This window comes from Planococcus sp. CPCC 101016 (genome assembly GCF_007859295.1).
GTDB lineage: Bacteria > Bacillota > Bacilli > Bacillales_A > Planococcaceae > Planococcus.
In genome coordinates, this window is the sequence record NZ_VOHB01000002.1 from 2,399,714 (window position 1) to 2,515,056 (window position 115,343).

113 protein-coding genes, 1 riboswitch and 3 other annotated features (2 of these 117 running past the window's edge) are annotated in these 115,343 nt (G+C 44.0%); of the genes, 21 read left to right on the forward strand and 92 right to left on the reverse strand.

The genetic code is table 11. From position 1 onward, the window contains the following. The 7 genes from FQV26_RS11435 to FQV26_RS11465 all read right to left on the reverse strand — a co-directional run. Positions 1–5, reverse strand: partial view of a TrmH family RNA methyltransferase gene (locus tag FQV26_RS11435; protein ID WP_146557596.1) — the beginning only. 763 nt of this gene lie to the left of the window's left edge; 5 of the gene's 768 nt are visible here — the first part of the coding sequence; its start codon is at positions 3–5; its stop codon lies off the left edge, out of view. Between the two features lie 170 nt (positions 6–175). Then, positions 176–625: a small multi-drug export protein gene (locus FQV26_RS11440; RefSeq protein ID WP_146557597.1), complete on the reverse strand. Its 450-nt coding sequence runs from the start codon at positions 623–625 to the stop codon at positions 176–178. Next, positions 622–1,122 (reverse strand): hypothetical protein, encoded by a 501-nt coding sequence (locus FQV26_RS11445; RefSeq protein ID WP_146557598.1) that lies wholly within the window; start codon positions 1,120–1,122, stop codon positions 622–624. The genes FQV26_RS11440 and FQV26_RS11445 overlap by 4 nt, the downstream gene beginning before the upstream one ends. Continuing rightward, the gene (locus FQV26_RS11450) at positions 1,112–1,327 is read right to left on the reverse strand and encodes a helix-turn-helix transcriptional regulator (RefSeq protein ID WP_146557599.1); all 216 of its coding nucleotides are present in this window, start codon (positions 1,325–1,327) and stop codon (positions 1,112–1,114) included. The genes FQV26_RS11445 and FQV26_RS11450 overlap by 11 nt, the downstream gene beginning before the upstream one ends. A 276-nt stretch (positions 1,328–1,603) precedes the next feature. Further along, a complete protein-coding gene (locus tag FQV26_RS11455) occupies positions 1,604–2,566 on the reverse strand; it encodes a nuclease-related domain-containing protein (RefSeq protein WP_146557600.1) in 963 nt (320 codons plus the stop codon). 284 nt (positions 2,567–2,850) lie between these two features. After that, positions 2,851–3,939, reverse strand: coding sequence for a M42 family metallopeptidase (locus tag FQV26_RS11460; RefSeq protein ID WP_146557601.1), 1,089 nt, complete (start codon positions 3,937–3,939; stop codon positions 2,851–2,853). Between the two features lie 75 nt (positions 3,940–4,014). Continuing rightward, positions 4,015–4,500, reverse strand: a complete 486-nt coding sequence (locus FQV26_RS11465; RefSeq protein ID WP_146557602.1) for a dUTP diphosphatase — start codon at positions 4,498–4,500, stop codon at positions 4,015–4,017. Positions 4,501–4,596: 96 nt separating this feature from the next. On the opposite strand from FQV26_RS11465, the gene FQV26_RS11470 reads away from it, so the two are divergent. Further along, positions 4,597–4,983, forward strand: a complete 387-nt coding sequence (locus FQV26_RS11470; protein WP_146557603.1) for a sigma-w pathway protein ysdB — start codon at positions 4,597–4,599, stop codon at positions 4,981–4,983. Between the two features lie 9 nt (positions 4,984–4,992). Here FQV26_RS11470 and FQV26_RS11475 read toward each other — a convergent pair whose 3' ends face one another. The 30 genes from FQV26_RS11475 to FQV26_RS11620 all read right to left on the reverse strand — a co-directional run bounded on the left by FQV26_RS11475 (position 4,993) and on the right by FQV26_RS11620 (position 38,598). After that, entirely contained in the window at positions 4,993–5,271 is a 279-nt protein-coding gene (locus FQV26_RS11475; protein WP_146557604.1) for a DUF1294 domain-containing protein, read from the reverse strand. Positions 5,272–5,649: 378 nt separating this feature from the next. Continuing rightward, positions 5,650–6,009: a 50S ribosomal protein L20 gene (gene rplT / locus FQV26_RS11480; protein WP_146557605.1), complete on the reverse strand. Its 360-nt coding sequence runs from the start codon at positions 6,007–6,009 to the stop codon at positions 5,650–5,652. A gap of 167 nt (positions 6,010–6,176) precedes the next feature. Then, positions 6,177–6,377, reverse strand: coding sequence for a 50S ribosomal protein L35 (gene rpmI / locus FQV26_RS11485; protein WP_008432253.1), 201 nt, complete (start codon positions 6,375–6,377; stop codon positions 6,177–6,179). A gap of 27 nt (positions 6,378–6,404) precedes the next feature. Next, positions 6,405–6,911, reverse strand: coding sequence for a translation initiation factor IF-3 (gene infC / locus FQV26_RS11490; RefSeq protein WP_040852855.1), 507 nt, complete (start codon positions 6,909–6,911; stop codon positions 6,405–6,407). A gap of 83 nt (positions 6,912–6,994) precedes the next feature. Beyond that, positions 6,995–7,135, reverse strand: a sequence feature (ribosomal protein L20 leader region). Between the two features lie 57 nt (positions 7,136–7,192). Beyond that, complete coding sequence (gene thrS, locus FQV26_RS11495; RefSeq protein WP_146557606.1) at positions 7,193–9,121, reverse strand: threonine--tRNA ligase; 1,929 nt, start codon at positions 9,119–9,121, stop codon at positions 7,193–7,195. A 771-nt stretch (positions 9,122–9,892) separates the two neighbouring features. After that, positions 9,893–10,828, reverse strand: coding sequence for a primosomal protein DnaI (dnaI, locus tag FQV26_RS11500; RefSeq protein WP_146557607.1), 936 nt, complete (start codon positions 10,826–10,828; stop codon positions 9,893–9,895). Continuing rightward, a complete protein-coding gene (locus FQV26_RS11505) occupies positions 10,829–12,199 on the reverse strand; it encodes a replication initiation and membrane attachment family protein (protein ID WP_146557608.1) in 1,371 nt (456 codons plus the stop codon). Between the two features lie 11 nt (positions 12,200–12,210). Beyond that, complete coding sequence (gene nrdR, locus FQV26_RS11510; protein ID WP_146557609.1) at positions 12,211–12,687, reverse strand: transcriptional regulator NrdR; 477 nt, start codon at positions 12,685–12,687, stop codon at positions 12,211–12,213. A gap of 115 nt (positions 12,688–12,802) precedes the next feature. Then, positions 12,803–13,186: an adenosylmethionine decarboxylase gene (gene speD, locus FQV26_RS11515; RefSeq protein WP_146557610.1), complete on the reverse strand. Its 384-nt coding sequence runs from the start codon at positions 13,184–13,186 to the stop codon at positions 12,803–12,805. Positions 13,187–13,501: 315 nt separating this feature from the next. Then, on the reverse strand, positions 13,502–14,521 hold the full coding sequence (locus FQV26_RS11520; protein ID WP_146557611.1) for a glyceraldehyde-3-phosphate dehydrogenase: 1,020 nt from the start codon (positions 14,519–14,521) through the stop codon (positions 13,502–13,504). Positions 14,522–14,623: 102 nt separating this feature from the next. Further along, positions 14,624–15,229: a dephospho-CoA kinase gene (gene coaE / locus FQV26_RS11525; protein ID WP_146557612.1), complete on the reverse strand. Its 606-nt coding sequence runs from the start codon at positions 15,227–15,229 to the stop codon at positions 14,624–14,626. A gap of 9 nt (positions 15,230–15,238) precedes the next feature. Further along, positions 15,239–16,108, reverse strand: a complete 870-nt coding sequence (gene mutM, locus FQV26_RS11530; protein WP_146557613.1) for a bifunctional DNA-formamidopyrimidine glycosylase/DNA-(apurinic or apyrimidinic site) lyase — start codon at positions 16,106–16,108, stop codon at positions 15,239–15,241. Positions 16,109–16,123: 15 nt separating this feature from the next. Further along, the gene (gene polA / locus FQV26_RS11535) at positions 16,124–18,760 is read right to left on the reverse strand and encodes a DNA polymerase I (RefSeq protein WP_146557614.1); all 2,637 of its coding nucleotides are present in this window, start codon (positions 18,758–18,760) and stop codon (positions 16,124–16,126) included. Positions 18,761–18,827: 67 nt separating this feature from the next. Continuing rightward, on the reverse strand, positions 18,828–19,799 hold the full coding sequence (hflC, locus tag FQV26_RS11540; protein WP_146557615.1) for a protease modulator HflC: 972 nt from the start codon (positions 19,797–19,799) through the stop codon (positions 18,828–18,830). Continuing rightward, on the reverse strand, positions 19,799–20,767 hold the full coding sequence (gene hflK, locus FQV26_RS11545; RefSeq protein ID WP_146557616.1) for an FtsH protease activity modulator HflK: 969 nt from the start codon (positions 20,765–20,767) through the stop codon (positions 19,799–19,801). The genes hflC and hflK overlap by 1 nt, the downstream gene beginning before the upstream one ends. 170 nt (positions 20,768–20,937) lie before the next feature. After that, the gene (locus tag FQV26_RS11550) at positions 20,938–22,155 is read right to left on the reverse strand and encodes a carboxylate--amine ligase (RefSeq protein WP_146557617.1); all 1,218 of its coding nucleotides are present in this window, start codon (positions 22,153–22,155) and stop codon (positions 20,938–20,940) included. Between the two features lie 15 nt (positions 22,156–22,170). After that, a complete protein-coding gene (gene pnpS / locus FQV26_RS11555; protein WP_146557618.1) occupies positions 22,171–23,568 on the reverse strand; it encodes a two-component system histidine kinase PnpS in 1,398 nt (465 codons plus the stop codon). After that, positions 23,565–24,272, reverse strand: coding sequence for a response regulator transcription factor (locus tag FQV26_RS11560; RefSeq protein ID WP_146557619.1), 708 nt, complete (start codon positions 24,270–24,272; stop codon positions 23,565–23,567). The genes pnpS and FQV26_RS11560 overlap by 4 nt, the downstream gene beginning before the upstream one ends. Before the next feature lie 45 nt (positions 24,273–24,317). Then, the gene (locus tag FQV26_RS11565; RefSeq protein WP_146557811.1) at positions 24,318–24,794 is read right to left on the reverse strand and encodes a MaoC/PaaZ C-terminal domain-containing protein; all 477 of its coding nucleotides are present in this window, start codon (positions 24,792–24,794) and stop codon (positions 24,318–24,320) included. Between the two features lie 172 nt (positions 24,795–24,966). After that, a complete protein-coding gene (mdh, locus tag FQV26_RS11570) occupies positions 24,967–25,905 on the reverse strand; it encodes a malate dehydrogenase (RefSeq protein WP_146557620.1) in 939 nt (312 codons plus the stop codon). A gap of 117 nt (positions 25,906–26,022) precedes the next feature. Continuing rightward, the gene (gene icd, locus FQV26_RS11575; RefSeq protein ID WP_146557621.1) at positions 26,023–27,291 is read right to left on the reverse strand and encodes an NADP-dependent isocitrate dehydrogenase; all 1,269 of its coding nucleotides are present in this window, start codon (positions 27,289–27,291) and stop codon (positions 26,023–26,025) included. Between the two features lie 93 nt (positions 27,292–27,384). Then, positions 27,385–28,500, reverse strand: coding sequence for a citrate synthase (gene citZ, locus FQV26_RS11580; protein WP_146557622.1), 1,116 nt, complete (start codon positions 28,498–28,500; stop codon positions 27,385–27,387). Positions 28,501–28,687: 187 nt separating this feature from the next. Next, positions 28,688–29,074 carry an FxsA family protein gene (locus FQV26_RS11585; protein WP_146557623.1) on the reverse strand — a complete coding sequence of 129 codons (387 nt, stop codon included), beginning with the start codon at positions 29,072–29,074 and terminating at the stop codon, positions 28,688–28,690. 24 nt (positions 29,075–29,098) lie between these two features. Continuing rightward, positions 29,099–30,859, reverse strand: coding sequence for a pyruvate kinase (gene pyk / locus FQV26_RS11590; RefSeq protein ID WP_146557624.1), 1,761 nt, complete (start codon positions 30,857–30,859; stop codon positions 29,099–29,101). A 22-nt stretch (positions 30,860–30,881) separates the two neighbouring features. Next, positions 30,882–31,841, reverse strand: a complete 960-nt coding sequence (gene pfkA / locus FQV26_RS11595) for a 6-phosphofructokinase (RefSeq protein ID WP_146557625.1) — start codon at positions 31,839–31,841, stop codon at positions 30,882–30,884. A gap of 156 nt (positions 31,842–31,997) precedes the next feature. Continuing rightward, positions 31,998–32,966, reverse strand: a complete 969-nt coding sequence (gene accA, locus FQV26_RS11600; protein ID WP_146557626.1) for an acetyl-CoA carboxylase carboxyl transferase subunit alpha — start codon at positions 32,964–32,966, stop codon at positions 31,998–32,000. Beyond that, positions 32,959–33,831 (reverse strand): acetyl-CoA carboxylase, carboxyltransferase subunit beta, encoded by an 873-nt coding sequence (gene accD / locus FQV26_RS11605; RefSeq protein ID WP_146557627.1) that lies wholly within the window; start codon positions 33,829–33,831, stop codon positions 32,959–32,961. The genes accA and accD overlap by 8 nt, the downstream gene beginning before the upstream one ends. Then, the gene (locus FQV26_RS11610) at positions 33,815–34,465 is read right to left on the reverse strand and encodes a FadR/GntR family transcriptional regulator (protein ID WP_146557628.1); all 651 of its coding nucleotides are present in this window, start codon (positions 34,463–34,465) and stop codon (positions 33,815–33,817) included. Before FQV26_RS11610 ends, accD begins: the two co-directional genes overlap by 17 nt. A 113-nt stretch (positions 34,466–34,578) precedes the next feature. Continuing rightward, positions 34,579–37,635, reverse strand: a complete 3,057-nt coding sequence (dnaE, locus tag FQV26_RS11615; RefSeq protein WP_261384306.1) for a DNA polymerase III subunit alpha — start codon at positions 37,633–37,635, stop codon at positions 34,579–34,581. A gap of 18 nt (positions 37,636–37,653) precedes the next feature. Then, positions 37,654–38,598 (reverse strand): DHH family phosphoesterase, encoded by a 945-nt coding sequence (locus FQV26_RS11620; protein ID WP_146557630.1) that lies wholly within the window; start codon positions 38,596–38,598, stop codon positions 37,654–37,656. 92 nt (positions 38,599–38,690) lie between these two features. Between FQV26_RS11620 and FQV26_RS11625 the strand changes: the two genes are divergently transcribed. Continuing rightward, complete coding sequence (locus tag FQV26_RS11625; protein ID WP_146557631.1) at positions 38,691–38,996, forward strand: YtpI family protein; 306 nt, start codon at positions 38,691–38,693, stop codon at positions 38,994–38,996. Positions 38,997–39,079: 83 nt separating this feature from the next. On the opposite strand, the gene FQV26_RS11630 is transcribed toward FQV26_RS11625, so the two are convergent. Together FQV26_RS11630 and FQV26_RS11635 are read right to left on the reverse strand one after the other, a co-directional pair. Continuing rightward, entirely contained in the window at positions 39,080–40,387 is a 1,308-nt protein-coding gene (locus tag FQV26_RS11630) for a DRTGG domain-containing protein (RefSeq protein ID WP_146557812.1), read from the reverse strand. A 335-nt stretch (positions 40,388–40,722) separates the two neighbouring features. Continuing rightward, positions 40,723–41,403 (reverse strand): metal-dependent hydrolase, encoded by a 681-nt coding sequence (locus tag FQV26_RS11635; protein ID WP_146557632.1) that lies wholly within the window; start codon positions 41,401–41,403, stop codon positions 40,723–40,725. A 105-nt stretch (positions 41,404–41,508) separates the two neighbouring features. Here FQV26_RS11635 and FQV26_RS11640 point away from each other — a divergent pair, with 105 nt between their 5' ends. After that, a complete protein-coding gene (locus FQV26_RS11640) occupies positions 41,509–42,606 on the forward strand; it encodes a M24 family metallopeptidase (protein WP_146557633.1) in 1,098 nt (365 codons plus the stop codon). Between the two features lie 45 nt (positions 42,607–42,651). Here the strand turns inward: FQV26_RS11640 and ald are convergent, their stop codons facing one another. Next, positions 42,652–43,767, reverse strand: a complete 1,116-nt coding sequence (gene ald / locus FQV26_RS11645; RefSeq protein ID WP_146557634.1) for an alanine dehydrogenase — start codon at positions 43,765–43,767, stop codon at positions 42,652–42,654. 254 nt (positions 43,768–44,021) lie between these two features. Between ald and FQV26_RS11650 the strand changes: the two genes are divergently transcribed. Beyond that, entirely contained in the window at positions 44,022–44,528 is a 507-nt protein-coding gene (locus tag FQV26_RS11650; RefSeq protein WP_146557635.1) for a universal stress protein, read from the forward strand. A gap of 48 nt (positions 44,529–44,576) precedes the next feature. On the opposite strand, the gene FQV26_RS11655 is transcribed toward FQV26_RS11650, so the two are convergent. Beyond that, complete coding sequence (locus FQV26_RS11655; protein ID WP_146557636.1) at positions 44,577–45,518, reverse strand: NADP-dependent oxidoreductase; 942 nt, start codon at positions 45,516–45,518, stop codon at positions 44,577–44,579. Positions 45,519–45,615: 97 nt separating this feature from the next. Continuing rightward, positions 45,616–46,023, reverse strand: coding sequence for a DUF4362 domain-containing protein (locus FQV26_RS11660; RefSeq protein ID WP_186759776.1), 408 nt, complete (start codon positions 46,021–46,023; stop codon positions 45,616–45,618). 190 nt (positions 46,024–46,213) lie between these two features. Further along, positions 46,214–46,257, forward strand: a riboswitch (PreQ1 riboswitch). Positions 46,258–46,263: 6 nt separating this feature from the next. On the opposite strand from FQV26_RS11660, the gene queC reads away from it, so the two are divergent. The 3 genes from queC to queE are packed head-to-tail and all read left to right on the forward strand — an operon-like array spanning position 46,264 to position 48,055. Continuing rightward, entirely contained in the window at positions 46,264–46,929 is a 666-nt protein-coding gene (gene queC / locus FQV26_RS11665; protein ID WP_146557638.1) for a 7-cyano-7-deazaguanine synthase QueC, read from the forward strand. Further along, entirely contained in the window at positions 46,926–47,351 is a 426-nt protein-coding gene (gene queD / locus FQV26_RS11670; protein WP_146557639.1) for a 6-carboxytetrahydropterin synthase QueD, read from the forward strand. Before queC ends, queD begins: the two co-directional genes overlap by 4 nt. Next, entirely contained in the window at positions 47,348–48,055 is a 708-nt protein-coding gene (gene queE / locus FQV26_RS11675) for a 7-carboxy-7-deazaguanine synthase QueE (RefSeq protein ID WP_146557640.1), read from the forward strand. The genes queD and queE overlap by 4 nt, the downstream gene beginning before the upstream one ends. 73 nt (positions 48,056–48,128) lie before the next feature. Here queE and FQV26_RS11680 read toward each other — a convergent pair whose 3' ends face one another. The 15 genes from FQV26_RS11680 to ezrA form a co-directional block, all read right to left on the reverse strand. After that, entirely contained in the window at positions 48,129–48,470 is a 342-nt protein-coding gene (locus FQV26_RS11680; protein ID WP_146557641.1) for a zinc ribbon domain-containing protein YjdM, read from the reverse strand. A 94-nt stretch (positions 48,471–48,564) separates the two neighbouring features. Beyond that, positions 48,565–48,984, reverse strand: coding sequence for a universal stress protein (locus FQV26_RS11685; RefSeq protein ID WP_146557642.1), 420 nt, complete (start codon positions 48,982–48,984; stop codon positions 48,565–48,567). A gap of 143 nt (positions 48,985–49,127) precedes the next feature. Beyond that, entirely contained in the window at positions 49,128–50,513 is a 1,386-nt protein-coding gene (gene nhaC / locus FQV26_RS11690; RefSeq protein ID WP_146557643.1) for a Na+/H+ antiporter NhaC, read from the reverse strand. 415 nt (positions 50,514–50,928) lie between these two features. Then, positions 50,929–51,450: an RDD family protein gene (locus FQV26_RS11695; RefSeq protein WP_146557644.1), complete on the reverse strand. Its 522-nt coding sequence runs from the start codon at positions 51,448–51,450 to the stop codon at positions 50,929–50,931. Positions 51,451–51,484: 34 nt separating this feature from the next. Next, positions 51,485–52,351 carry a pentapeptide repeat-containing protein gene (locus FQV26_RS11700; protein WP_146557645.1) on the reverse strand — a complete coding sequence of 289 codons (867 nt, stop codon included), beginning with the start codon at positions 52,349–52,351 and terminating at the stop codon, positions 51,485–51,487. A 160-nt stretch (positions 52,352–52,511) separates the two neighbouring features. Further along, a complete protein-coding gene (locus tag FQV26_RS11705; RefSeq protein WP_146557646.1) occupies positions 52,512–52,697 on the reverse strand; it encodes a hypothetical protein in 186 nt (61 codons plus the stop codon). A 76-nt stretch (positions 52,698–52,773) separates the two neighbouring features. Further along, positions 52,774–53,697: a class I SAM-dependent methyltransferase gene (locus tag FQV26_RS11710; protein ID WP_146557647.1), complete on the reverse strand. Its 924-nt coding sequence runs from the start codon at positions 53,695–53,697 to the stop codon at positions 52,774–52,776. Between the two features lie 52 nt (positions 53,698–53,749). Beyond that, a complete protein-coding gene (gene tpx / locus FQV26_RS11715) occupies positions 53,750–54,256 on the reverse strand; it encodes a thiol peroxidase (protein ID WP_146557648.1) in 507 nt (168 codons plus the stop codon). Between the two features lie 35 nt (positions 54,257–54,291). Continuing rightward, on the reverse strand, positions 54,292–54,870 hold the full coding sequence (locus FQV26_RS11720) for an RDD family protein (protein WP_146557649.1): 579 nt from the start codon (positions 54,868–54,870) through the stop codon (positions 54,292–54,294). Between the two features lie 12 nt (positions 54,871–54,882). Next, entirely contained in the window at positions 54,883–55,896 is a 1,014-nt protein-coding gene (sppA, locus tag FQV26_RS11725) for a signal peptide peptidase SppA (RefSeq protein WP_146557650.1), read from the reverse strand. 76 nt (positions 55,897–55,972) lie between these two features. Continuing rightward, a complete protein-coding gene (rarD, locus tag FQV26_RS11730) occupies positions 55,973–56,890 on the reverse strand; it encodes an EamA family transporter RarD (protein ID WP_146557651.1) in 918 nt (305 codons plus the stop codon). 224 nt (positions 56,891–57,114) lie between these two features. Next, on the reverse strand, positions 57,115–58,689 hold the full coding sequence (gene mbcS / locus FQV26_RS11735; protein WP_146557652.1) for an acyl-CoA synthetase MbcS: 1,575 nt from the start codon (positions 58,687–58,689) through the stop codon (positions 57,115–57,117). Between the two features lie 303 nt (positions 58,690–58,992). Beyond that, the gene (thiI, locus tag FQV26_RS11740; protein WP_146557653.1) at positions 58,993–60,195 is read right to left on the reverse strand and encodes a tRNA uracil 4-sulfurtransferase ThiI; all 1,203 of its coding nucleotides are present in this window, start codon (positions 60,193–60,195) and stop codon (positions 58,993–58,995) included. A 6-nt stretch (positions 60,196–60,201) separates the two neighbouring features. Continuing rightward, the gene (locus FQV26_RS11745; RefSeq protein WP_146557654.1) at positions 60,202–61,305 is read right to left on the reverse strand and encodes a cysteine desulfurase family protein; all 1,104 of its coding nucleotides are present in this window, start codon (positions 61,303–61,305) and stop codon (positions 60,202–60,204) included. Positions 61,306–61,365: 60 nt separating this feature from the next. Next, positions 61,366–63,069 (reverse strand): septation ring formation regulator EzrA, encoded by a 1,704-nt coding sequence (ezrA, locus tag FQV26_RS11750; protein ID WP_146557655.1) that lies wholly within the window; start codon positions 63,067–63,069, stop codon positions 61,366–61,368. Positions 63,070–63,222: 153 nt separating this feature from the next. On the opposite strand from ezrA, the gene hisJ reads away from it, so the two are divergent. Together hisJ and FQV26_RS11760 are read left to right on the forward strand one after the other, a co-directional pair. Further along, the gene (hisJ, locus tag FQV26_RS11755; RefSeq protein WP_146557656.1) at positions 63,223–64,023 is read left to right on the forward strand and encodes a histidinol-phosphatase HisJ; all 801 of its coding nucleotides are present in this window, start codon (positions 63,223–63,225) and stop codon (positions 64,021–64,023) included. A gap of 111 nt (positions 64,024–64,134) precedes the next feature. Beyond that, positions 64,135–64,614 (forward strand): GAF domain-containing protein, encoded by a 480-nt coding sequence (locus FQV26_RS11760; protein WP_146557657.1) that lies wholly within the window; start codon positions 64,135–64,137, stop codon positions 64,612–64,614. Between the two features lie 74 nt (positions 64,615–64,688). Here FQV26_RS11760 and megL read toward each other — a convergent pair whose 3' ends face one another. Next, positions 64,689–65,897 carry a methionine gamma-lyase gene (gene megL / locus FQV26_RS11765; protein ID WP_146557658.1) on the reverse strand — a complete coding sequence of 403 codons (1,209 nt, stop codon included), beginning with the start codon at positions 65,895–65,897 and terminating at the stop codon, positions 64,689–64,691. 328 nt (positions 65,898–66,225) lie between these two features. Between megL and rpsD the strand changes: the two genes are divergently transcribed. Continuing rightward, entirely contained in the window at positions 66,226–66,828 is a 603-nt protein-coding gene (gene rpsD, locus FQV26_RS11770) for a 30S ribosomal protein S4 (RefSeq protein ID WP_038703495.1), read from the forward strand. A gap of 575 nt (positions 66,829–67,403) precedes the next feature. Here rpsD and FQV26_RS11775 read toward each other — a convergent pair. Further along, the gene (locus FQV26_RS11775) at positions 67,404–68,246 is read right to left on the reverse strand and encodes an STAS domain-containing protein (RefSeq protein WP_146557659.1); all 843 of its coding nucleotides are present in this window, start codon (positions 68,244–68,246) and stop codon (positions 67,404–67,406) included. Positions 68,247–68,598: 352 nt separating this feature from the next. Here FQV26_RS11775 and FQV26_RS11780 point away from each other — a divergent pair, with 352 nt between their 5' ends. Further along, on the forward strand, positions 68,599–69,405 hold the full coding sequence (locus tag FQV26_RS11780; RefSeq protein WP_146557660.1) for a cobalamin-binding protein: 807 nt from the start codon (positions 68,599–68,601) through the stop codon (positions 69,403–69,405). Between the two features lie 720 nt (positions 69,406–70,125). Here FQV26_RS11780 and FQV26_RS11785 read toward each other — a convergent pair. Together FQV26_RS11785 and tyrS are read right to left on the reverse strand one after the other, a co-directional pair. Further along, positions 70,126–70,707, reverse strand: coding sequence for a YflT domain-containing protein (locus tag FQV26_RS11785; RefSeq protein WP_146557661.1), 582 nt, complete (start codon positions 70,705–70,707; stop codon positions 70,126–70,128). 150 nt (positions 70,708–70,857) lie between these two features. Continuing rightward, positions 70,858–72,123: a tyrosine--tRNA ligase gene (tyrS, locus tag FQV26_RS11790; RefSeq protein ID WP_146557662.1), complete on the reverse strand. Its 1,266-nt coding sequence runs from the start codon at positions 72,121–72,123 to the stop codon at positions 70,858–70,860. A gap of 77 nt (positions 72,124–72,200) precedes the next feature. Continuing rightward, positions 72,201–72,389, reverse strand: a binding site (T-box leader). Positions 72,390–72,494: 105 nt separating this feature from the next. Here tyrS and FQV26_RS11795 point away from each other — a divergent pair. Next, on the forward strand, positions 72,495–75,536 hold the full coding sequence (locus FQV26_RS11795; protein WP_146557663.1) for a transglycosylase domain-containing protein: 3,042 nt from the start codon (positions 72,495–72,497) through the stop codon (positions 75,534–75,536). Positions 75,537–75,628: 92 nt separating this feature from the next. Here the strand turns inward: FQV26_RS11795 and acsA are convergent, their stop codons facing one another. Continuing rightward, complete coding sequence (acsA, locus tag FQV26_RS11800; RefSeq protein WP_146557664.1) at positions 75,629–77,347, reverse strand: acetate--CoA ligase; 1,719 nt, start codon at positions 77,345–77,347, stop codon at positions 75,629–75,631. Positions 77,348–77,514: 167 nt separating this feature from the next. On the opposite strand from acsA, the gene FQV26_RS11805 reads away from it, so the two are divergent. From FQV26_RS11805 to FQV26_RS11815, 3 genes are read left to right on the forward strand one after another with little or no spacing between them, the layout of a single operon-like run. Then, complete coding sequence (locus tag FQV26_RS11805) at positions 77,515–78,147, forward strand: GNAT family N-acetyltransferase (RefSeq protein ID WP_146557665.1); 633 nt, start codon at positions 77,515–77,517, stop codon at positions 78,145–78,147. A gap of 23 nt (positions 78,148–78,170) precedes the next feature. Then, positions 78,171–78,815, forward strand: coding sequence for an acetoin utilization AcuB family protein (locus FQV26_RS11810; RefSeq protein ID WP_146557666.1), 645 nt, complete (start codon positions 78,171–78,173; stop codon positions 78,813–78,815). Continuing rightward, on the forward strand, positions 78,812–79,963 hold the full coding sequence (locus tag FQV26_RS11815; protein ID WP_146557813.1) for an acetoin utilization protein AcuC: 1,152 nt from the start codon (positions 78,812–78,814) through the stop codon (positions 79,961–79,963). Before FQV26_RS11810 ends, FQV26_RS11815 begins: the two co-directional genes overlap by 4 nt. A 161-nt stretch (positions 79,964–80,124) precedes the next feature. Here FQV26_RS11815 and ccpA read toward each other — a convergent pair whose 3' ends face one another. From ccpA to FQV26_RS11880, 13 genes are all read right to left on the reverse strand, one after another. Further along, positions 80,125–81,126 carry a catabolite control protein A gene (ccpA, locus tag FQV26_RS11820; protein WP_146557667.1) on the reverse strand — a complete coding sequence of 334 codons (1,002 nt, stop codon included), beginning with the start codon at positions 81,124–81,126 and terminating at the stop codon, positions 80,125–80,127. A 100-nt stretch (positions 81,127–81,226) separates the two neighbouring features. Further along, the gene (locus FQV26_RS11825; protein ID WP_146557668.1) at positions 81,227–82,312 is read right to left on the reverse strand and encodes a bifunctional 3-deoxy-7-phosphoheptulonate synthase/chorismate mutase; all 1,086 of its coding nucleotides are present in this window, start codon (positions 82,310–82,312) and stop codon (positions 81,227–81,229) included. Between the two features lie 170 nt (positions 82,313–82,482). Next, on the reverse strand, positions 82,483–82,812 hold the full coding sequence (gene ytxJ, locus FQV26_RS11830; protein WP_146557669.1) for a bacillithiol system redox-active protein YtxJ: 330 nt from the start codon (positions 82,810–82,812) through the stop codon (positions 82,483–82,485). A gap of 16 nt (positions 82,813–82,828) precedes the next feature. After that, a complete protein-coding gene (locus FQV26_RS11835; protein ID WP_146557670.1) occupies positions 82,829–83,641 on the reverse strand; it encodes a YtxH domain-containing protein in 813 nt (270 codons plus the stop codon). 40 nt (positions 83,642–83,681) lie between these two features. Beyond that, positions 83,682–84,173, reverse strand: coding sequence for a DUF948 domain-containing protein (locus tag FQV26_RS11840; RefSeq protein WP_146557671.1), 492 nt, complete (start codon positions 84,171–84,173; stop codon positions 83,682–83,684). Between the two features lie 135 nt (positions 84,174–84,308). Then, on the reverse strand, positions 84,309–85,622 hold the full coding sequence (gene murC / locus FQV26_RS11845; RefSeq protein ID WP_146557672.1) for a UDP-N-acetylmuramate--L-alanine ligase: 1,314 nt from the start codon (positions 85,620–85,622) through the stop codon (positions 84,309–84,311). Positions 85,623–85,776: 154 nt separating this feature from the next. Continuing rightward, a complete protein-coding gene (locus FQV26_RS11850) occupies positions 85,777–88,353 on the reverse strand; it encodes a DNA translocase FtsK (RefSeq protein ID WP_146557673.1) in 2,577 nt (858 codons plus the stop codon). A 6-nt stretch (positions 88,354–88,359) separates the two neighbouring features. After that, on the reverse strand, positions 88,360–88,968 hold the full coding sequence (gene ytpR, locus FQV26_RS11855; protein WP_146557674.1) for a YtpR family tRNA-binding protein: 609 nt from the start codon (positions 88,966–88,968) through the stop codon (positions 88,360–88,362). Continuing rightward, positions 88,965–89,780, reverse strand: a complete 816-nt coding sequence (locus FQV26_RS11860; protein ID WP_146557675.1) for a DUF1444 family protein — start codon at positions 89,778–89,780, stop codon at positions 88,965–88,967. Before FQV26_RS11860 ends, ytpR begins: the two co-directional genes overlap by 4 nt. Before the next feature lie 64 nt (positions 89,781–89,844). Then, positions 89,845–90,162: a thioredoxin family protein gene (locus FQV26_RS11865; RefSeq protein WP_146557676.1), complete on the reverse strand. Its 318-nt coding sequence runs from the start codon at positions 90,160–90,162 to the stop codon at positions 89,845–89,847. 13 nt (positions 90,163–90,175) lie between these two features. Then, complete coding sequence (locus FQV26_RS11870) at positions 90,176–90,691, reverse strand: hypothetical protein (protein ID WP_261384307.1); 516 nt, start codon at positions 90,689–90,691, stop codon at positions 90,176–90,178. Positions 90,692–90,750: 59 nt separating this feature from the next. Beyond that, positions 90,751–91,269: a DUF84 family protein gene (locus FQV26_RS11875; RefSeq protein ID WP_146557677.1), complete on the reverse strand. Its 519-nt coding sequence runs from the start codon at positions 91,267–91,269 to the stop codon at positions 90,751–90,753. Between the two features lie 42 nt (positions 91,270–91,311). After that, the gene (locus tag FQV26_RS11880) at positions 91,312–92,385 is read right to left on the reverse strand and encodes a M42 family metallopeptidase (RefSeq protein WP_146557678.1); all 1,074 of its coding nucleotides are present in this window, start codon (positions 92,383–92,385) and stop codon (positions 91,312–91,314) included. A 282-nt stretch (positions 92,386–92,667) separates the two neighbouring features. Here FQV26_RS11880 and FQV26_RS11885 point away from each other — a divergent pair, with 282 nt between their 5' ends. Continuing rightward, entirely contained in the window at positions 92,668–92,982 is a 315-nt protein-coding gene (locus tag FQV26_RS11885; protein WP_146557679.1) for a PepSY domain-containing protein, read from the forward strand. A 31-nt stretch (positions 92,983–93,013) separates the two neighbouring features. Here the strand turns inward: FQV26_RS11885 and FQV26_RS11890 are convergent, their stop codons facing one another. The 6 genes from FQV26_RS11890 to pepV all read right to left on the reverse strand — a co-directional run bounded on the left by FQV26_RS11890 (position 93,014) and on the right by pepV (position 98,364). Beyond that, positions 93,014–93,868 (reverse strand): YtnP family quorum-quenching lactonase, encoded by an 855-nt coding sequence (locus FQV26_RS11890; protein ID WP_146557680.1) that lies wholly within the window; start codon positions 93,866–93,868, stop codon positions 93,014–93,016. A gap of 22 nt (positions 93,869–93,890) precedes the next feature. Beyond that, positions 93,891–94,541, reverse strand: a complete 651-nt coding sequence (gene trmB / locus FQV26_RS11895; protein WP_146557681.1) for a tRNA (guanosine(46)-N7)-methyltransferase TrmB — start codon at positions 94,539–94,541, stop codon at positions 93,891–93,893. Between the two features lie 22 nt (positions 94,542–94,563). Continuing rightward, a complete protein-coding gene (locus FQV26_RS11900) occupies positions 94,564–95,472 on the reverse strand; it encodes a diacylglycerol/lipid kinase family protein (RefSeq protein WP_146557682.1) in 909 nt (302 codons plus the stop codon). Then, positions 95,469–96,038, reverse strand: coding sequence for an RNA 2',3'-cyclic phosphodiesterase (thpR, locus tag FQV26_RS11905; protein ID WP_261384308.1), 570 nt, complete (start codon positions 96,036–96,038; stop codon positions 95,469–95,471). The genes FQV26_RS11900 and thpR overlap by 4 nt, the downstream gene beginning before the upstream one ends. Positions 96,039–96,124: 86 nt before the next feature. Continuing rightward, positions 96,125–96,973: a D-amino-acid transaminase gene (dat, locus tag FQV26_RS11910; RefSeq protein ID WP_146557684.1), complete on the reverse strand. Its 849-nt coding sequence runs from the start codon at positions 96,971–96,973 to the stop codon at positions 96,125–96,127. 17 nt (positions 96,974–96,990) lie between these two features. Continuing rightward, positions 96,991–98,364 carry a dipeptidase PepV gene (gene pepV, locus FQV26_RS11915; protein ID WP_146557685.1) on the reverse strand — a complete coding sequence of 458 codons (1,374 nt, stop codon included), beginning with the start codon at positions 98,362–98,364 and terminating at the stop codon, positions 96,991–96,993. A gap of 301 nt (positions 98,365–98,665) precedes the next feature. Between pepV and FQV26_RS11920 the strand changes: the two genes are divergently transcribed. Continuing rightward, a complete protein-coding gene (locus tag FQV26_RS11920) occupies positions 98,666–98,887 on the forward strand; it encodes a DeoR family transcriptional regulator (protein WP_146557686.1) in 222 nt (73 codons plus the stop codon). Positions 98,888–98,927: 40 nt separating this feature from the next. Here FQV26_RS11920 and FQV26_RS11925 read toward each other — a convergent pair whose 3' ends face one another. After that, a complete protein-coding gene (locus FQV26_RS11925) occupies positions 98,928–99,641 on the reverse strand; it encodes a pseudouridine synthase (protein WP_146557687.1) in 714 nt (237 codons plus the stop codon). 10 nt (positions 99,642–99,651) lie between these two features. Continuing rightward, positions 99,652–101,256 carry a putative polysaccharide biosynthesis protein gene (locus FQV26_RS11930; protein WP_146557688.1) on the reverse strand — a complete coding sequence of 535 codons (1,605 nt, stop codon included), beginning with the start codon at positions 101,254–101,256 and terminating at the stop codon, positions 99,652–99,654. Between the two features lie 127 nt (positions 101,257–101,383). On the opposite strand from FQV26_RS11930, the gene FQV26_RS11935 reads away from it, so the two are divergent. After that, positions 101,384–102,667, forward strand: a complete 1,284-nt coding sequence (locus tag FQV26_RS11935) for a BaiN/RdsA family NAD(P)/FAD-dependent oxidoreductase (protein WP_146557689.1) — start codon at positions 101,384–101,386, stop codon at positions 102,665–102,667. 125 nt (positions 102,668–102,792) lie between these two features. Here the strand turns inward: FQV26_RS11935 and leuS are convergent, their stop codons facing one another. The 3 genes from leuS to FQV26_RS11950 all read right to left on the reverse strand — a co-directional run bounded on the left by leuS (position 102,793) and on the right by FQV26_RS11950 (position 106,862). Then, positions 102,793–105,204: a leucine--tRNA ligase gene (leuS, locus tag FQV26_RS11940; RefSeq protein ID WP_146557690.1), complete on the reverse strand. Its 2,412-nt coding sequence runs from the start codon at positions 105,202–105,204 to the stop codon at positions 102,793–102,795. Positions 105,205–105,246: 42 nt separating this feature from the next. Further along, positions 105,247–105,453 (reverse strand) — a binding site (T-box leader). 44 nt (positions 105,454–105,497) lie between these two features. Then, positions 105,498–106,151, reverse strand: a complete 654-nt coding sequence (locus FQV26_RS11945) for a 3-oxoacid CoA-transferase subunit B (RefSeq protein ID WP_146557691.1) — start codon at positions 106,149–106,151, stop codon at positions 105,498–105,500. Positions 106,152–106,169: 18 nt separating this feature from the next. Then, positions 106,170–106,862 (reverse strand): CoA transferase subunit A, encoded by a 693-nt coding sequence (locus FQV26_RS11950; RefSeq protein WP_146557692.1) that lies wholly within the window; start codon positions 106,860–106,862, stop codon positions 106,170–106,172. 178 nt (positions 106,863–107,040) lie between these two features. Between FQV26_RS11950 and mnmL the strand changes: the two genes are divergently transcribed. After that, the gene (gene mnmL, locus FQV26_RS11955; protein WP_146557693.1) at positions 107,041–107,994 is read left to right on the forward strand and encodes a tRNA modification radical SAM protein MnmL/YtqA; all 954 of its coding nucleotides are present in this window, start codon (positions 107,041–107,043) and stop codon (positions 107,992–107,994) included. Then, the gene (gene mnmM, locus FQV26_RS11960; RefSeq protein WP_146557694.1) at positions 107,991–108,554 is read left to right on the forward strand and encodes a tRNA 5-(aminomethyl)-2-thiouridylate-methyltransferase MnmM; all 564 of its coding nucleotides are present in this window, start codon (positions 107,991–107,993) and stop codon (positions 108,552–108,554) included. Before mnmL ends, mnmM begins: the two co-directional genes overlap by 4 nt. Before the next feature lie 146 nt (positions 108,555–108,700). On the opposite strand, the gene FQV26_RS11965 is transcribed toward mnmM, so the two are convergent. The 5 genes from FQV26_RS11965 to FQV26_RS11985 all read right to left on the reverse strand — a co-directional run bounded on the left by FQV26_RS11965 (position 108,701) and on the right by FQV26_RS11985 (position 113,754). Further along, on the reverse strand, positions 108,701–109,498 hold the full coding sequence (locus tag FQV26_RS11965; protein ID WP_146557695.1) for a hypothetical protein: 798 nt from the start codon (positions 109,496–109,498) through the stop codon (positions 108,701–108,703). Between the two features lie 369 nt (positions 109,499–109,867). Further along, positions 109,868–110,626 (reverse strand): TerC family protein, encoded by a 759-nt coding sequence (locus FQV26_RS11970; RefSeq protein WP_146557696.1) that lies wholly within the window; start codon positions 110,624–110,626, stop codon positions 109,868–109,870. A gap of 396 nt (positions 110,627–111,022) precedes the next feature. After that, positions 111,023–111,688, reverse strand: a complete 666-nt coding sequence (locus FQV26_RS11975; RefSeq protein ID WP_146557697.1) for a haloacid dehalogenase type II — start codon at positions 111,686–111,688, stop codon at positions 111,023–111,025. A gap of 205 nt (positions 111,689–111,893) precedes the next feature. Next, on the reverse strand, positions 111,894–112,901 hold the full coding sequence (locus FQV26_RS11980; RefSeq protein ID WP_146557698.1) for an LLM class flavin-dependent oxidoreductase: 1,008 nt from the start codon (positions 112,899–112,901) through the stop codon (positions 111,894–111,896). Positions 112,902–112,947: 46 nt separating this feature from the next. Beyond that, positions 112,948–113,754, reverse strand: coding sequence for an alpha/beta hydrolase (locus FQV26_RS11985; protein ID WP_146557699.1), 807 nt, complete (start codon positions 113,752–113,754; stop codon positions 112,948–112,950). A 114-nt stretch (positions 113,755–113,868) separates the two neighbouring features. Between FQV26_RS11985 and FQV26_RS11990 the strand changes: the two genes are divergently transcribed. Next, a complete protein-coding gene (locus FQV26_RS11990; protein WP_146557700.1) occupies positions 113,869–114,384 on the forward strand; it encodes a gamma carbonic anhydrase in 516 nt (171 codons plus the stop codon). Positions 114,385–114,446: 62 nt separating this feature from the next. Here FQV26_RS11990 and metK read toward each other — a convergent pair whose 3' ends face one another. Then, positions 114,447–115,343, reverse strand: partial view of a methionine adenosyltransferase gene (gene metK, locus FQV26_RS11995; RefSeq protein WP_146557701.1) — the 3' portion only. 312 nt of this gene lie beyond the right edge of the window; 897 of the gene's 1,209 nt are visible here — the last part of the coding sequence; the start codon falls outside the window, past its right edge; the stop codon is at positions 114,447–114,449.

Sequence of the window (115,343 nt, forward strand, 5' to 3'; positions counted from 1 at the left end):
TTCATTACAGGATCACGCCTTTATTTCAGAGTAGTTCCAGTATAGCATATAGAAAAGCGGAAGCGCCCATCTAGCCCCGACAAGCGCTGGAAGCCTTTACGGTAATGGCATCCTTTGCCATTGCTGGAAAGGCTGAAGCGACTCGAGGGGCTGGGCGCTGGAGTCTGGACACAGCTTAGATTTCCCTCGTGAAGAAATCAAAACCAAGTGCCGTCAAAATGCCGAATGCCAATGTCCAGACCGCTATGCTGAATGTCAGCCAGATAGTCGTATTCCTTTTGGTCGCACCTAGCGTCATTCCAATGAAGGCTGCAATGTGCGTACCGATCAGAATGGGGCCGAGCATGGCAAGTCCGGGCAAACCATATCGGTTCCAAATGTTTTTCGCGCGCTCACTTTTTTTCGAAATCGTTTTGCCTTTCGCTTCCTGACGCTTGTTGTACCAGATTTGAAAACGATCAAAGCCGATAATCAACGCCAGCACCGTCAGCATGTTGCCGATAAATGCTACCACCATTACCCAAAACGGCGACAAACCCCAGATGATGCCCAGCGGAATCACTAATGCGATTTCAAACCAAGGAATGGCGGCTCCTAAAAAGATTAAAAAATATTCATAAATCATTCAATTTCCTCCTTGAAGTGTTTTCTGATTTCTAAGTAATAAATCACATATTGGATAAGAGCCACTAGCAAAATCCCCCATACGATGAACAGACGAGGCAACGGAGTAACCATTGCAAAAACCGCGAGCATCGGCAAGCTCCAAGACATGAATGTGTAAACCTTTTGAGATGCTTTGCGCGTGATATATGTCATTCCTTCATCTTGCTCTAAGTATTCCAGAGGCCGAACTGAAAATGGCGATACTTTCTGGTTTGGATTTTTTTTATTGTGGCGCAATAGCCGAAAAATAAAAATTACCAGCATTATGATATAAAGTGCAGCTGTACCAACAACGAAAAATCCAGCTACCGGTTCAAACTCAATCATGATGCTTTGTTCTGTCTCAGTATTGACTACATTTGTAACCGGTGAACTGACGCCATAAGCAAACATTCCAAGCACGACAATAAACCCCATCATCCACAATGGATATTGCATGCGAAAATCATTTTTCATTTTTTTCATCCTCCTCTAACCAAAATAACTCATCGACATTTGTCTGCAATGCCTTGGCCAGTTTCAACGCCAGCGCAATGGATGGAGAAAACTCCCCTTTTTCTATAAATGCAATCGTTTGGCGGGTCACATCTGTTAATTTTCCGAGATCGCTTTGTGTGAAGCCGTATCGTGCACGCAATTCTTTTACTCTGTTCCTCAGCATCCGCTTCACCCTTTCTGTTCAGATGTTCGGTTTATATAACATAATGTACACTATACTTAACATTAGGTCAAGTATAGTTAACATAGCTTTCTTTTTAGATGAAGGCTTTTAAGCTGTTTCGTCGTTTGTTTGCAGTTTTTTTCGGGTTGTTTGCGGAATACTGGGTGTTGCTTGCGCAATAACCCTCGTTGCTTGCAGAATCCTGGAAGTTATTTGCAGAATCGGGCAATTTGTTTGCAGAACGCATAAAAAAAGCTTTTCGCCAAAGGCGCGAAGCTAATTTGTCTTCTTTAATTGATAAGTTCGGTTCCGCAAGGCGCCAGCTGTTTCGAGTTCAAAAGTCGAAAGCAGACGGGAAGCGACATAGGGCGATTCAAGGTTGCAGAACTGGCGAATCTGACGATTGCTGAGCTGTGTATCGATCAACGAAAAATACTCCTGAAGCGCATATTGAAAAGCGAGCGGATCCACGGTTTGGCAACTTCCGCACAGCCAACCTGATTTATGTCTGCGGCTCATACTAAATTTTTTACAGCTATGACACAAGATGCCCGATTGAAGCTCGCCGGCATCAATATTATATTGCTGGCATAAGGGATGCCGTTTATAAGGGGTGTGAAATTTTTGAAGAAGTTTATCGATTTTCGCCAAATTTTGATTGGCAACTTTTTGGGGGAAAGTTTGAAGTATGTCGAATAAATAATCAATCAGTTGGTAAGTTTTACAAACGTTATTAGATGCAGGCTTAACCATAAATTCACAATGCTTTGATGTGAAAACAACCACTCCTTCGATCGGCAAATTGATTTTATGCTGTTTAAAGAATTTCTTCAGAAAGCGGACATGTTTATTCACTTGGCTTGTCGGATCTTCCATTACGGTTCGGATGCCCTCTAGATCGATTCTCGAGAATTCACCTGTGGAGTTGTTGAAATACAGCTGGCCGCTGATGTTTTTAGATTCGATGACTATTGCGCCGCGTTCTGTCAGCAATAATCCATCTATCTGTACTTTCCAATCGCCTAAAGTGAGGCAAACATTCCGAAGAAATCGATGATTTTCTTCTGGACTAAACTCAATAAGTTTTCGTTCAAGCCTGTCCTCTCCCCGCTTTCCGGCAGCCGTCCTAAATAGCTCCACTTGAAGGAATTGGCGCTGAGGATGATGTTCCGGCAAGCGGCATAACAACCTTTCCAACGACTCCGTTTCCGACAGCAAAACAATCTTATTCTTGTTCATTGAGCACCTCCTTTTAGAATAATTGAAGTATATCATGAAGCCATGTTTCATTCCGTAATACGTTTTTTTGACTTCTATCAACTTCCAGGATTTTTAGGAGATCAAAACTCTGTACGGTTGCTTTTCGCAGACGAAAAGCGAAAGTTCAAGTGCTTGTTTGCGGAATGTAGATGTTTGTTTGCGCAATACTGGTTTTATTTGCGGAATTAACTAGTTTGTTTGCGGAATCCGGCAGCTTGTTTGCAGAAAAAAACCCCTCCGCCGAAGCGAAGGGGTTGCAGAATTTATTCAAATGTAATACGCGCGACCGTATCTTTATCTAGCTTTTTAATCACTTCGATAATCAGTTTCACTGCATTCTCGTAATCATCGCGGTGCAGAATACCTGCATGCGAGTGGATATAGCGGGTGGCTACACCGATGGCCAAAGCCGGAACGCCGTTCGCTGTCAGATGGATCGATCCGGCATCTGTTCCACCGCCAGCAATCGTTTCGAATTGATACGGAATGCCAGCTTCATCCGCTGTGTCCACAACCAACTCGCGCAATCCACGATGAGAAACCATTGACGCATCGAACAACAGCAATTGCGGTCCGTCGCCCATTTTACTGTTGGATTCTTTGCTGGTAATTCCCGGTGTATCGCCGGCAATACCTACATCCACAGCAAAACCAATGTCCGGTTGGATTTTAGCAGTGGCCGTTTTGGCGCCGCGCAAGCCGATTTCTTCCTGTACCGTGCCCACTCCGTAGACAATGTTCGGATGATCGACACCTTTTAGTCCTTTAAGGACATCGATAGCAATAGCGCAGCCAATGCGATTGTCCCAAGCTTTCGCCATCAACAGCTTCTCGTTATTCATCACTGTAAATTCGAAATACGGTGTAACCATATCGCCTGGCGTAACTCCCCATTCTTTCGTTTCTTCACGGGACGATGCGCCAATATCAATAAACATGTCTTTGATTTCAACAGGCTTCTTGCGGGCTTCTGGTGAGAGGATATGCGGCGGTTTCGAACCGATCACGCCGATGATTTCTTTCCCACTCCGTGTGGTAATTGTGACGCGCTGTGCCAGCATTACTTGCGACCACCAGCCGCCTACCGGTTGGAACTTCAAAAACCCTTTATCGTCGATTTGAGTAATCATGAATCCGACTTCATCTAAATGGCCGGCCACCATGATTTTCGGTCCGTCAGCCAAGCCTTCTTTTTTTGCAATTAAACTTCCAAGACCGTCTGTTTCAATCGAATCTGCGTAAGGTGCTATGTATTTTTTCATGATTTCACGTGATTGGCGCTCATTTCCTGGGATGGCGTTAGCATCCGTCAACTCTTTGAGCATCAATTGGGTTTCATCTAAATTAGCCATTATTTCGACCTCCTAAATAATTCGTTGCTATCATATTATAATCGAATTCAATTCAGTTATCAAAACATTCGTTCTTCAGTAGCCATTATGCTGCCGATCGTAATTGGTCTTATTCTTTTGGATGTAGGCTTCAAGCACTTCCTCATAGCTGAACTCCAGCGTTACAGCCAGTCCGCCATAACAGCTCCAGACTTCCATGAAGTTGGACATTGAATAATTCTCCAAAAACTCTTGAATGGCTTGCTGCGTCTGCAAAAACAGTTCTGTCAGGTCTTTTTTAGCAACCGGATCCGGCCAAACTTCCAGCGTGTTCAAATCCTTTTCAATTCCCAAAGATAACAAGAAATGAATAGAATCGACGTATTCTTCCAGAATGACTGAACGTGCTGAAGGTCCTTTGGTGCTCCAAAACTTAAAACAGCGCGTTTCATTTGCAAGCTCTGCCAATTCTATTAATAAAGCCAAGCCTTTTTTGCGAAAAACGTCTTCTTCGATTTTCTGATTCGACTGGATAAAACGATCCAATTCTTCTTGCATCTTAAACAATTCCTGCAAATTCATAACACTCTCTCCCTTAAATTAAAATAATCTTGAAACCAAACTACTTCTCACACGTATATCATACAGCAGGATACTGTAAATTAGGAGGTAATTCAAATGGCTTTTCTCATACGCCTCATTGTACTGGCATTGATCATCTACTTATTTTATCGATTGATCCGTTATATCGTAGATCCGAAAAGGAAATTGGATGCCGCGCTTGAATCAGGAACTTATTATTTTCTCGATGATGTAAAAAATGTGCAAAAAAACTTTTTTATCGCGCTTCGCGGCGTTCTGTTCGAAGGCGAAAAATACCTGGGAACTACTGAAAATGCTTTTGAAGTCGTCTCCATTTTTGTATGGGTGGAAAATCCAGATAAATTGCAGGGCTTCACCAAGGAAGATTTTCAATTTCTCGAAAAGGAAATTTTAATGAATTATCCTGAAGCCCGCATCAATTGGAAAAATCCAATAGAACGCTTAATGAAACAAGAAGAATGAGCATTTCGCTCAGCCGTTAAAGAATTGTTGATAACTCCAAATTAGAACGACAGCATCCAGCATTGCTAGAATCAAGAAACCAATGCGGAAATTTGTGTGTTTCGTTTTGTGACGGAACGCCATCATACCTAAATAAGCGCCGATGCCGCCACCGAAAATTGCTACTGTCCAAAGATTCTTCTCCGGAATCCGCTGGCCCCGGCGCTGCGCTTGGTGCTTATCAACTTTCATCATCACAAAGGCCATCACTGTCAAAATCGCAAAATAACCGCAGATAATTAAAAACATCCGATTTTCCTCCATAAGAAAAGACTGACGAAAATTCGTCAGTCTTTTTTATTGTTGCGCTAAACGCCTGAGCATTGCAGCTTTCTAGTTGTGTGAGGTCTATGGGTTGCAATGACAGGCGCTTGCGCTTTTATTACTATCCAGCTTCAATGACCTGCTCCTCGGGTCATAAGCTGCTCTTCCTGTGCGGCAAAAGACGCCGCTTCGGAAGTCCATCTTATGCCTGTCGGAGCATAACGGTCATTTATGCTTTTATTACTATCCAGCTTCAGCGCCTAGACCCTCGGGGTCTTAAGTCAGCCCATCTGTGCTGCAAGGTACGCCGCTTCGATGGTCCGCCTTAAGCCTGTCGGGTCTAAACAGGCGCTTGCGCTTTTATTACTTAGCTACTGCTTGTTTTGCTTGGTCAACCAATGCTGTAAATGCAGCTGCATCAGATACAGCGATTTCAGCTAGCATTTTGCGGTTGATGTCGATGCCCGCAACTTTCAATCCGTGCATAAGACGGCTGTATGAAATGTCGTTCATGCGAGCTGCTGCGTTGATACGTGTGATCCATAGTTTACGGAAATCACGTTTTTTGTTGCGACGGTCACGGTAAGCATAGTTACCTGACTTCATCACCTGTTGGTTTGCTACTTTGAAAAGGATGTGCTTTGCACCATAATAACCTTTTGCTAATTTAATGACCTTTTTACGACGCTGGCGCGTCACTGTTCCACCTTTTACGCGTGGCATATCACATTACCTCCTGCTGAATATATAAAATTCGATTTTTTGTTGCATGTCTAGACTTCAGCACCCAGATTCTCGGGGTCATAAGCTAAAGCGGCTGTGCGGCAAAAAGCACCGCTCTGCCTCTTCGTCTTATGCCCGTCGAATCTATACGGGCGCTTACGCTTTTCTTACTTCATGTTATAGATTAATGATTTGATGCGTTTCAAGTCGCCTGAAGAAACAAGTTTCCCTTTGCGAAGTTTACGCTTTTGCTTAGTTGATTTGTTTGCAAATAAGTGGCTAGTGTGTGAGCTGTGGCGTCTTACTTTACCTGTACCCGTTTTTTTGAAACGTTTTGACGCACCGCTATGGCTTTTCATTTTCGGCATTTCGAATTCCTCCTAAACAATGATCTCTTATTCTTTTTCGTTGACTGGTGCAAGCATCAAGAACATGCTGCGGCCATCCATTTTAGGGCGCTGCTCAACCGTAGCAACTTCTTTGCACGCTTCTGCGAAGCGTTCAAGTACACGTTGTCCGATTTCTTTGTGCGTAATCGCACGGCCTTTAAAACGAATAGAAGCTTTCACTTTGTCGCCTTTTTCAAGGAACTTGATTGCATTGCGAAGTTTCGTGTTGAAATCGTGATCGTCAATTGAAGGGCTTAAGCGAACTTCTTTGACGACAATCACTTTCTGATTTTTACGGATTTCACGATCTTTCTTCTGCTGCTCAAACTTGAACTTACCATGGTCCATGATACGAGCAACCGGCGGCTTAGCTTGAGGAGCCACAAGAACAAGATCCAAGTTGACACGAGCTGCAATTTCAAGTGCTTCGTTACGCGTTTTGATGCCAAGTTGTTCACCGTTCTGATCAATAACTCGCAACTCACGTGCACGAATACCTTCATTTACATTAATGTCTTTGCTAATAGTAATCCACCTCCGGATAGTGTCGCGAATAGCTTAAATGTGTGAACCGGCCGAACCGGTTTACAGGGTTCCGATCAAAACAAAAGCGGATGGACCACAGAGGTCCACCCGCAAATATGACAACATGCTTCTTTCTGCATGTAAAAGTCAATCGTGTATACCTGCCAACAATCGGTCGATCAGGTGAGAAGCGGGTGCTCCTGCTTGCACATATAAGTATTCTATAACCTTATTTATAGTATCACGTGCCTTTGGACCTGTCAACCATTCTAGCGAAGTTCGCTTTGAACCAGTTTCACGAAGTCATCAAATGGCATGCTTTCGGATTTCTGTTCGCCGTATTTTCGGACATTGACAGAACCATCTTCCAGTTCTTTATCGCCAATTACGAGCATATAAGGCACTTTCTGCATTTGCGCTTCACGGATTTTATAGCCTAGTTTTTCATCGCGCTCATCGATATCGACACGGATTTTATGATTCTGCAGTTTTTCCTGCAGTTCTTTTGTGTAGTCGCTGTGAGCATCAAGCGATACTGGAATCAGTTCTACTTGCACGGGCGCGAGCCATGTCGGGAAGGCTCCTTTGTATTCTTCGATCAAGAAGGCAACAAATCGTTCCATTGTCGATACGACTCCGCGGTGGATAACGACCGGACGGTGCTGTTTGCCGTCTTCGCCGATATACGACAAATCAAAGCGTTCAGGCAAAAGGAAATCAAGCTGTACAGTAGACAGCGTCTCTTCTTTCCCAAGCGCAGTTTTCACTTGGACATCGACTTTTGGTCCGTAGAATGCTGCTTCGCCTTCCACTTCTACATAATCGATTTCAAGCTCATCCATCGCTTCTTTCAACATAGCTTGTGCACGGTTCCACATAGCGTCATCATCAAAATATTTTTCTTTATCTTCCGGATCCCGGTAAGACAAGCGGAATGAATAATCTTTGATATCGAAATCCTTATAGACTTCTACCACCAAATTGACGACGCGTTTGAATTCATCTTTGATCTGGTCTGGACGGACAAAGATATGAGCGTCATTCAATGTCATGCCGCGAACACGCTGAAGCCCTGATAAAGCACCTGACATTTCATAGCGGTGCATCAGGCCAAGTTCCGCAATGCGGATCGGCAACTGGCGATACGAATGAATTCCTTGTTTAAAGATCATCATGTGATGCGGGCAGTTCATCGGGCGCAGCACCAATTCTTCGTTGTCCATTTTCATGACAGGGAACATGTCTTCCTGATAATGATCCCAGTGTCCGCTTGTTTTATACAGCTCCACACTGCCCATTACCGGTGTATACACGTGGTCATAGCCCAAACGCTCTTCTTTATCGACAATGTAGCGTTCGATGATGCGGCGGATTGTCGCACCTTTTGGAAGCCACATCGGCAATCCCTGGCCCACTTTTTGGGAGTTCATGAATAAATCCAGCTCTTTCCCGATTTTGCGGTGGTCGCGTTCCTTCGCTTCCTCCAGCATTTCAAGATGGGCTTTCAAATCCTCTTTTTTGAAGAAGGCAGTTCCATAAATGCGCTGAAGCATTTTGTTGTCGCTGTTTCCTCTCCAATAGGCACCAGCCACACTTAATAATTTGAACTCTTTCAGTTTCCCAGTTGACGGCACGTGAATGCCTCGGCAAAGATCGAAAAAGTCACCCTGCTCATAGATGGAAACTTGATCGTCTTCAGGAATCGCTTCAAGAAGTTCCAATTTGTATGGATCCTCAATCGCTGCAAAACGTTTCTGGGCTTCTGCGCGAGTTACGTCATGACGAGTGATTTCGATGTTCTCATTGATGATTTTCTTCATTTCTTTCTCGATCAGCGGCAAGTCGTCTGAAGTGATCGCTGATTCTGTATCGATATCATAATAGAAGCCGTTTTCGATAACGGGACCAACACCAAGCTTCGCGTCCGGATACATACGCTTAATTGCCTGCGCCAATAAATGAGCAGTGCTGTGGCGTAAAACTTCTAATGCTTCATCGGATTCGGGTGTGATGATGGCGATTTCTCCATTTTCCTGCAAAGGCGCACGCAAGTCTACCAAGTTATCGCCTACTTTGCCGGCCAACGCCTTTTTACGCAATCCTGGGCTGATTGATTGTGCAATTTCTTCAGTAGTAGTGCCCTGTTCAAATTCTTTTACTGCTCCATCAGGGAATTTCAGTTGAATCATGTCTGCCATGCCAATCTCTCCTTTTAGTTAAATCTGTTGAAAATGCCTCTGCCACAGGGTCTGGACAGGCATTTCCGTTAGTATTTAGCGGCCGCTTCGGCAGTTCACCTTAAGTCTGTCGGAGGTCCGCAGGATGCGGATCATGTAAGCGTTGCGACAGGAAGTCGCGCTTTTAGCTTACGTTCCTCTATACGGCCGCTTCCGCTTTTCTTTGTCCAGCTGCAATGGCCTGCTCCTCGGGTCATAAGCTGCCCTTCCAACGCGGCAAAAGCACCACTTCGGAAGTCCATCTTATACCTGTCGGAGCAAAGCGGCCATTTCCGCTTTTCTTTGTCCAGCTCCAGCGGCCAGGTTCTCGGGTCATAAGCCAACCCAACTATGTGGCAAAGAACGCCACATTGCTGGTCTGTCTTATGCCTGGCGAACCTTTACGGCCGCTTCCACCTTTCTTTTTTCCACACAAAAAAGCCCCATCCCAAAAGGGACGAAGCTTTAGTTCGTGGTTCCACCCTTCTTCTATTCTGAACGGACAGATCCGTTCAGAATGAAGCTCTGCATCGGCTAACGGGCCGGTTCCGTCAGCTGCTACTGAGGAGTCTGTTCACAGCTGCTGCTCGAAGGGGGTAAACGGGATTTCCGGTACTTAAGAAGCTTACAGCCAGGGCTTCTCTCTCTGAAAGTCGAATAATTCCGCTCATGTCCTTGTCAAGGCATGTAAAATCTTGAATCGATTGTTATTACTATAAACCGAAATGTTATAAAACGCAATAGTTCTTCAGCTTAATTTCGTCGGTTGCGTCCGTCGAGCTTAACCGGTTTGGTCAATGCGCGAATACGTTCCATGATTCGTGCGGCTTTCAAATCCTCTTTTTCACCGCGCTGCGAGTATGTCAGATGATATTCCAATTCAGAATAACTGAAGTTCGAGGACATGAACGTCGGCAATTTTTCCGACATCCGGTAATGGAGAATTGTCCCCAGCACTTCGTCCCGCGTCCAGCTCGACATGGCTTCTGCACCAATGTCATCAAGCATCAGCACATCCGCTTTTTTGACGTAATCCACTTTTTCCTGCAAGGTCTGATCGCCGATAGCTTGTTTCATTTCCCGCATAAATTCCGGAACAAAAACCAAAACGGATTTGACGTTTATCTCAGCCAGCTCATTGGCTACCGCACTCAATAAATAAGACTTGCCGATGCCGAATTGGCCGTAAAGATACAATCCTTTTTCAGGCAAGTTGTCGGGGCCGGTCGCCTGGTCCAAAAAATCTCCGACAGCACGGAACGCTTCCATGCGGCTGTCATCCAAATCAAAACCGGACAATGTCGCCTGCATGACTTCTTTCGGCATGTACATGCTGTGGATCAGCGATGAAGCGTGGCGCTTATTGTCATTTGCTTCTTTCAGGCGGCATTTCGTATAGGAGATGCCGATGTTTCCCCGTTCCAATACCAGGTTCGGTTCAAAGCCTTTCAAATGGTTGATGCAGGCGCCAAGGCTCGGGCATTTATTGCAATCGTGGGACTGATCGATGTACTCGTATAACTTACCCAACCCTTTATCAATAGTTGGTGTATCAATTTCTTCAGCATGATTTTCCAAAAACTTTTGGACGCCGGGATGTTCCAGCACTTCCTTGCGCATTTCACTATAACGCTCAGAGAAAGCAGGCGCATTGACCACACGTTTTAATGTTTCGCGAATCGGTTCCATTTAACCACCTTTTCCTTTCTTCAGCGCAAGTTTCGCAAGTAGTTTTTGCTTCTCCACTTCCAAGCTTTCGTTTTTTGGCTCTGTCTTGGCAGCAGCTGCCTGATCTTTTTTATGGAACCATTCCGGCAGCTTTTCTTCACGCACCGGTTTGCGGTTTCCATTGCCCGTAAACGGTTTAGCGACCGTTGTGGGTGACCCTTCGGACTTCCATTTCATATATTGTGTATGTTCGATGCGTGCCAGTTCCATCGCTTCTTTTGCAGTCGTGACATTTTTCCGCAGCCAATGCGAAGCGATTTTTTCCACATAGGTTTTGGTCAGCTTCATATCGGTGCGCAAAAGAACATACTGAAGCAGGACATTGACGACAGCCGGCTTCATGCCGTGGGTGACAACCAATTGATTGGCGAGCTGGACATCTGCAGGCAGCGGTTCATTGCCGTCTGCGATGTCACGAAGTACTTGAATAGGAGGTGCCGTCTCGAGATAGATTAGCAGCTCGTCCTGCTTTGTTTTCGGAGTTTCTATTGCCGTCTCGGGAGTTTCCTTATGCACTTGAACAAGCTGTGGTGCTGTCGTAGAAACCGTCAGCTTATAGTATTCGGATGCTGATTTTTTCAGCCCTTCCACCGTCAATTTATAATCATCTTCGATTGCCAGCAAGATAACTTTCTGCATCTCCAATGGTCCCCAGCTATACAAATAAGCCAGTTTTGAAATGAAATCCTTAATGGTAGCGGTCAGCACTTTTTTGGGAACGAGCTGCTCTGAAAGACCTTGTCTAAGCAACGCAAAATCGAATTCAGTATCTGCTTCATAGTTCCCTTTTTTCCGCCCCTGCAAGTCCTGCTGCATAGATGGATAACCAGCTTTAGCGTGGACCGGTTGAAAAATATCTGTGAAAGTCCGTGACACTTCTTTAAAATCAGAAGGAATTTCAGTTTGGACTAAAAATCGATCCCTCACTCGGCGATAGGATGGTTCTCCAATTTTGCTGAATAGAAACATCGACAGTAGTGGATCCATAAAAAAGGTTTTCGGATCCAAGGGCGGGCATAATTCATATATGAAGGAGCGATCGCCACTGTCTTTTCGATAGGTTTTCAGCAGACCGATCGCTTCCAGTTGAATGCGCGCTTCAAATATTTTTGAAATCGGATTTCCTAATGTGTTCATTAACGTGTAATGGGTTGCCTCTTCCTTAGATGCTTCCCCTTCAGCCCATAGCGTCAAATAAAACGCGATGGCTTCTGCCCCGATCATGGGCTGATACAACAGAGTCAGCAGTTGCCGATCATAATTCGAAAACGGATAAGGCAACCGGATGCGATAGGAATCAGCAGGCTGCAGTTCTTTATAGTACGCAGTCATAAGTCACCGCCTTAGTCGATTTTCTTGTCTTCCGGACTTTTATTCAGCAAATCCTTCAGTTCGTCGATAAAAACAGTGATGTCTTTGAATTGGCGATAAACAGAGGCAAAGCGCACATATGCCACTTCATCGATTGTTGCCAGGCGGTTCATGACCAATTCCCCGACTTCTTCGGATTTAACTTCCGGGTTGCCCGCCCGGCGAAGGTCTTTCTCAATGGTAAAAACGACTTCTTCCAGGACTTCCAGAGATACCGGCCGCTTTTCACACGCACGAATTAAACCGCGCAAAACTTTTTCTCGGCTGAATTCTTCACGCGAGCCATCTTTTTTGACGACAATCAGCGGCATCTCCTCCACTTTCTCGAAAGTGGTAAAGCGGTATCCGCATGATTCACATTCTCTACGCCTTCTGATTGACTTCATTTCATCTATTGGCCGTGAATCGACAACACGTGTGCCGTTATGTTGGCAAGCTGGACATTTCATTTTGACATCTCCCTAAATTCTCTATCTAGTGTATCTAGTATAACAAAAATTCCTTAGTAAAATAGAAAAAGCAGAGGATTTTATCCTCTGCTTTACGTGTTTTTTGTTAAATGGATTATGCTGTTACTGAAACTTTGGATTTTCCAACGCTGACTGGACCCATACCGCGCGGTACTTCTACAAGCTCGCTCGATTGTGAACCTAGTGCTTTTGCGATATAATCCGCTGCAATTGTCGGATCTAGATCGCCGCAAGTGTAAACATCTACACTCGCATAGCCATGTTCCGGAAAGCTATGAATAGTTAAGTGAGATTCAGAAATGATCACAACTCCGCTGACACCCTGTGGTGCGAATTTGTGAAAAGCTACTTCTCTTACTTCAGCTCCGGACTTCAGTGCTGCATCAACAAAAGTTTGTTCGATAAAATCCATATCGTTTAATTTGTCAAAATCACACTGCCAAAGTTCTGCGATTACGTGACGTCCCATTGTTTCCATGGTTCGTTTTCCCCCTTTGATATCATTTTGGTTTTTGCGCAAAATATTCAAAGTTGACTACCACGGGGGAAAGTTAGTCCAAAGAGGTCCTAACCCTTTAAGCAGTCATGTGAATAAAATTCTTACGCTCCTAATTCCGAGATGCATTGTGGAAATTCAGAAGTGGTAGCCGCTTTTTAGCTACGATTCATAGTATAAAACGGATTTATTGTAAATGCAATCATAATATCTTATTAATCCTGAATTTTTTTCATTATATTTTCCATAAAAAGCCCCGTTTCTCCATTTACAAACGGAGAAACGGGGCTTTAAGCCTTATTTAGATACCAGCACCATCGCGTTTGCGACTTTTTTAGTCAAATCAATTACGCGTGCTGAGTATCCCCATTCATTGTCATACCAAGCCAGAACTTTCACTTTTCGGTCACCAATTACCATGGTGGACAATCCATCTACAATGGCTGAATTCGGATTGCTGTTGAAATCGACAGAAACCAATGGCTCCATCGTCAAGCTTAAAATGCCTTCCAAACCATTTTCTGAAGCTTCTTCAAAAGCTTGATTAACTTCCTCGATTGTCACTTGTGTTTCCAAGTCAACAACCAGATCCACCAAAGATACGTTTGGAGTTGGAACCCGCAATGCCATACCATGCAACTTGCCTTGGAGCTCGGGCATCACCAATGACAGCGCTTTCGCAGCACCTGTAGAAGTTGGAATGATTGATTGTGCACATGCACGCGCACGACGAAGATCTTTGTGTGGATTATCCAAGTTCTGCTGATCGTTTGTGTAGGAATGAATCGTTGTCATCAAACCGTTTTCAATACCAAATTTATCATGCAATACCTTTACCACTGGGGCCAGGCAGTTTGTCGTACAGCTGGCATTGGAAATAATATCATGCTTATCGATATCCAGCTTGTCGTCATTTACTCCCATAACAATTGTGATATCCTCTTTCTTGCCAGGAGCTGTTAAAATTACTTTTTTCGCCCCTGCTTCCAGATGCAGGGCTGCTTTGTCCCGAGCATTGAACTTCCCGGTCGCTTCGATGACAATATCGATGCCCATTTCTTTCCATGGCAGATTCAATGGGTCGCGTTCACTTACCAATTGAACTCGTTTCCCGTTTACAATTAATGCATCTTCTTCAGAAGATACGTCACCAGCGAAGGTGCCGTGATTTGTGTCATACTTAATCAAATGCGCAAGGGTTTCAGCTGGATAAGTGGCATTGACTGCCGTAATTGTCACATCATCCATCATTATCGCCTGTCTGAAAACCATACGGCCAATACGGCCAAATCCGTTAATTGCAATAGAAACTGTCATGTAGGAGTCCTCCATTTATAATTAAGTTATACTGATGTTTTTAATTTCTTATATAGTATAACACAATTAACCATTAGAGAACCTTAAAAGCAGGATATCTTTTTATTCTTTTTCTGGACTGACTTGCCACTTTTCTAATATTCGGTTCAATTGCCATTTTGTTTCATCCAAGGTTCCATTGTTATAGATGACGGCATCTGCACCATCTTCTTTTACAGACATCGGCAATTGGGAACTGATGCGTGATCGTGCCTCTTTTTCCGAAAAACCATTCCGCTCAACTAAGCGGTTAAACTGATTTTCCTCAGTGACGCTAACAACCAAAATTTTGTCTACAAGATGCTGGAGACGGCTTTCAAACAATAAAGGAATATCCATGATGATTGTCTTATATCCTTGCGCCAAAAAGTCCCGGCGCTGTTGAAGCATTTCCTGGCGGATTGCCGGATGGATAATATCATTCAGAACTTTGCGGCTTGCGGGATCATTAAAAATGATTTCTCCAACTTTAGCCCGGTCCATCGTTCCGTCTTCGCGTATCACCTTGGGTCCGAAAGCCTTGGCAATTTCCGCCAAGGTCTCAGATCCTGGTTCTACTACTTGACGTGCCACAAGATCGGCATCGATAATCGGAAAACCTGATTTTTTCAGCATCTCAGATACTGTACTTTTACCACTGGCAATACTGCCTGTTAATCCAATGATCATCATCCATCCTCATTTCTGGCAGCTAGGGCAATATACAGACGCCCGTCCACCGATTTTCAAGGTTTTTGTCATCGTGCCGCAATCTAGGCATTGTTTTTTCCCATACATTCCGAAACGATTTTGCATACTGCCCGATTCCCCGTTGACGTTCCGGTAATCCGAAATCGTGCTGCCTCCTGCATCAATGCTTTCCAGCAACACGGCAACAATGGCCTCAAACAATTCCACTTTGCGTTTCCGACTGATGCGTCCCGCGGAACGCTTTGGATGGATTTTCATCTTGAAAAGTGCTTCTGTTGCATAAATATTGCCGCAGCCGGAAATGACCTGTCCGTCCATGATGACTTCCTTGATCGGCTTGTTCTTGTATTTCGGACTTTCAGCCATCAATAGGAAGTGGTCAAGTGCTACTGCTTCAAAGGGCTCTGGCGCCATCAGCAGTAAAGGCGGAAAATCCCCTTCTTCCTCCAATACCCTCATCTCGCCGAAACGACGGATATCTGAAAATGCCAGTAATTTGCCGTCACTTAATGTCAACACCACGTGAATGTGGCGACGGAATTTATCCTCCGGAATAGACTGGAGCTGGTCGATATAGAACCAGGCTCCCGACATCCCTAAATGATTGACTAATAAAAATTCATGCTCTTTTCTTAATGTAAAATAAATATATTTGCTGCGCCGTTCGACACGGATGATTTGCGCGCCGACCAGATGATCAATGAAAAGGTCGGCATCCATCCGTTTGATGATCGCTTCTTTGCCATTTGTTTTGGACGTGCGGATCGTATCTGATACCGCTACTGCCTCAATCTTTTTTCCAATGGAAACGGGGCGGATCTGCCGAACGACACCTTCCACTTCTGGAAGTTCAGGCATATCGTTGCCCTCCTGTCATTTAGTATCGTACCAGGTTGCGCCGTGTGCGATGTCCACTTTCAATGGAACGCTCAGCTTAACTGCATTCTCCATGACCTCAGGCACCAGCTTCATCAGCTGATCGAGTTCCTCAGGTGGTGCTTCAAAAATCAATTCATCGTGTACTTGCAGCAGCATGCGCGTCTGCATGTCTTCACGTTCCAAAGCGGCGTCCATGTCAATCATCGCTTTTTTAATGATATCCGCTGCACTGCCCTGGATCGGCGTATTCATTGCCGTCCGCTCTGCAAAGCTGCGCAAGTTGAAATTAGAGCTGGTAATGTCCGGCAAATAACGGCGGCGGTTCATCAAAGTCGTAACGAACCCATCACGTTTAGCATCTGCCACTATGGTGGTCATATAGCTTTTAACCCCAGGGAAGCTTGCGAAATAACGATCGATGAACGCCGCTGCTTCTTTGCGTGTAATGTTCAAGTTCTGAGACAACCCATAATCGCTAATGCCGTAGACGATTCCGAAGTTAACAGCTTTTGCTGCACGACGCATATCCCCTGTCACTTGTTCTGCAGGCACATGGAAAACATCGCTTGCTGTCGTGGTGTGGATATCACGGTCGTCTTTAAAAGCTTGAACCAAACGTTCATCTTCCGACATATCCGCGAGCACCCGCAGTTCGATTTGTGAATAGTCAGCAGCTACCATTACCCAGCCGGGTTCTGAAGGAACAAAAGCCTTGCGGATCTTGCGGCCTTCTTCAAGACGCACTGGAATGTTCTGCAGGTTCGGGTTGGTCGAACTGAGTCGGCCAGTCGTCGTGAGTGCCTGCTGGAATCGAGTGTGAACTTTGCCATCTTCATGAATTTCTTTTAATAAACCTTCTATATAAGTAGACAATAGTTTGCCAAGCTGGCGATACAGTAAAATATGGGAAATAATTTCATGCTGGCCTTCCAGTTTCTCCAGAACATCTGCAGCTGTCGAATAGCCTGTTTTGGTTTTCTTTAACGCCGGCAATCCCAGCTTTTCGAATAACACCACACCCAATTGTTTAGGGGAATTGATATTGAATTCCTGCCCAGCAAGTCCATAAATGTCCGACTCGATTTTCTCCAGCTTATGGGATAATTCCTTGCCCATTTCGGATAATTGATTGCGGTCAACCATGACACCGAGAGATTCCATTTGTCCAAGCACCGTTGCCAATGGCAGCTCCAATTTGTCGTAAAGATCGAATTGTTCATTCTCTTCAAGCTTTTCCATCACAAGCGGACGAACTTTCCAAATGGTGCGCGCTTTTCTTGCAATATGCTCATTGAGAATCACATCTTCAGGTACTTTCTTTTTAGCGCCTTTTCCATAAATTTGTTCGTTTGTTGATACGTCGGTATAGCCGTATTCCTGGACGATGCTCGCCATGTCCGTATAGGTCAGCGAAGGGTTAACGATATACGCCCCAAGCATCAAATCAAAATCGACACCTTTTAGTTCTATGCCGAAACGAAGAAATGCTGCTGTCGCCGCTTTGGAATCCGCCATAAACTTCTTGGTCGACGGATCTTTGAACCAGGCACGGAACTCTTTTGACTGATCGACGACATCCATTGGAATTACATATGTTTCTGTCTCAGTCGCCAAAGATACTCCCAGCAGATCACAGCTATGGTAATGTTCATCGTACAATTCGAGATGAACTGCCATCTCGTCCTTTAATATAGAAGGATCGATGCTGGTGAGTACTTCGAACGTTAATTCTTCTTTAACGGTTTCTTCCGCAGTGTATTCCATTTTCTCCAATAAGGATTTAAACGCCAGTTCGTTCCATACCTTTACCAATTCGTCCTGATCGGGCCCTGCATAGCTCAGTTCGTCGATACTGATATCAATTGGCGCATTGCGCTCGATCGTCGCCAGTTGCTTGCTGATGTAAGCCAGGTCCTCATTGGCAACCAATTTTTCCTTCATTTTCCCTTTTTGTTGCTCAATAGCTTCGTAAACACCTTCAACGGAGCCATGTGCAGCCAATAATTTCAATGCTGTTTTTTCGCCTACGCCCGGAACACCTGGAATATTATCCGAAGCATCTCCCATTAGACCTTTCATATCGATGATTTGATTTGGAGTCAGGCCGTATTTCTCCTGAATGTGTTCCACCGTATACTTCTCGATATCGGTGATGCCTTTCCGTGTAATATAAACCGTCGTCGACGGCGAAGCCAATTGCGTCAAATCTTTATCTCCAGAAATGACCACGACTTCGTCGCCTTCTCGCTCTGCTTCAAGGCTCAAAGTTCCAATAATGTCATCTGCTTCGTAGTTTTCCAATTCATAGCGCTTGATGCGGTAAGCATCGATCAATTTTCTTAAATAAGGAAATTGTTCGGACAGCTCAGGCGGCGTCTTTTGCCGTCCGCCTTTGTATTCACTGAAAGTCTTATGCCGGAAAGTCGTTTTTCCCGCATCAAAAGCCACAATCATATGCGTTGGCTTTTCTTCATCCAGTATCTTTTGGAGCATCATCGTGAATCCGTATACTGCATTTGTATGAATGCCGTTTTCGTTAGTCAACAGCGGCAAGGCGAAAAACGCGCGATATGCCAAACTGTTCCCATCTAATAAAAGTATTTTCTTTGCCACAAAATTACCCCTCTCCATAAAAAAAAGCCGTCATTCCCTTTATTTTACCACGCGGGCAAATAGAAGAGAAATAACGGCCATGGCCTTAGTTGAAATTACCGGATAGAATATCTGCGTACGGTGAATCTGATGGCAGAATAATTACCGTGTCATCACCGATTGTTTTTTTGTAGGATTCCAGCGAGCGGTAGAGCTCGTAGAATTCCGGATCTTTCGAGAATGATTCATTGTAAATTTTAGCAGCTTCCGATTCCCCTTCCGCTTGGATTAATGCGGCTTCTTTACGGGCAGTCGCAATCACTTCCTGCGCTTCACGATCAGCTTGCGCTTCAATTTCTTGTTTTTTTGCATCTCCTTGGGACAAATAATCCTGAGCAGTAGACTCACGCTCTGAAATCATTCGCGTATAAACCGACTGCTCATTTTCTTCCGGCAAATCTGTTCGCTTAATACGTACGTCCATAACCTGAATACCGTATTGGTCGGTTTCCAATAATTCGTTTACTTTAGCTGTGACATTATCGTTCAAGCTGCCGCGGGATGAATTTTCATCGTTGATGATCTCGTCGTAATCTAATTGCCCTAGCTCTGTCCGCACGACTGAATAAATAAATTCTTCCATCCGAGATTCGGCATTGACGATCGTTCCAGCATTTGAGATAAGATCAAGCGGATTCACTACATGCCATACCGCATAATTATCAATAATGATGCGTTTTTTGTCTTTCGTGTTGATTTCCGCTTCAGAAACATCGTAAGTCATCTGGTAGTTCGGCAAAGTCGTTACACTTTGGATAAAAGGCACTTTCATTTTAATGCCTGGTTCCTCCTGGATTTTCACAACTTCCCCGAATTGGCGGACGACCCGGTATTCATTTTCTTTCACTACATATACATTCGTTAGGACAATCAGCAGTAGCACAAATGCCACAATCATACCGACAATCAGTTTCCAGTATTTTTTAAAATCAATAGGATCTTTCGGCTCTTTTTTCTTCTTTGGCATTTCATAAGGATTGTATTTTTTCGCTTCGCCTAAGGGTTTATTCGGTTCCATCAGTTGCCGCCCCCTTCTTCTTCAGTTTCAGCCGCTGGTGGAACGGCCGTTTGCAGCCCGTCTAGCGGGAGATATTTCATCGTACCGCCTTCATCATTCATGATGTATAATTTAGCATTCGGCAGGACTGATTCGAGTGTTTCCATAATAATCCGTTGCTTGGTAACTTCCGGGTTGTTTTCATATTCCAAATACAGTTTGTCGAACAACGCAACATCTCCTGTTGCCTGTTGGACCCGTGATACTTTCTGTCCTTCTGCGCGTGAATTGATTGCTGCTTTTTCTCCTAACGCTTCGTTGCGCTTCTGGTTTTCATATTTTCTTGCTTCATTGATTTTTGTATTCATCGTTTCCCGGGCATCGGTTACGTTCGTGAATGCCGCACGCACTTCTTCATTCGGCAGCTCCACATCTTGGAGTTTGACGGCCAAAACTGTAATGCCGATATCGTACTTCTCAACGAGAGAGGCCAGTAGATCGCGCGTTTCCGCTTCAATTTCCGCTTTACCGGAAGTAAGCGCATCGTCGATCAGTGAACTGCCGATAATGGAGCGGATGGATGCAGATGTTGCATCATGCAAAATATCCTGCGGTGCTTCTGCGTTGAATAAGTATTTTTTGGGATCGGTGATTTTCCACTGAACCACTAAATCTGTCAGAACGATGTTTTCATCTCCAGTGATCATCTTGGTTTCTTTGTCAAAAGCAACAATTTCACCTTCTGCGTTCTGGTTATAGCCGAATTGCAGGCTATAGGTCTCTTTTGACAGGATTTCGGCTTGCTGTATCGGCCAAGGCATTTTAAAGTGCAAACCTGCCTCGGTGACGGTTTCATTGGCTACACCAAATGTGATGATGACAGCTTGTTCCGATTCATCTACTGTATACCAGGAAGTAAAAACTGCGATCAGCAGCAGAATTCCGGCAATAGACAGACCGATCACCGCCAGTACTTTTTTCGTCGTCATAGTAGTTCCCCCTTTTTCTTGTTACTTATCATACGGAATGATAGTGAAATAGTTTCATAAAAAAAGAAAAAGAGCCCGGGGAAGGGGCTCTTTTTCAAATCTTGCGGTTGAAGGGGGTTCTATTAAACCTTACCATTCGAGTGTGAAGCCAGTGTTAAGCTTCTGTAAATTTACCATTGATTGTTTTTATACTTTTTATAATAATTCACTTGGCGTGCCAGCAGATAAACTTTGCGCTTCAAGTGTTTGTCTTTTTTGTAGAATAGCGGATTGCCATACTGGCCTTTTTTGATCAGACGCTTGATGTCTTTCAATACGGCTTTGTTTGCCACAAAATTACGCAATACAGCTTTTGGTACTACAGTGAATAGGAAATCTTCATTTAAATACGTTACAGGCTTATCGGTACGATAAATCAAATCATCGACGAAATACTCTGCCATATTGTGACCAAGGGCTGTCACGTAATAGCTTGAACGGCCTTGACGAATGTTCACTTCAAATACTTTGAATTTGTTATCACGTGCATCGTATTTCAAATCGAAGTTTGCAAATCCATTATAGCCGACCGCTTCAAGGAAATTCTGCAGTTTGACCATCATGTCTTTGTCAAAGCGTGTAATTAGCGCTGTATAGTTTCCGATTGCTGTAACTGTATGTTCCTGCAATACAACCTGTGCAAAAGTAACCAGCTGTGTTTTCCCTTTGGAATTTGCATAAATCACAGAATCCCACATGAATGTATCGTCTCCCGGAATGTAATCCTGGATGATTAATTCGTCGCGGTAGCCGCCTGCTTTGATTTGCTGGATGACTTCGTGCATTTGTTTCGGACTTTCGACTTTATAGACTTTCTGCTGTCCTTCGAATTTGTTCTTCGTGTATTCGATGCCATTGCTCGGCTTAATAATCACGGGGAACATCATCTCTTCTTCAAATGGCACAGTCGAATTACAGTCATAGAAAAAAGTCGTCGGCGTGTCAATGCCATGTATTTTGCAAAGTTCATAGAAATTCGCTTTGACCTGGAGCTGATTCATCAAATCTTCATTAATATAATTAAAGACATAATGCTCGCGCAAAATTTTAGCGTTCTCGATAATCAAGCGGACATAAAGATCATTTGTGCCGATCAGTAAAAGAGTCTTGCCGGGAGCTCTGTACTTCTCTGCTACGTCGATCAGGATGTTGGCAAACTGGGAATCGTCAGCCAAGCCTGAACGAAATTCAATTGTCTCCGTAATGGTGCTTAATGAGGTAAAAGATAAAGGTTCTTTGCCGACCAAAATCGGCTTGATGCCATATGCTTCGTGAAATGAAATAGCCATATTATAAGCGTTCATGTCTGTACCGATAATAATTGGCAAAAATGGGTGTTTAGTTTCCATGCTTTCCTCCTAAAATTAACTAGCCAAAGGCAAATGGATGGTGAAGGTGGTGCCGACTCCAACAGTGCTATCGACTTCCACTTTTCCATGATGCGCCTCGATTAAGTGTTTGACAATGGAGAGTCCAAGGCCGGTGCCGCCTGAATTGCGGCTGCGTGCTCGATCGACACGGTAAAAACGTTCAAATAACCGGCCGATTTCCGAGCTCTCTATTCCAATTCCCTGGTCTTCCACTTGAATGACAGCTTGATCGTCTTTGACGAAGAGCCTGATGGTAATTTCCGTATGATTGGTTGAATATGTAACGGCATTAATCAAGAGATTCATAATTACCTGGATCAAGCGGTTGTAGTCTCCTAAAACAGTCACCGGCTTAATCTCTAAATTCAATTGAATGGATTTTTCATTGATTTTCGGCTGTATCATTTCTACCGCTCTTTTTATGACAGCTTTCATATCTGTCGGCTGCGCGTTTACTTCAAAACCACTTTGTTCAACTTTTGAAAGGTCAAGCAGGTCGTTGATAAGCATCTCCAGCCGATTGCTTTCCGTATGGATAATACCCAAAAACGTCAGTAAGGTCTCGGTATCTTCATAAGCACCATCAAGCAAAGTTTCTGAAAAACCTTTTATGGACGTAACCGGTGTCCGAAGCTCATGGGAAACATTGGCCACGAAATCTTTGCGGATCTGCTCCAGCCTTTTTAACTCTGTAATGTCATGAAACACAATAACGATTCCGAGCCAGCGCTGGTGCTCTCCAATGACAGGTGCGCCGTAGATATTGAGATTTTTGATTTTTAAGCCTGATACAAATTCAATTTGTGCGCGCGAATGCGTTTCTGTCATGAAAACATTCTCGATAAAATCTTCCACTTCATAAGGCACTTGAATTTCTTTGTAAAACTTGCCCATTACGGCTTCAGGAGCCAAGTCGAATTCTTCCAGAAAAGGTTTATTGACTAGCGAAACTGCACCTTGCCGATCAATCATGATTAGCGCACTGCCCATATTTTCAATCAGGGTTTTCAGCCGTTCTTGTTCCATAACCCTGACTGCAGTAATTTCCTGCAGATTTCGGGCCAAGACGTTGATGGTCCTGCTCAATTCGACACTGCCCTGCGCATTGGATTCAGATGCACGTGCTCGGTAATTGCCTTTTAGCAGTTCCATAGCTGTCTCTGTGGCATTTTCAATCGGCTTAATATTCACTTCAATGATCCGGCTGCCAATTATGGCTGAAAAAAGCAATGCAACTGCAAATGTGACTAACAAAATCAGCCAAATATCTGACTTGTCCTCGGCATTTTCATAGATGGGCATCAGCTGGAGCACAACAATGAATAAGCCAGTCAGCATCATTCCGATCCACACCAGCAGCGTGGTAAGCAGGCGATGCCTAAAAGATTTCATGAACTTTTCGGCTCCTCGAATTTATAGCCTAATCCCCGAATCGTTTTAATAAAGGTCGGCTTGCGGCTATTTTCTTCTATTTTATCGCGCAAATGACTAATATGGACATCAACAATCCGTGTATCTCCTGCAAAATCATATTTCCATACAGCACTCAGCAACTGATCACGCGTCAATACCCGATTTTTGTTTTCCATCAAATACACCAGCAGCTCAAATTCCTTTGGTGTAAATTCCAGCTGTTCTTTATTAAGGAAAACTTCAAATCGATCGGGATAGACATCCAATTGGCCGAGAGAAATTGGTGTAGAAGAATCTGGTGTGGCCGTTGGAACATTAGTGGCTCTTCTCAATACAGCTTTTATACGGGCTACAACTTCTCTGGGGCTGAAGGGCTTAGTCATGTAATCATCCGCTCCCAACTCCAGCCCCAATACCTTATCAAACTCATCGCCTTTGGCCGTCAGCATAATAATCGGTGTATTGATTTTTTGCTGGCGCAGCGATTTGCAAACCTCCACTCCGTCCATCGACGGCAGCATGAGATCCAAGACAATCAACGATGGATTTTCACTGAGGGCCAATTCATAGCCCTGTTTTCCGTCATTTGCAATAATGGTTTCAAAACCGGCCTGAACAAGATTATAGGACAGTAAGGTCGCAATTGAATGTTCATCTTCAATTATCAGTATTTTCTTCGGCATTTTACATCCTCCACACTCAGTTTGAAACCCCCATCTCAAACCGCGTTAGACATTATCTGTTGTATGAGTTGTTATCTGTTCTACTATTTGCGGCGGGTTTGCAGTAATTTGTCCTTGTATCGCGATTTCACCCTTTTCATCGATTCCTTCAACCTGGACGATTACTTCATTATGCTTAATATCCACTTCAACGACTTCCAATAAAAAATCGATGGTCGCGTAATGATAGACAGGTTTTAAGAAAGTCAGCTGCTGGCTGGTAATATAAGATCCAGGACCCGGTATATACTTGGACACCGCCGAGGTCAGAATGCCTGTCAACATGATGTTCGGTACGACAGGCTTTTCAAAAGAAGTCTGTGAAGCGAAATCGTGTTGAATATACAGCGGGTTGCTGTCATTTGTCAAACCCAGATAGATCAGAAGATCTTTGTCTTCAATCTTTTCTGTCAGCTTTAGTTTCTCGCCGATTTTGATCTCTTCCACTCGCCGGCCTAATTTTCGCTTTTTCCCAAGCAACAAACAACATCCCTCCATTTTCTTGATACTCCTATAGTATCAATTTAGCCAATGAAAGTGCAAGCGCCTAAGGTATCAGGAAAAACAGCAACAACGAATGCAATCTTTTAAAAAGGCAATAGGCTAAAAAAAGGGCAGGGAATTATCCCCGCCCGTCTTCTGTGCAGATCATAGATTATGCCAATACTTTCATTACAGCTTTCACTGAATCGGCCGATTTGTTTAACAAAGCTTCCTCTTCTTCATTTAAATCTATTTCAATGATTTTTTCGATGCCGCCAGCGCCCAGTATAGTCGGTACACCCAAATAAATTCCATCTAAACCATACTCGCCTTCAAGATAAGCAATGGATGGCAAAATTCGGCGCTGATCTTTAATAATCGCTTCCGCCATCTCGACCAGAGATGCAGCCGGCGCGTAATAAGCTGAACCATTTCCAAGAAGGTTGACGATTTCTGCTCCGCCTTTGCGTGTACGCATTACAATTTCTTCCAACCGTTCTTTGGAAATCATTTTTTCCAATGGAATACCGCCTGCATAGGAATAACGCACGAGCGGCACCATATCATCACCATGGCCGCCAAGAACGAATCCAGTGACATCTTTAACCGATACATTCAACTCTTCCGCCACAAAAGTCCGGAAACGGGCAGAGTCGAGTACACCGGATTGTCCGATAACGCGTTCTTTTGGAAATCCGGAGGCCTGGAAGACGGTATAAGTCATCGCATCAACCGGATTCGTCAAGACAATGATCGTCGTATCAGGAGAGTATTTCACAATATCCGCTGTAACAGCCTTCATGACTTTCTGATTGGTTTGAACCAGGTCATCTCGGCTCATACCCGGTTTACGCGCAATTCCTGCTGTAATGATGACTAAATCGGAGTCTTTGGTATCTTCGTAATTTGATGTACCAGAGACTCGAGCATCAAACCCTTGAACAGGACTAGCTTCTGTCATATCCAGTGCTTTCCCTTTTGCCGGATTTTCCATTGGCGGAATATCCACTAAAACGACGTCGCCCAATTCTTTTTGCGCCAATAAGAAAGCTGTCGTCGCTCCTGTAAAGCCTGAACCAATCACTGAAATCTTTTTACGTTTGAATGTCATGAAATATCTCTCCTTTTTTAATAGATGATTTTCATTAAAAGTCATATAAAAAGCTCGGATTCTACTAATAATTAATACAAAAAAGGAGGGAAAAATTCCCCTCCCTCTCTTTTACTTTTATAGGTTTTTGATCAATTCATCAGCAAACTCAGAGCATTTCACTTCTGTAGCGCCATCCATTAGACGTGCAAAGTCATAAGTTACAACTTTAGAAGCGATTGTTTTCTCCATAGAGTTTGTGATCAATTTAGCAGCTTCTCCCCATCCAAGGTGTTCAAGCATCAATACGCCTGAAAGGATGACAGAAGAAGGATTCACTTTATCAAGGCCAGCATATTTAGGTGCTGTACCGTGAGTTGCTTCGAAAATCGCATGTCCAGTATCGTAGTTGATGTTCGCTCCAGGAGCGATACCAATTCCGCCTACTTGAGCAGCCAAAGCGTCAGAGATGTAGTCTCCGTTCAAGTTCATTGTTGCTACAACATCGAACTCGCTTGGACGTGTAAGGATTTGCTGAAGGAAGATATCAGCGATTGAATCTTTCACAAGGATTTTGCCTGAAGCAAGCGCATCTTCTTGTGCTTTGTTCGCAGCGTCAGTACCTTTTTCATCTTTGATAGCGTCGTATTCGTTCCATGTGAATACTTTATCGCCGAACTCTTGCTCAGCCACTTCATAGCCCCAGTTTTTGAAAGCTCCTTCAGTGAACTTCATGATGTTCCCTTTATGAACAAGCGTTAATGATTCGCGGCCTTCAGTAATTGCATAGTTGATTGCAGCACGAACTAAACGTTTTGTTCCTTCTTCTGAAATCGGTTTGATGCCGATACCTGAAGATTCAGGGAAGCGGATGTTTTTAACAGCCATTTCATCTTGTAGGAATGAGATTAATTTCTTCACTTCATCAGAACCATTAGCGTATTCGATACCAGCATAGATATCCTCTGTGTTTTCACGGAAGATGACCATATCCGTATCTTCAGGACGTTTTACCGGTGAAGGTACGCCATCGAAGTAACGAACTGGACGCAAGCATGTGTACAAATCAAGTTCCTGGCGAAGTGCTACGTTCAATGAACGGATACCGCCGCCGATTGGAGTTGTTAAAGGGCCTTTGATTGCAATCAAGTATTCACGGATTACTTCAAGAGTTTCTTCAGGAAGCCATTCTCCAGTTTCGTCAAATGCTTTTTGTCCTGCAAGAACTTCTTTCCAGACGATTGATTTTTCACCGTTATAAGCTTTAGTAACTGCTTCTTCTAAAACGCGTGAAGCTGCATTCCAGATATCTGGTCCTGTACCGTCACCGATAATGTAAGGAATTACTGCATTGTTTGGAACGTTCAAGACACCGTTTTCTACTGAAATTTTTTCGCCGTTAGTCATGTCTAATTTCCTCCTATGGTCAAAGTCATAGGGCTGCACAGTGTGCTAGCCCTATAAGTTAGATTTTTTTATCGTAATAATTGTTAAAGATGTTTATCTTTCTTCAACCGGCACGTAAGTCTGCATGCCCGGTCCGATATAATCCGCACGCGGACGGATCAAGCGGTTGTCTGCGTACTGCTCGAGGATATGCGCCAGCCAGCCCGATGTACGGGATACCGCGAAAATCGGCGTGAACAAGTCATGCTCGATGTTCAGGCTGTGGTATACAGATGCGGAATAGAAATCCACGTTCGGCGGCAGGTTTTTCTGGCCTGTGACGATTTCGTCGATCTTCACCGACATCTCGTACCATTTTTCTTCACCGCGGATCTTCGTCAATTTCTGGGACATGTCGCGCAAATGCTTCGCACGCGGGTCGCCCTTGCGGTAGACACGGTGGCCGAAGCCCATGATTTTTTCTTTGTTCGCCAATTTTTCTGTGATGACTTTTTCCACGTTGTCGACTGAGCCGATTTCCGTTAGCATCTTCATCACTTGTTCGTTGGCGCCGCCGTGAAGCGGGCCTTTCAAAGCGCCGATGGCTGCCGTAACACCGGAATAGACGTCAGACAAAGTTGCCACTGCCACACGAGCCGTGAACGTCGAAGCGTTCAATTCGTGGTCGGCGTGAAGCACCAATGCTTTGTTGAACGCTTCCTCTTCGATCGCTTCCGGCAGTTCGCCAGACAGCATGTACAGGAAGTTGGCCGCGAAGCTCAAGTCGGTTTTCGGGGCAACCGGCTCCTGGCCGTTGCGGATGCGGCCGAAGGCCGTCACCAGCGTCGAAATCTTCGCTTGGATTTTGATGGCTTTGTTGTAATTCGCTTCCGGGTTCATCACTTCTGCTTCTTCATCGAACAAGCCGAGCATGGAAACCGCTGTGCGGAGTGCCGCCATCGGGTGGACATTCTTGATGTCGTATGTTTTGAAATGATCCAATACGGCCTGTGGAACAGCCATGTTGTCAGCCAGCTGCTGCTTCAGTTCTGCCAGCTCGTCCGCTTTCGGCAAGCGCTGGTGCCATAGCAGGTAAATCACTTCTTCGAAGCTTGCGTTTACGGCCAAGTCATCAATATCATAGCCAACGTATGTAAGTGTGTCATCAATGATCGAGCTGATGGCGGATTGGGTTGCTACTACCCCTTCTAAACCTTTTGACGATGTCATTTAAATCGCTCCTTCTTCAGTCTATTTCATCATTCCAAAAAAAAATGCAGAATGATGTCTCATCTGCGTTTATGAACTTCGGATATAATTTCCTTACTTAGCTATTATAATCAACTTTGTAGAATTTGTGAATGGAAACGCTTATAGAAATTGAAATTCCTTAAAAAAACGAGGGAAATACCCGGCATTATCCAACGATAACCCGGGTATTTTTCATCTTTTTATGGATCAATCGGTAAATGAATGGCTTATACATCTTCTGAGTCGGGCTAAAAAGCATCGTAAACCCTACTGCATCAGAGATAAAGCCCGGCGTCAGCAGCAAAACACCACCGACTAATATGAATGCCGCATTCAGCAATTGATCTCCTGGAGCTTGAAAACTGTTCATCCCCGCTTGAATATCTTTTAACGCTTTTACGCCTTGTTTCTTAGCGAGAAAAGCTCCGAGCAAGCCCGTTGTCACAATGATTGCCATTGTGACAAAGAACCCAAGCTTGCCCCCTGCCCAAATCAGCAAAGCCAATTCAAGAGACGGTACAATAATTAATGCCAGGAAAATCCACTTCATCATTTTGACCGACCTCCGTATTGTTTTTTACAGGACACTGGCGTGGCCATGATAAACAATGCCTGATTCTGCATCCATTGTAATGTCGTAGCTATTCTTAATAAGTGAAGTTGCTTCTTGGACACCAACGATGACTGGAATTCCAAGACTCAAACCGACTACTGCCGCATGGCTTGTCAAACCGCCTTCTTCCGTAATGATTCCTGCACATTTATTGATGGCTGGCATCATATCCCGATCTGTTCCGATGGTTACAATGATTTTGCCTTCTACATCGACTGCCATCGCTTCTTCTGCATTTCTGACAACGACTGTTTCACCGAAAGCGACTGTTTTGCCAATTCCTTGGCCTTTTGCCAGAATATCGCCAATGACATGCACTTTCATCAGATTTGTCGAACCGGCTTGTCCCACTGGAACGCCTGCAGTAATGACAACGAGGTCGCCGTGTTTGACATAGCCGTGCTTCAAGCTTTCATCCACTGCTTTTTCCAGCAATTCATCCGTCGATTCCACGGAGGTCCCAACGATTGGCTGAACGCCCCAAACTAATGACAGCTTACGTGCTGGTCTGTCTGAAGAAGTCACGGCAATAATCGGTGCTCCCGGACGGTACTTGGAAATCATTTTAGCAGTTGTGCCACTTTCAGTTGGTGCAATGATCGCCTGAACTTTCAAATTCAAAGCCGTATAGGCAACTGCCTGGCCAATTGCTTCTGTCATATTCGATTCTTTTTCTTTTCTTCTGGTTGAAACGATCTGCTTATAGTTCAGTGCAGATTCTGTTTTTTCCGCAATGCGGTGCATCGTTTCAACGGATTCGATTGGATAAAGCCCGGCAGCCGTTTCACCCGATAGCATAATGGCATCTGTGCCATCAAAGATGGCATTGGCGACATCACTTGCTTCTGCACGTGTCGGACGTGGGTTGCGCTGCATGGAATCCAGCATCTGTGTAGCCGTAATGACCGGTTTGCCAGCACTGTTGCATTTTTCAATTAATGATTTCTGAACCAATGGCACTTCTTCGGCCGGAATTTCTACCCCTAAATCTCCACGCGCGACCATTAGGCCATCAGAAACCAGGATGATTTCATCAATATTGTCCACGCCTTCTTGGTTTTCGATTTTCGGGATGATTTGAATATGCGAGCCACCGTTCTTTTCAAGCAAGCCACGGATTTCCATCACATCAGAACTTCTTCTGACAAATGAAGCCGCTACAAAATCTACGTTTTGTTCGATGCCGAATAAAATGTCCTGCGCATCTTTTTCAGTGATTCCCGGCAATTGAACCGAAACTCCTGGAACATTAACGCCTTTTTTTGTTTTAAGTGTACCAGCATTCTCAACTATCGTATGAATGAGGCCATTTTCCTTGTCCAAGCTCTCAACACGTAATTCAATCAAACCATCGTCCAATAGAATGATCGATCCTGTATCAACATCTTCAATTAATTGTTCATAAGTAATCGAAAATCTCTCGGCAGTCCCGAGCACTTCTGACATGGAAATCTCAATTTTTTGGCCTGTCACCAATTCAATCGAATCATTTTCCATTCGATGGGTGCGGATTTCCGGACCTTTTGTATCCAGCAGGATGCCGACAATTTTACCGGCTTTTTCAGCCGCTTCACGTATTCGTTTAATGCGTAAAGCATGTTCTTCGTGATCACCATGCGAAAAGTTTAAGCGGGCTACATTCATTCCTGCTTCAATTAGGCTTTCCAATAATTCTGGCGATTCACTTGCAGGTCCGATTGTACAAACAATTTTCGTTTTTCTCAATAAACTCACTCCATTTACTTTATTAAATTGCTAATTCTTTAGATAAAGTATACAAACTCATATCAGCATTATGCTCTGCAGTGAATGCCTCTGTCATATCATAGTCTACCACCTGATGATTCTTCATGCCAATAGCTCGGCCTCCGACACCTTCAAGTAAAACCTCTACTGCTCGTGCGCCAAATAAGCTGCCTAACACGCGATCCCGCGCTGTCGGTGATCCTCCACGCTGAATATGGCCCAGTACTGAAACACGCGTTTCAATATCTGCCTTTTCTTTAATAAGTTCGGCCAGCTCATTGCCGCCCATTACCCCTTCTGCCACGATGATAATACTATGGCGCTTGCCGCGGTCGCGCCCTTTTTGCAGACGAACAACCATATCATCAATGTCATAAGTCTCTTCAGGAATCAGAATGGTTTCTGCTCCTCCGGCTAGTCCAGCCCATAACGCCAAATCACCAGCATCGCGCCCCATTACTTCCACAATGAACGTCCGTTCATGACTGGTTGCTGTATCGCGAATTTTGTCGATCGCTTCAATTACTGTATTCAACGCCGTATCGAATCCGATTGTATAATCAGTTCCTGGAATATCGTTATCAATGGTTCCCGGAACGCCGATACATGGAAACCCTTTTTCAGTCAAAGCCATAGCTCCACGGTATGAACCATCTCCGCCGATTACCACTAATCCTTCAAGACCTTGTTTTTTCATTTGTTCTATCGCTTTTAATTGACCTTCATTTGTCCGGAACTCTTCGCAACGCGCTGAATACAGCTTTGTGCCTCCGCGCTGGATGATGTCGCCGACATCTCCTGCTTCGAGTGTTTTAATATTGCCTTCAATCAATCCTTGGTAGCCGGAATAAACGCCAGCCACTTCAATGCCGTGGAAAATTCCTTTCCGCACAACAGCGCGTACAGCCGCGTTCATGCCTGGTGAATCTCCTCCACTTGTCAATACGCCAATTTTCTTCATAATATACCTCCTGCAGTCCATTTACTCTGTTTACCTTACCACGACAAGGCGCTACTGTCAGTCCTGAATAGTGATTGTGCGTGTTAAGATTTTGTTGCGCACGCCTGGCTGCTTTATTTTAGGGGAAACAAAAAGAACCGCCGAGGCAGTTCTCCATTACTCGCTGAAAACACCGATTGATTTGAATTTGTTGTAGCGCTGTTTGATCAACTCTTCGCCTGACATGCCATTCAATTCTTCCAGAGAGCGTCTGATTGCTTCTGAAATGATGGCTGCCTGCTTTTGCGGATCGTGATGGGCTCCGCCACGCACCTCGGGAATCATATGTTCAATTATTTTCATTTCCAACAGGTCGGGAGCGGTGATTTTCATCGCTTCGGCCGCTGTTTGCGCAAGGGCTGAATCTTTCCAAAGAATAGAAGCTGCACCTTCCGGGGAAATGACCGAGAACGTTGAATTTTCCAGCATTAAAATCTGATTGCCGACGCCAAGCGCCAACGCTCCGCCGCTTCCGCCTTCTCCAATGACAATGGACAAGACAGGGACTTCAAGTCCAGCCATTTCCACAAGATTGCGCGCAATCGCTTCGCTTTGTCCACGTTCTTCCGCGGCTTTTCCTGGATAAGCACCCTTCGTATCGATTAGACAGATGATCGGACGATTGAATTTTTCAGCCTGCTTCATCAAGCGCAATGCTTTCCGGTAGCCTTCAGGATGCGGCATACCGAAATTGCGCCGCACATTTTCTTTTGTGTCCTTGCCGCGCTGGTGACCGATAATTGTAACCGGCTGCCCGTGGAAAGAACCGATTCCGCTAACAATTGCTGCATCGTCCCCGTATAGGCGATCTCCATGCAATTCAATAAAATCATTGAAAATCAATGGTATGTAATCCAAAGTGGTCGGCCGTTCAGGATGGCGGGCCACTTGTACACGATCCCATGGTTTCATGTTTTCATAAATTTCTTCTTCGAGTTTAGAAAAGCGGTCTTCCAGAGACTTGATTTCTGAACTTAAGTCTACTTCGGCATTTGTCGTATATTCCTTCAGCTCTGAGATTTTCGCTCGGAGCTGGATGAGCGGTTCTTCAAAAGGCATTGATTTTTTTCCATTTTTCTTAGCCATTTGCCACAGCTCCTTTCGTATGAAGACGCACGATAGTCGCCAATGTTTTTTGCATGGATGTACGGTGCACGACCGCATCCAATTGTCCATGATCTAATAAAAATTCCGCCGTCTGGAAATCTTCCGGCAACTTCTCACGGACTGTCTGTTCGATAACACGGCGTCCAGCGAAACCGATCAAGGCTTTCGGTTCGGCGATATTGATGTCGCCCACCGATGCGAAACTCGCCGATACACCGCCTGTCGTCGGATGCGTTAATACCGATACGAAAAGCAACCCTTCATTGCTATGGCGCTTTAACGCTACACTGGTTTTAGCCATCTGCATGAGAGACAATACGCCTTCTTGCATACGTGCCCCGCCACTGGCTGTAAAAATGATAAATGGCAATTTGCGATCTGTAGCCACTTCAATGGCACGGGTAATTTTCTCGCCTACAACTGACCCCATTGAACCCATCCGGAAGTGGGAGTCCATCACTGCCAAAACGATATCTTGCCCCTGTAATTTACCTGCCCCTGTCAAAACTGCTTCATTCAAGCCGGTTTTTTCACTATCTGCTTGTACTTTTTCCGTATAGCCTGGGAAACCGAGTGGATTTTCCGATTTCAAATGGTCATCCATTGATTCAAAGCTTCCCGGATCTAATAGGCTATCTATACGCTCGTAAGCGGTCATTTTAAAATGATGATCGCATTTCGGACAAACTTTATCATTTTTATTCAAATCCTTGGTTAGGGTGATTTCTTTGCAGGAAGGACATTTGGTCATCAATCCCTCAGGAACATCTTTTGCGGATTTCGAAGGCATCGTTGTTTCTTTGCTGTCTTTATTGCGTTTAAAAATATCACGAATCATTGCCATTGCGTATTCTCTCCTTTTGTAGCCATTCACTCCACGCCTTAAACTCGCGAACGGCTGTCTCTGAATCTTGTTGCTCGATTGCTGTCAATATATTGTTCATACGGTCAATTTCATCAAAAGAAACAGTTCCACTGTATGGATCTCCGCTGTATTGCTTCAATAAAAACCAGATTTTCAATGACAACCGGTTGCCGGATAACACCATCAATTCACGAACAAAATCCTCACGCATAAAGCTTTCATCTTTAAGACGCAGCCGTAAACTTTCCCACACCCGCATTTGGCTGGCTGCTTCATTCTGGCAAATTGCTTGTATCGCAGCCACTTCATGAAGCAAACGCGTCTCCCAGACATCCTCATGTGATTGGTTGTCCTGTAAAACAAAAGTAGACAACACTTCAACCAATTTATGATTTCTGTGGTCAGACAAAAAAGTGCCTTCTCCTCTGCGCGTTTCGATCAGCCCCAACAATTCCAGGCTGCGAAGAGCTTCCCGTAACGTTGAACGGCCAACCTGCATCGTTTCAGCCAATTCCCTTTCAGATGGTATGCGGTCGCCCGGCTTGATATTTTCATGCCGAATCATGTCTCGAATGTCCCGTACTATATCTAAATATCGTTTCGATTGATTCATGACGGTTCCTCAGTTCCCATTTTTTTGAAAGTGGTCTGGCCACTCATATCCTATACCTTACAAAAAAAACAGTGCTACGTAAAGAAAAAACTGCTTTTCTTTTAGAAAAGCAGTCAAGTTTCTATACTCTTGCAAATAATGGCTGTTTTTTGGTTGCGATTTTCAACTACGCCCTGAATTTCCAGGATTGCATGAGGTTCCAACAGCAAGTTGTATTTAGCATATTCCACAGGGAACAAAGTTACAGAAGCCGGTCCCGTTTCATCCATTAAAGTAAGAAATGCCATCGCGTCACCTTTTTTTGTGCGGATCCGTTTGATGTCCTCTACCATGCCCAAAACTTTTACCGATTCGCGGTCACGTTTGGTTTTCAGCATTTTCAGCTCATCATAAGATTTCTGGCGATTTTCTTTAGCTCGTTCAACCGGGTGTTTCGATAAGTAAAAACCAAGCACCTCTTTTTCGTAGTCGAGCTTAAGATTTTCAGGCAGCTCTGAAGCTTTGGTGTATTTTGGCTTCATGAAACTTGACCCCATATCATCAAACAGGCCGGGATCTTCATTCGGCTTAACCAGTTCAGCGTGTTTAATTGCACTATCAAGTGACGCTAGTATAATTCCCCGGTTATAACCAAAATCATCAAGGGCCCCTGCTTTAATCAGCGGCTCAAACGATTTCCGGTTAAAATGCAAAGCTGAAATCCTTTCGGCAATATTGAACAGGCTGCTGAATGGCCCTTCTTCTCGCGCAGCAAGCAATGCTTTGATCGTCGACCCTGGGACCCCTTTTACTGCATTCAGGCCAATTCGAATCTGTCCACCTTCTACAGAAAACGTATGACGGCTTTTTTGGATAGAAGGAGGCAGCAGCGGAATCTTCTTATCCTTGATTTCTTGCAGCAGCTGTTTGGTCTTTTCGGCGTTTCCAGCGCTGTTGGTCAATAAACCGGTATAGAAATAGACCGGATAATGAGTTTTCATATAGCTCAATTGATAAGAGATGATGCTGTAAGCGGAGGCATGGCTTTTTGGAAAACCGTAATCTGCAAAACGTACAATTAAATCATAAACTTCCGCCGCTTCTGCTTCAGTGAAGCCTTTAGCTTTCGCGCCTCTGGAAAAATGCTCGCGTTCTTCATCTAAAATTTCACGTTTCTTCTTGCTGACTGCACGCCGCAATAAATCTGCTTCGCCAAGTGAAAATCCAGCCATTGCCGATGCAATGTGCATAATCTGTTCTTGGTAGACGATGACGCCGTATGTTTCACTTAATATCGGTTCCAGAATTGGATGGACATATTTTACAGCCTCTTGCTTATGTTTCCGTCTCGCATATAAAGGGATGAATTCCATCGGACCCGGCCGGAACAAGGCATTGACCGCAACAATGTCACCAAAAGCCGTCGGTTTGATCTGCTGGAGCGCCCGGCGCATGCCGTCGGATTCCAATTGGAAGACGCCGGTCGTATCCCCCGAAGCCAACAATTTATAGGTTTCTGCATCGTCAAGTGAAATACTGCGGTAATCGATCCGCTTTTTGGTATCCCAGTAAATGAGATTGCGAATCTGTTCGAGAATGGTTAAATTCCGCAAGCCCAGAAAATCCATCTTCAATAAGCCGATTGCTTCCAACTCCTGCATGGGCCATTGCGTCAAATAAATGCCTTCACTGCCTTTTTCAATCGGTACATGATCCACCAAAGGCGACGGACTTAAAATCACCCCTGCCGCATGCGTCGAGGCATGTCTTGGCAAACCTTCAAGTTTCATAGCTGTCTTAAACCAGGATTTGCGTTCTTCACGCTCTACAATCCAATCATTTAATGCTGGAGACTCTTTTAAAGCAGACCGCAATGTTGTACCTATTCGATTCGGAATCATCTTTGAAATCGCTTCAAGCTCTTCAGCTTCAAAACCGAAAACACGTGCAGTATCCCGGGCAACGGCTTTAGCGGATAAAGTGCCGAATGTAATGATTTGAGCCGTCCGGACAGCACCGTATTTTTTCGCCACATAGTCCACCACTTCATGGCGTCTGTGATCAGCAAAATCAATATCGATATCAGGCAGTGTTACACGCTCCGGATTCAAGAAACGCTCAAACAACAGCCCGTGTTTAATAGGATCGACATCGGTGATCTTCAGTGAATAGGCAACCAGCGAGCTGGCCGATGAGCCGCGTCCAGGACCCGTCAGAATATCTTGATCCCTGGCGTATTTCATAAAATCCGCAACTATCAGAAAGTAATCGATAAAGCCCATCGTTCCGATAACTGAAAGTTCATAATCCAGCCGTTCCTGGTAGATTTGAGTAAAACCCGGAACCCGCTCCGTCAGTCCTGTTTCACACAATTTCGCGATAAAATCCGCTTTATCGATCTTTTCATCCAATGGGAATATTGGAAGCAGCTGACGGTTCATCGGAATTGTCACCTGACAGCTTTCGAGCATCTCAGCTGTTCTCTGAAGCCATTCAGGATGATCTGCAAACCAAGACTCGAATTCCTGTTTGCTGGGAACATAAGCATTTGTATGCTCAGGCTTCGGCCTTTCCGGATCATTCATCTTCAATCCCTGGCCGATGGCGGATGCGACTTCATAAGCAAAAGCATCCTGCTGGAAGAGATAGCGGCATTCTTGAGAAGCGATAATAGGCAGCCTCATCCTTTCGCAAATATCCATAAATGTTGATTCATGCTCGGATTTTATTCCACCGGGACGTTCCAAGCTGCCGTATACAGCCGAACCAAATAACTCTTTTACATACTGCACCACTTGACTGCGGTCTGTCAGCAGCCATTCGGCCTTGTTTGGAACGACACATACGAGGCCTTCTTGATATGCCTTCAACCATTGTTCTGGTATAGCCTCTTTGTCCCGTGTGGACAACGCGCTGGAGATTTTCAGCAGATTGCCGTAGCCTTTATTGGTTTGGGCGTACAACACAACCGGGTAATGCTGTTCTTCATATTCGATAAAAGCCGAAAGGCCGACCACCCCATGGATGCCGGCACGGCGGCACGCTTCCCAAAACGGAAGGGTGCCGTATAATTTTGTATTGACGATTGCGGCTGAAACGGCTCCCTGTTCCTTTAAATACGGGAAAAGTTGGTCAAGGCGCACCGTGCTTTTCAGCAAATCAGCCGATGTGCTTATGTGCGGATAAACCATTGACAACCCACTCCCTTCTTAGTTTGCAGCTGAACAAATTTCTGCGAGACGTGCGATTACCTGATCAGCTTCCTGCCACGAATAAGCCGTTGCGCCAGATGCCAGCGGATGTCCGCCGCCGCCGAATTCTTTTGCTAATGTATTGATGATCGGTCCTTTCGAACGCAAACGCACCCGGATTTCGGCATCTTCTTCAATCAGGATGACCCAGGCTTTCATGCCTTTGACATTGCCAAGTGAACCGACCAGCAAAGAAGTGTCGGTTGCAGTAACATCAAATTCCTTCAAAATATCCTTTGTGATCTTCACATGAGCTGCACCATTTTCATCCATTTTGAAATTCTGATACATATAGCCTTGCAGGTGCAACAGCTTACGATCCATTTCGTACATGCCATTATGCAAGGCATTGCGGTCAAAATCGTATTTGATTAGCTCGCCTGCAATCGCAAACGTCTTTTGAGTCGTACTCGGGAACAAAAAGCGTCCAGTATCTCCGATAATTCCAGCATATAGCAGACGGGCCGCTTTTGCTGATAAGGTCCAATTTTCGTGTTCACGTCCATATGTATAAAGCTCGTAAACCAGCTCTGAAGCTGAACTTGCAGTTGTATCGACGGATACAATATCACCATAAGCATCATCGTTGGGATGGTGATCAATTTTGATAAGCTTTGCTCCTGTTTTATAGCGTTGATCGTCAACACGTTCAGTGTTGGCTGTATCAGTTACAATGACCAAGGCTCCCTCAAAATCCCCATCTTCCACTGCGTCCGGAAAATCCAGAAAGTCCATCGTGTAATCATGTGTACCGGCGGCTAAAATACGCTTTTTAGGATAATTCTGCTCCAAAAGATATTTCAAACCGAGCTGAGAACCATAGGCATCTGGATCCGGCCGCACATGACGATGGATGATAATGGTGCTGTATTGCTTAATTGTGTCGATGATTTGACTGTTCATTTTTTAGTTCCTCCATTTATAAGGAAATCCATTCGCAATTTTGCTCAAATCTCAGTACAATGAAATTGAGTTTTGGAATTCAGGAGGTCCCTATGTTCATATTCGCATTTTTAATCATTGTATCATTTGTCATTTATTTTTATAACAAAACAAAGCAATTCCGCACACGCAGCGTTTTGCCTATTAGAAAAAAATGGTATGCTGCACGTGCATCCGTAGCATTGGGTAGTTTTATTACTTTTTTCGGCATTAATCAGCTGTTCGTTTACCAGTCTACTGTTACCTACATCATTTCAGCCATTTTCATTGTACTTGGTGTAGCGCTTATTTATTACAATTACAAAGCTTCGCGGTATTACCACTCATTCCTTGAGGAAGAAGCAGATTTGAATCCTTAAAAGATAATGCAATGTACAGGCAGCAGGTACTCTTGTTTACTAAGAGTACCTGCTGCCTTTTTATGCCGAATATCATTTTTGCTTTAACGGTCCAATAGTTGGAAAGTCAGCATTGCCTTGCCGACAATTTCGTTTTCGAGAGCAACTTCAACTTCAACTTTGGCTGATTTTCGGCTGATATCCAAAATGGTTGGTCTGACGAATACAAGGGCGTCCAACTGAACCGGTTTTAGAAAATAGATTGTTAGATTTTCCAGTACACTGTCTTTCCGATTCTTCGTCTTCAACGCTGCTCCAGCTGCTTCAGTCAAAATCATTGTATATGCCCCATGGGAAATTGATCCATACGCATTGGTCATTTGAGGAGTGACACGGAACTCCAGGATTAATTTGTCGCTTGTTTGCTGATGGAGCTGGCTCTTGATGATATCATCGATTGTTTCGCCCTGCTGCGGCTGTCTTTGGGCAGTTTGTATTGCTTTTAGTACATCCTGCCTGCTGATGACACCCTTCAATTTACCATGATCGTCTGCGACTGGCAGCAAATCGATGCCTTCCCAGATCATTCGATGACCCGCAGCCGCTACACTCGTTTGCATCGAAACCGTAATCGGATCTTTAGTCATCACTTTTTCCACTAATTCCGTAGATGGATGGCCGATGACATCCCGAGATGTGATAATGCCCACCAGTCTATTGGAATGATCAACTACCGGAAATCCACCATGCGTCGTTTCTTCATTCAGTTCATGATATCGGCTGAGCGGTTCTTTTAGATTCAAATGCGCCGTTACCTCCAACGGAATTAAAATATCTTCGATCAGCAGAATCTCTTTTTTGATCAGCTGATCGTATATTGCCCGATTAATCATTGTTGCGACTGTAAAAGTATCGTAACTGGTTGAAATGACTGGAAGTTCGAATTCATCAGCCAGTTTCTTCACTTGATCAGACGCTTCAAAACCACCCGTCACCAGCACAGCAGCCCCTGCACGAAGTGCATATTCATGTGCTTTATAGCGGTTGCCCACAATCAATAAATTTCCCGCTTCCGTATAACGCATCATGTCTTCCAATTGCATCGCCCCGATAACAAATTTGTTAAGGGATTTATGCAATCCAGCTCTGCCCCCGAGAACTTGACCATCAACAATATTAACAATTTCCGCATATGTCAGACGTTCGATATTTTCTTTTTTCTTGCGCTCAATACGGATGGTTCCAACACGTTCAATCGTTGACACCAACCGTTTGGTCTCCGCTTCTTTAATAGCCCGGTAAGCGGTGCCTTCACTCACCTGAAGGTCTTTTGCAATACGCCTTACCGAAATTTTCTCACCCACGGATAAAGTCTCAATATAATCCAATATCTGTTCATGTTTAGTCACCATGATTTCACCCATTCTTTCTACTTTCCTGTATCTTCTAGTGTAGCATAATTGTTAGAAAAGTGGAGACGGGTGTTCTGCTTCGACAGGCGTAAGACGCTCTGGCTGAGCGGTGTTTCTTCAGCCGCATAGCCAGAGCGCCTTACGTCCCGAGGAGCAGCCCGTCGCAACTGGACAACTAGAAATGTGGAGGTGGCCGTTCAGTTCCGACAGGCAAGCAGTGCTGCAGGAGCAGGAGGTTTCAGGCGAATCAGCTGAGTGATGCTCATTGCCACGCAGCACGTCAGCCTCCAAGCAAAAACCCCCAAACAGCTCAAACTGTTTGGGGGTCGGTCTTATTATAATTCGATGCTGCCACCCGGTTCAAGGATATTTACCTCGGTATCTTTAACCAACGACTTGAAATGTTCCGGATCCTGCTTGATCGGTGGGAAGGTATTGTAATGGATCGGCACGACGACTTTTGGTTTCAGCAATTCGACTGCATACGCCGCGTCTTCCGGTCCCATTGTGAAAAAATCACCGATAGGCACAAACGCCACATCGATATCATGGCGGTCACCTAAAATTTCCATATCTCCAAACACTTCGGTATCACCTGCATGATAAATCGTTTTGCCTTCCGCTTTAAAAAGAATTCCAGCTGGCATTCCACCATAAATCACTTCGCCTTCTTCTGTTGTAAAAGAAGAACTGTGGAAAGCTTTAGTGAACTTCACTACACCAAAGTCAAATTCATTCGCGCCACCCAAACCCATACCGACAGCATTGACTCCTACACTTTCCAAATAGTTAGCCAATTCGAATACAGCTATTACCTGGCAATTGTTTCTTTTCGCCAGTTCAATCGTATCTCCCACATGATCATTATGGGCATGCGTCAAAAGAATGACATCTGGCTTTTCATCGGCAACATTTAAATCCGTCATTTCATTGCCATTAATGAATGGATCGATCAATATCGTGTGCTCACCTGTTTTGATTTTCACGATTGAATGGCCATGATATGAGATGTGCATAAAACCCCTCCAATGATTTTTAAAAGTTAACTACTGTTGTTCAACTCGCATAGCTGTTTTATACCCTGATTTTTGATATGCTACACATGTAGAGGAGGAATACATATGACTAAAATTAAGCAATTACAGAATTATTTGAAGGAGCAATCGATCGACGCGGCGTTTATTACAGATCCCTTTAACATCTTTTATGTCAGCGGTTTCCAAAGCAATCCGCATGAGCGCCTATTGGGTGTAATGGTATTCGCTGAAGCTGAGCCGTTTCTGATCTGTCCGAAAATGGAAATGCCGGATGCTAAAAATGCCGGATGGTCCGGGGAAATCGTCGGCCATGAAGATACACAAAACTCCATGGAGATCTTATTCGATACCGCTCAATCGCGCGGAATCGAATTAAAAACCATGGCAATTGAAAAAGCCCATATGACAGTAGATCGTTATGACGCCATTCTTTCGTTATTTGGCTCTTTGAACATTGTGCAATTGGATGATCAACTGAACTCGATGCGTGTTATAAAAGATGATGCGGAACTGCAGATTTTGCGTGAAGCTGCGGCATTGGCTGATTACGCCATTGAAGTTGCGGCCAAAACCATTAAAGAAGGCATCACTGAAATTGAAGTGATGACTGAAATTGAACTCGCCTTGAAAAAACGCGGCGTTACGCATATGTCATTCGATACGACTGTGTTGACAGGCGACAAAGCGGCCTCGCCGCATGGCAAGACCGGAGACCGGAAATTGCAGAATGGCGATTTGGTTTTGTTCGACCTTGGTGTGGTCCATAAAGGCTATTGCTCGGACATCACCCGTACGTTGGCGCTCGGCGAACCTGGCGAAGAGCAGAAGAAAGTATACAATATCGTTCTGCAGGCTGAAACAGCTGCTCTTGAAGCAGTTAAACCCGGCGTCACAGCTGCTGAACTGGATCAGATTTCACGCAAAGTGATTGCAGATGCAGGATACGGCGAATACTTCACGCACCGTCTTGGCCATGGCCTTGGCATCTCCGTTCATGAATTCCCTTCAATTCACGGAGCCAATTCGATGAAGATGGAAAAAGGAATGGTCTTTACATTGGAACCCGGTATTTATGTTCCCGGCAAAGTGGGCGTTCGGATTGAGGACGATGTGGCGGTAACAGAAAACGGATACGAGGTATTGACGAAATACCCGAAAGAACTCCAAATTGTTCATAATTAATAGCAAAAGCGGCATCGGATTTTTTCCAATGCCGCTTTTTATTGATCAACCCAAGATGTCATCGACTGATTTGTATTCCAGTCCTTGATCAGCAGCTACCGCTTGATAGGTGACATGGCCATTTAACGTATTGACTCCTTTTTTCAAGGCTTCATTTTCAAGAACTGCTTGTGCAAAGCCTTTGTTGGCAATTTGTACTGCGTAGGGCACCGTAACGTTTGTCAAACCGATGGTCGAAGTTCTTGGAACAGCTCCTGGCATATTCGCTACAGCATAATGAACCACTCCATGCTTCACATAAGTCGGCTCATCATGTGTCGTAATACGGTCACTGGTTTCAAATATTCCGCCTTGATCAATAGCAATATCAACTACGACCGAACCCGGATTCATCGACTTGATCATCTCTTCTTTCACAAGTTTAGGTGCCTTCGCTCCAGGAATTAGCACTGCTCCGATTACCAGATCCGCTTTTTTCACAGACTCCGAAATATTTAAGGGATTGGACATCAAGGTCTGTACATCCTGTCCGAACAGATCATCCAATTGACGCAGCCGATCCGGATTTAAATCGAGGATCGTGACATTGGCTCCCATTCCAATGGCGACTTTAGCAGCATTGGTCCCGGCCACTCCAGCACCGATGATGGTTACATTGCCGCGTCCCACTCCCGGAATCCCGCCAAGCAGCACACCAGCACCTCCATGTATCTTTTCCAGAAACTGAGCGCCGATTTGCGTAGACATTCTTCCTGCCACTTCGCTCATCGGAGTCAGCAAAGGCAGCGAATTATTTGGCAATTGTACGGTTTCGTATGCGATGCCTGTCACTTTTGCATCCAGCAGTGCCTGGGTCAGCTCCTTTTCAGGAGCGAGGTGCAGATAGGTGAAAAGAATTAAACCTTCTCGGAAATAACCATACTCTTGCGGTTCAGGTTCTTTGACCTTCAAGACCATTTCCTGTGCCCAAGCTTCTTTTGCAGTTGCTACGATTTCGGCTCCAGCAGCACTGTATTCTTCATCTGCAAATCCGGAACCCAGTCCAGCACCCTCTTGAACAAACACTTCATGACCATAAAGTGTTAAGTTGACCACACCCGCTGGAGTCATCGCTACCCGATTTTCGTTGTTTTTCACTTCTGTCGGCACGCCAATCCGCATTTTAAAACCCTCCATTTTCATATTGGGTAATCCTATAACTAGTAAAACGAATTATCTGAAATTACTATCTATTTTAACAGAAATCAATTGTTTCTGCTTTTGTTGTGTACTTTCTTCCTTAGCAACAACTTAGACTTGCAGGAAAATAGTCGTCATTAATTAGACAAAAAATTCTTTAAATTCACTTTAATTCAGCAGGAACTCCTATACTTATAGCGAATGGTTACATTTAGAGACAAAAGGAGGAATGTAGGATGACATTAAAGTACAGTCAGATTTTGGTTGCAGTAGACGGTTCCAAAGAAGCGGAATGGGCATTTAAAAAATCAGTAGGCATCGCCAAACGGAACAACGCCACTTTAAATTTGGTGAATGTGATCGATACCCGTTCGTTTGCTGCAATCGAAGCTTATGATCGTTCTATCGCTGATCGCGCTCAGAAATTTGCTGAAGATTTATTGGACGACTACAGAAAAGAAGCATTGGCAGCTGGTGTTGAAAAAGTGAATATTGTCGTTGACTATGGTTCGCCAAAAACGATGATTTCTAGAGATTTGGCACAAAAAGTGGAAGCGGATCTTATCATCTGTGGAGCTACCGGATTGAATGCTGTTGAACGTTTCTTAATCGGCAGTGTTTCTGAACATATTGTCCGTTCTGCAAAATGCGACGTATTAGTCGTGCGCACAGAAGAAGCACAGGACGATGCGCCAACAGAATACTATTCAGAAGATAAATCAGGGAAACCTGAAAACTTTTAAATCAAATAAAAAAAGCCTTTCACCAACTGTGAAAGGCTTTTTACTATGTTAAGAAGATTTTACTTTAATGACAATTTTCCCACGGGCGTGATGAGATTCACTCAATTCATGAGCGTCCTTTAATCCTTGCTCAGTAAATTCGAATATGTGGCCAATCTCAGGTTTCAATTCCCCCGAAACATACAGGTTAGCCAGTTTCTGTAGTTGTTCGCCGCTTGGCTCCAACCAATAGTCACTCGCCTTCACTTCATGCTGCTCGGCTTTCTCAGAAGAAGGCTGGCCGGCAATCGAAATCAGTTTTCCGCCTTTTTTCAGGACTTTGAAACTTTTGTCCAAAATTTCTCCACCCATCGTATCCAATACCGCGTCAAAATCTTCCAGCAGTTCGCTGAAATCTTCTTCTCTGTAATTAATGACTCGGTTGGCGCCCAAAGACTTGACCAGTTCATCATTTTTGTCACTTGCCGTTGTTGCTACATATGCACCTATACTGTTGGCAATTTGAATAGCCATGCTGCCGACTCCGCCGGCTCCAGCATGGATCAGCACCTTGTCTCCCTTTTTCAATTCTGCAAAGTCGACAAGACATTGGTAAGCAGTTAATCCAGTCAGCGGAATTGCCGCACCTTCTTCAAAGGACATGGCCTCTGGCATATGGGCAAGCAGTTCCTCTTCCACAGGAACAAATTCTGCATATGTTCCTTGTCTCGTTGTAGCGGGTCTTGTAAAAACCCGGTCGCCTACGCTGAAATGCTTTACATTCGCGCCGACTTCGGCAATTACACCTGCTGCATCCCAGCCTAAAATAATTGGAAACTCCCATGGCAGCATTTCTTTTAAATAGCCTTCACGAAGTTTCCAGTCTATCGGGTTGATGGAAGTGGCATGGATTTCTACCAGCACCTGGTTCTCATTTATAGCCGGTTTTTCCATTTCCCGTTCCTTCAATTGCTCTTTTCCTCCATAGTTGTCAATGACTATCGCTTTCATCCCATATCTCCCCTTCCGTTTCCGTTATTATCAAATATACCCTTTTGCAGAAATATTATTCATAAGAGAACCTGGAATGTGAGTGCCGCATTCTGTTCTATTCTTGCAGGTGTAAAATGGTAGGGTCTTCAGATTCAGGGTCACAGCTTTCTAATACATAGACCATTTCCTTTTCGGATGTCAAAACCAAAATAGAACTGCATTCCCTTTCCACAACTTCACCGGAACCATATTTATCTTCAGAAGAATCCTCCACTGATTTAATCTTGTTGCCGTCAAAGTACAGGTCCTGGTAGGTAGGGTCTCCTTCTGTCGTGAAGGTGGTCACTCTTACCGCGTCTGCTTCTCCGCTTACGGTATTTTCATAAAACTGGTATAAGCGTTCTTCATTCGAAACTTCGCCATGTCTGTTTTCAATAATATCGCTTGCCTTAAAGGAAGTTCCTCCTGAGTTGCACGCGGACGCTGCTGCCAACAACAGCATTAATAAGCCAATTTTTTTCATCTCCATACCTCCATTGCTTATTAGACGTACACCGCTTTGGATAATTACAAGACCTTTCAGTAATTCTATTGCCTGTTACAAGCTCTCTTTTGATTTAAAAACCTTGTCTGTTTCTATGTTGCTCAAATTTATAATGAATGTGATCAAGTACTGCTGTTTTCACACAATGTGTTATTATTAATCCTGTTCGTTAAAAGAGGTTCGCAAACTCCCTCTCTAAAAAACTAAGGAGTGTTACAGATGAAAAACGAAAAAGCGGTCGTCGTATTCAGCGGCGGCCAGGACAGCACCACTTGCCTTTTTTGGGCAATCAAGAACTTTAAGGAAGTTGCAACAGTGACTTTTGATTACGGGCAGCGCCATTCGGCTGAAATCGAATGCGCCCGAAAAATCGCGGATGAACTTGGCGTTTCTTTTAAAGTACTGGATATGACGCTCATCAACCAATTATCCGCAAATGCGTTAACACGGGATGATATTGAAGTGACGGCAGAAGAAGGTGCTCTGCCTTCCACTTTTGTGCCAGGCAGAAACCATCTGTTTCTATCCTTTGCAGCAGTCTATGCTGATGCCATCGGGTCACGCCATTTGATTACCGGCGTTAGCCAAACTGATTTCAGCGGATACCCTGATTGCCGCGATACTTTTATCCGCTCACTGAACGTTACATTAAACTTGGCGATGGACAAGCAGTTTATTATCCATACCCCTTTAATGTGGCTGGATAAAGCCGATGTCTGGGAACTTTCTGATACATTGGGCGCCTTGGATTTCGTACAGGAAAAAACCTTGACTTGCTATAACGGAATACCAAGCACTGGTTGCGGCGAATGCCCCGCCTGCCTCTTACGCAATGAAGGTCTCGCACGCTATAAGGCGAAAAAACTGGCGGGTGCTGTAGAATGATGCAGCAATTTTATCCAACGGTCGCTCATGACTTCCAATTTGAACTAAATAAGGATCTGCATTTCTCCGCCGCGCATTTTATTCCAAGCGAAGATGCAGGCAAATGCCAGGTGATGCACGGCCATACGTACCATCTCAATATCACCATCGGCGGCAATGAACTCGATGCGACGGGTTTCCTAATTGACTTTAAATTGTTAAAAGATCTAATTCATAAAAAATATGACCATAGCGTCTTGAACGATCATCCTGAATTCGCTGATAAATTCCCAACTACTGAGCTTTTGGCTCAGCAGGTTTGGCTATCGATTCAGAACGTCTTGAGCACAAGAAGCAACCGGCCCCACTGCCTGCAGGTCATTGTCCGCGAAACACCGACGAGCTATGTTGTATACCGCCCGCGCAAGGAGGACGTGTTATGAGAATTCCTGTAATGGAAATCTTCGGTCCGACCATTCAAGGCGAAGGCATGGTTATGGGCCAAAAAACCATGTTCGTCCGCACCGCTGGATGCGATTATTCCTGTTCATGGTGCGATTCCAAATTCACTTGGGACGGCACTGGCAAGAGCATCTCCAAGCAGCCAGCAGACATAGTTGAGGAATTGCTTCAAATCGGCGGCAAGGCTTTCTCACATGTCACTATCTCAGGCGGCAACCCTGCCCTCCATAAAGGCATCGGCGAACTGGTTGATTTGTGTCATCAACAAGGCTGGAAAGTCGCTGTTGAAACGCAGGCTTCCATTTGGCAAGACTGGCTTGTGGAAATTGATGACATCACCTTATCGCCAAAACCGCCAAGCTCTGGCATGAAGACGGATTTTGCCAAGCTCGATTTGTATATTGAGAATCTGAAAAATGCCAATGTCAGCCTCAAAGTCGTTGTTTTTGACCGGAATGATTTTGCCTACGCCGAAATGCTTCATCAGCGCTACCCAAATGTTCCGTTTTTTTTGCAGACCGGCAATGAAGACACGGCCACAACAGATGACTCACAGCTGGTTGCCGATTTACTGCAAAGGTACGAGCAATTAATCGATTATCATGTGCAATCTCCAATCATGAACGATGCCAAGGTATTGCCGCAATTGCATACTTTGGTATGGGGCAATAAACGCGGCGTTTGATCTATCAACCCGTTCCTAAAAAATTCAAACCCCCTCCAAACTTTTTTATCAGTTTGGAGGGGGTCTTTTCTGGTTAAGCTTTTTTAACGAATTGAGATTTCAGTTTCATTGGACCAAATCCGTCGATTTTACAATCAATGTCATGGTCGCCTTCCACTAATCGAATGCTTTTCACTTTCGTCCCAATCTTTAATATTGATGAACTGCCTTTCACTTTCAAGTCCTTGATAATTGTCACTGCATCTCCATCTTTTAGCGTTGTACCGTTTGCATCTTTGATGAATATTTCAGTCTCAGCATTCGCAGTTTCGGCAAGCGGGTTCCATTCATGCGCACATTCTGGACATACTAGCAAGTTGCCGTCTTCATAGGTATATTCTGAACTGCACTCAGGGCAATTCGGCCATTTTTCCATTCACTATTTCCTCCAGCCACTATTTTGGAAATCCGATTATTATATAGAGTATTTTATTTATCCACAATCAGAATCGCTTGATGACCTGTCTTTTTTATTTTACGACCAGAACGGGACAGCGCACCTGATTGACCACTTTATGGCTGACACTGCCCAATACCATCTCAGATATTGGGTTTAATCCTCTGCTGCCGATCACCACCAGATCGAAATCTCCATCATTGGCCATTTCAATGATGACCGGTGCTGGACGGCCATGCATAACCTCAGTCTTGTAGTAGACATTCTCACGTTCCAAGGTTTCTCTGACAGGTTGGATTTTTTTCTTTCGCGCCAATTCGAATTCCATGGAACCCCCATCGTGGACTTCTTCGTTGCTATCCTCATTGAAATCGGAAACGTAAAGCATGGTCACTTCCGCCTCTTTTATCAAGGCTGCGAGTTTTGCAGCCTGTTTGCCAGCCCGTATGGAATTCTCCGAACCGTCTACGGCTAATAAAATCGAACGAAACATTTTATCCACTCCTTCGACTGTTTTTTTCCGAGGCTTGGCGGCACTGACATCCATTGAATATAGTATTCGACTTTCCTTTAAAATCTCCTCTATACAAGTTGAGAAACAGGCGAAGACAAAATCACCTATTTCTCACTAAAATATTATTTTTCTTGCTTATAAGTCAAGGTTTTACCGGTAAATCCGAATAGCACAGTCAATATCGGCGACAACAGGCAAAAGAATGCGAATGGCAGATAATCTAGTGTCGAAACGCCGATAACACCAGTAATAAAAATTCCACAAACACTCCAAGGAACGAGTGGATTGACGACTGTACCAGCATCTTCCATGACACGGCTCAAGTTTTTGCCGGCAAGTCCTACTTTATCGAAAGGCTCTTTAAACGCTTGTCCCGTCAGCAAGATTGACAAGTATTGCTCGCCAATCAGAATGTTAATGCCAATTGCCGTCAAAGCAGAGGCAGCAATAACAGACGAAACCTTTTTCAGCAAACTCTCCACTGTTGACAACAGGCGTTGCACAATTCCCAATGTGAATAATAGACCTCCCATACTGAGTGCCAATAGCACCAATGCAACAGTGAACATCATGCTCTCCATTCCTCCGCGAGATAACAGGGAATCGATTTCAGAAATGCCAGTCGATGAAACATAACCGCTGAACAGGACCGAGAAAATCTCAGAAGCTGTAGAACTTTGATGAAAAAAAGAAACAAGGATTGCCGTCATCGTGCTTATGGCCAAAGCCATCAAGGCCGGTATTTTTATAAAAGTCAGCAAGATCAGGACAATCAGCGGAATGATGGCATACCAATGGATCATACCAGTAGCAGACAAACCTTCCTTGAATACCGCTACATCTTGGACAGTCGTGCCAGCAGTCTCTGGAGACAATAAGCCAAACAAAATTAATGTAATCGCAAATGCCGGGATAGTCGTCCACCCCATATTGCGGATATGCTCGAACAAATCCACGCCGACAATGGTCGAAGACAAATTTGTGGTATCCGACAGCGGTGACATTTTGTCACCAAAAAAGGCACCTGACACAATCGCTCCGGCCGTTATGGCCAACGAAAGGTCCATCGCTGTTGCCATGCCGATAAAGGCAACGCCGATCGTTGCGACAGTTGTCAAAGAACTGCCGATGGACAAACCGATCAATGACGTAACAATAAACACGATAGCATAGAAAAATGTCATAGAAATTAACGTGAAGCCAGTAAAAATAAGTGTCGGAATCGTGCCGCTGATCATCCAGCTGCTGATCAGCATGCCGATGAAGAAAAACAGGAAGACTGCGCTCATTCCTGCTCCCGCTCCTTCCACCAGCCCTTTCTCCAAAGTCCGGTAAGAGACTTTCTTCAGTAAACCATAGCCGAACAGCAACAGAATCGACAGCAGAATCGGAATGTGCGGAACCGACTCAAACTTGATGATGCTGACGCTGATCAACACTAAGATAATAGCAGTTAACAAAATAGCTTCTGAAAACCTGGGGGTGATGACTGATTTGATGTTGTGCATAGTGAACTCTCCTTTTCTATAAAAAAAGAGAAAACCTGTCATCCCAATAAAGGGACGAAGGTTTCCTCCGCGTTACCACCCAATTTGATATTTTGACTGAACAAAATATCCACTTCTTTACAAACCGATCCTAACTGATGGTGTATTTCAACCAATATGCCGCCTGGATTCCCACCTGCCATCCAGTCTCTAGCTGCTGCGCACAAATTGCCTACTAAATCATCGATCGAGTAATATATAAAATAAATAAAATACTATTGGTTGAACACATTCTTTATCCTACTTTTAATCTGCTTTGAACATTCTTAAAAGAATTTTTTTGCTCGTAACGATTTCTTCAGCCCGCCCTATACAGCTGTTCTTAAAAGTATATTGAAATAGATTCTACCAGTTCTCCACTGCAAGTCAATACTTTTTAGAGAAAATTTGATTTTATTACATATGTTTTCGTTAAGCGGTCATAAACAGACTGCTTGCTCTTTGTAAAAATGGCCATAGAGATGTAAAAAAAGATCAATAAATAAACCGATCCCCCAACTAAATAATCCACCAGCAATATCTCTTCAGTCCCTAAATAAATCATGCGATAAGCCATAAAATGAGACAACTCCCACGGCAAAAATTTCAAGACTGTCCGGAAAACCGCACGAACAGCAGAAATCGAACGATTGTTTTCATCAACCACACGGATAGCTGTTCTCCGCTTCCCAAAGGACTGCTTTCCTATTCTTGAATCTGCAAAAATGAAATACAATGAAATCGGCAAAGTTAACAGGAAAAAACCAGCCAGTTGTGCTGTAAGCTGGGAAACTTGAAACCACCCCTGGATTGATGGCATCAGAAAAATAGAAAAAATCAGAAGTACCATCATATATCCGAAAATCAACAGGTAATCAAAGGCAAAAGCTTTTAACCGAAGCCAAAATCCTGCATACATCAGAGCCCTCCTCCTATATCACTGTCCATCATCTTTACAATAACCCTACAGCTCGCCAATGAGCGGGTTTCGCCAATACTCCCGGCAATTTCGTTCGACAGTCTCCTTGTGCTGAATTCAATTGCATTTGCGTCAGAAAAATACTGCCTCTTAAATCGGCTCCCGTTAAATCTGTATTCCGCAAGTCTGCACCGATAAAATCCGAATTCCGCAAGTCTGCATTTTTGAAATCTGTTTCGATCAGATAAGCCCCTCTAAATAGGGAACCTTTCATATCTCTTCCTCGAAACTTTTTCCCTATCAAATCCTGCCCTTGAAAATTCGGTCCTTTTTTTCGATCCTGATTTTTATTGAAACGCCCTGACTCGAGCCGGACCTGGTCGCTGACTTGCACCAGCAATTCGTTGATCTGTCTGCGATGTTCAGGCAGATTTACCGACAACAGCACATCAGCCGACGCTAAAGTTAACGTTTCTATAGCCATTCTGCTTTTTCGCAGTGCATGTGCCAGCTGTGCGTCGACACCGCGTTGAATAGCCTGAGTCAAATAAAGCAGCATTTCGTGCAGCTGTTGCATCACCGGCAGAACCTGAAACATCTTAAGTGCTGATTGGGGCTGTTCTTTCCAGCTGATGCCACCGAATGTTTGCTGTGAAACCTTTTGGCCCGCTCCTAAACAATCGAATACTGTACAGCCAGTGTAGCCTGAAAGGTTTAAATTTTTGTGAATGCCGCAGGAAAAATCATTCTTCAAATTTTTGCATGGAATACCGGCCCCCTTGTCGACAGGAAAATCGGAAGAGGCTTCAAAGGCCAATGCAATACAGCACAGGCCAAAACAATTGGAACAATCCGCATGAAAAGCATTTGAGTTATAAGCATCTTCTACATATGAATGCATCTTGTCTACTCCTCCTCCCAATTGTTTGTTTATTCAATTAACTCTATTATACACAGCTTGCCACAAGAAACTTCCCTCGAATTTGCACACAAAAAAGAGGCAGGATATAAAATCCGCTGCCTCTTTTCTAGATACTGCTCAACACATATTTTATGGTTCGTTACGTCCCCATTTTGCGTCGGTTGTTGCTGACTTTTTTCGTTTGCTGGCTTTTCATCTTTTTAGTCGAAGATGAAGCATTGCCTCCAGCCTGTTTGCCTGAAGCCAGGTTTTTCTTGGCTTCCAATTGGCGTTTTACTGCTTCCTGAAGGCTGACTTTTTTTGGCGCTTCGTTTGATTCAGTCATCGCGCATCCCTCTTTTCATCAAAAAATAAGATATTCGGTCGTTCCTATAGCCTTAGTATAGCATAAATCGACCGTTCTATTCTTTGTTTTCTTTAAACCATCCAGTAACTTGCGAAAAGAACTTAGACATGGATTCCGGCTTCGACATATTCGGAACACGTGCCAATAAAACTTCTTTCGGCGCTTTAATGCCTTCCTGTTTTTTCTGCAAGACCAAAATACCTTTTGCATGAGCTGAGTTCTTGAACAGGCTCTCCGGCAACTCCATAACGGATTGGATGTGAGCATATTTTTTCAGAAAACTGTGCAACTGACTCGCATGTTCCGATTCAAACAATGCTTTTGGAACGATGAAAAACAGATAACCGCCATCAGCAGTATGCTTTAATGATTGTTCGATAAACAAATGATGTGCATAGGACATACCTTCATCCGCCTTCAATTCGTAAGTTACAGCTGTTTCTTCATCTGGATAATACCCTACTGGCAAATCCGAAACGACAACGTCCACTGGATCGATCAATAAAGGCTGAAGGGCGTCCTGCAAGTAGAAGGTGATCGGCTGTTCCACTAAATTTCCTGCATTTGAAGCCAGGCGGATCAGCAAGTCATCTAGTTCAACCCCTGCTCCTGTTAATCTTCCATCGAGATAATTCATGACCGTCAGCAGCAAATTACCGGTTCCGACTGCCGGATCTAATATGACTGCTTGTTCTTTTTTGACAAACAATTCCACCAAATACCCGACCAATAACCCCAGGGCGTCCGGAGTCATTTGATGATGGGGCTGAACATGCTCTTTCATCCCTTTCAAGACAGCCAGTTGAAGTGCTTTGCGAATATCTTCCTTGCTCGCTCCTTCTTCCGGTTTGATCAGGCCATCCAGCCAGTTCTCAGTAGTAGTCAACAAGCTTTCCAAATAAGCATTTTCCTGTTCTTTTTGGATCTTTGTTGTGTGGTTGTCAATAAAATAAAAAGTTTTTTCCATTGTAGAATTCATACTTTCGCCGTCCTCAATAAGGAAACCCACTCTCCCGAGTGGGTTTCTAGTATTAGTTTGTCAATTCTTTTACTGCTTTCAATGCTTTTTCGTAATCAGGATGATCTGTTCCTTCAGGAACATATTCTACGTATGCAATTTTGTCGTTTTTATCAATAACGAAAATCGATCGTGCCAGCAAACGCAATTCCTGCATTGTCACCCCGTATGCTTCACCGAAAGACAAATCACGGTGATCTGACAAAGCAGTAATAGCATCCACTTTGTTGATTTCCGTCCAGCGCTTCTGCGCAAACGGTAAATCGGCTGAAATGGTCAACACAGCTACATTGTCGCCCAAAGAAGCAGCTTCATCGCTGAAACGTTTCGTCTGATCTGAACAGACACCGGTATCCAATGAAGGAACCACACTTACCAGTCGAATCAATCCTGCTGTGTCCTGCAGTGTTACCGGTTTTAAATCATTGGCTAAAACCGTAAAGTCAGGAGCCTGATCTCCAATTTTCACTTCTTTATTGGGTAAGGTAACAGGGTTTTTCTTGAATGTAATTTGTACCAATCAAAACGCCTCCCTTTCATTGTATCCCCATCATACTAAAAGGCTTCGGTCTCATGCAACCCAGAACCGTCTGTGCGCTTTTTCTTCACCAGCCGGTTTTTTCTGAAGGATTCTTCGTGGACCACTGTAGTATCCGCAAAGTAATCGTGTAATCCCTGTTTCAATGGCGTAAAGCCGACAATCCAGTAAAGCGGCAAAATGGTCACTGAAATAAACCGCCCAATCCATTCGCGGAACAAGATTGTCGTCCAGGAAAGATGATCAGACTTCAAGGATACGACGCGGATTCCCATAATCATCTTTCCGACAGTTTGCCTGAAGAATTTGGTCATTAACACAAAGTAGCCGTAAAAAACGACAGCCGATAAAATGGCATAAGGTGCATACCAAGGTATACCGCTTGTTTGCAAACCGAGTAATGCAAATACCGGTTTGATTAGAATCGAAGTGAGTCCAGCTACAACGAGAAGGTCAATTAGATACGCCCAAAATCTTACCCAAAATCCAGCAGGCTTTCGCTCGTAGAACAGTACTTCTTCATAACCGGTCTTTTCAGGACGCTGTTCTGCGACTTTCGATTCTGCTGCTGTTTCATTCATTTCATGGTCTGTCATCATGACCCCTCCTTATTTATCACCGTATAGATACATCATACGAGGAGAACTGTATTCCGTAAGCAATTTCGAAATCATCTGTGTCTCGATATCATTGCCGAAGAAAGAACTCACTTTCATCGACAAGAGTGAACCTAAGCCCTCAGAAGCACCGTATTGGAATACTTGCGCATTGCCCAAATCAAAATCGGCTTTTACCTGTTCGATGACATCTTCTTCAAATCCGAAATCATCTGCCAAGTTCGCTTCGACAGCTTGTCGGCCATTCATGACACGTCCATCTGCAACGGCTTTGACTTCTGCTTCAGTCATGTCTCTGCCTTCTTCGATTACATCAACAAAAGACTCATACGAATCATTCAACATGTCTTGAAGAAGCGCACGTTCATCCTCTGTCATTTCACGGGTAGGACTCATAATGTCTTTGTAGGGACCAGATTTAATGGTGACAAAATCCACGCCATAACGTTCTGCAAGCTCCCCGTAATTAACGCTCTGCATGATTACGCCGATTGATCCGGTCAATGTTTCTTCATTAACAAAAATCTTTTCTGCTGGGGCGGCAATATAATAACCGCCTGACGCCGCAGTTGCACCCATTGAAACGTAGAATGGCTTTTCTGTTTCTTCTTGAATTTCCGTGATTTTGTCATAAATTTCAGCTGACTCTACCACTCCGCCGCCTGGTGAATTCACAGTCAGCACGACTGCTTTAACGGACGGATCTTCTTTAACACTTTCCAATTGTTCCATAAAGAATGAATGGTTATAGCCAGTTGTTCCGAACAAAGGGGATGCTTCACCTGTGTCCTGAATAACCCCATCTACATGTAAAACTGCCACTCGATCATCAAAATCTCCGTCTTCAATCACAACTTCCGAGAAATCTGTTTGTGTGCTGTTCATCAATTCATCGATGCCTTCCCCAAATCCACTTTGAAGAAAAGCGAAGGCTGAGTTGATGACCAATGAAATTCCCAATACGGCTGCAGCCACTACTAATGCGATCCATCGTTTCGTATTCATTTATGCAATTCCCTCCTTGGTTTCTACCTCTTACTATACGGGAAACACTGGTAAATGTTTCATTGGAAAAGGAAATTTAAACCGAAATTTTTCGGTTCGCTTTTCGAATTCCCCGAGCCTCGATAAATTTCGAGGAAGTAAACAAAATCAATGCACTCCAAATTAGAGAAAAAGAGATCATATCCACTGCGTCGAAAGCCTCTCCATATACGAATACCCCTAATAACAGCATTAGCGAAGGAGCAATGTATTGCAGGAATCCAACCATGTACAGCGGGATTAACGGAGCACCGATAGCAAACAGCAACAATGGGAGAGCCGTGACTAAACCACTGGCGATCAACAGCACATCCGTTGTGAGTCCAGTGTGCAAAAAGGCCACCCGGTCCATGGACATTAAATAGACATAATAGGCAATGGCGATCGGGAAAACGAATAATGTTTCGATGGCTAATCCCCGCAAGGCATCCAATCGAATGGTTTTTTTAATTAGCCCGTAAAAAGCAAAACTGAAAGCCATCCCAAGAGCAAGCCAAGGCAGAGAACCGAAAGAGAACGTTAAAATCAGAACACCTGTTGCAGCTAAGAGAAAGGCAATTTTTATTGCTGGCGACAATTTCTCCTTGAGGAAGAGGGCGCCTAACAACATGGAAATCAACGGGTTGATGTAATAGCCGAGGCTAGTCTCGACAATCCGATCATGAGAAACTGCATAGACATATAAAAACCAGTTAGCAGAAATCAGGAAGGAAGCCAGCATCAGCAAAAAGAACTTTTTCTTCGAAGCCCAGAGCATTTTCAGGTCAAGCCATAGCTGGCGCCCCCCGTTCAAGAGAAGAATGAAACCAAGCGTGAACAAGAAAGACCAAATAATTCTTCCTGCTAGGATTTCGTCCGCTGGAACATGATCGATCTGTTTCCAGAAAATCGGCATGAAGCCCCATAATGTATACGTTAAAATAATGACCAAAACGCCTTTTTTTGAATCTGTCATCCTGCATCGCGCACCAATCTCTTTATATTTTGTATTTCGAAATAACAGTCTCATTATAGGCTGTCAGCATGCAGAAAGTAAATAAAGAGAAACTCCCATCAATTGAACGTTTCAGACAGGACGGACTGTGAAATGAAGCCATAGAAAAACAGCCGGAATTTGAACTGCACCTTGTTGGCTAGTCAAAACTGACAAACAAGGTGCAGTCTTTTTTCCGGCTGCTCTTATTTCTTGGTGCTTTCCTGTTGGCGCAATTCCACCCGACGTATCTTTCCAGAAGCCGTTTTCGGCAGTTCCGTACGGAAATCAATGGCGCGCGGGTATTTATAAGGCGCAGTCAATTCTTTGACATGAGCCTGCAATTCTTTCACTAAATTGTCTGAAGCGGCATGACCTTCGACCAGCACGACAAAAGCTTTGACAATCGTGCCGCGAATTTCGTCCGGTGCTCCAATGACTGCGCATTCCTGGACAGCCGGATGCTTGACGAGCGCGTCTTCCACTTCGAATGGCCCGATCGTGTAGCCGGAAGAAATAATGATATCATCTCCACGTCCTTCAAACCAGAAATAGCCGTCAGCATCTTTCGAGGCTTTGTCTCCAGTTACGTAATAGTCTCCGCGGAACTGCATCTTAGTGCGCTCAGGATCTTTGAAGTATTCTTTGAACAAAGCAGGGGTCTCTACATGCACTGCAATATCCCCCACTTCACCTACTGAGCATGGCTTACCGAAATCATCGATAATTTCCACGTGGTTGCCAGGCGTCGGTTTTCCCATGGAGCCAATGCGGGATTCCATGCCTTTCATAACCCCGACCAACAATGTATTCTCTGTCTGGCCATAGCCGTCACGGACTTCCAGGTCAAAAAGTGCTTTGAAGACATTGATAACTTCCGCATTAAGCGGTTCTCCCGCTGAAACGGCACTATGCAAAGCCGATAAATCATATTTCGCCAGATCTTTCTGCTTTGCCATCAACCGGTATTCCGTTGGTGTACAGCACAGGACATTGATTTTGCGTTTTTCCAACAATTCCAGGTATACAGTCGGGTCGAACTTGCCGTTATAGACAAATCCTGTAGCTCCACTGCCAAGAGTAGCCAGGAACGGACTCCAAATCCACTTCTGCCAGCCGGGGCTTGCTGTTGCCCAAACCACATCTCCTTCTTTTGCGCCAAGCCAATGTTCCGCTGAAGTGCGCAAGTGCGCGTATGCCCAGCCATGGCTGTGAACGGCTCCTTTCGGATTGCCGGTGGTTCCTGATGTATAAGACAAGAACGCCATATCTTCTTTTTTTGTAGGTGCTGCTATGTATTCTGTGGAAGCGGCTGCCATCTCGTCCGTTAAGGAAATCCAAGTCTGATCGGATTGGCCGATAACAAACTTTATGACATTCTCCATCTCCTTGACGTCCTCGAATTGATCCATGAAGGGCTCATATGCAATCACCGCTTTGGCATCACTGTGGTTCAGTCGGTAAGCTATGTCTTTCGCTCTCAGCATTTCGGAGCTTGGAATAACCGCTAACCCCGCCTTTAAGGCCCCAATATACGCTACATATGCCTCAATCAAACGCGGAACCATCACCAGCACCACGTCGCCTTTGACCAAGCCTGCTGATTCAAAACTATTGGCCGCACGATTTGCCCGCTGCATTAAATCATCGTATGTAAGCTGCTGTTTTTCACCTTTATCGTTTTCCCAGAGAATCGCAAGCTTTCCGTCTCCCTTAGCATATTGCTCAATTTCCTCTACCAGATTATACGACTCCGGCGCTATTAATTCTTCTCGTTTCACGGCGCTTTCCTCCCTGCAGATCATGTTAATGTTATACTCCTATCATTATACAGCAAGATTTTAAGTATTCATATTATTTCATATAGTTAAACTTTTAGGTAATCCTATTCGTGTTACTTTCTCACGTGTAATAATCGAACTTCATATTTTCTGTAATCTCATGCCAGCAAGTATTTCTTTTGTCAGCCACTCGCCCTGCTGAGTTGCATCAATAGATGAAGTAAAGCAGTCAGATTCACGGTGCTTCTCAGCTGTCCGGCTTTTCCTAACAAAAAAAGCCGCCTACTATAGGCAGCTCAACAATTACAATAAATCTTCATACTGGTTTGCTTTGACACGTGGGAATTTAATGATTTCCCTTTCAACCACCGCTTCCTGGATTAATTCGTCGAATGAAACGAAATTTTCGTAATACTCGACTTTCTCCAATTTTGGCTTGGTTTTAGGATTTGCCGGCGTAAAGATTGTGCAGCAATCTTCAAATGGCCGTATGGAAATGTCATAGGTCCCGATTTGCTGTGCCGTATCGATAATGGTTAGTTTGTCCTCCGCAATCAATGGACGCAAGACTGGTGTATTCGTCACAGCATTGATGGCCTGCAGGCTTTCCAGTGTCTGGCTGGCCACCTGCCCCAGGCTTTCACCGGTGACGATGGCCCGGCAATTGGTCTCTGCCAGGACCAAATCAGCGACTCGCATCATCATTCGACGGGTAGAAGTCATTGTAATATTATCCGGTACCTGTTTATGCACTTCCTGTTGAAGCTTAGTGAACGGAATAATATGGAGATTAACAGAAGAACCGAACTGCGACAATTTTTCTGCTAAATCGAATACCTTTTCCTTCGCGCGGTCGTTGGTGAACGGGGGACTGAAGAAATGGATCAGGTCCAGTCGGACACCACGTTTCAACATATGGTAACCAGCGACTGGGCTGTCCAGCCCCCCTGATAGCATCAACAAAGCCTTGCCACCGGCTCCTACCGGCAAGCCGCCAGCTCCTTGAATAACTTCTGCCATCATGTAAACCGCTTCTTCACGTACTTCCACTTTTAAATCGATTTCCGGATCTTTCATCTGTACCTTCAAATCCGGAAAAATTCGCAGTACATGGGAGCTGATTTCTTTCATGATCTCCGGTTTTTCGTGCGGGAACTCCTTGAACGGCCGCTTAACCGACACTTTAAAACTTTTGTCGGTATCCTGTATTTTGGCGATTACCGCTTCTGCTGTTGTTTTCATGGCTTCAAGATCTAATTCACAAGCCGTTACAGGACTGAATGATTGGATGCCAAACACTTGTGGAAGGCGCTTTATCACCTGGGCAAGGTTTTGTTCATCGTCGGACGTTATGAACATACGGTCGCGTTCTGCTTTAATATGGATACGTTCCAAATCGGAAAAGGTCTGTCTGACATTGTCCCGCAGTCTTCCGATAAACGAACTCCGATTTTTGCCTTTTGTGGATAACTCGCCATATCGAACGAGAATCTGATTGGTTTTCATATCTGGTTAAGCTCCTTTAATTATGCGGTAAACCCGCTGAAATGCTTTTTGCAGATCCATAATGTCCTGCTCTGTTGTAAATGCACCAAAACTAATTCGCATGACTCCGTCTTTAAATTCGCGCGGCAGTCCGATCGCTTGGATAACGTGGCTTGTGTCACGGCTCTTAGAAGAACAGGCACTTGAAGTAGAAACGATGACCGATTCTTTCTGCAGACCTGACACAAGGATTTCACCTTTTATGCCTTTTACAGCTACCGCCAGTATATGTGGAGCCCCTTGTTCGGGACTAATGACTTTTACTCCAGTAAACTCGGAAAAGAACTGACGCAGGTTTTGATTCCACTTCAAATGGAGCGGACTAACCTTCGCCAATCTTAACGCTTTCGCTAAAGCGACGGCATTCGGGACGGATACCGTACCGCTACGAATTCCTCCCTCTTGGCCGCCGCCGTATTGAATGCTTTGCAATTCAACGCCTGAATAAGCCAACAATCCACTGCCTTTCAACCCATGAATCTTATGACCAGAAATGGATAGTAAATCTGGCATGGCCGCTGAGTCGAGTGCCAGTTTGCCGATACTTTGAACAGCATCGACATGAAAGAAAATACGGCGCTCTTTCAAAAGACGTGCAATAGCTGCTATAGGGTGGATGGTTCCGATTTCATTATTGACATGCATGAGCGACACCAGAATCGTATCGCTTCGAAGAGATTTCTTCAACTCTTCGATATCGATTTGTCCTGTATGATCAACAGGCAGGAGAGTTATTTCGAATCCCTCTTGCTCCAATGCGGCCAGACTGTTCAAAACAGATGGGTGCTCGGTTTCAGCTGAAACGATATGCTTTCCTCGAGATTGGTAGCTCCGTGCGGTCCCGATTAAAGCTAGGTTATTTGCTTCCGTGCCGCCGGAAGTAAAGATGATTTTCTCCATATTCAGCAGTTCTTTTAACTGGCTGCGAGCAGTTTCCAGCAAGTCCTCCGCTTGATTGCCGAGTGCATGCAAAGAGGATGGATTGGCATAGAATTGCTCATTGACTTTGATAAAGGTATCCAGCACTTCTTTTTTTGGCTTGGTTGTTGCACTGTTATCCAGATAAATCATTTTTCCACCTCCGAAAAGAAAACCACCAGCTGAGAGGCTGGTGGTTTTACATTTTGTTTTTTAAATGCGCCAAGCGTCTTCTTTGACCAATACTTCAATGCGTTTCATCGAACCAGGTTCAAAGTTTTCAACTGCAGTTGCCGCTTCTTCCAAAGCTTTTGTATACCGGAGCTGACGGAACGATTCTTCCGCTCCTTCAAGCTTGGCATCCAACTCCAGGTTGGTTTTGCGGTAACGGTTGCCGTATTGGATAATGCGTTCAATCAATAGCACATTTTCAACCATTTCAACAGCTTTTGCATGAACTTCGTCTATGCTTTTTTCAGCTTGCTCCAAGTAATTGTCCACTAGCTTAATATTCAGTGGAACTTCACGCAAAGTCTGCATCGTAACGAAAAGGTGCTCTTCAGCCTCTTCCAGTCGTACATCCATATCTTCCGGAATGCCGGGTATATTGGCTTTATGCAGAAGGCGATCCGTTTCCTGCAACTTGCGTTTAAGCTGCTCTACTTTAGCACGGGCATTATTCTCTTCAATGCGCAGGCTCTTCAATGCTGTCATGAAATCGATTTGAGTCGAATCAACAATTGATAGATCTTCACGAATGTGAAGCAAATCTTCTTGAAGACTTGAATACGCTGATTGGTCTTCTTCCAAACGTGAACGAAGCAGTTCATAGCGTTTGGCTAATTGCTCCATCTTATCCATGCAGGACTTCGGAATGGCCGCTTCGCTTTCACTGATTTTATAGCTATGCTGAACGTACCTGCACTCTTCTTCCATTTCTTTCGTATCACGTGCCACAACTTCCAGATGGCGTTCTGTATCCACACGGAATTCATCCACGTAATGTTTCGCTTCCACTTCTTTTTCCAGAAGTTCATAAAACGAATCAATTCGGTCCTTCATTTTTTCCACCGCAATTTTCGTTTGGGCAATTTGCAAATGAGCGATGTTTTCTTTCAAGACTTCCAGTTCTTCTTCCATTTCATCCAATTGAAGCGTCAATTCTAAATGTCCCAGGTAATAGGACTGCTCTTCCATTTCGCTTTTGCCTTGACGCAGTTCGGCAATATAAGAAGGAATCTTCGTTTGGACGTCCGCCAATAACGGGGGAATGTCGTCAACCAGCAAAAATGCTTCTTCGCCTTCAGTTGATAGGCTGATGACAATTTCACGCGCTTTCAAGTAATTGCCTTCATTGGTCAATTTTTCATATTCATCGAACATCGGGATGAACGATTCCAATTTTTTCTCAAGTGGTTCTGCTGCTGCACCATACGAATGCTGGTGAGCCAGTAGATTCTTACGCGCACGACGGTATTTTTCCTGAATGAGATCAATTTCGCTGCGATTTTTTTCTTCACTGCCAATCAATTCTTCCAGTTCTACCAAAATTCCGTTCATCTGCTGATCCACATTATCGATTTTGACTTCAGTTTCCTGTTCAAGCTTCGTCGCTTTGCTGAATCTAAAACGGTTAATCGCTTCTTCAGCATCATATAAGGAAGCATCAATTTTCGGGATATGCACATCCATAATTTCAGTCCATACGTTGCGCCAGCGTTCAAACATTTCTTCCGTCTGGCCGTTCATGTTCAGTTGTTTCACTTTTGTCAGCTCTTCAAGTATCGGTTTATTTTGTATTTGCAGTTTTAACTGTTCCAAGCGCTCAATTTCAGCCAAATGTTTTTTACGAAACATAAAGCCGATGATCATTATCGCTAATAGAATGATGACCGCAATGATGATATACTCCATCATAAGTCATATAGCCCCCTGTTCCAAAATCACATTACCAGTTATACGTAAATGTATTCATGATTCTTTTATTTTAACATGTATTCTACTCTTTTGTTTGCCAAATTAGAAGAAAAGCGATTATATTTTTTAACAGAGAGAAAAGAGGATGACTTTATGAAACGAGATGGCCACATCCATACCCCTTTTTGTCCTCACGGGACAAAAGACTCAACCGTACTTTATGTTGAAAAAGCAATAAAGTCCGGGTTTACAGATATTTCTTTTACGGAACACGCTCCTCTTCCACTTGGCTTTACAGATCCCACACCTGAGAAGGACAGCGGCATGAGCATGGAACAGTTGACACTTTATATGAACGAAATTACTCATTTGAAAAAAACTTACCAAGAAGATATTCGCATACGTCTAGGACTGGAAGTCGATTTTATCGCAGGATACGAAAAAGAGACGCGGTCTTTTCTTGACGAGTATGGTCCTGCTCTTGATGACGCTATTTTATCGGTTCATTTTCTTCAAGTGGATGACCGCTATTTTTGTGCCGATTACAGCAAGGAAGTGTTTGCGGAACTGGCAGCTGCGAGTGGTTCTGTAGAAGCCGCCTATCAGCATTATTATAATACTGTGGAGGCTTCGATCCATGCAGATCTTGGACAGTTCAAGCCTAGAAGAATTGGCCATCCTACCTTGATCCATAAATTCCAAACAGCACATGTAGAAAAGGTTGATGACAGCTCACAGATCCTGAAGGTCTTGCAATTGATGAAGAAAACCGGTTATGAACTCGATGTTAATGGTGCCGGATTTTCAAAACCTGAATGCCTGGAACCTTACCCGCCGCTTCCTTTTATCGAATATGCAAAATTGCTTGGGATTCCACTGGTCTTCGGATCCGATGCTCACAGTGTCAATGGCTTGCATAAGCATCACGAGAAAATTTATACTTATCTAAGTTAAGACGTTTTTATTGCAAGACTTTTAAAATAGCGGCTCATTTATAATTTTTAATGATTTAGAGCTGCTGAACTAACTTAAAGCAAAACACTAAATGAAATGAGGTCATCATCTATGTTTACACAAACTGATTACAGCGGCAGCAGTTTAGAACAATACACGATGCTTTCAAAACAACTCGATGCTTTATTGGAAGGCGAAAACAACAGCATCGCCAACTTGAGCAATGCTTCTTCTTTGCTCAACCAATTTCTTGAGCGCATCAACTGGGTCGGATTTTATTTGATGGAAAATGGCGAACTTGTGCTTGGTCCTTTCCAAGGACTTCCGGCATGCGTACGGATTCCAGTTGGCAAAGGGGTATGCGGTACAGCTGTTGCTGATAAGAAGACGATGTTGGTCGAAGACGTTCATGCATTTCCGGGGCATATCGCTTGTGATGCAGCGTCCCGTTCTGAAATTGTCATTCCATTAATGAAAGAAGATCAAGTGATCGGTGTACTCGATATCGACAGCCCGGAGCTAAGCCGATTCACAGAGGAAGACCAACAAGGTCTTGAGCTTTTTGTTGAAGTTTTAACAAAGCATCTTTAAATAGTAGGACCCGGAACTCAATTACGAGTTCCGGGTCCTTTTTTGTACGGGTATGCCTTGGTTCCTGTCTGCATTTAGATTTCCTGAAGCTTCGGCTTTACTTGTTCAAATGCCTTGCTTAAATCCGTAATGAGGTCATCCGGGTGCTCCAAACCGACCGACAGCCGCAATAGGGAATCACTGATGCCCATTTCCTGTCTGTTTTCCGCTGGCACAACAGCATGCGTCATTGATGCAGGGTGTTGGATGAGCGTCTCAGCATCTCCCAGGCTGACGGCTATTTTGATCAGCGATAAAGCATTCAGAAAAGCTTGCGCTTCTTTTTTGCCGCCTTCGATTTCAAAGGAAATCAACCCGCCTCCTTGCCGCATTTGGCGTTTGGCAATTTCAACTTGCGGGTGCTGTTCGTCAAAAGGATAATAAATGTTCTTCACCAGTTCTTGCTGTTTCAGGAAGCTCAGTACCGTTTTGGCATTGGCCACATGCCGGTCCATCCGCACATGCAGGGTTTTCAGCCCCCGCAGTAAAAGCCATGCGTCGAATGGCGACATAATGCCGCCAACATCTTTTTGTACCGTCATCCGGAGATGCTGCATTTCTTCTGCGTCGCGTCCAACTAGTACCCCACCGACCACATCCCCATGGCCATTGAGGTATTTAGTTGCGCTATGCAAAACGAAATCCGCTCCCATCCTCAGCGGATTTTGTAAATAGGGCGAACTGAAAGTATTGTCCACCACCACCCGAATATTGTGTTTTTTTGCTACAGCCATTACCGCTTGCAGATCAACAAGTTCCATGGTCGGATTGATCGGAGTTTCCACATAGATGCAAACAGTCCCAGGCTTAATCGCCTGTTCCACTTCCTGCTCGGTTGTCATGGACACCAAATCATGCGTAATCCCATATTTTTCTTCCATGATTTCCAGCAATCCAAACGTACAGCCATAAATCCCTCTCGAGCAAAGTACATGATCCCCCGCTTTGGTCAAATAAATCAATATCGCACTGACAGCCGCCATCCCTGACCCAAAAGCCAATGCGCCTTGCCCTCCTTCAATTTGCGTCATCCTCTCTTCCAGCACACGAACTGTCGGATTGCCGAGCCGCGAATAAATATTGCCTTCGCAATTTCCTGCAAACCGGTCTTCGCCTTGTTCTGCATTGGCGAAGGAATAAGTTGATGTCTGATAAAGCGGTGTCACCAAACTGTCGTGGTGGTCGGCGCTGTCATAACCTTTATGGATGACTGCGGTTTCAATATTCATTTCTTTTTCACTCATCATATCCACCCCTCAACTGATATAGAAAGCGCTTACATATAAACTTAATTTCATTCTACCTTGAACAATCTAAAAAAGGAAGCACCCGCTTTTGACCAACTCGCAGCTCTCTATTGACTTCACCATCTGAAATCGGTTATACTATGCTTTGTGTAAAATAATCGCAGCAGTTGTATGTGCGTGTTTGTCCATTTTATTCCTCATAGCAGGTGTATCGTGTAACTCTTTGGCTGCTGAGCGAAGGTACAAGAATATAAAATGGCTTGCAGCATGAATGCATCTGGTTTTTATTTTACTCTAAAAACCAAAAACAGAGGAGGAGACTACTATGTCTCGTTATACAGGTCCATCATGGAAACTGTCACGCCGTTTGGGAATTTCTCTTACAGGCACAGGTAAAGAATTAGAAAAACGCCCTTACGCACCAGGTCAACACGGTGCTAACCAACGCAGAAAAGTTTCTGAATATGGTTTGCAACTTCAAGAAAAACAAAAACTACGGTTCATGTACGGAGTTAACGAACGTCAGTTCAAAACTTTGTTCAACAAAGCCGGCAAAATGCCTGGTAAGCACGGTGAAAACTTCATGATCCTTCTTGAAGCTCGCCTTGATAACGTCGTTTACCGTCTAGGTCTTGCGCGCACTCGTCGCCAAGCTCGCCAAATCGTAAACCACGGCCACATCCTTGTTGATGGCAAACGCGTTGACATTCCGTCATTCAGCGTGAAACCAGGACAAACAATTGCTTTCCGTGAAAAATCAAACAACCTTGATGTAGTAAACGAAGCAATCGAAGTAAACAACTTCGTTCCTGAATACGTAACTATCGATACTGATAGCAAAACAGGAACTTTCGTACGCCTTCCAGAGCGCAGCGAATTGTCTGCTGAAATCAACGAACAGTTGATCGTTGAGTACTACTCACGTTAATTGTAAAATTACACAAACAGTAGTATCGAAAACCCCCGAAACCTTGATTATTCAATGGTTTTCGGGGGTTTTCTTTTTTTGGACTTTTATTGAGAGTGTGAGGTTTTGTTAATTCTGCAAATAAATCTTGCTTTTCTGCAAACAAATATCCTGATTCCGCAAATAAAATCCGCATTCTGCAAATAAACAACGATATCCTGCAAACAAACCCGAAATCACTCCTGCTCTTTCCTAAAAAATGCTTGACGAAGAAACTGCCAAGTTCTACACTTAGCTTAAAGTAGCATTATTTGGATAAACCGCATGACATTTGCAGGAGACTCTCTTAATCTTGGGAGCTGCACAAAAGTGGGAGAAACTCGATGAGAGAAAAAAAGAAGAAAAAACATAGCGAGGTCGACGATTTTTTTAAGGAAATCAGCTTCGGAGTTGTTGTTGAAATTTTAGTATCTATCGTATGGAATATTTTAATGTTCATTCCACGATCACTGATTCGTCTTTTTAGCAGTTTTTGATTTAGCCCTAAAAAATCCCCGCAGCCTATAAAGGCTGCGGGGATTTCTTCTTGTATTTGGTTAGACTAAATGGACTCTGTTTTGCTTGAGTGCTTGAGCGAGTGTATTATACACTTCAATATCGATAAACTTGATGCCCAATTGCACAGCAGTCTGGGCAATAACAGGGCTTATGCCTGATAAAGCTACTTGGACGCCGATTATTTCCAGTCCTTTGATCAACTGAAAAACCTGTTGGGCAACCATCGTATCTATAAGAGGAACACCGGATAAATCAATGAACAATTTCTCTAGATTATGCTTGGAGCTTTGTGCCAACGCTTTTTCGAACATGATTTCTGCACGATGCGGGGTGATTTCCCCGATCAATGGCAGCATGCCGGTTTTTTTAGCCAGTAAAATTACCGGTGCACTCATTTCCACGATCATCTGCTGCTGTGAATTCATCCGTTTCTCCGCAGCTTTCGAGTTTTTATCTGTAAACTCCACAATGACTTTGCTGATGGTATCTACTACTGCCTTTGTCCATGCAACCAATGTTTCGTTGCTCACTTGTTCTTTATGGCTTAAAGCATAGTCTCCGATTTGTTCGAGGTACTGTTGCTGCGTCCGGAAAAACTCGCCAATGACTTCCACAATCGGCGTGTCCAGATGGGCATCGTCTTTTGCGATTGTTTCTATCCAATCCTGAAAATCCGTTACGAATTCGTGTTGGTCTTTTTGAAACATGGCACAAAAACGTAGATGAAACTCGTGATTCTGTTTTTTCAACAAGGCGACTTTGTTAGGATCGGTCGATCCGTAGACTCCTGCTTTGCTTTTGTCTAAAGAACTATACCATTGTTCAGTCATGTCCCATGTTCGTGCGCTTAAGTGTTCAAATAAATCCTGATCTTTCAACATTTAATAGCTATTGCAACAAATCGGAAACCAAGATTTACAGAGTCTAAATTCCGCAAATTTCCCATCCCATTCGGCAATAGCTTCACCCCGCTCTCGCTTATAATTTCAATTAAATTATTTACCGGTTCATAATATGTCTAATGTTCTTCACTCACTATCCTTACCCAATTGCATGCACATTAAACACTCGACAAGCCGTACACTTTCCCCTTCTCAAAAAACTGACAGAAAGCGGGTCTGAATTGTTCAAATTGTCGTCCTTTTAATCATACTTTGTTTGCGCCATTTCATCAATTGAGAAGAAATTTTTTATCACGGCATGGTAAACTAGAAAAAATGGAGGTGAAGCTGGATGCGAATTATATCAATTTGTCCAAGCAATACTGAGTTGTTGGCATTTTTGGATGCTGAACATATGCTGGTCGGCATTGATGATTATTCTGACTGGCCAAATGAAATTACAACATTACCCCGTTTGGGTCCTGATCTGTCAATCCGAATGGATGAACTGGAGGCGTTAAAGCCAGATTTGGTTTTGGCATCATTAAGTGTCCCAGGGATGGAAAAGAATGTCGATGAACTGGTTCGAAGAAAGATTCCTCATCTTGTGCTAAACCCTCAAACTCTTGAAGAAATTGGACAGGATCTGTTGAAAGTTGCGGAGGCCTGTGGATTGAATGCTGCACCTGTACATGCTGAATACCTGGCTGTCATTGAAGATATCAAATCTAGGGGGCAAAAAGCGCCAAACCGACCTTCCCTCTACTGGGAATGGTGGCCAAAACCCGTCTTCACCCCGGGCAATATCAATTGGCTGACTGAGATCAGCAACATCACCGGCGCACGCAACCTATTCGACGATACCGACTCTGCCAATGTTCAGACAGATTGGGCAGATGTGCTTGAGCGGCAGCCTGATTATATTTTGCTTGCCTGGGTCGGTGTGCTGACTTCGAAAGTTAAGCCAGCACTCGTCAAAAAACGGCCGGGATGGATTGAAATGACAGCTATTGACCATCTTCACGTCATGGAAGAAGAACTGTATTGCCGCCCTTCTCCCCGACTGATCGAAGGCGCCATACGATTGGGCAAATTGATTCACCCAGAGGAATTTGAAGATATGGAGCTCCCTCGCTTCATTAAAGAAAAGCAAATTTGATTTTAAAAATTAAAAGCAGTCTGCTGCTGTATACCTGTTAAGACAAGGTGGTGAGCCGGCAATCAAAAAAGCCATCCTAATCAGGATGGCTTGAGCTTGTAGACAAAAGAATATATATGTCACTAAACGAATGAAACCTTATTTCATCTTACTTGCACCGGATCCTGCGCTCCAGGCGGACGCGTTCCGCGGGCTCGCGCCGAACTAACTCGGACTGGCGCCCGAGTGGATTTCGGCACTTCGCTATCCCGCAGGAAGCGAGTCGGGCTGTGCCTGACTCGTTTGCGACGAAGCAGCGCAGCGATGCAGGAGCATATCTCTGGCCTTCGCCGCCTTGCGCTTCGGATCCTCGAGTGAAGGGTTTTTAACAGTTTTACTCAGGCTTTATTTATACTGAGCTCACTAGCAAGCTTCTACCATTGATTGAAACCATACGATCCCGACCGGGCTGGCCACGAAGACTCCTGTGGTATCAGCGAAAGCTGAAGACCCCGCAGGAAAGGCATTGGCCGAAGCTTGCAAGGACAAGCCTTTGCGACGAAGCTAGCGCAGCGATGCAGGAGCATGGGTTTTTCCAGTGACGAGGAGGCTGAAGCTGAGCCCACGGAAAGCGAAGTGGCCAGCCCGGTTGGATTATATATCCTATTCATTTTAATTTGACTTTGTCTACAGTCTGAAAGCCATCCTGATCAGGATGGCTTTTCGTTGATTCGTATTCTTTTACAAACCGGCTTGACCGCGGCGGTTGCCGTTTAACGGGTCATTATCCAAATTGCTTTGGTCGCCTCTTATTGTTGTGGTTCTATCATTTCCAATCAGTGGATCACGTTCTCCTGTGAAGGTATCACGATCATTGCGGTCCGGAATTGAACTTCCTTTATCTTCGACCAGCACTAGAATTTTCCCTTCATTAAAACGCGACTCGTACTCTTTTGCTTCATCTTCCGGTATTCCCATTCCGATAAGTGCACCTGCAAGTCCCCCTACGCCAGCTCCGGCAGCGGCACCTGCTAGTCCGGCTGCTATTGGTCCTGCCGCAACTATTGGCCCAATACCTGGAATGGCCAATGCTCCAATTCCAGCGAGCACTCCGCCAAGTCCTCCGAGAGCTCCACCGGTTACTGCGCCAGTAGCAGCGCCTTCTCCGGCATGTGTTCCCGTTTCTTCGGCTATCATTTCTGTTTCACGCTTATCTTTACTTAAGACGGATATATCTTCACTGTTATACCCTTCCCGCTGTAAATCTTCAATTGCGCGAATCGCTTCATTTTCTGTTTCATAAGATCCAACTACTCTTGACATTTCTAACGCCTCCTTGAAGTTTTAGTAAAGTCAATCGTCGTTCATTCTTCATGTTACCCGCTGCATATTTGTCTAAACATGATTTCCGGAATTCCGTAGCATGGAAAAGGAACAGCTCGTAAACCCACGCTGTCCCTTCACTTTAATTGCTTATTGAAATTGCACCATATGGTATTTCTTTTTGCCTCGGCGTATGATGGCAAAAGCGTCTTCCAGGCGATCTTTTTCATCAACCACGTACTCTAGATCGATCACTTTTTCACCATTTACAGAAATCGCACCATTTGTAACATCCTCACGTGCTTGTCTTTTAGACGAAGAAATTCCAGCTTCCACGATCAAGTCGACAATGGATTTGTTTTCTTTAGCCATTTCCACCGATGGAACGTCCTTAAAAGCTGCCTTCATCTCTGCAGCAGATAATGCTTTTAAGTCTCCGCTGAACAATGCAGTCGTAATGCGCTGTGCATCGGCCAATGCCTCTTGTCCATGGATCAGCTTGGTCATTTCTTCTGCAAGCGTTTTCTGCGCTTTTCGTAGATGTGCTTCTGTTTCTACAGACGCTTCCAGCTCTTCGATTTCTTCACGGCTGATGAATGTGAAGATCTTCAAGTATTTAATAACATCAGCATCGGCTGCATTGATCCAAAACTGGTAAAATTCATAAGGTGACGTCTTTTTCGGATCCAACCAAACTGCTCCTCCAGCTGACTTGCCGAATTTCGTACCGTCTGCCTTTGTCACAAGCGGAATCGTGATTCCATATGCTTTCGATTCCTCATCATGTGTTTTGCGAATCATTTCAAGGCCGGACGTTATATTGCCCCATTGATCGGAACCTCCAATTTGAATCCGGCAATTATGGTGATTATATAAATGATTAAAATCGATGGCCTGGATGATTGTATAGGAAAACTCCGTAAACGAGATGCCGGTCTCAAGCCTTGAAGCGACTGAATCCTTGGCAAGCATGTAATTTACCGAGATCAATTTACCGTAATCACGCAAAAATTCAATAACGCTCATCTGTCCAATCCAGTCTTGGTTGTTGACCATTTTTGCTCCATTCTCGGATTGGAAATCAAAAATTTGTTCCATTTGTACTTTGATGCCTTTTACATTACGATCAATCTGCTCGGTTGTCTGCAATTGGCGCTCTTCATTTCTGCCGGAAGGATCTCCGATCATGCCCGTGGCTCCACCAACTAATAAAATTGGTTGATGGCCGTGCATTTGAAAACGACGTAATGTCAATAATGGGACAATGTGGCCGATGTGCATGCTGTCTGCAGTCGGATCCACTCCACAGTATAAAGAAATCTTCTGTTCATCCAGCAACTTCGCCATTCCTTCTTCATCCGTTTGCTGGTATAACAGACCTCGCCATTGCAAATCTTGAATTAATTCATTTGTCATTCCAATTCCTCCTTAGATATAAAAACGATGAGCGCCATGTAAAAACCACATAAAAAAGTCCCTGCATGAAAAATTCATGCAGGGACGCAATTGCGCGGTACCACCCAGCTTGGAGAAATGACTCTCCCTCTCAATGTGTGCCGAACGGGGCACTTCCGTAAACTCCAGGACTGTAATTCGATTCATGCATTTTGACTGGTTTGCACCATCCACCAGCTCTCTTGACAAAAAAACATGCTCTACTTCGGACCCTTCACCGTTTAAAATGTGAAATATATTAGTAGTTTACTTTATTATTCTATATTGTCAATATGTTTAGATGCAATTATAGGAATATGATATACTATAAAGGATTTTAGGAGGGTGATAATGTGCGTGAAAAATTTAATAAATGGATAACCAAAGCTGAAGTAACAACCGATAGATGGACCTCGACAAAATGGTTCAAACGCATGAGCATTACAACAGGAGTCATTTGGAACTTGGTATTGATTCTTGCGATTGTTTTGGTCACGGGCGGCGTTTTTGCTGCATCTGTCGGAGCAGGTTATTTCGCTTCACTGGTGGATGAAGAAAAGCTTCGCACCGAAGATGAAATGCTCAGTGAGATCTACAGCTTTGAAGAAACGTCTGAACTGTATTTTGACAATGAAGTCTATTTAGGCAAACTGCAGACAGATCTGGAGCGGGAAGTTACAACATTGGACAAAGTGTCAACCTATGCAAAAGATGCTGTTCTTGCGACTGAGGATGAGTACTTCCTTGAACACGAAGGCATTGTGCCGAAAGCAATTCTTCGCGGTTTGGTTCAGGATGTTTCAAACTCAGATAGCCAAACAGGCGGTTCAACGCTCACACAGCAATTGATCAAAAATCAGATTTTAACAAATGAAGTTTCCTACGAACGAAAAGCCAAAGAAATCCTTCTTGCTATGCGCTTAGAGAAATTCATGACGAAAAATGAGATTATGCAAGCCTACTTGAACATTATTCCTTATGGCAGAATTTCATCAGGCGCCCATATTGCCGGCATTGAAACAGCGGCAAAAGGTATATTCAACGTGTCGGCCAGTGAATTGAACTTGCCGCAGGCGGCATTTATTGCAGGCATTCCAAAAGCTCCTTATAGTTACACCCCATATGTCGAAGGTGGGAAACTCAAAGATGAAGCGGGACTGCAGCCAGGACTTGATCGCATGAAAACTGTTCTTTATCGGATGAAAGAGACCGAATATATCACACAGCAGGAATACGATGAAGCCATCGCTTACGATATTGTGGCTGACTTCCGTCAGAATGAACCGCGTTCATATTCCGAATATCCATATGTTACAGTCGAAATAGAGAAACGCGCATCCCGGATTATTATGGATGTTTTAGCGGAACAGGACGGTGTGGATCCGGCTACGCTGGAAGAAAACGATAAACTGTATGAAGAGTATGCAATTCTCGCCAATCGTGCAGTGCGTTCTAACGGCTATCGGATTCATTCAACGATCGACAAAGAAGTCTATAAAGCTCAAGAAGAAGCTCAGAAAACGTATGAATCTTACGGCACTACCGTAGGAGGCAAAGGTACGAACGAACAAGGCGAAGTTATCGATAAACAATTCCCGGTTCAAGTTGGCAGTATCTTAATTGAAAATGGCACTGGACGCATCATCAGTTTCGTAGGCGGCCGTGATCACGATGTTGAGAAACTAAACCATGCCACTTCTGCCTACCGTTCGATGGGCTCTACTGTAAAACCTTTACTGGTCTATGGACCAGCTATTGAATTAGGGGAAATTGGAGCAGGTTCACCTCTTGTCGATGTGAAGTTCGACCATATGGACAACGGCAATATGTGGAGTCCTACAAACTTCATTTCAACAAGTGAACAAGGAATCATGCCAGCACGTGATGCATTGGCACAGTCCCAAAACTTGCCTACTCTTCGTCTGTTCGCTCAAATTCAGCAGCAAATGCCCATCCAGTACATTATGAACGCTGGATTTTCACGGATCGAAGAAGAAGAGAATAATAATTATTCTTCTGCTTTGGGCGGCGGAATCGAAGCCTCAGTAGAGGAAATCACCAATGGCTATGCCATGATTGGAAATAACGGCGAATACGTCGAGACGACAATGATCGATAAAATTGAAGATGCAGACGGCAATATCGTCTATGAGCATAAAGTGGAGCCAAAAGAAGTATTTACCCCACCTACCGCTTATGTTCTGACGGATATGCTGCGCGACGTCTTTAAAACTGATCGCGGAACAGCCAATCGGGCAAACAATATGTTGAAATTCAATGCCGATTTTGCAGGAAAAACAGGAACGACCCAAAGCACAACAGATGTCTGGCTAGTTGGCTATAACCCAAATGTCACGATGGGTGTTTGGCTCGGCTACGATTCTGAAAAGTTTACCTTGTCACGTTTTGAAAATCGTGATTTGCCGGCTTCCCTCCGCGTCAATCAGTTATGGGCACGTTTGATGAATGCCAGCTATGATGCTAGCCCGGAACTGGTTGGAACATCTGATAAATTCCAACAGCCCGACGGAGTCGTCACAAAGTCATTTTGCGGTATTTCAGGCTTAGCGCCAGGTGGTGCATGCCAAGAAGCTGGACTTGTTCGATCAGATTTGTTTAACGAAAAAGCAATGCTTCCAACTGAAAAAGATGATAGTTTCAAGAGTGGTTCATTTACGACCATTAATGGAAAACGCTATTCTGCTTTATCCAGCACTCCTAGTGAGTTCATCTCTGGTGGCGGCATCGGCGTTTCACAAGAATACATTGACCGCATGATGGCTCCTTTTGGCGGAGACGCCAGCAAGCTGTTCCCTGGCAATTCTAGATTTTCTTCAGTAGTGTCAGGCGCAACGTTCAACGCTGACAATGCTTCGCCAAGTGGTGTACGAGCATCAATTAGCGGAAATACCGTTTCTTGGACCAATTCCGGTTCGAATGATGTAGTCGGATATCGGGTTTATAGAAACGGTTCACGTGTTGCATCCATTTCAGAGTCGAGCAGCAATTCATATACTGCTTCTGGGTCTGGAAGTTACACGGTAGTAGCTGTGGATATTACAGGCAAACAGTCAGCTGCCTCAAACAGCGTGTCCATCGCTGCTCCGAAGCCAAAACCTGAACCAAAACCTGAACCAAAACCGGAACCAAAGCCGGAACCTAAACCGACACCGCCTCCTGAAGAACCTGAACAGGAAGAAGCTCCAGCGGCTGAAGAGGAAGCTGAAACTCCTCCACCAGCAGAAGAAGCACCTCCTGAAGAAGAAGCCCCTCCTGAAGAAGAACCCGAAGAACCAGCCGAAGAAGAGCCGGCTGCAGAAGAACCTGAGGAACCGGTCGAAGAAGAACCGGCACCTGAGGAACCTGAAGAACCCGAAGAAGAAGACGCAGCTTAATAATAAAGCCCGATTCGCTAAAGAAGCGAATCGGGCTTTATTCATGAACTAAAAGAGTGGAGGTATAATTATACCTGCCGCTCTTTTATATTTTAATCTTCCATTGTAGACAAATCGCCTGTAGGCAAGTCTAATTCCCAAGCTTTTAGAACCCGGCGCATAATCTTACCGCTTCGTGTTTTCGGAAGTTTGTCCTTAAACTCGATTTCACGCGGCGCTGCATGGGCAGCCAATCCTTTTTTGACGAATTGCTGGATATCCTGCACCAACTCTTCTGATGGCTCGTATCCATCAACCAAGGCAACAAACGCTTTAATGATTTCTCCACGGACTGGATCCGGTTTACCTATGACACCGGCTTCAGCAACCGCTGGATGCTCCAACAACTTGCTTTCCACTTCAAATGGTCCAACACGCTCACCTGAGGTCATAATGACATCATCTACACGCCCCTGGAACCAGAAATATCCCTCTTCGTCCATATATGCTGAATCGCCTGAAACATACCATTTATCTTTCAGGAAGTAGGAATCGTATTTTGCTGGATTGTTCCAGATTTGGCGCATCATTGAAGGCCAGCCTTTTTCAATCGCCAGATTCCCCATTTGATTTGGCGGCAATTCATTTCCCTGGTCATCAACGATCGCAACTTTTATGCCAGGTACCGGTTTACCCATAGAGCCTGGTTTGATGTCCAGCGCTGGATAATTGCAGATAGTTTGTGCCCCTGTTTCCGTCATCCACCATGTATCATGGATGCGTTTATCGAACACTTGCGCTCCCCATCTGACCACTTCTGGATTCAACGGTTCTCCCACCGATAGGACATGTCGAAGAGTAGAAAGATCATATTCTTCCACTAAAGCATCCCCTGCGCCCATTAGCATACGGAATGCTGTCGGGGCACTGTACCAAACAGTAACGCCGAAATCTTCAATGGCTTTATACCAGCCATCTGGAGAGAATCGTCCACCTAGAATGACAGTCGTAACCCCGTTTAGCCATGGTGAGAACACACCGTACGCAGTTCCTGTAACCCATCCCGGATCTGCCGTACACCAATAAATATCGGTTTCATTGAAATCCAGTACCCACTTGCCCGTTTGGTATTGCTGCACCATCGCATACTGGGCATGGAGAACGCCTTTCGGCTTGCCTGTAGATCCAGATGTGTAGTGCAGGACCAAGCCGTCTTCTTTGTCTAGCCATTCAACATCAAATTTGTCTGAGCTGGCAGACAAATGCTTCAGCACATCTATCTGTCCATCCTGCTCATTGATCTCATCGCCTACCAGGAAAATCGTTTCCAGCTTTGGCAAGCGGTCGTAAGGAACGCGGCCTAACAGTTCAGGCGTTGTAATGATCGATTTAGCTTCACTGTCGTCAAGCCGGTCATAAATGGCACCTTCCATAAATGCCTCGAATAACGGACCGACTATCAAGCCCATTTTAAGCGCTCCGAACATTAAGAAATACAATTCCGGAGAACGCGGCATGAAAATAAAAATCCGGTCCCCTTTTTCTAAACTTGAATGCGCCTTCAATAAGTTAGCCGCGCGATTCGTCATACGTTTCATCTCATAGAAAGTATAGGATTCATTTCTGTTTTGATCCTTATAATAAAGTGCCACTTTATTTTTTCGATAGGAATCGGCATGGCGGTCGATCGCTTCATGAGCCATGTTTACTTTTCCGCTCTCATACCAACTAAATTCCTTCTCGACATCAGCCCAATTAAAGTTAGCAGCTATTTCTTCATAGTTATGTAATTGATGCACCCCTGCTCTTGCTGGTAAAGCTTCCACTTTCATCCTAATCACCCTTTCATATTGATTACCTTATATTCTACAACATTGTCACAATTGAATGCTAATTATTTTAACTTTTTAGAAAATGCTGCTTATTTCGCCAGACTTTTTCCAAATCGACTTTTGTTCATGTATAATGTAGCTAATTGCATCCTACAGGCGGTGAAAAGATGGAACATAAAAAAACGTATCATTCGATGGAATTGGAAACCGAACATGGGCTGTTGATCCTTGAAGGTCCTATTCCTGGAAAAGAATTGAGCGAATTAGGTTTTCATGAAGATCTGGTCGCTTTCAGACAGCCGGCTCAACAGCATAAAGCTATCATAGAAATTGCTGATTTGCCGGAAGGGCGGATTCTCATCGCCCGTGAAGAGAATATGATCGTGGGGTATGTCACATTCCTATATCCCGATCCCCTGGAACGCTGGTCAGAAGGCAAAATGGACAACCTCATCGAACTGGGCGCCATCGAAGTCATTCCGAAATACAGAGGCAGCGGTGTTGGCAAGTCATTATTGAAAGTCTCAATGATGGATGATGCCTTCGAGGATTTCATCGTCATCACTACCGAGTATTACTGGCACTGGGATTTAAAAGGAACTGGCTTAAATGTCTGGGAATACCGAAAGATCATGGAAAAAATGATGCAGGCTGGCGGGTTGGAATACTATGCCACTGATGATCCTGAAATCAGCTCTCATCCTGCCAATTGCCTGATGGCCAAGATCGGCAGCCGGGTCGACAATGAATCGATCCAGAAGTTCGACCAACTGCGGTTCATGAATCGCTATATGTATTGATTTAATACAAAAGGGGTGTTCATATGTTAGTGGAAGAAATTATGAAAACCGATGTCCACCTATTGAGGTCTGATCAGACTGTCCAGGACGTCATGGATTTGTTTAAGGAAAAACGGATCCGTCATGCACCTGTTGTTGATGGTGGAAAAGTGGTAGGCATCGTAACCGATCGTGACTTGAAAGATGCTGTGCCATCAAGGTTCACGATAGCGCCAAAAGGTGAACCCTATAAAAAGAAAGTTTCGGAAATCATGACGGCAAACCCTGTCACTGCCCATCCTCTCGATTTTGTAGAAGAAGTGGCGATGATTTTCTATGAGCAGAAAATTGGCTGCATTCCTGTTGTCAGCAACGATAAACTTGCCGGCTTTCTCACTGAAACGGATCTTTTATATACTTTTATCGAGCTGACGGGTGCCCATCAGCCAGGTTCACAGATTGAAGTACGGGTAAAAAACCGTTCCGGCATCCTTTATGAGGTTTCGAAAGTTTTCCAGGAGCAGAACGTTAATGTGTTGAGTGTCCTCGTTTACCCCGACAGAGAAAACAGCAGCAACAAAATACTTGTTTTCCGCGTTCAAACGATGAATCCACTTACCATTATCAACGACTTGAAAAAAGAAGGTTTCGATGTCCTATGGCCAAGCATGCCGCAAGTGAACGAATGAAACACGCTGTATTCATCTTTTCAGAAGATCAATTGGGGTATAAATTTTCTGAAACACATCCTTTCAACCAGAAAAGGCTCGTATTGACGATTGATTTGTTAAAAAAAATGAATGCGCTTCCAGATGATTTGATTGTACCTGCCCGCATTGCTACCGATGAAGAATTATTATTGGCGCATGATGAGCGTTATATTGATATCGTCAAGAAAGCTAGTAGAGGCGAAGTGACACCGGAAGCCGGTGAAAGCTATGGAATCGGTACGGAAGATACACCAATTTTTGAAAACATGCATGAAGCCAGCGCTCGTCTGGTTGGAGGTACATTAACCGCCGTCGATTACGTCATGGAAGGCAAAGCACAGCATGCGCTAAATTTGGGCGGCGGCCTTCACCACGGTTTTAGAGGCAAGGCATCCGGCTTTTGCATTTATAACGACAGTTCGGTCGCCATCAATTACTTGAAAAGTAAATACAATGCACGCGTCTTGTATATTGATACCGATGCTCATCATGGCGATGGCGTCCAATGGAGCTTTTATGATGATCCGGATGTTTGTACCGTCTCTATCCATGAAACCGGCCGTTACCTCTTTCCAGGGACTGGCAACATCAATGAACGCGGCAGCGGCCAAGGATACGGCACTTCTTTTAATTTTCCGATTGATGCGTTTACGGAAGATGACTCTTTTCTTGAAATCTACCGCACCTCCATGAAGGAAATCATTGAATTTTTCAAACCGGATGTTATATTGACACAGAATGGTGCAGATGCCCATTATTTGGACCCTCTGACCCATTTATACGGGACTATGAATATTTACAAGGAAATACCTAAGATAGCACATCAACTCGCTCACGAGTATTGTGAGGGCCGCTGGATAGCTGTTGGAGGTGGCGGATACGATATTTGGCGCGTTGTTCCCCGTGCCTGGTCATTAATTTGGTTGGAGATGAATAATATTACTCTTCCTTCTGGTAAACTGCCAGAGGCGTGGATAGAGAAATGGCAGCCCGAATCACCGGTAAAACTGATTGAGACATGGGAAGATCCAGCGAATATGTATAAAGCTATTCCACGCAAAGCGGAAATTACGGATAAAAATCTTCAAATGCTGAACAAAGCTCTTTATATGATTCGCAATAATTGATGAATTCATCAACTATAGCAAAATGCCAAAAAATCTTATAGAACTGTCTTTTGAGCTCACTACTAAAAACTTCACTGTTTATTTTAGAGAAGTCAACAAAAAACCTGTCCGGGCTTTTGAGCCAGACAGGTTTTTTTCTTTGCTATTCTCTTTGCAGTCAACTAGTCGTCGTTTTTCGTTGATTGTCTTTCTTCAATCCGATATGGAAGAATTACTTGCTTTTCTTCAATTTCTTCATTATTCATGTACTTCGTTAATAAGCGCATGGATACAGCACCGATATCATAAAGTGGGAATGCAACAGACGTTAGCATCGGACGAGCCATTCTTGCCAGTTTAGAGTTTTCATAGCTGATCACTTCGGCATCTTCCGGGATTTTCTTGCCTTGCTCTTCTAGTCCATGAATGACCCCAATTGACATTTCGTCATTGCTGACGAAGTATGCAGTAGGTTCGTGTGAAGCCAAAGTCTGAACGGCTTCTATACCCTCATCATAAGAATTATTGCATTCAACGACTAAGTTATCGTCAAAGTCGATGCCTGCATCCGACAAGGCCTCTCTATAGGCCTTCAACTTGTACTCTTTGTTGATCATAGAAGTCAACGGTCCAGAGATAAAGGCAATTTTCTTATGCCCGTTGTCCGTAAACTTCTTAACGGCTTCGTACGCAGCACCAAAATAATCGATATTAACTGAGGCAATCGCCGCGGATTCATCAATTGAACCAGCCAGGACGATTGGAGTCGGAGAACGTTCCATTTCATAAAGAAGTTCAGTTGAAATAACGTCACTCATAAAGACGATTCCATCCACTTGTTTTCCGAGCATGGTCTCCAATAACTGAAGTTCCTTATTTTCGTTCTGATCCGAGTTGGATAAAATAATGTTATAGCGGTACATTGTAGCGATATCTTCAATTCCACGGGCCAGTTCAGCATACATGCTATTGGAAATATCGGGAATGATGACGCCGACCGTCGTTGTTTTTTTGCTTGCAAGTCCCCGAGCAACAGCATTTGGACGATAGCCCAATTCTTCTATCACTTTTAGTACTTTCTTTCTTGTGGCAGGCTTAACGTTTTGATTGGCATTCACTACACGTGACACAGTAGCCATGGAAACATTTGCCTCTCTTGCCACATCGTATATCGTAACGGTCATTGTGCGCCCTCCTTTTCCAGTCTTTCTCTAATCATACGACAAAATCTTCAATAATATCAACTAAAAAAAGAAAAGCCGGAGTTTATCCGGCTTTTCAGGCTCACACTTTCATTTCATACTGTTTCATGAATTTCATTAGAGCATCGTAGTATTCATCGAATTGGCCTAAATCCATTTGCTGCTGTGCATCAGACAAGGCTACCGCTGGATCCGGATGAACCTCAGCCATTACTCCATCTGCTCCAATTGCGATTGCAGCTTTAGCAGCTGGAAGCAATAGGTCACGACGGCCTGTTGAATGGGTTACGTCAACAAATACTGGAAGATGCGTTTCTTGTTTCAAGATTGGAACAGCTGAAATATCCAATGTGTTGCGTGTCGCTTTTTCATATGTGCGGATCCCGCGTTCACATAAAATGATATTTTCATTTCCTGAAGCAATGATGTATTCAGCTGCGTTGATGAATTCTTCAATAGTCGCTGACATTCCGCGTTTCAATAGAACCGGCTTGTTGATTGAGCCAACTTCCTTCAACAATTCGAAGTTTTGCATATTGCGTGCTCCGACTTGAACAACATCTACATAATCAAGTGCAGCTTCGAGGTGTCCCGGTGTTACAATTTCTGAAACAACAGCTAGGTTGTACTGGTCAGCCGCTTTTTTCAGCATCTTCAAACCATCTAATCCAAGACCTTGGAAATCATAAGGTGATGTACGCGGCTTGTAAGCTCCACCACGAATCATTTTCAAGCCTTTTGCTCCGATGGCTTCAGCAACCTTCGACACCTGTTCTTGTGATTCTACTGCACATGGGCCAAAGATGAATGAAGGATCTCCGGCACCGACTTGTTCGCCGTTAATAGTGATGACAGTATCTTCGGCTTTCTTTTTACGCGAAACCAACAATGCTTTACGTGTATCTTCTTCTTGCATATTCAAGGCAGATTTGAAAATTTCCTTGAAAATATGATCAACGGTCTTCTGTTCTAACGGACCGTTATTATTATCTTTTAGCAAGTTCAGCATATGGCGTTCCCGTAACGGATCGTAACGGTCAACTCCTTGCTTTTCTTTTAATTTACCAATGTCTTGTATTACGGAAGCTCTCTCATTGATTAGAGACAGAATCTGCAGGTTGACTGCGTCCACTTTTTCTCTTAGTTGCTCTAACTCTAAATTACTCATTCTATAACTTCCCCTTTCGCGAATAACCTTTATCAGGTGACTCATATTAACATGATAGGACTATTATAAGCAAACTATTCGGTAAAGTCACGAAATTTATTTTAGCGATTCAACGCGCTAAAGTGTTTTTTGCATCAAAAAGCCGAAGCACCAAGGCTTCGGCTTTTCTTTTATGCAATAAATTCTTGCATAGATTCTCTTTTAATGTTGTTGTGGGAAGCGTGCCAGTCTACTTTTTGACTTGTAAAGTGGAACAATTGGGGAGATTCGTGTTTAATTCCCGTAATTTCTTCAATCGCTTGAGAGAATTCCCGATCTTCTTGAACGATTAGATACAGAAAGGTTTGGTTTGGATGCAATGAGCAATATTCGTTAAACTCATTCCACGCTTCAGCGGATACCGGACAAGTACTGCTGTGTTTAAAAAGCCAGTAATGCTGATTTCCTCCCACTGCCTGTTTCAAGCTATCCAGACTGTTTACATGCACTAAATTTTTCATCTAAACCGCTCCCACATTAGTTCTTTTTATTGTAGTTGTTGCTTGATGAGTTGGATGATGATTTGTTGTTGCTGTTGTTGCTGTTGTTATTGCTTGAATTTGATGACTTATTGCTGTTGTTGTTGCTGCTGGTCGTATTTGGACCTTTGCTTGCATTCGCAGTGTTGCTGTTGGTGTTGCTGCCTGTGTTGCCGGCTGTAGACGAACTTGAGTCTGATTTCTTTTCTTCCTTTACTTCTTCAACTGCTTCTTTTAAAGCGTTAGCAGTGGAAGTAAAGGCATCAGAGCCTTTGCTGTCTGACTTATCCGTTGAGTTTTGAACAGTTGAATGGATGTTGATAGATTCTTCTCCTTCTGATGAAGCAGTGCCATCATCCATTGGCGAATTTCCGCCTTTCATGTTCTTAACTTTGTCTACAACTTTATTGGATTGTTCTTTTAACTGCTGTGTAAACCCACCTGAACCGTCATCATTTGAATCTGACTGCTGAGATGCTTTTTCCTTCAAAGTGGTTGCTTGCGTTTTAATATCAGCCTGGAATTCCTTGCCAGATTTAGGAGCTAGGAATAATGCAGCCGCAGCTCCGACAATTCCTCCAACTAAGATGCCTACTAGGAAACTTGAACCTCCGCCTGATTCTTCGTAGTCATAAAGATCGTCATAACGGTTAGAGGCTCCGTAAGATTGAGGAACATAATCGCTCTGTTGATAGTTTTGACCTTTGTTTTGGCTATTTTGGCTGTACTGTCCACCTTGTGTATAGTAATCCTTATTGTACTGTGAATCGTTGAAGTTAGATTGAGAGTTATAATCTTTGTTTCTGCTCATTGATATTCCCTCCAATTAATTTTTAGGTTAAAAGCAATTTTTAATATTGTTCGTTATGCGGTAATTTTTTCTGTCCCTCTACAGGTGGGTAAGTTGAATTTGCACGAGCTTCATAAATCTTGCGCTCATTCCATTTATCACGGATACCCATGACAACATTGCCCCATTGGACAACCTGTGCAATCTTGTCTTCGTTTTGTTCTACTTGAACACCAACACGTGAAGTAATGTGGCGCACAGTGGAATTCAAATCAGTAACAGAGTTGCCGACGCCTTTGACTGCGTCTACCACACCATTCAACTTTTCTGATTTTACTTGGATGTCTTCAGCTAGTTCATTTGTCTTGTGCAATAGATTCGTCGTTTCCAACGTAACCCCTTGCAATTGATTTTCAAGACCAGCTACAGTGCCTGTAACTTCTTTTAACGTGTTTTTCAATGAATTTAATGTCATTGCCAACGCTACGCATAGAATTAAAAATCCAATAGCGGCTACGATCGCGGCAATGTAAAGCAAGATTTGCCAATCCATCCTGTTTCCTCCTTTTAAACGAATTATGTTATATCCCTTTTCTACCCTTGATGAGTTTGGATTAAACACGGTCTTAATTATTATTCGACAAAAACTATTGTATTCCTGCAAAAAAAAAACAGCTTAACCCGAAAGTTAAACCGTTTTCCCTGTATTTAATGTAGTCTCGAATGCTTCTTGGAATTTAGTGACGTCTCCCGCTCCCATGAACAAGTAGACGGCGTTCCCATGGTCCGCCAAAGAACCTACTTCATCTAATTGGAGCAGATGGCTGTTTTCAATCTTTTCCGCCAAATCCTGAATCTTCAATGATCCTGCTTTTTCCCGGGCAGAACCAAAAATATCGCAAAGGTACACATGATCCGCTTCAAGCAAGCAATCAGCAAACTCCTGCAGGAAGGTTTGAGTCCGTGTGAATGTGTGAGGCTGGAAAATGGCAATCAATTCACGCTCCGGATATTTCTGACGGGCAGATTGCAGAGTCGCACGTATTTCTGTTGGATGATGCGCATAGTCATCGATCAAGATGCGATCTCCGATTGATGTTTGGGTGAAGCGGCGCTTAACCCCTTCGAAATCTTCAAACTGCTGCTGAATGATATCGGCAGGAATACTTTCGTAATGGCAAAGAGAAATAACTGCTAATGCATTTAAAATAGCGTGATCGCCAAACATCGGAAGCTTGAAGGTATGGAAAAATTCATTCCGTATTACTACATCAAATGTAGTCCCATCAATTGTTTTCACAATATTTCTCGCCTGAAAATCATTTTCTTCTCCAAAACCATAATAAACTACTGGAATCGGAGCTTGAATTTGTTGAAGATATTCATCGTCGCCGCAGGCAATGATGCATTTTTTCACTTGCTGAGCCATCTCTTCGAACGCCTTGAAGACATCATCGACTCCTGTGAAATAATCAGGATGATCATAATCGATGTTTGTCATGATGGCATAATCGGGATGATAAGCAAGAAAATGACGGCGGTATTCACAAGCTTCTGCCACAAAGAAATGCGAATCTTCCTGCCCGACTCCTGTTCCATCCCCAATCAAGTAAGACACAGGTTTATAACCAGACAATACATGAGCCATCAATCCCGTAGTTGATGTTTTTCCGTGAGCTCCTGTAATAGCAACTGATACATACTGACGCATCAAATCACCAAGAAACTGATGGTAACGTATAATCGTCGCACCCAATTCCCGTGCTTTTACCAACTCGGGGTGATCGTCACCAAATGCATTGCCCGCAACAATCGTCATATCTTTTTCTATATTTTCTGCATCGAACGGCAGTATGGTTATGCCTCTTTCACGTAGACGGTCTTCCGTGAAAAAATGCTGCTCGATATCAGAACCTTGAACTTGTTTGCCCATATCATGCATGATTTGTGCAAGCGGACTCATACCGGAACCTTTGATTCCGGTAAAATGTAAAACTGTCATAAATGAACCTCCTGTGGGAGCAGTAAAGTAGTCTACATAAATCGCTAAGCGAATTCTATAGCTGATGATGAGAAACACAATGTACTATTATATCATATATTCATTATTCGTTGAAATGAGCCAGAATCTTTATATTTGAGTCATCGTAGCACATTTAATGAAAAACTTCTTCAATATCATTTTCTGTAATCAACACCGAACGTGCTTTACTTCCGTTTTGTTCGGAGATAAAGCCGTGCTGTTCAATCAGATCCATCAACCGGGCAGCACGGTTATAGCCGATATGAAACTTCCGCTGCAGCAAAGAAGTTGAAGCGCTGCCCTGTACCATGATGAACCGGCAGGCCTCTTCAAATAAATCATCCTGTTCAGCAGGCGATTCACTTCGCTTAATCAACTCTTCTTCTTTGAAAAAGTATTCAGGTTTCCCTTGCAGCCTCACATGCTCAATGACTTTTTCAATTTCATCATCGGTTACGAACGTTCCTTGGAGACGGCTTGGAGCTGACATTCCGTTTCCAAGGTACAGCATGTCCCCTCTTCCAAGAAGGCGCTCGGCTCCCTGCGAATCGAGGATGGTTCGGCTATCCACTTGTGAAGATACCGAAAACGCGATTCTTGTTGGAATATTGGACTTGATCAACCCTGTTATAACATCTACAGACGGCCGTTGTGTAGCAATGACGAGATGAATTCCACAAGCTCGGGCTTTTTGGGCAATCCGGCAAATGGAATCTTCAACGTCTGATGGAGACATCATCATTAAATCTGCCAATTCGTCAATAACGATAAGAATATACGGAAGATGCTGCGCATGATCCCCTTTTTCTTTCACCAGCTTGTTGTAACGGCTGATGTCGCGAACACCGGTATGAGCGAACAATTGATAGCGGCGTTCCATTTCTTCAACTGCCCATTTCAAAGAGGCCGTTGCTGCTTTGACATCCGTAATAACTGGACTGACAAGATGCGGGATGTGGTTATAAGGTGCCAACTCCACCATCTTCGGATCAATCAGCAGTAATTTAAGATCTCTTGGCGCTGATTTATACAATAAGCTGACCAATAGTGAATTGATGCAGACTGATTTACCTGAGCCAGTAGCTCCGGCGATTAGACCGTGCGGCATTTTGCGCAGATCCAACGTGACAGGCTTTCCAGTCAAATCCAAACCAAGTGCAGCTTCCAGCGGCGAATCCGACTCTTCAAATACAGCACTACCGATAATTTCTGAAATGCGTACGGCGCGGCTTGTACGGTTTGGTATTTCAATGCCAATTGAACTCTTGCCGGGAATTGGAGCTTGTATCCGAATATCCCTAGCAGCTAAGGCCAATTTCAAATCATCCGCCAAATTACGGATTTTACTGACTTTGATTCCTTGAGCAACCTTCAATTCAAATTGTGTTACGGCGGGTCCCTGGACTGTGCTCAAAATTTCTGCTTTGATCTGGAAGTAAGACAAAGCTTCTATCAGGCGTTCACCCTGTTCCTCCATCCACTCTTCGTCTTTACGGTCGTTCTCAGGCGCCATCAAATATTCTGCCAACGGAAATTTATAAGCTTCTGACTCCGCTTCTGATATTGAATTCAATGCATGCGACGGTTGTTCAGCTGAATCTGCCGTTTTTTTTTCCGCTTGTGTTATTGGTGCAGCACTCTTTTGTTGATCGTCTGCGGTTATCGGTAAAGACTTTGCCTTGTTTTTCAACAGTTCTTTATCCGATTTAAGCATCAGCACATTGAATGGAACAGTTTTCTCACGTTTTTTTGCTGGTTCCGGTTTTTCTTTTTCTGCTGGTTGCTGTTGCAGGTCTGGTGCTGGATTTTGCTGTGGCTGTTGTTTCAAATCCGTGTCCCGCTCTGGTTGAATTACCGGCTCTTGTTCTAAGTCCACTTCTGAACGCGGCTCTATTACTGGTTCCTGTTCTGCTTCAAACTGCGTTTCGATTTCTGCTTCTGAATCTTTTTGTTCTATTTCTTCGCGATCTTCTATATTGTTTGCTGCAGATGCCATATGTACCTGAGAAGAAGATGGTGATACTGTTTCGACTTCTTTCTCATCAGGAACCGGAATCTCGGATTCCATTCCTTCTGAAACAATTACTTCCTTTGGTTCAACAGCATTTTCACTTTCTGCATCCGGAACTTCTGCTGCCGGTTCAGAAACTGTTGGCTGTGATGTCGGTTCTTTTTCAGAAATAGACGCAATTTCGTGTTCAATTGGCGTCTTTGGCTTATGCCAACCGGCTCGTGCCTTTTCTTGGATGGCTTCATCAAGCAGTTCACGGTTCATTTTATTTTCCCGTTCTTCTACCCACTTCTGTGTAGGAGCAGGTCTTGCCATATTATAACCGTGTACGGGCGATACGAAGCGGCTTGGTTCGAAACGACGCACATTTGCGGCAGGTTGTTCTGCTGCTTTGCGTTTTGCTGGTGCAGCAGGGCGTACTGGCGCTTCTTTCGGTCCCATTAATGGCTTTTCTGGTGCTGCAGACTCTTTACGGAGAATCTCCCTTTCCCGCTCATCAAATACAGGCATTTTAGGACGATTTTCAGCCCGTTTTACGTCATGGATAAACTCATCTTTTTCTTCGTCCGGTATTAGCGGAAAGCGAAAAGGCGCTTTTTCTTTTTTTTCGGTCGGGGGCGTCTCGTAGATTGCCTCTTCTTCGATTTCCTCGGCATCGTCTGTGAACATACGGTTCCATACGTTTTTAAACCAGCTCATAATGCGTCACGCCTTTACTTGGAAAGCTGAACCGATTTCTGCATCTTCAGGCAGCACAAGAATGCCTTTTTCCTGAGGTGCATCCGGCAAAGCCAACTCTTTTGCTGAACAAATCATTCCGGACGATGCCACTCCCCGAAGTTCCGCATCACGGATGACCATACCTGAAGGCATAACAGCCCCCACTTTTGCTACGACTACTTTTTGCCCCTGCTCTACATTCGGAGCACCGCAGACGATCTGCAGCTGCTCTCCACCGACAGCGACCTGGCAGACATTCAATTTATCGGCATTTGGATGTTTTTCTTTCGCTTCAACAAACCCGACAACAAACTTAGGTGAAAAATCGATTTCCAGTGTAAAATCAATGTCGTTTTTCACCAAAGCGTTCTGTAAAGAAGTGACAAGGCCTTCTGATACTTCCACTTGTTGTCCTTCTGAAAATTCCACGTAGTTTGAAGCATTGAACAAATTGAATCCGGCAATTTCGCCTGCTTCATCTTTGATCAATGTGATATCTCCTGACTGTTCAGGATGAATTTTTGCTGGAGTTTCAGTTTGCAGTTGAACCAACAGTACATCGCCGATTCCCTGTTTATTATAAAATACATTCATTTTTTATCGTTCTCCTCGTTAGGTCTATTTTTTGCCAATATGAAAATTGGCTCCAATTCATCATTTTCATAAATGAACGATAAGGAAGTGATTGGCACTTTGCCATTGGTAAAGAAATGCATGGCCATTTGTGCAAGCACATCGTATCCCGTTTCATTTCGGATATCGCCGATGATCAATACATCCTGATGAGGTACTGACACCGTCATATCACCGGTTATTTTTGTCTTCATTTCTTTTAAGAAAGATTCATTTAAGATGCGCGAAGCATCATAACCATCGTTTTCGTTCAGGAAATAAAAAATATTTCCAGCAACATGGTCTTCCTTTACAGCGGTTTTCAACTTTCTCACTTGAAACTTCGCAATTTCTTTAATCTGTTCTTCTGTCAGACTTAATGAATTTACCACATTTTCATCAATTAAGCGATAGGTATTCCCGGCATCCAAGGCAAAATAAATACGTGTTTCTGCCGTATGGTCAGCTGTAATGAATTTATGTCCTTCGTTGGATTCAGTAGGAAAAGAAGTTGATCGGATGACCGGAAAAATATGTTCAGTCGATGTCATTTCACCTTTTGCCTCTTTTTCCATCGCTTCGAAAGTTTCCGTAATCGTATACACGATCTCCTGAATTGCCGCATCACCTTTTGATTCGAATCGGTTAATCACCTGAGGCAGGGAGATGCTCATGCCTTTGCCAAGTTCCTGGTGACGGATATGTGCAGTGTCATTCTCACGATCGTAACGCCATTCCAGCTTTCGGCTAGGCATGCGTTCTCTAAGTATATTAAAAAGTTCAGTTGATTTCATCGTTGTTTTGCCTCACTTTCATAAATAAACGGTTCAGCCCAGTCGAGGCGAACCGTTTTCACTGTTATTTTGGAAGGTTCGAAATAAACCCTTCAATTTCTGCTTGCGTTTTGCGGTCTTTGCTGACAAAACGACCGGTTTCCTGTCCATTTCCATAAGCCAAGAAACTTGGAATACCGTAAATATCCTGATCGATGCACAAATCGATAAACTCATCGCGATTCACTGAGACAAACTTGTGATCCGGGAACGATTTTTCAATATCAGGCATAATCGGATCAATGACACGACAATCTGGGCACCATCCCGCTGTAAACATAAAAATTACAGCGGATTCTTTTGTCAATTCATGAAATTCTTCAGTCGATTGCAAATTTCTCATGTAAGTAGTCTCCTTATTCATCGCTATCTATTGAGCGTACAGTTTTCATCATCCAGTCCATATTTTTTGGAATATCGCTTTCTTGTGTAATGGTTGTCAGTTGGACTCCACCTGCACTGACGATCAATTCCAACTGGTCTTCTGCAATTTCTTTAACTGTTGCAAAACCAAAACGGCCATTTTGCTGAAACGTTTCATCTGCAACCCATTGCTGTTCCGGATCCACTTTTTGCATGTTGTAGAAAAAAGTGCTTGAAGCTTTTTCGTTCGGATTAATGAACAAAGCAAAAGAATCATTGCCTTTTGTAATCAAGCTATCAAAGTCATTCGAAGGCTCTTCAATGTCATAACCGCGCGGAACATACAACTCAGTCTGCCCCACCGTTTTATTCGTTTCTTTCGGCTCTGACTCAAACGCTTCACGTGCGTTCGATATCCCTTGTACAATCCGCTCTTCTGGTGTCGGCACACAGCCTGACAATACACCCGACAAAAAGAGCAATCCAAAAATCATTCCATATCGAGGCACGCTCATTCCCCCTAACCTTACTGCTATTTATTTTAAAGGTGTTTACAGGGACATGCAACTTAATCGCTGTCCCTCTGATACTGTCCGATTAATAATTTGACTACGTGACTGAACATTTCTCCCCGATTGACAAAGCCGTCTGTTAATATGCCAACGGCTCCTTTATGGTGGCGGATTCCACTTTCATTCGCGTAATCATCCATGATTGGACCAAGCTCCATACCATTGCGGAGACCTGCTCCAATTTCGTCTGGCAACGGAATTTGGGCACCCGCTGCTGTGAATAATCGTCCATCCTGGGTCGCCAACGCTCCCCAGTTGCACAAATATAAAATGCCGTCCATTTCATAGACACCACCTTCTAAACCGATGGCGAAATCATAATCGCCTAATGCATTTCGAGCTCTGTTTACAGCTCCCTGCCGTGTTTCCTGTTGAGAAAACGGCTGTGCGGAGACTTCTGATTCAGCATCTATAGCAGATAAATCGGTGGCCCATTCTATGTTTTTAAGTACACTTGATACGGCGTTGATTTTCGCAGGATTTTTTGATGCAATTGCTGCACGGTTTTTTTTCATTTCCACTATTCCTTTCAAAAAAAAAGAGCCCGGGGGCACTTTTTAGACATTTTGTTTAATGGTTTCAAATGTTGTACGGTCAGATGCTTTGACAAGTTGTGTCAATAATTCTTTGGCTGCTGCGTAATCATCCGTATGAATAATAGACGCCGAAGTATGGATGTAGCGGGAGCAAATGCCGATTACTGAACTCGGAATGCCTTCGTTTACGGTGTGGATGCGCCCGGCATCTGTTCCACCTTGTGAAACGAAATATTGGTAAGGAATATGATGGGTTTCAGCAGTGTCCAATATGAATTCACGCATGCCGCGATGCGTCACCATACTCTTGTCCAGAATACGCAATAACGTTCCTTTGCCGAGCTGGCCAAATTCATTTTTGTCGCCTGTCGCATCATTCGCTGGACTGGCATCCAAAGCAAAGAAGAGATCCGGATTGATCATCGTCGCAGCTGTTTGAGCTCCACGCAGTCCAACTTCTTCCATAACTGTAGCACCGGAATATAATTGGTTCGGCAATTTTTCGTCCTTTAATTCTTTTAGAAGCTCTATAGCCAATCCACAGCCATAACGGTTATCCCAGGCTTTCGCCATGATTTTCTTATCATTTGCCATTGGCGTAAACGGGCTGAACGGAACAATCTGCTGGCCAGGCCGAATGCCAAGTGCCAGCGCATCTTCTCTGTCATCTGCTCCAATATCAATCAGCATATTTTTGATTTCCATTGGTTTGCTGCGAAGTTCTTCACTTAACAGATGCGGCGGAATTGAGCCGATGACGCCTGGAATTGCCGTCTCTCCAACCACGATGTCTACACGCGTCGCCAGCATTACCTGGTTCCACCAGCCGCCTAAAGGCTGAAAACGAATCATGCCATTATCTGTGATTTGCGTTACCATGAAACCTACTTCATCCATATGTCCGGCAACCATGATCCGTGGACCATCGCTTTGGCCTTCTTTCACGCCAAAAACGCTGCCTAGGTTATCTTGAATCAATCGATCAGATACTTTTTCCAGTTCCTGCCGCATAAATTTCCGCACAGCATGTTCGTTTCCTGGAGCACCTGGCAGTTCTGTCAAGGTTTTAAACATTTCACGTGTTTCAGCATTCATATCAAAATTCCTCCTATGTAAGTTAAACCGATTATTTGTCAAAAGTCTTATTTTGTTTCGCGTACTGGCATCCATCCAATCTTTAAAAAAGAGCCTTCTACTCCCCTTGAGCAAACTGAACTGGAATTTCAACTAAATCACTTTCATTAAGTTTAGAGCTTTTATCCGACAATTTCCAGTTTTATATTTCGTTTTTCGAAAGAGCCATAACTAACAAGCTTTCATTTCGCCCTTCAAAATATTTATGGTACAATTTATCCAGTAAGCAGAGGAGGGATTTTAGTGAAAAATCGTGATTTACTTATTGGCTTCGCTACAGGTGTGGCAGCAACATATTTGGTAAAAGAAATTTACGATCGCAAGGCAAAGCTATATCCAGCGGATGATGTCTTAAAAGAAGTCAAATCTGCATTTAAAGAAGAAGGACCTATCGATGGCTCTTGGATTTTCATGAAAACCGAGCCTTATAAGCAACATGCTTTAACAACTGAAGTTTATAAAGGCGGCATCACTCGCCACAAGGAAGACGAACTTCAGCAATTTGAATTTTTGGCTGACGCTTATACAGGCGCAGTAATCGAAGTAAAACAAGTATAAATAAAAAAAAGGAGCCGGCTGGCTCCTTTTTTTATAGGACTTTTTCTTTGTGTACAAGTGATTCGGTTATTTCTTTGCCATCCGCGCTCCATTTAAGGATGCGGTAATACGCATCGTGATAAAAACTGAAATAATAACCGTTTTCCAAGGCTTCCTTCATCAGCTTCTCTTTGGCATAGATTGAATCCATTGGATAATCATCGAACGCCAATACCCATAAAGGATTCTGATGAGCATGTGTCGGCATGATATCGGCCATATGCAAAATGGCTTCATTGCCCTGGGTCATTTTAATGACGCTATGGCCATTAGAATGGCCGCCGGTATGTATCAAGCTTATGGCGTCGAACAAAGTTTTTTCGCCTTCAAATGTTTCAACCTGATCGACTATCGGCTCCCAATTCTCTTTCCAATAGGTATTGCGTGAACGGATATTCGGGTGCTGCATTTCATTCCACTCTATAGCGGACACATGGATTTTGGCATTCGGAAAAGCAGAAACCAGTTCTTCTCCCTGCCATTTCGTCAAGCCTGCTGCATGGTCTCCGTGAAGATGAGTCATCAGTACAGTGTCAATATCTTCAGACGTCAATCCAAGTTCCGCCAATTCCTCTTCGACACGTGATTGTGCTGAAACCCCTAGATTGCGCATTTGGCGTTCCGTTAATTTGCCGTCTCCGAGACCGCTGTCGATTAAAATATTATGACCTTCAAATTGAACCAGGATCGGATGCGTAGGCAATTCGATTTGATTCTTTTCATTGCCAGGATAACGTTTTGACCAAATGACTTTCGGCACTACCCCAAACATCGTACCGCCATCCAAAAAAGTCGTTCCTCCATCAAGCCAGGTTAGATTCATGTCGTGAAATTGAAATTTTTGCATTCCCTTTTCCCCCTTGTCATGATCAGCTAACTGAAAACTGCGCTTCCAACCGGTAAATCGGCTGGCCTTTTTTCGAAAATTTTTCTTCATACTCCGTCATAATATTCCATTCAGGTTCATTGTCATGAAGATCCAATGATACATCCTTTAATAACATACCATATTCAGAAATGCTCGTGAGTGAATATTCGAAAAGTTTTCGGTTGTCCGTCTTGAAATGAATTTCCCCTTTTTCCGGCAAAACGGCCTCGTATAGCTTTAGAAAAGATTCATGTGTCAATCGCCGTTTGGCGTGGCGTGTTTTTGGCCAAGGATCTGAAAAGTTCAGGTACAATCTGTCCACTTCTGCCTTTTCGAAATAATCGGCCATGTCTTTTGCGTTCACTTTTAACAACCGAAGATTGGGTATGCCTCCCTCTTCTTCCAGGATGCTCTCGAGTGCTGTTACAATGACGCTATCAAACAATTCAATGCCGATGTAGTTGATATCGGGATTGGCTTTTGCCATACCAATGATAAAACGGCCTTTTCCTGTTCCTGCTTCGATGTGAAGCGGCTGCTTATTGCCGAAGATTTCCTGCCACTTTCCTTTTTTCAGCTGTGGTTCTTGTATAACAATGTCGGGGTGGGAATCGATTAAATCCGCTGCCCATGGTTTAAAACGTGATCTCATGTTTCATCCTCTTTCTATACTATTAATTTATTGTTTTCCAGTCATGTTTGCTAATTCTGTACACAACTCGTTCATTATACGGACTTTTGCCGGCATCGTCGCCATCGACATGCCGGCAAACAGGTTTATCGGTCAAAAGCCTGAATTCAGTGTCGCTTTTTTGGCTGACTTCTTTAAAACGTGTATGTGTTCCGCTGAATACCGTACCAAAAACCAGCAATAGTTTCAAACGGGAAATTTGATGGACGACCGTCAATTCGAGCATGCCATCATCTGTTTTGGAACGGGGTGAAATTTTCATGCCGCCACCGAAATAAGGCTGATTGTTGACTGTTGCTAACCAAACATTTTTATAGATGAAGGTACCTCCACCGCTTTCCACCGACAGAGTAAACCGTTCGAATTTCATCAAGGTCTTGATGACATATGCAAGGTAAGTCAATTTTCCGAGACCTATCCGATTCAAGGTTTTTTTGATGGGCGATTGGTTGACGGCGATGCTGATTGCAGCGTCTAGACCGATGCCAGAGCTGCTGACAAAATAACAAGCAGCGTCATTAAAAAATTCACCCATGTCTTCGGATTTGAAAGAAGGATTTTCAAGGAATTTTTCGATTGCCTGGGCATCTTTGAATGTAGGGTAGGCTCTTGCAAAATCATTTCCGGATCCTGCCGCTACAGAGCCGACAATAAGTTCTTTTGCCCCGGCCGCCCCCGCAGCGATTTCACGCAGAGTCCCGTCTCCACCAAAGCCGATCAGCAAAACATGCTGCTCGTCTTCCCGATAAGTTTTTGCAATTTCGGTGGCATGCCCAGGAAAACGAGTGATGACATGCTCGAATGGAAAATGAATTGTTTTTTCAAAACGCTGCCATTTTCTCATGGCTTTGCCATTGCCTGCAACGGGGTTGATTACAAATACTATTTTCATAAACTCTCGCCTTCAGAAACAGTAGGTGCAGTTTCCAGTGGATAATTGGCTATCTTTTGATAACGGGGGTTGTCCTTCGGCGCAATTCGGAATAACGAAAACTCAGTTGCTTCAAACTGCATATTGCCGATGGAATAGTGCAGATGTATGGGTTCTCCACCTGCCCATCTGCTGGCTAATGTAATATGCGGTATAAATTTTTTTGCATCTGGTTTGATTTGCAACGATTTCAGAGATTGGCGTACTTGGTGCTGAAGCTCCTCCAACTCCCTGCTGGTTTCAAGAGATGCATATACTACCCTTGGCGTTAAAGGGTTGCCGAAGGTCTTGATTCCGTCAATCGTCAAACTGAATGACTGCTGTTTAATTTCTGCCAACAATTTTTCCACTTGGCCAATTTCCCCATGAACATCTTCACCAATAAACAACAGGGTAATATGCATATCCTGCGGCGGTGTTTGTCTTTTATGGGTTTGCAGGTTCCAGGCATTCCGCACTTCAGCCAACTTCTCTGCTATGGATGAAGGGATTTTTATTCCGATAAAATAATGTGGTTTCATTGTCATCACCTAGCTTCATTTTACCATGTGAACCGGCCCATAAAAATAGTGATTGGCCAAAGCCAATCACTTTTCTTCTGAAATCGATAAGTTTATGATTTCACGCCCACTTGAATGCGCTCTTCAAATGCGGCCTGCAGTTTCTGCGTCAATTCTCCTGGAACTCCCTGGCCAATTTTGTGGTCGCCAATTGCTACAATCGGCATCACTTCGGAAGTTGTGGACGACATAAAGAACTCATCCATTTCCAGTGCCTGGGTTTTTGTGAAAGCTGTTTCTTCCACTGGAATATCTAGCTCTTTGCATAACTCGAGGATGACTCTGCGCGTAATGCCGTTTAAAATCAGGTTATTGGCAGGATGAGTATAAAGAGTGCCGTTTTTAAAACCATACATATTCGATGAACAGCCTTCTGTCACAGTTTCACCTCGGTGTAGAATGGCTTCGAAAAACCCTTCCTCGGTAGCTTCCTGCTTAGCTAAAACATTGCCAAGCAGATTCAAGCTCTTGATGTCGCAGCGGAGCCAACGGATATCTTCGATAAATTTAGCGGTTACGCCCGACTTCATGCTTGCCACTGGACGTTCGACCGATTTGGTATTGCCTGTAATGACGGGATTTGCCTGTACAGGGAACTGGTGCTGCCGTTCTGCAGCACCGCGAGTAATTTGTACATACACTTGGCCATTGTCGATATTGTTCATTTCAACAAAATCATACATCATCTTATGAAATACGTCTTTCGTGTAAGGAATGACAATTTTAATTTTGTCCGCACTTTCGTAAAAACGGTCGATATGTTCTTTCGCAGTAAACAAATTCCCCTCATATACACGGATCACTTCGTAAATGCCGTCTCCAAATTGATAGCCGCGATCTTCTTTCGAAATCACCAAATCTTCTTCACGAATAAACTCACCATTATGCAATATCAAATCCATATCCATACCCTCTTTCCTCATTTTTTACATGCCAATTGATAAATCGCTTCTGCATAAATCGCAGTCGCTTTAACTAAATTGTCGATGTCGACAAATTCATCCGCTTGATGGGCAACATCCGGTTCGCCTGGAAACAGCATACCGAAAGCCACTCCTTTGTCCAATACACGCGCATAGGTGCCTCCACCGATGGCAATAAGGTTTGCTGTGTTGCCAGTCTGCTTTTCATATGCGCTTTGCAGCGTCTTGATGAATGGATCGTTTTCATCCACATAATGAGGAGGGGAATTGGACGCAATGTCCAGCACGAAATCCTTCAACTGATAGGCAGCCATCTTTTCTTCAAATGGGTAACTGACGGAATACCGCATGCTGACATTGATCATGGCGGTTTTATTTATCTCAAAACGGATAACTCCGGCATTGAATGTCGTTTCTCCCGATTGCTCGTCCGTAAAATCAAGTCCGAGCTTCCGCCCTCGTGAATCTTTGTAAAAGGTATCAGCGACAAATGCCACAAACTTCTGTCCATCGCCCTTCAAGCGATCTTTTAGAAACAGTGCCAAAAGAATTCCAGCATTGATGCCGTTGTCCGGCTCCATGGCGTGTGCCGATTTCCCATGGATGGTCAATTCGGTTGAACCGTTATGCTGTTCAACTACCCCTTTCACTTGGTGTTCAATACAAAACGCCCTAAACTCTTTTTGCCATTCTTCCAACTGGCCGTTTAAAATGGCCGTCGCTTTATCAGGCACCATATTGGTCCGGTAACCTGAAATAAATGACTCGAGGATGTCATCCTCATAGATCGAAAAAGTTGAAAAAACTAAGTCGGCAATGCCTTTTTCCGCATTGATGATGGGAAAATCGGCATCCGGAGCAAAAGCAGCATCCGGCATTTCTTCTGTTTGGAAATAGCGTTCTACACAACGGAAACCGCTTTCTTCATCAGTACCGATAATTAGTCGAATCCGTTTTGTAAATTCTACACCTGCATCCTTCAGCATATTCAAAGCAGTCCATGCAGCAATGGTCGGCCCTTTATCATCGATGGCTCCACGGCCATACAGACGACCTTTATGGATTTCTCCACCAAACGGATCTTTTGTCCATCCTTCGCCCGCTGGCACAACATCGACATGCCCTAAAATTCCGAGCAACTCTTCGCCTTGGCCAATTTCAAGATGTCCAGCGACATCAGCAACATTTTTAACTGAATAACCTTGTTCTTTTCCTTTTTCCAAAAACCAATCCAATGCCTGTTTAACTTCTTTCCCAAAAGGAGCCGTTGGCGTTGTTTCGTCACTTAATATGCTGGGAATCGCTACTAATTCCTGTAATTCACTCAGCATGGTTTTTTTGCGTTTTGTTGCTTCTTGCAGCCAATCCATGTTTCACACTCCTTTTTGTTATGGCTATTGTACACCTTTTTTCAATAAATTAAAGAACTAGCCTTCAATTTACACAATAAATTCTGTTTTCAATTGTTATTTTTAAGTAAAAATAAAGGAAAATCCTAGAATTCGAGATGTTTTTCCGCTATAATCAAATTGTCAGACTAGTTAGATTGACACATATTTTAGGAAAAGGGGCTGTCTTTGGCATCTATCATAAACCTGCTGTATAAACCTCAGCACATCGTCCGCTAGTCTTTGCCAATGGGAAAAAAGATGAAGGAGTGGTTCTTTTAACATGAAACCTACAACTGATCGCATGCTCATTCGAATTAAAGATATGTATAAGTACATTCTCGAAAACGGGACTGTAACGACGCAAGATCTTGTCGATGAATTCGGCATCACTCCTCGCACCATTCAAAGAGATTTGAATGTGTTAGCCTTTAACGACTTGGTGATAAGCCCAACTCGAGGCAAATGGACAACGACGCAACGAAAAGTGAAAATGACATCCTAAACCGATTTCCTAAACAAAGAAAATGACCGCAACTATGCGGTCATTTTCTTTGTTTTAAACTATCTACTTCCTGTTCCGTCAAATGGCGGTATTCTCCAAGAGCTAGGTCCGGATCTAGGCTCAATGGCCCCATCGATAAACGCTTTAAGTATACTACGCGTTTGCCGACACTCTCGAACATCCGCTTGACTTGGTGAAACTTGCCTTCTGTGATTGTCAATTCGATTTTGGAAAAAGCGCCGCTTTCCAGTATATTCAGACTGGCCGGCTTCGTTACATAGCCATCGTCCAGCTCTACACCTTTTTCAAACGCTTCCTTATCCTCTTCTGTAACTCTTCCTTCTATTAACGCATAATAAGTTTTGTCCACATGCTTTTTAGGAGACAATAACTCATGCGCCAATTTGCCGTCATTCGTCAGCAGCAGAAACCCTTCGGTATCCTTGTCGAGGCGGCCAACCGGAAACGGTTCAAAATGCTGGTCTTCTTCCGCCAGCAAATCGATGACCGTCTGATCGTATTTATCCTCCGTCGCCGAGATGACGTCCTGCGGTTTATTCATCAGCAGGTAAATGAATTCGCTATAAATAACAGCCTCTCCACCCACCAATACTTGATCGGCATGTTCATCGACATGCACTTTAGGATCGCGGACGACTTTGCCGTTCACTTCCACCGCTTTTGTTTTCAGCAGAATCTTGACTTCTTTCCTGGAGCCAAAGCCCATGTTGGATAGGAATTTATCTATGCGCATACAGTCACTCCTAAAAACCGAATTTGCGGGATATTCTTGTTATTTTTGAACCCAGCAATTTCTGCGCCAGCCCGGTCTTTAAGCCAAGGTAACCATAAACAATTGCCCCGACCCCACCAATCAAAATGATGCGCAGCATTGACTGGAATTTACTGTCCATGCCAATAAACAGATCCAAGCCTGACATTGACAAGTATACTGCTCCTGCCATGATCACATTTAAAATGACAATCAGGATGACACGTCTACCCACCATCTGCGAATGATAGTTCATGGTTTTGACGATGACCAGCATATTCATGCCGATGGCTACCAAGTAGCCGATAATCGTCGCTGCAATTGCACCATCCGTTTCAAAACGTTCAATGAGCGGAGTATTTAAAATCCATTTCAAAAATAAGCCGAGAGACAAATTGATGATAATCCATTTTTGCTTGTTGATGCCTTGCAGGATTGAAGCTGTAACCGGGAATGCCGAGAAGAGAATAGCAACCGGCAAGTAATGCGCCAAAATTTCAGACCCAACTTCACTCACTTCATAGAACACATGGTAAAGTTCATCAGACAGCATCGTCATGCCGATGACAGCTGGCAATGTGAGGAACAACAGAACCTGTATCGATTGATCCAATGTTCGTGACACTTGAAGCGTTTCATTCCGTGTAAAATGCTTGGTGATCAACGGAATTAATGCCATTGAAAAACCGGTCGCCAGCATAACTGGAATCATGACTAATTTATGGGCAGTCAAGTTCAAGATTCCAAGCAAGTCGATTTCTGAGAAATTGCCGCCAGAACTCATCGCCCGGTTGAAAGTCATCAAGTCGACAAATTGGAATAAAGGATTGGCAATCCCAAGGAAAATGACGGGAACTGCATAAATAACAATTTCCTTGTACATATCACGTAATTTAACGTCATAGGATTCAACCGAATTCGCAAGCAGGCGATTGTATTCCGGTTTTTTCTTTTTCCAGAAATAAGCCAAAGTGACAATACCGCCAAGCGCTCCGATTGCCGCAGACAAAACGGCAAATTGAATTGCTGTTTTTGGTGTACCGCCAAAGATATAGATAACCGCAAAAGCTCCGCCTAATAGGAAAATGATGCGGACAATCTGTTCAACCAGTTGGGAAACTGCGGTCGGCATCATGTAGTTATAGCCTTGGAAAAACCCTCTCCAAAGGCTCATGAATGGGACGACGATCAGGGCAAAGCTGACCCAACGGATCGCTTCGGTGACATCTTCAACCGAATAAATTCGTTCATCTTCAGAAATGGTGATGCGGGCAAGCGGCTCCGCAAAGAGATAAAGCAATAAGAAAGAAACAAAGCCGGTGATCATCATTGTCAGCAAGCCTGACTTTAATAATCTCCTTCCTGTTTCATAATCACCGAGGGAATTGTATTTAGCGGTGAATTTTGAAAAAGCGATCGGAGCTCCTGAAATGGCCAGTGCCAGCATCAGGTTATACGGTATGTATGCGTATTGATAAAGACCAATATTGTCTTCTCCCACCATGCTGTAGAACGGGATGATATAAATAACACCGAGGATTTTTGATAAAAATAACCCTAAAGTTAAAATGGCTGTACCTTTAATTAATGATGACATTCTGCACTTCCTGTCTTGTTCGTTTTAAAAGCAATCTACACGATAGTTTACACCTATAGAAGAAATTACTCAACGTGTTTCGCATCATCGTGTATACTGAAAGAAAAACGAAAGCGAGTTCTTATGTATGTATGACGTTATAATCATCGGTGGGGGTCCCTCCGGTTTAATGGCATCAATTGCCGCAGCTTCCAATAACCAAAAGGTTTTATTGATCGAAAAAGGAAAGAAATTAGGGAAAAAATTAATTATTTCAGGCGGAGGGCGTTGCAATGTGACCAACCGGCTGCCTCTTGACGAAATTGTGAAACATATACCAGGAAATGGCCGTTTTCTTCACAGCCCGTTTTCCGTATTCAATAACGAAGACATCATTTCCTTTTTTGAAGGCCTTGGTGTCGCTTTAAAAGAAGAAGATCATGGACGGATGTTTCCGGTCTCGAACCGGGCACAGGACGTTGCCGATGCGATGTTCAAAGAAATGGACCGGCTGAATGTCACGGTCCTGCTCGACTCACCCGTCAAAAAACTATTGATGACCGACGAGCATATAACGGGTGTCCGTCTCCATACTGGCGAAGAGTATACAGCCAAAGCAATTGTGGTGGCAGTTGGCGGCAAGGCTGTTCCGCAAACCGGTTCTACAGGAGACGGCTATCCGTGGGCGGAAAAAGCAGGACACACAGTCACTGATCTCTATCCAACCGAGGTGCCGCTGCTGTCGAAAGAAGCTTTTATTGTCAGCCGTGAACTTCAAGGTTTGGCATTGCGCGACGCAGCCGTGACGGTCCTTAATAAAAAAGGCAAAGTATTGGTGACTCATCAGATGGATATGCTTTTCACCCATTTCGGATTGAGCGGTCCTGCTGTGTTGCGCTGCAGCCAGTACGTAGTCAAGGAAATGAAAAAAAATGGCGGACAGCCAGTGGAAATGCGAATCAATTCTCTGCCGGATGAAAATGCGGAATCCGCTTTCCAACTGCTGCTTAAAATGATGAAAGCTGAACCGAAAAAATCAGTGAAAAACGTTTGGAAAAGCCTTGCTCAGGAACGTTGGCTGCTATTTCTTCTTGGTCGTGCAGACATCGATCCACAATTGACTGGCGCAGAACTGGCCAGCGAAAAAGTACGGGCATTTGCCCAACAGCTGACAGCCTGTACGATGTTTGTAAACGGGACACAGCCGATTGAAAAAGCCTTTGTCACTGGCGGCGGTGTTTCCATCAAAGAAATCGAACCAAAGACGATGGCTTCTAAAAAGAAACCGGGCTTATACTTCTGCGGTGAAATCCTGGATATCCACGGTTATACCGGCGGCTACAACATCACTTCTGCACTTGTGACCGGCAATGTCGCTGGACAAAGTGCAGCGCGGTTTGCGAAAGAAAACCCGGTTGAAAGCGGAGTTTAAACGTTAAAGGCAGCCGAAGCCTGTATAAAAGAAAGAGTTTTATGATTCAACATATGAGCATCCAAAAAAGAGGCAAGCCGGAAATAAATCCGGCCTGCCTCTTTTTTTATACTCTACTTTTCTTTTTACCCTACTACAATATTAACCAATTTCCCCGGAATGACAATGACTTTACGTACTTGTTTGCCATCTGACGCTTTTTGGACTTGCTCGTCCGCTAGCGCTGCTGTTTCCAGCTGTTCTTTCGTGCTGTCTTTCGCGATGGTCAGCTTGGTTTTCACCTTGCCGTTTACTTGAACTACGACTTCAACTTCATCGTCGACCATTTTCGACTCGTCGTATTGCGGCCAGTTTTCGTATGAGACGGAACCTTCGTGACCCAATTTTTCCCATAGCTCTTCTGCAACGTGAGGCGCAATCGGTGACAGCAGTTTCACGAAACCTTCCACATATTCTTTCGGAATCGCCTCGACTTTGTAGCCTTCATTGATAAAGACCATCATTTGCGAAATGGCAGTATTAAAGCGCAGTCCTTCAAAATCTTCCGTTACTTTCTTGACTGTCTGATGATAAACTTTATCCATCTTGCTATCATTAGCATCAGTAACTTTCGCACTCAATTGCTCTTCGTCCATCAATAGGCGCCAAACGCGGTCAAGGAATCGGCGGGAGCCTTCCAAGCCATTTGTCGACCAGGCAATCGATGCTTCAAGAGGGCCCATAAACATTTCGTACATGCGCAATGTGTCCGCTCCGTGGCTTTCGATGATTTGATCCGGATTGACGACATTTCCTTTTGATTTAGACATCTTCTCGTTGCCTTCCCCAAGAATCATGCCCTGGTTGAACAACTTCTGAAAAGGTTCTTTTGTTGAAACCACTCCGATGTCGTAAAGCACTTTATGCCAGAAACGCGCATACAATAAGTGAAGTACAGCGTGTTCTGCTCCGCCAATGTAGACATCAACAGGCAGCCAGCGTTTCAATAGTTCCGGATCTGCCAGCATTTCGTCGTTGTTTGGATCGATAAAACGCAAATAATACCAGCAGCTGCCTGCCCATTGCGGCATCGTATTGGTTTCGCGACGGCCTTTCATACCGGTTTCGGGATGAACCACATTGACCCATTCGTCGATATTGGCAAGTGGTGATTCACCAGTGCCGCTCGGCTTGATATCTGTCGTCACCGGCAGCATCAATGGCAAGTCTTTTTCTTCGACCGGCGTCATGGTTCCGTCTTCCCAGTGGATAATCGGAATCGGCTCGCCCCAATAACGCTGACGGCTAAACAGCCAATCGCGCAAACGGTAAGTGATTTTCTTTTCTCCAACCTGTTTTTCAACAAGCCAATTGATGGCTTTTTCAATCGCTTCTTTTTTATTCAAGCCATTCAGGAAATCCGAGTTGATCAATTCGCCATCGCCAGCATATGCTTCCTCTTCGATATTGCCACCTGAAACGACTTCAACAATCGGCAAATCGAATTGCTTAGCGAATTCGTAATCGCGTTCATCATGAGCCGGAACTGCCATAATTGCGCCTGTTCCGTAAGTAGCCAGTACATAATCAGCAATCCAGATTGGCATTTTTTCGCCGCTAACCGGATTGGTCGCATAAGCGCCTGTAAAGACACCTGATTTGTCTTTCGCCAAATCAGTGCGTTCCAAATCACTTTTCGTCTTAACGTCATCAATGTATTTTTCGACCGCTTCTTTTTGGTCAGCTGTCGTGATGTCAGACACCAATTTATGTTCCGGAGCCAATACGGCATATGTTGCACCAAAAATTGTATCCGGACGTGTTGTAAATGCGCGGAAAGAATGAGTAGTATCGGCTACCTGGAATTCCAGTTCTGCTCCTTCGGATTTGCCGATCCAGTTGCGCTGCATGTCTTTCAGGCTTTCCGGCCAGTCCAGTTCATCCAAGTCTTCAAGCAAACGATCCGCATACTCGGTGATGCGCAACACCCACTGGCGCATCGGACGGCGTTCGACCGGATGGCCGCCACGTTCTGACTTGCCATCGATCACTTCTTCGTTTGCCAGAACCGTGCCAAGTGCCGGACACCAGTTAACCGCCACTTCATCAACATAAGCAAGGCCTTTATTGTACAATTGGATAAAAATCCATTGCGTCCATTTGTAATATGAAGGATCCGTCGTGTTGATTTCACGGTCCCAGTCATAGGAAAATCCAAGTTCCTGAATTTGGCGCTTGAACGTTTCAATATTTTTGGCAGTGAATTCTGCGGGATCGTTTCCGGTATCCAACGCATACTGTTCTGCCGGAAGACCAAAAGCATCCCATCCCATCGGATGCAGAACGTTATAGCCCTGCATGCGTTTCACACGGCTTAAAATATCTGTTGCCGTGTAGCCTTCGGGATGTCCGACATGAAGTCCGGCGCCTGACGGATACGGGAACATGTCCAATGCGTAAAATTTCGGCTTGGACGGATCGTCCACCGTCTTAAATGTCTTATGGTCTTGCCAGTATTTCTGCCATTTCTTTTCAACTGTCTTGTGCTTGAATGTCATTTCCTGTTCCTCCTCAAAATAAAAACTCCCGTCCCTCATAAAATAAGGGACGGGAGTTTTCCCGCGGTACCACCCAAATTAGCGACTGCTCGCTCAACTTGACTCCTTAACGCGGAAAACGGTGTATCTTACTTGGTTTCACATACACTGACTCCAAGGCGAGTTCATTTGCGTGTTTTGCCGGCTTGCACCATCCGCCGGCTCTCTGTGGAAAACACACAAACTACTGATCCTCTTCGCTGTCATTGGCTATTGTCTTTATTTTAGACGAATCGCCGTTTTTTGGCAATAGCCTATGAGACTTTGACCTTATCTGTATTCAACGGTGCATCCGTGGAATCAATTATATCCTGTACTGTAAAGCCTTCAAAGACCTCGGATAAAACCAGTCCTTCTTCAGTCACTTCAATTACAGCGCGTTCGGTAATGATTTTGTTGACTACAGCTTTGCCGGTCAACGGCAAATCGCATTGCTTCTTGATCTTGGCTGATCCGTCTTTGGACACATGATCCATGATGACAATGACTTTTTTTGCGCCATGGACCAAATCCATCGCTCCGCCCATGCCTTTGATCATTTTGCCTGGAATCATCCAGTTTGCCAGATCGCCGTTTTCAGCTACTTCCATGCCCCCAAGAATCGCCACATCGATATGCCCGCCGCGAATCATCGCGAAAGATTCAGCACTCGTAAAGAAAGCAGATCCTGGAATCGTCGTGACCGTTTCTTTTCCGGCATTGATCAAGTCCGGATCCACTTGATCTTCTGTTGGGTAAGGTCCAATTCCCAAAAGTCCATTTTCTGACTGAAGTACTACACTTTTATTGTCGGAAATGAAATTGGCCACCAATGTCGGCATGCCAATTCCCAGATTGACGTAATCGCCGTCTTTGATTTCTTTTTCGGCTCGCTTTGCAATTCGTTCTCTGACTAATTGTTTATCCACGATTTTCTCCATCCTTTCCTAAACAGTGCGTGTCGTTAGACGTTCAATGCGTTTTTCCTGGTTTGCCTGAAGCAAGCCTTGAACATAAATGCTTGGTGTCTGGACATGGTTCGGATCGATATCGCCGATCTTTACAATTTCCTCGACTTCTGCGATGGTCACTTTTCCAGCGGCAGCAGCTAAGGGATTGAAGTTCTGAGCAGTCTTGTTATACACTAAATTGCCCATTTTGTCAGCCCGGTGTGCCCGTACCAATGCAAAATCAGCTCTTAATGCGTGTTCAAGAACATATTCCTTACCATCGAATTCACGAATTTCCTTGCCTTCTGCAACCGTCGTGCCGACGCCTGCTGGAGTAAAGAAAGCTGGAATTCCCGCTCCGCCTGCACGCATCTTTTCAGCAAGAGTTCCTTGCGGAGTCAATTCTACTTCAATTTCGCCAGATAATACCTGGCGCTCGAATTCTTTGTTTTCACCTACGTAAGAACCAATCATTTTTTTGATTTGTTTGTTTTTCAATAATAAACCGAGGCCCCACTCATCCACACCGCAATTATTGGAGATGACGGTAAGATCGGTGACCCCTTTATCGACAAGAGCCAAGATCAGCTGTTCCGGTATTCCCACTAAACCAAAACCGCCCACCATAATCGTGTCGCCATCTTGGATCTGTTCAACTGCTTCTTTCGCAGAACTGTAAATCGGTTTCATCCCATTATGCCCCCTCTGCCTCATAAACTAAATCGTATTTAGTAAAACGCTTTCATACCAATTTAAACAAACTATTGCCGTAAACGCAATATTCATAAAATCTGTTTGATGATATTGCCAGGCATTGTTGGCTCTTTTACCGGCATGCTACAATACGTGAAAGAGGAGTTGTTTTAGAGTGAATACAGAGTTCCCTTTTTCATCTGATGGAAAACGCTATTATACATGGAACCGCCATCTGCGCGACCATTTCGGCTTTAAAGTCATGAAAATCGCATTGGATGCGGGTTTTGACTGCCCTAACCGCGACGGCACCGTTGCTCATGGCGGCTGCACATTCTGCAGTGTTGCAGGCTCCGGTGACTTTGCCGGTGACCGGGTAGATCCAATTCCATTGCAATTTGAAAAAATAAAAGCAAAAATGCACCGTAAGTGGAAAGATGGCAAATACATGGCCTATTTTCAGGCATACACCAATACACATGCTCCCTTGCCCGTGATCAAGGAAAAATTCGAAGCCGCACTGCAACAGGAAAATGTCATTGGCCTAAGTATTGCCACAAGACCTGACTGCCTGCCTGACGATGTTGTTGATTACCTTGCCGAACTCAACGACCGGACCTATCTGTGGGTAGAACTTGGTCTTCAGACCGTCCATGAACGTACTGCATTGCTGGTTAATCGCGCACATGATTTCGATGCATATGTAGAAGGAGTTGCGAAGTTGCGCAACCGTGGCATACGAGTCTGCACCCATATCATCAACGGCTTGCCTTTGGAAAACCGGGACATGATGATGGCAACCGCCCGTGAAGTTGCAAAACTGGATGTACAAGGCATTAAAATTCACCTGTTGCATCTGTTGAAAGGCACACCAATGGTCAAGCAATACGAAAAAGGAATGGTCGAATTCCTGGAAAAGCAGGAATATATTAATTTGGTGGCCGACCAACTTGAAGTGTTGCCTCCTGAAATGGTTGTCCAGCGCATCACCGGCGACGGACCCATTGACTTAATGATCGGTCCGATGTGGAGCGCCAACAAATGGGACGTCCTGAACGGCATTGATGCTGAATTGGAACGCCGCGGAAGCTGGCAGGGAAAATTAGTTGCGGGGAGTGTGACATTATGACCTTGCAGCGGGTTTTGCCTTATACAAAGTCATTGCTGGAACAAGCTGTTTCTCCAGGTGACTGCGTGCTGGACGGCACTGCCGGAAATGGCCATGATACTTACTTCCTCGCTGAATTGACTGGACCTTCCGGCAAAGTTTTTGCCTTTGATATTCAGGCAGAAGCGATTAAAGCGACCAGTGAACGGGTCAGAGAATTCCATCACGTCGAACTTGTTCACGACAGCCACGACAAGATCATGAATTATGTTGCGAGCCCTATTTCAGCAGCTGTTTTCAACTTAGGTTATTTACCGAAAGGCGACCACAGCATCATTACTAAAGCACAAAGCACCCTGGCTGCTCTTGAACAATGCCTGGAACTTCTGTCAGTCAATGGGTTATTGCTGGTCGTCGTGTACAGCGGGCACGACGGCGGAAGGGAAGAGCGTGACGCCGTCATGGAATTTGTTTCATCTCTTCCCCAAAAATCATTTGATGTTCTGAAATACGAATTCATCAACCAAAAACATTCCCCGCCGTTTCTTTTGGCTGTGGAGAAAAAGCAGAAAACCCCTTAAGAAACTAATAGTGGAAAAACAAGTATTATTTTTTGGTGGAGTAAAGATCCAGTTATGTGCTTCCCCTAAAAAATAAACTGTGACTATAGTTTAAAACCGATAGAGACAAATGTCTCCATCGTTTTTTTGCATGAGTGAACTCTTAATTATTCAGGAATCAAATTCAAGTCTGGCCGAAAACTACGTTGGTAGTTTGCCAGTTCTGCATCAGCCAATTCGGCATAGGCTTCTGAAGCGGCTGCGGCTTCAACCGCTTCCTTTACTGATAGTTCTGAACGTTGTCCCGTTTCTAAGGCTCTGTGTAAATTAGAAGCTGCTTCTATCCGGTAAAGAATCGCACCTTCGAGATACAATTTATAGTCATGCAAATGTTGAGCATACTTTGTGGAACTTTTGAATTCCATGTATCTTACTTGTTCAAGCAAAGATTCATATTTACGCTGAATGCTTGTTAAATGGCCAATCAACAGCTTTCTATCCAGCGCTGCAGATTCATTGCTTATGCTGCCCCAATGCTTTTGCCAAACAGTATTGAATTTACTGTTCATTTCGTTGATTTCCAGCCATGCATAGTTCATTGAATGGTCCTCTTTACTCAGAACCGCATGAGCAATGCGAGGCTCGGTGAAATCATCGGAAGGGACATCGATTTTCATTGGATCCTTTAGTTGAAGAGTGGCCATTTCCCATTGTTCTTCCTGTAGATCTAGCAGAAGTTTCTCTAGGATTTCATTGGTGTTCTCTTCCCATCCTTCCTTTCCCTTGTCGATTCTGTTTACTGCAACTGCTTTTTCGGGCCGAATCTCTTGAAATTCTTTCTGTTCATTTACTTGCTCATCGGTACCAGTCTTTTCTTCTGAAGAATAATGTGACTCAATATGCTCCTCTGAATCAACGCAGCTCACCAAAGAACTAGCAGCCATCAGGAAAATAACCATTTTCAAAATATGTCTTTTTGTATGACCTGGTCTGATCATGAAACAAACCTTCCTCCATAGGTTGTTATTTTTACCCTTTCGTTAAATTGATCAGCTCCCTATCTACACACGCCTTTCTTACTTGTTCTACTGGAACTTCTATGTAAATCATTTTTTTATTATTAAAGACGAATTATTAATAGTTCATGTATTCAACTCATACCATCTTTTAACTTTTTATAAACAAAAACCATAAAATACTAAAGGTACAAATACTGTTTGAATAATGGATAATTAAAGAGGAAGGCCAGCAGCAAAAATTCGTCGCTGCTGGCCTTCCTGCATCTTTTAATAATATGCTCACTACCTGACAGGTTCCTGTTGAAAAGCCGATATTCAGACTTCCTGTTCTCTTTTTTTCTTGATACTGATTAACGCGCCGACTAACACTATTCCAATTAATACAGCCCAGAAAATCAGCTTCCACTCGGTTGAATGGGCAAAGTCATATGGCAGGATTCCAAGCTTTTCGTGAGAAAGAGTCAAGACAGTCAATTTAACACCGACCCAGCCTACAATGACAAACGCTGTCGTTTCCAATTGTGGGTAGGTTGCCAATAGCTTAACGAATTTATGAGCCGCAAAGCGCATGATGATAATCCCGACGAGTCCACCAGCAAGCATGACGCCAAACTGGCCTCCATTGATGCCCCCGATTTCCAAACTTCCCAAATGAGGCAATGTAATGGCCAATGCAACAGCGGCCAACATTGAATCAATTGCAAAAGCTATATCCGCTAATTCTACCTTGAGGACCGTCATCCAAAAACCTGAACCTTTTGTCGCTTCCGGTTCGATTGAATGCTCTTTTCCTTTTCGTTGATCGTAAATGTGCTTGAAGGCAATAAACAATAAATAAGCAGCTCCCAAAGCCTGAATTTGCCATACATCCACGAGCAAAGTAATCATGAATAATGCGGCAAAACGGAATACGAATGCTCCCACCAATCCATAAAACAAAGCTTTTTTCTGCTGTTTTTCCGGCAAGTGCTTAACCATAACTGCCATCACCACTGCGTTATCCGCTGCCAATAAGCCTTCCAAAGCTACCAGCACCAGCAACACCCACAAATACTCCAATAAAATCGCTTCCATCTTCTATCAACCTCCTAATTTTTAACAACAAAAAAGACCCTTGCCCAATTAAAGGCAAAGGTCTCGCTAAGCAAATTATGCTATCACAACCGATGGCTACGAACCATGTAATGACGACTGTGAAATAGGTTTCCCTATAGCTACTCCCCCTTGACGTGTAGTCAAAAGTGTATTGAGTTGTATAAATACAATAGCATAGCAAATGCATGATGCAAACAATTAATTTGTCGGAATTGTGATTTATTTTACAAGTTTGCATCTACTTCAGCCAAATACAAGATAATAATTTTATACGGTTTGGTAACAAGAGATACAAATCCCCGAAAAATCCCCCATCAAGCCTTAGCTGTGCATAAATAGTGCAGTTTTACTCTTTTTAATCTACTTGTTCAAATTTTATCTCCACTTCAATAAACCAGTTAGATCTGGGAATATATAGTCTGGCTCCAGATCAAGTTCTTCTACCGGCAATTCTTTTCGATTGATCCAGGCTGTTTGAAAACCGAAATTTTTAGCTCCAGAGATATCCCAGCCATTGGAGGACATAAACAGGATTTCGCTTCTTTCCAGATCAAGTTTGTCTAAAGCATATTGATAAGATGCAGGTGCCGGTTTAAACTGTTTGACTTCATCGATGCTGAGCACTTGAGCAAATACATCGGTTAATCCGGCATTTTCAATTAGCGGATCCAACATATCAAGTGATCCGTTTGAAAATACTACTAAGTTTTTGTCTTTCAACTGCGCAAGAACCTTTTCGACTTCTGAATAAAGCGGCAAATGCAGGTATGCTTTCAATAATTGCTGCTCATTTTGTTCGCTCGATTGAAGCTTATTTTCTTTTAATGCATATTTCAATGCTTGGTGTGTAATCGAATACAAGGTGGCGTAGTTCACCATTAGCTGTCGCAGCATAAAATATTCAACTTGCTTGGACCTCCAGGTCTGACTTATTTTCTCGCCATATCCGGGGTATAGATCTTCGCATTCTTTTTTGATTGCTGTTACATCAAACAAAGTTCCGTAGACATCGAATACAAAAGCTTTAATTGAATTATTCATTCATACTCCTCCTTTTAATGCCAGTTTTTCAAACCTGAAATTCCAATCCTGAAAGATAAAAAGCTTTTCATAATCTATACCCTAATTGAGATGTACTAGGCAGAAATGGAAGCTTGCCTGCAGATCCTTTACAAAAGCCTCACTTTTTCTATATGCTTCAGAAAAAAGTTAGCATACTATGAAAAAAACACCAATAGGATGTCTCCTATCGGCGCTTTTTCATTTCTTCCGCTACAAGTTGGAAGCTTTTAAGTTTGTCAGTAAAATCATAGGCAGAGGAAACCAGCATCACTTCATCTGCTCTGTACTCAGTTGCCAGTTCGTTCAACCGGTCCACTACCTTTTCCGGTGTTCCGACAACCATTCGCCGTCGATTTTCAGCAACCAAGAGTTTTTCAAATTTGGAATAGGGATAGGCCGTCGCCTTTTCAGGTGGAGGTGTGCCTTTTGAGGGCATGCCCTGTGCACCCATGCAAAGTGAAAGGTCCATTGAAGAAGCGACCCATTCTGCCTGCTCCTGTGTTTCTTGGCAAATGACAAAAATGGCGAAGCCAACGTGGGGTTTGCTTCCATTATAAGATTCAAAACGTTCACGATAGTCTTTGGCAAATTGTTGTCCGCCTTCGCCATTAATGAAATGGGCGAACATATAAGGCAATCCTTTTTCTGCTGCCAGAAGCGCTGAGCTTTCACTCGAACCCAATATCCAAATAGGCGGGCTATGCTTAGTTACCGGCGTCGCCTTCATGCCGTAATACGGATGCTCTTCAGGAATCGTATCTGTCAAATACATACGAAGATCCTCGATTTGTGCGGGAAACTGGCTGGTGTCTCTTTTTTTCCCTTCATTCAACGCATAAGAAGCGCGCGGCATGCCTCCTGGTGCTCTTCCGACTCCCGCATCGATTCTGTCGGGATACAAGGCTTCCAGCAACTTAAAGTTTTCCGCGATTTTGAAAGCGGCATAATGAGGCAGCATAACACCTCCCGAGCCAAGCCGGATGGTTTTGGTCACAGCTCCAAGATGCGCAATCAGCACTTCCGGAGAAGAACCTGCCAGTGTTTGAGCGTCGTGATGCTCAGACACCCAGAAACGGGTATAACCCCATTTCTCGGCTTTTTGTGCCAGAATCGCCGTCTGTTTCAAAGCTTCCTGCGGTGAACTGCCTTCTGAAATCGGTGATTGGTCCAGCACGCTATAGATCAACGCCATTATCATCCTCTCCTTCCCATATACCGGCAGTAACTAAAAGTTTCTATCATTCCTCGATCAAGTAGCCGACTGAACGCAGCACTGTGTGGATAAAAGCCTGCGTCGCCAGGAAAACTTCTTCTTTTTCCGGTTCCTGAAAAATATCGTGGTAGCAGTATTTCCATTCCTTGTAGCTGAATTCATTGAGCTGCTGCTTCATTAGCCATTGACGTGATGCCTCTATTTCGGTGATCAGATCCCGCTCAGCAGTATGCAGGTATGTCGGGATTAGAGGATACAGTTCAATGGAGGCTGCAGTTTCTTTCATATAGCTCTGCAATTCCTTGTACCATCCTGCTGTAATAACAGAATGATAAAGCTTATTTTCGGTTTCCTGTTCAAATGAGAATTGATCCCTGGTCAAATGCCGCAATTCAATGCCGTGGTCCAATTTTCTTCGGCCCGTCATTTGCGCAACAACTGGAAATGCATTAGGCGCTTTAGGTGGCAGTTTTTTTAATTGCAGCCATGGAGAAGTGAAGATTGCCCCTGCTACATTGAATTTCCGGTTGCCAAGAACGTTCATGGAAATAGTCGCACCAAGTCCATGTGCTATAACAAATACCGGAAGATCATTTTCTGAAGCCAGCTTCAGCATTTCATTTATCGATTGTTCATAGTCATCAAATGACTCACGGTGAACATGGTCCGCTTCGGCGTTCTTGCCGTGGCCAGGCAAGTCTCCCATATAAACATGGAATCCTGCAGATCGCCATTTTTCAATCTGCCATGCATAGCGCATATGCTGTTCATACGCACTATGAACAAGTACTATTACCGCTTTCGCTGTTCCTTCAGCCTGCCATTTCCACATAGTAAAACTTCCTTTCACCGCTAATCAACTTTTGCTGCTGTATTCTATATTTGACGTTTCCATTTGATTTGTTACGATTATAGAATATCTTATCTTTTTTAAAGGAGCTTTGCCATGATTTATCCATTTAAAGACAAATTCCCCCAAATTGATCCATCTGTATTTATTGCAGATTATACAACCATCTCCGGCGATGTAACCATTGGCGCTGATTCATCGGTTTGGTTCAACACTGTAATACGCGGTGACGTGTCTCCGACAATCATCGGCAATAAAGTAAATATCCAGGATCTTTGTATGCTTCACCAAAGCCCAGGAAAAACGTTACTCTTGGAAGATGACGTGACAATCGGCCATCAAGTGACTTTGCATAGCTGCACCATCCGAAAAGGCGCATTAGTTGGCATGGGCTCCATTGTTCTTGATGGTGCTGAAATCGGGGAAGGTGCATTTATTGGAGCCGGCAGCCTCGTACCGCCTGGAAAAATCATTCCTCCCGGCATGCTCGCTCTTGGACGTCCAGCAAAAGTCGTCCGTGAACTCCGTGAAGATGACAAAGTGGATATGGAACGCATCGTCCGCGAATACGCAGAAAAAGGCGCGTACTACAAATCTCTTCAAAAAGACTAAAGAACATAAAAAGGACGATTGAGCGCTATTGGCTCAATCGTCTTTTTTCATTCGATGATGTTTTAAATTCCAGCTTGTACGCCAGCCTGTTCTTTCAGAATTGCTGCTTTGTCTGTACGCTCCCAAGGAAGATCGACATCGGTACGGCCAAAATGTCCGTATGCTGCCGTCTGCTTGTAGATCGGACGACGAAGATCAAGCATTTTGATGATTCCGGCAGGACGCAAATCGAAGTTTGCGCGCACCAAATCATCCAATTTGTCTTCATCAACTTTGCCAGTGCCAAATGTGTCAAATGCGATAGATACTGGATGTGCAACACCGATCGCATATGCTAATTGTACTTCGCATTTATCTGCAAGTCCGGCTGCTACAATGTTTTTCGCTACGTAGCGAGCAGCATAAGCTGCTGAACGGTCAACTTTCGTCGCATCTTTACCAGAGAAAGCTCCGCCGCCATGACGTGCATAGCCACCGTAAGTATCAACGATGATTTTACGGCCAGTCAAGCCTGCATCTCCTTGAGGTCCGCCAATAACGAAACGGCCCGTTGGGTTGATGAAGTACTTCGTATCTTCATCGATCCATTTTGCTGGAACCACTTCTTTGATAACATACTCCTTGATGTTGCGTTGAATCTGCTCAAGCGTCACTTCCGGGTGATGCTGAGTCGAAATGACAATTGTATCCACACGAAGTGGTTGATTGTTTTCATCATACTCTACTGTCACCTGCGTTTTGCCATCCGGACGCAAGTATGGAAGAATCTCTTCTTTGCGCACTTCAGCCAAGCGGCGAGCCAATTTATGTGCCAATGAAATCGGCAATGGCATTAATTCTTCTGTTTCATTGTTGGCATACCCGAACATCAACCCTTGGTCGCCTGCTCCGATATCATCCAATTCTTTATCTGTCATTTGGCCTTCGCGTGATTCAAGTGCCACGTTGACGCCTGCAGC

Bases quoted from the DNA above. Each gene is read 5' to 3' on its own strand.
- pfkA (WP_146557625.1), bottom strand. From the start codon at position 31,841: ATGAAGAAAATTGGCGTATTGACAAGTGGAGGAGATTCACCAGGCATG.
- FQV26_RS11930 (WP_146557688.1), bottom strand. From the start codon at position 101,256: ATGTCATCATTAATTAAAGGTACAGCCATTTTAACTTTAGGGTTATTT.
- FQV26_RS11990 (WP_146557700.1), top strand. From the start codon at position 113,869: ATGATTTATCCATTTAAAGACAAATTCCCCCAAATTGATCCATCTGTA.
- leuS (WP_146557690.1), bottom strand. From the start codon at position 105,204: ATGACATTCAAGCACAAGACAGTTGAAAAGAAATGGCAGAAATACTGG.
- FQV26_RS11465 (WP_146557602.1), bottom strand. From the start codon at position 4,500: ATGAATTTGCAGGAATTGTTTAAGATGCAAGAAGAATTGGATCGTTTT.
- mdh (WP_146557620.1), bottom strand. From the start codon at position 25,905: ATGACATTCAAACGTAAAAAGATTTCAGTGATTGGTTCAGGCTTTACA.
- tyrS (WP_146557662.1), bottom strand. From the start codon at position 72,123: ATGACAAATGAATTAATTCAAGATTTGCAATGGCGAGGTCTGTTATAC.
- FQV26_RS11625 (WP_146557631.1), top strand. From the start codon at position 38,691: ATGTTCATATTCGCATTTTTAATCATTGTATCATTTGTCATTTATTTT.
- citZ (WP_146557622.1), bottom strand. From the start codon at position 28,500: ATGACATCGTCAAAAGGTTTAGAAGGGGTAGTAGCAACCCAATCCGCC.
- FQV26_RS11860 (WP_146557675.1), bottom strand. From the start codon at position 89,780: ATGAAATCAACTGAACTTTTTAATATACTTAGAGAACGCATGCCTAGC.
- nhaC (WP_146557643.1), bottom strand. From the start codon at position 50,513: ATGCACAACATCAAATCAGTCATCACCCCCAGGTTTTCAGAAGCTATT.
- FQV26_RS11780 (WP_146557660.1), top strand. From the start codon at position 68,599: ATGCGAATTATATCAATTTGTCCAAGCAATACTGAGTTGTTGGCATTT.
- pepV (WP_146557685.1), bottom strand. From the start codon at position 98,364: ATGGATTGGCTGCAAGAAGCAACAAAACGCAAAAAAACCATGCTGAGT.
- dat (WP_146557684.1), bottom strand. From the start codon at position 96,973: ATGGATTTGATATTGCATAATGGTGAGTTTATTCGTGAAGAAGATTTG.
- queD (WP_146557639.1), top strand. From the start codon at position 46,926: ATGATGCAGCAATTTTATCCAACGGTCGCTCATGACTTCCAATTTGAA.
- mutM (WP_146557613.1), bottom strand. From the start codon at position 16,108: ATGCCTGAACTTCCAGAAGTGGAAGGTGTCGTTCGGCAGATCCGCCCC.
- FQV26_RS11950 (WP_146557692.1), bottom strand. From the start codon at position 106,862: ATGAAACCGATTTACAGTTCTGCGAAAGAAGCAGTTGAACAGATCCAA.
- rarD (WP_146557651.1), bottom strand. From the start codon at position 56,890: ATGACAGATTCAAAAAAAGGCGTTTTGGTCATTATTTTAACGTATACA.
- dnaI (WP_146557607.1), bottom strand. From the start codon at position 10,828: ATGGAACCGATTCGCGAAACATTAAAACGTGTGGTCAATGCGCCTGCT.
- FQV26_RS11825 (WP_146557668.1), bottom strand. From the start codon at position 82,312: ATGAGTAATTTAGAGTTAGAGCAACTAAGAGAAAAAGTGGACGCAGTC.
- FQV26_RS11685 (WP_146557642.1), bottom strand. From the start codon at position 48,984: ATGTTTCGTTCGATTTTATTAGCCGTAGACGGTTCGGAGAATTCCATA.
- sppA (WP_146557650.1), bottom strand. From the start codon at position 55,896: ATGAATACGAAACGATGGATCGCATTAGTAGTGGCTGCAGCCGTATTG.
- FQV26_RS11850 (WP_146557673.1), bottom strand. From the start codon at position 88,353: ATGAGCTGGTTTAAAAACGTATGGAACCGTATGTTCACAGACGATGCC.
- FQV26_RS11840 (WP_146557671.1), bottom strand. From the start codon at position 84,173: ATGGATTGGCAAATCTTGCTTTACATTGCCGCGATCGTAGCCGCTATT.
- rpsD (WP_038703495.1), top strand. From the start codon at position 66,226: ATGTCTCGTTATACAGGTCCATCATGGAAACTGTCACGCCGTTTGGGA.
- FQV26_RS11655 (WP_146557636.1), bottom strand. From the start codon at position 45,518: ATGAAAGCGATAGTCATTGACAACTATGGAGGAAAAGAGCAATTGAAG.
- FQV26_RS11805 (WP_146557665.1), top strand. From the start codon at position 77,515: ATGGAACATAAAAAAACGTATCATTCGATGGAATTGGAAACCGAACAT.
- megL (WP_146557658.1), bottom strand. From the start codon at position 65,897: ATGAGTGAAAAAGAAATGAATATTGAAACCGCAGTCATCCATAAAGGT.
- ytpR (WP_146557674.1), bottom strand. From the start codon at position 88,968: ATGAATGTATTTTATAATAAACAGGGAATCGGCGATGTACTGTTGGTT.
- speD (WP_146557610.1), bottom strand. From the start codon at position 13,186: ATGGAAACAATGGGACGTCACGTAATCGCAGAACTTTGGCAGTGTGAT.
- ezrA (WP_146557655.1), bottom strand. From the start codon at position 63,069: ATGATGGAGTATATCATCATTGCGGTCATCATTCTATTAGCGATAATG.
- FQV26_RS11475 (WP_146557604.1), bottom strand. From the start codon at position 5,271: ATGTTTTTAATTATCTGCGGTTATTTTGCGATTTTGACAGTGATGGCC.
- acsA (WP_146557664.1), bottom strand. From the start codon at position 77,347: ATGAAAGTGGAAGCTTTACCAGCAAGAGCAGGGGTGCATCAATTACAT.
- FQV26_RS11520 (WP_146557611.1), bottom strand. From the start codon at position 14,521: ATGACAGTTTCTATTGCAATTAACGGATTTGGCCGTATTGGCCGTATG.
- FQV26_RS11635 (WP_146557632.1), bottom strand. From the start codon at position 41,403: ATGCACATCTCATATCATGGCCATTCAATCGTGAAAATCAAAACAGGT.
- FQV26_RS11440 (WP_146557597.1), bottom strand. From the start codon at position 625: ATGATTTATGAATATTTTTTAATCTTTTTAGGAGCCGCCATTCCTTGG.
- FQV26_RS11585 (WP_146557623.1), bottom strand. From the start codon at position 29,074: ATGATGAAGTGGATTTTCCTGGCATTAATTATTGTACCGTCTCTTGAA.
- FQV26_RS11980 (WP_146557698.1), bottom strand. From the start codon at position 112,901: ATGGCGTTGATCTATAGCGTGCTGGACCAATCACCGATTTCAGAAGGC.
- mnmM (WP_146557694.1), top strand. From the start codon at position 107,991: ATGACCTTGCAGCGGGTTTTGCCTTATACAAAGTCATTGCTGGAACAA.
- FQV26_RS11815 (WP_146557813.1), top strand. From the start codon at position 78,812: ATGAAACACGCTGTATTCATCTTTTCAGAAGATCAATTGGGGTATAAA.
- FQV26_RS11835 (WP_146557670.1), bottom strand. From the start codon at position 83,641: ATGAGCAGAAACAAAGATTATAACTCTCAATCTAACTTCAACGATTCA.
- FQV26_RS11875 (WP_146557677.1), bottom strand. From the start codon at position 91,269: ATGAAAAAAAACCGTGCAGCAATTGCATCAAAAAATCCTGCGAAAATC.
- FQV26_RS11630 (WP_146557812.1), bottom strand. From the start codon at position 40,387: ATGGTGACTAAACATGAACAGATATTGGATTATATTGAGACTTTATCC.
- FQV26_RS11710 (WP_146557647.1), bottom strand. From the start codon at position 53,697: ATGAATTCTACAATGGAAAAAACTTTTTATTTTATTGACAACCACACA.
- hflC (WP_146557615.1), bottom strand. From the start codon at position 19,799: ATGGAACCGAATAAACCCTTAGGCGAAGCGAAAAAATACAATCCTTAT.
- FQV26_RS11455 (WP_146557600.1), bottom strand. From the start codon at position 2,566: ATGAACAAGAATAAGATTGTTTTGCTGTCGGAAACGGAGTCGTTGGAA.
- FQV26_RS11660 (WP_186759776.1), bottom strand. From the start codon at position 46,023: ATGAAAAAAATTGGCTTATTAATGCTGTTGTTGGCAGCAGCGTCCGCG.
- FQV26_RS11890 (WP_146557680.1), bottom strand. From the start codon at position 93,868: ATGCAAAAATTTCAATTTCACGACATGAATCTAACCTGGCTTGATGGA.
- ytxJ (WP_146557669.1), bottom strand. From the start codon at position 82,812: ATGAAAAATTTAGTGCATGTAAACAGTCTGGATAGCTTGAAACAGGCA.
- FQV26_RS11650 (WP_146557635.1), top strand. From the start codon at position 44,022: ATGACATTAAAGTACAGTCAGATTTTGGTTGCAGTAGACGGTTCCAAA.
- FQV26_RS11460 (WP_146557601.1), bottom strand. From the start codon at position 3,939: ATGGCTAATTTAGATGAAACCCAATTGATGCTCAAAGAGTTGACGGAT.
- thpR (WP_261384308.1), bottom strand. From the start codon at position 96,038: ATGACAATGAAACCACATTATTTTATCGGAATAAAAATCCCTTCATCC.
- FQV26_RS11775 (WP_146557659.1), bottom strand. From the start codon at position 68,246: ATGTTGAAAGATCAGGATTTATTTGAACACTTAAGCGCACGAACATGG.
- FQV26_RS11445 (WP_146557598.1), bottom strand. From the start codon at position 1,122: ATGAAAAATGATTTTCGCATGCAATATCCATTGTGGATGATGGGGTTT.
- FQV26_RS11760 (WP_146557657.1), top strand. From the start codon at position 64,135: ATGTTTACACAAACTGATTACAGCGGCAGCAGTTTAGAACAATACACG.
- ccpA (WP_146557667.1), bottom strand. From the start codon at position 81,126: ATGACCGTTACGATATACGATGTGGCAAGAGAGGCAAATGTTTCCATG.
- FQV26_RS11745 (WP_146557654.1), bottom strand. From the start codon at position 61,305: ATGATTTATCTGGATAACAGTGCAACAACCAAGCCAAAAAAAGAAGTG.
- FQV26_RS11720 (WP_146557649.1), bottom strand. From the start codon at position 54,870: ATGACAGACCATGAAATGAATGAAACAGCAGCAGAATCGAAAGTCGCA.
- thiI (WP_146557653.1), bottom strand. From the start codon at position 60,195: ATGAAAACCAATCAGATTCTCGTTCGATATGGCGAGTTATCCACAAAA.
- accD (WP_146557627.1), bottom strand. From the start codon at position 33,831: ATGGCAATGATTCGTGATATTTTTAAACGCAATAAAGACAGCAAAGAA.
- queC (WP_146557638.1), top strand. From the start codon at position 46,264: ATGAAAAACGAAAAAGCGGTCGTCGTATTCAGCGGCGGCCAGGACAGC.
- FQV26_RS11880 (WP_146557678.1), bottom strand. From the start codon at position 92,385: ATGAATGCTGAAACACGTGAAATGTTTAAAACCTTGACAGAACTGCCA.
- FQV26_RS11620 (WP_146557630.1), bottom strand. From the start codon at position 38,598: ATGAACAGTCAAATCATCGACACAATTAAGCAATACAGCACCATTATC.
- FQV26_RS11470 (WP_146557603.1), top strand. From the start codon at position 4,597: ATGGCTTTTCTCATACGCCTCATTGTACTGGCATTGATCATCTACTTA.
- FQV26_RS11700 (WP_146557645.1), bottom strand. From the start codon at position 52,351: ATGCATTCATATGTAGAAGATGCTTATAACTCAAATGCTTTTCATGCG.
- murC (WP_146557672.1), bottom strand. From the start codon at position 85,622: ATGACAGTTTTACATTTTACCGGAATCAAAGGTTCCGGTATGAGTCCG.
- rplT (WP_146557605.1), bottom strand. From the start codon at position 6,009: ATGCCACGCGTAAAAGGTGGAACAGTGACGCGCCAGCGTCGTAAAAAG.
- FQV26_RS11505 (WP_146557608.1), bottom strand. From the start codon at position 12,199: ATGACTGCGTACTATAAAGAACTGCAGCCTGCTGATTCCTATCGCATC.
- FQV26_RS11695 (WP_146557644.1), bottom strand. From the start codon at position 51,450: ATGTATGCAGGATTTTGGCTTCGGTTAAAAGCTTTTGCCTTTGATTAC.
- accA (WP_146557626.1), bottom strand. From the start codon at position 32,966: ATGGCTAAGAAAAATGGAAAAAAATCAATGCCTTTTGAAGAACCGCTC.
- FQV26_RS11970 (WP_146557696.1), bottom strand. From the start codon at position 110,626: ATGGAAGCGATTTTATTGGAGTATTTGTGGGTGTTGCTGGTGCTGGTA.
- rpmI (WP_008432253.1), bottom strand. From the start codon at position 6,377: ATGCCGAAAATGAAAAGCCATAGCGGTGCGTCAAAACGTTTCAAAAAA.
- nrdR (WP_146557609.1), bottom strand. From the start codon at position 12,687: ATGAAATGTCCAGCTTGCCAACATAACGGCACACGTGTTGTCGATTCA.
- trmB (WP_146557681.1), bottom strand. From the start codon at position 94,541: ATGAGATCACGTTTTAAACCATGGGCAGCGGATTTAATCGATTCCCAC.
- FQV26_RS11550 (WP_146557617.1), bottom strand. From the start codon at position 22,155: ATGGAAACTAAACACCCATTTTTGCCAATTATTATCGGTACAGACATG.
- queE (WP_146557640.1), top strand. From the start codon at position 47,348: ATGAGAATTCCTGTAATGGAAATCTTCGGTCCGACCATTCAAGGCGAA.
- FQV26_RS11900 (WP_146557682.1), bottom strand. From the start codon at position 95,472: ATGAAAATAGTATTTGTAATCAACCCCGTTGCAGGCAATGGCAAAGCC.
- pnpS (WP_146557618.1), bottom strand. From the start codon at position 23,568: ATGAAATCTTTTAGGCATCGCCTGCTTACCACGCTGCTGGTGTGGATC.
- dnaE (WP_261384306.1), bottom strand. From the start codon at position 37,635: ATGGTTTATCCGCACATAAGCACATCGGCTGATTTGCTGAAAAGCACG.
- FQV26_RS11680 (WP_146557641.1), bottom strand. From the start codon at position 48,470: ATGGAAAAATGGCCGAATTGCCCTGAGTGCAGTTCAGAATATACCTAT.
- icd (WP_146557621.1), bottom strand. From the start codon at position 27,291: ATGACTAACGGCGAAAAAATTTCAGTAGAAAACGGTGTCTTGAACGTT.
- FQV26_RS11935 (WP_146557689.1), top strand. From the start codon at position 101,384: ATGTATGACGTTATAATCATCGGTGGGGGTCCCTCCGGTTTAATGGCA.
- FQV26_RS11975 (WP_146557697.1), bottom strand. From the start codon at position 111,688: ATGAATAATTCAATTAAAGCTTTTGTATTCGATGTCTACGGAACTTTG.
- ald (WP_146557634.1), bottom strand. From the start codon at position 43,767: ATGCGGATTGGCGTGCCGACAGAAGTGAAAAACAACGAAAATCGGGTA.
- hflK (WP_146557616.1), bottom strand. From the start codon at position 20,767: ATGACGACGAAAAAAGTACTGGCGGTGATCGGTCTGTCTATTGCCGGA.
- FQV26_RS11785 (WP_146557661.1), bottom strand. From the start codon at position 70,707: ATGTCAAGAGTAGTTGGATCTTATGAAACAGAAAATGAAGCGATTCGC.
- coaE (WP_146557612.1), bottom strand. From the start codon at position 15,229: ATGATCATTGGATTAACAGGCAGTATTGCCAGTGGTAAAAGTACAGTA.
- FQV26_RS11925 (WP_146557687.1), bottom strand. From the start codon at position 99,641: ATGCGCATAGATAAATTCCTATCCAACATGGGCTTTGGCTCCAGGAAA.
- FQV26_RS11640 (WP_146557633.1), top strand. From the start codon at position 41,509: ATGACTAAAATTAAGCAATTACAGAATTATTTGAAGGAGCAATCGATC.
- FQV26_RS11985 (WP_146557699.1), bottom strand. From the start codon at position 113,754: ATGTGGAAATGGCAGGCTGAAGGAACAGCGAAAGCGGTAATAGTACTT.
- FQV26_RS11920 (WP_146557686.1), top strand. From the start codon at position 98,666: ATGAAACCTACAACTGATCGCATGCTCATTCGAATTAAAGATATGTAT.
- FQV26_RS11610 (WP_146557628.1), bottom strand. From the start codon at position 34,465: ATGAATCAATCGAAACGATATTTAGATATAGTACGGGACATTCGAGAC.
- FQV26_RS11865 (WP_146557676.1), bottom strand. From the start codon at position 90,162: ATGAGAAATTTGCAATCGACTGAAGAATTTCATGAATTGACAAAAGAA.
- FQV26_RS11450 (WP_146557599.1), bottom strand. From the start codon at position 1,327: ATGCTGAGGAACAGAGTAAAAGAATTGCGTGCACGATACGGCTTCACA.
- FQV26_RS11705 (WP_146557646.1), bottom strand. From the start codon at position 52,697: ATGACTGAATCAAACGAAGCGCCAAAAAAAGTCAGCCTTCAGGAAGCA.
- hisJ (WP_146557656.1), top strand. From the start codon at position 63,223: ATGAAACGAGATGGCCACATCCATACCCCTTTTTGTCCTCACGGGACA.
- polA (WP_146557614.1), bottom strand. From the start codon at position 18,760: ATGGAGAGGGGTAATTTTGTGGCAAAGAAAATACTTTTATTAGATGGG.
- FQV26_RS11560 (WP_146557619.1), bottom strand. From the start codon at position 24,272: ATGCCGAAGAAAATACTGATAATTGAAGATGAACATTCAATTGCGACC.
- thrS (WP_146557606.1), bottom strand. From the start codon at position 9,121: ATGGCAGACATGATTCAACTGAAATTCCCTGATGGAGCAGTAAAAGAA.
- FQV26_RS11810 (WP_146557666.1), top strand. From the start codon at position 78,171: ATGTTAGTGGAAGAAATTATGAAAACCGATGTCCACCTATTGAGGTCT.